The 115,343-nt window shown below is 47.9% G+C and carries 59 protein-coding genes (1 of these 59 only partly in view); 44 read left to right on the top strand and 15 right to left on the bottom strand.

Annotated features, from left to right (window positions below; all coding sequences use genetic code 11):
• Positions 1-108: 108 nt before the first annotated feature.
• A complete protein-coding gene (locus ACUC6J_RS11170) occupies positions 109-297 on the bottom strand; it encodes a hypothetical protein (RefSeq protein WP_019687137.1) in 189 nt (62 codons plus the stop codon).
• 318 nt (positions 298-615) lie between these two features.
• On the opposite strand from ACUC6J_RS11170, the gene ACUC6J_RS11175 reads away from it, so the two are divergent.
• The 12 genes from ACUC6J_RS11175 (at position 616) to ACUC6J_RS11230 (ending at position 67,349) form a co-directional block, all read left to right on the top strand.
• Positions 616-1,779 (top strand): TolC family protein, encoded by a 1,164-nt coding sequence (locus tag ACUC6J_RS11175; protein WP_025364767.1) that lies wholly within the window; start codon positions 616-618, stop codon positions 1,777-1,779.
• A 13-nt stretch (positions 1,780-1,792) separates the two neighbouring features.
• The gene (locus ACUC6J_RS11180) at positions 1,793-3,250 is read left to right on the top strand and encodes an efflux RND transporter periplasmic adaptor subunit (RefSeq protein ID WP_025364768.1); all 1,458 of its coding nucleotides are present in this window, start codon (positions 1,793-1,795) and stop codon (positions 3,248-3,250) included.
• A 6-nt stretch (positions 3,251-3,256) separates the two neighbouring features.
• Complete coding sequence (locus ACUC6J_RS11185) at positions 3,257-3,976, top strand: ABC transporter ATP-binding protein (RefSeq protein ID WP_016818473.1); 720 nt, start codon at positions 3,257-3,259, stop codon at positions 3,974-3,976.
• Positions 3,973-5,184, top strand: a complete 1,212-nt coding sequence (locus tag ACUC6J_RS11190) for an ABC transporter permease (RefSeq protein WP_017428484.1) — start codon at positions 3,973-3,975, stop codon at positions 5,182-5,184. The genes ACUC6J_RS11185 and ACUC6J_RS11190 overlap by 4 nt, the downstream gene beginning before the upstream one ends.
• Positions 5,185-5,423: 239 nt before the next feature.
• Entirely contained in the window at positions 5,424-6,038 is a 615-nt protein-coding gene (locus ACUC6J_RS11195; RefSeq protein ID WP_223822107.1) for a helix-turn-helix transcriptional regulator, read from the top strand.
• 13 nt (positions 6,039-6,051) lie between these two features.
• Positions 6,052-6,855 (top strand): pyruvate, water dikinase regulatory protein, encoded by an 804-nt coding sequence (locus ACUC6J_RS11200; RefSeq protein ID WP_447250202.1) that lies wholly within the window; start codon positions 6,052-6,054, stop codon positions 6,853-6,855.
• Between the two features lie 218 nt (positions 6,856-7,073).
• A complete protein-coding gene (glpX, locus tag ACUC6J_RS11205) occupies positions 7,074-8,051 on the top strand; it encodes a class II fructose-bisphosphatase (RefSeq protein ID WP_044786629.1) in 978 nt (325 codons plus the stop codon).
• Positions 8,052-8,864: 813 nt separating this feature from the next.
• Positions 8,865-9,689, top strand: a complete 825-nt coding sequence (locus ACUC6J_RS11210) for a thioesterase II family protein (RefSeq protein ID WP_102997329.1) — start codon at positions 8,865-8,867, stop codon at positions 9,687-9,689.
• A 212-nt stretch (positions 9,690-9,901) separates the two neighbouring features.
• Positions 9,902-11,731 carry an ABC transporter ATP-binding protein gene (locus tag ACUC6J_RS11215; RefSeq protein WP_447250203.1) on the top strand — a complete coding sequence of 610 codons (1,830 nt, stop codon included), beginning with the start codon at positions 9,902-9,904 and terminating at the stop codon, positions 11,729-11,731.
• Entirely contained in the window at positions 11,706-13,571 is a 1,866-nt protein-coding gene (locus ACUC6J_RS11220) for an ABC transporter ATP-binding protein (protein WP_447250204.1), read from the top strand. Before ACUC6J_RS11215 ends, ACUC6J_RS11220 begins: the two co-directional genes overlap by 26 nt.
• Positions 13,572-13,622: 51 nt before the next feature.
• Entirely contained in the window at positions 13,623-56,003 is a 42,381-nt protein-coding gene (locus ACUC6J_RS11225; protein WP_447250205.1) for a non-ribosomal peptide synthase/polyketide synthase, read from the top strand.
• A gap of 165 nt (positions 56,004-56,168) precedes the next feature.
• On the top strand, positions 56,169-67,349 hold the full coding sequence (locus ACUC6J_RS11230) for an amino acid adenylation domain-containing protein (protein ID WP_447250206.1): 11,181 nt from the start codon (positions 56,169-56,171) through the stop codon (positions 67,347-67,349).
• Positions 67,350-67,371: 22 nt separating this feature from the next.
• Here ACUC6J_RS11230 and ACUC6J_RS11235 read toward each other — a convergent pair whose 3' ends face one another.
• Positions 67,372-67,512 (bottom strand): hypothetical protein, encoded by a 141-nt coding sequence (locus ACUC6J_RS11235; protein ID WP_016818937.1) that lies wholly within the window; start codon positions 67,510-67,512, stop codon positions 67,372-67,374.
• 102 nt (positions 67,513-67,614) lie between these two features.
• On the opposite strand from ACUC6J_RS11235, the gene ACUC6J_RS11240 reads away from it, so the two are divergent.
• Together ACUC6J_RS11240 and ACUC6J_RS11245 are read left to right on the top strand one after the other, a co-directional pair.
• On the top strand, positions 67,615-69,516 hold the full coding sequence (locus ACUC6J_RS11240) for a serine hydrolase domain-containing protein (RefSeq protein ID WP_447250207.1): 1,902 nt from the start codon (positions 67,615-67,617) through the stop codon (positions 69,514-69,516).
• Between the two features lie 101 nt (positions 69,517-69,617).
• Positions 69,618-72,653, top strand: a complete 3,036-nt coding sequence (locus tag ACUC6J_RS11245) for an endonuclease (RefSeq protein ID WP_447250208.1) — start codon at positions 69,618-69,620, stop codon at positions 72,651-72,653.
• Positions 72,654-72,884: 231 nt separating this feature from the next.
• Here ACUC6J_RS11245 and ACUC6J_RS11250 read toward each other — a convergent pair whose 3' ends face one another.
• Positions 72,885-73,232 (bottom strand): hypothetical protein, encoded by a 348-nt coding sequence (locus ACUC6J_RS11250; protein WP_016818941.1) that lies wholly within the window; start codon positions 73,230-73,232, stop codon positions 72,885-72,887.
• Positions 73,233-73,602: 370 nt separating this feature from the next.
• On the opposite strand from ACUC6J_RS11250, the gene greA reads away from it, so the two are divergent.
• Positions 73,603-74,082 (top strand): transcription elongation factor GreA, encoded by a 480-nt coding sequence (greA, locus tag ACUC6J_RS11255; RefSeq protein ID WP_016818942.1) that lies wholly within the window; start codon positions 73,603-73,605, stop codon positions 74,080-74,082.
• A gap of 130 nt (positions 74,083-74,212) precedes the next feature.
• Here greA and ACUC6J_RS11260 read toward each other — a convergent pair whose 3' ends face one another.
• Together ACUC6J_RS11260 and ACUC6J_RS11265 are read right to left on the bottom strand one after the other, a co-directional pair.
• A complete protein-coding gene (locus tag ACUC6J_RS11260) occupies positions 74,213-74,752 on the bottom strand; it encodes a transcription repressor NadR (protein ID WP_016818943.1) in 540 nt (179 codons plus the stop codon).
• Positions 74,749-75,903, bottom strand: coding sequence for an IscS subfamily cysteine desulfurase (locus ACUC6J_RS11265; RefSeq protein WP_025364775.1), 1,155 nt, complete (start codon positions 75,901-75,903; stop codon positions 74,749-74,751). The genes ACUC6J_RS11260 and ACUC6J_RS11265 overlap by 4 nt, the downstream gene beginning before the upstream one ends.
• Before the next feature lie 167 nt (positions 75,904-76,070).
• Here ACUC6J_RS11265 and nadA point away from each other — a divergent pair, with 167 nt between their 5' ends.
• The 5 genes from nadA to ACUC6J_RS11290 all read left to right on the top strand — a co-directional run bounded on the left by nadA (position 76,071) and on the right by ACUC6J_RS11290 (position 80,164).
• Positions 76,071-77,177, top strand: a complete 1,107-nt coding sequence (nadA, locus tag ACUC6J_RS11270) for a quinolinate synthase NadA (protein ID WP_025364776.1) — start codon at positions 76,071-76,073, stop codon at positions 77,175-77,177.
• A gap of 112 nt (positions 77,178-77,289) precedes the next feature.
• On the top strand, positions 77,290-77,619 hold the full coding sequence (locus ACUC6J_RS11275; protein ID WP_225164879.1) for a hypothetical protein: 330 nt from the start codon (positions 77,290-77,292) through the stop codon (positions 77,617-77,619).
• Positions 77,585-78,418 (top strand): membrane protein insertase YidC, encoded by an 834-nt coding sequence (gene yidC / locus ACUC6J_RS11280; RefSeq protein ID WP_016818947.1) that lies wholly within the window; start codon positions 77,585-77,587, stop codon positions 78,416-78,418. The genes ACUC6J_RS11275 and yidC overlap by 35 nt, the downstream gene beginning before the upstream one ends.
• 189 nt (positions 78,419-78,607) lie before the next feature.
• The gene (locus ACUC6J_RS11285; protein WP_025364778.1) at positions 78,608-79,384 is read left to right on the top strand and encodes a GNAT family N-acetyltransferase; all 777 of its coding nucleotides are present in this window, start codon (positions 78,608-78,610) and stop codon (positions 79,382-79,384) included.
• Positions 79,385-79,492: 108 nt separating this feature from the next.
• Positions 79,493-80,164 carry a phosphatase PAP2 family protein gene (locus tag ACUC6J_RS11290; protein ID WP_016818950.1) on the top strand — a complete coding sequence of 224 codons (672 nt, stop codon included), beginning with the start codon at positions 79,493-79,495 and terminating at the stop codon, positions 80,162-80,164.
• 38 nt (positions 80,165-80,202) lie between these two features.
• On the opposite strand, the gene ACUC6J_RS11295 is transcribed toward ACUC6J_RS11290, so the two are convergent.
• Positions 80,203-80,853, bottom strand: coding sequence for an undecaprenyl-diphosphatase (locus ACUC6J_RS11295; RefSeq protein ID WP_025364779.1), 651 nt, complete (start codon positions 80,851-80,853; stop codon positions 80,203-80,205).
• Between the two features lie 147 nt (positions 80,854-81,000).
• Here ACUC6J_RS11295 and ACUC6J_RS11300 point away from each other — a divergent pair, with 147 nt between their 5' ends.
• Together ACUC6J_RS11300 and ACUC6J_RS11305 are read left to right on the top strand one after the other, a co-directional pair.
• Complete coding sequence (locus ACUC6J_RS11300) at positions 81,001-81,714, top strand: response regulator transcription factor (protein ID WP_025364780.1); 714 nt, start codon at positions 81,001-81,003, stop codon at positions 81,712-81,714.
• Positions 81,711-83,087 carry a sensor histidine kinase gene (locus ACUC6J_RS11305; RefSeq protein ID WP_025364781.1) on the top strand — a complete coding sequence of 459 codons (1,377 nt, stop codon included), beginning with the start codon at positions 81,711-81,713 and terminating at the stop codon, positions 83,085-83,087. The genes ACUC6J_RS11300 and ACUC6J_RS11305 overlap by 4 nt, the downstream gene beginning before the upstream one ends.
• Positions 83,088-83,169: 82 nt before the next feature.
• Here the strand turns inward: ACUC6J_RS11305 and ACUC6J_RS11310 are convergent, their stop codons facing one another.
• Positions 83,170-83,643: a C40 family peptidase gene (locus ACUC6J_RS11310; RefSeq protein WP_017428497.1), complete on the bottom strand. Its 474-nt coding sequence runs from the start codon at positions 83,641-83,643 to the stop codon at positions 83,170-83,172.
• A gap of 353 nt (positions 83,644-83,996) precedes the next feature.
• Between ACUC6J_RS11310 and ACUC6J_RS11315 the strand changes: the two genes are divergently transcribed.
• Both ACUC6J_RS11315 and ACUC6J_RS11320 read left to right on the top strand, forming a co-directional pair.
• A complete protein-coding gene (locus ACUC6J_RS11315) occupies positions 83,997-85,031 on the top strand; it encodes a glycosyltransferase (protein WP_017428498.1) in 1,035 nt (344 codons plus the stop codon).
• Positions 85,032-85,036: 5 nt separating this feature from the next.
• Positions 85,037-85,762: a succinylglutamate desuccinylase/aspartoacylase family protein gene (locus ACUC6J_RS11320; RefSeq protein ID WP_016818956.1), complete on the top strand. Its 726-nt coding sequence runs from the start codon at positions 85,037-85,039 to the stop codon at positions 85,760-85,762.
• 112 nt (positions 85,763-85,874) lie between these two features.
• On the opposite strand, the gene ACUC6J_RS11325 is transcribed toward ACUC6J_RS11320, so the two are convergent.
• Both ACUC6J_RS11325 and ACUC6J_RS11330 read right to left on the bottom strand, forming a co-directional pair.
• The gene (locus ACUC6J_RS11325; protein WP_447250209.1) at positions 85,875-87,233 is read right to left on the bottom strand and encodes a sugar phosphate nucleotidyltransferase; all 1,359 of its coding nucleotides are present in this window, start codon (positions 87,231-87,233) and stop codon (positions 85,875-85,877) included.
• A 69-nt stretch (positions 87,234-87,302) separates the two neighbouring features.
• The gene (locus tag ACUC6J_RS11330; protein WP_016818958.1) at positions 87,303-88,139 is read right to left on the bottom strand and encodes a DUF6492 family protein; all 837 of its coding nucleotides are present in this window, start codon (positions 88,137-88,139) and stop codon (positions 87,303-87,305) included.
• A 209-nt stretch (positions 88,140-88,348) separates the two neighbouring features.
• On the opposite strand from ACUC6J_RS11330, the gene ACUC6J_RS11335 reads away from it, so the two are divergent.
• From ACUC6J_RS11335 to ACUC6J_RS11345, 3 genes are all read left to right on the top strand, one after another.
• Positions 88,349-89,230 carry a YheC/YheD family protein gene (locus ACUC6J_RS11335; RefSeq protein ID WP_447250210.1) on the top strand — a complete coding sequence of 294 codons (882 nt, stop codon included), beginning with the start codon at positions 88,349-88,351 and terminating at the stop codon, positions 89,228-89,230.
• A gap of 194 nt (positions 89,231-89,424) precedes the next feature.
• Positions 89,425-90,450, top strand: a complete 1,026-nt coding sequence (locus ACUC6J_RS11340; RefSeq protein WP_447250211.1) for a cupin domain-containing protein — start codon at positions 89,425-89,427, stop codon at positions 90,448-90,450.
• 245 nt (positions 90,451-90,695) lie between these two features.
• Positions 90,696-91,475 (top strand): ABC transporter ATP-binding protein, encoded by a 780-nt coding sequence (locus ACUC6J_RS11345; RefSeq protein ID WP_025364788.1) that lies wholly within the window; start codon positions 90,696-90,698, stop codon positions 91,473-91,475.
• Between the two features lie 16 nt (positions 91,476-91,491).
• Here ACUC6J_RS11345 and ACUC6J_RS11350 read toward each other — a convergent pair whose 3' ends face one another.
• Complete coding sequence (locus ACUC6J_RS11350) at positions 91,492-92,418, bottom strand: AEC family transporter (RefSeq protein ID WP_447250212.1); 927 nt, start codon at positions 92,416-92,418, stop codon at positions 91,492-91,494.
• Positions 92,419-92,625: 207 nt separating this feature from the next.
• Entirely contained in the window at positions 92,626-93,519 is an 894-nt protein-coding gene (gene trhO / locus ACUC6J_RS11355; RefSeq protein ID WP_447250213.1) for an oxygen-dependent tRNA uridine(34) hydroxylase TrhO, read from the bottom strand.
• Between the two features lie 210 nt (positions 93,520-93,729).
• Here trhO and ACUC6J_RS11360 point away from each other — a divergent pair, with 210 nt between their 5' ends.
• The 4 genes from ACUC6J_RS11360 (at position 93,730) to ACUC6J_RS11375 (ending at position 99,164) form a co-directional block, all read left to right on the top strand.
• Entirely contained in the window at positions 93,730-95,019 is a 1,290-nt protein-coding gene (locus ACUC6J_RS11360) for a glycoside hydrolase family 27 protein (RefSeq protein ID WP_447250214.1), read from the top strand.
• Positions 95,020-95,257: 238 nt separating this feature from the next.
• Complete coding sequence (locus ACUC6J_RS11365; RefSeq protein ID WP_277376350.1) at positions 95,258-96,301, top strand: carbohydrate kinase family protein; 1,044 nt, start codon at positions 95,258-95,260, stop codon at positions 96,299-96,301.
• A gap of 98 nt (positions 96,302-96,399) precedes the next feature.
• On the top strand, positions 96,400-97,095 hold the full coding sequence (locus tag ACUC6J_RS11370; protein WP_017428508.1) for an adenylate kinase: 696 nt from the start codon (positions 96,400-96,402) through the stop codon (positions 97,093-97,095).
• Positions 97,096-97,418: 323 nt separating this feature from the next.
• The gene (locus ACUC6J_RS11375; protein WP_447250215.1) at positions 97,419-99,164 is read left to right on the top strand and encodes a proline--tRNA ligase; all 1,746 of its coding nucleotides are present in this window, start codon (positions 97,419-97,421) and stop codon (positions 99,162-99,164) included.
• On the opposite strand, the gene ACUC6J_RS11380 is transcribed toward ACUC6J_RS11375, so the two are convergent.
• Positions 99,161-99,925 carry a spermidine synthase gene (locus tag ACUC6J_RS11380; RefSeq protein WP_017428510.1) on the bottom strand — a complete coding sequence of 255 codons (765 nt, stop codon included), beginning with the start codon at positions 99,923-99,925 and terminating at the stop codon, positions 99,161-99,163. The two genes, ACUC6J_RS11375 and ACUC6J_RS11380, sit on opposite strands and share 4 nt — an antisense overlap.
• A gap of 189 nt (positions 99,926-100,114) precedes the next feature.
• Between ACUC6J_RS11380 and ACUC6J_RS11385 the strand changes: the two genes are divergently transcribed.
• The 4 genes from ACUC6J_RS11385 to ACUC6J_RS11400 all read left to right on the top strand — a co-directional run bounded on the left by ACUC6J_RS11385 (position 100,115) and on the right by ACUC6J_RS11400 (position 103,115).
• A complete protein-coding gene (locus ACUC6J_RS11385) occupies positions 100,115-100,834 on the top strand; it encodes a YebC/PmpR family DNA-binding transcriptional regulator (RefSeq protein WP_025364795.1) in 720 nt (239 codons plus the stop codon).
• A gap of 169 nt (positions 100,835-101,003) precedes the next feature.
• A complete protein-coding gene (locus ACUC6J_RS11390) occupies positions 101,004-101,588 on the top strand; it encodes a TetR/AcrR family transcriptional regulator (RefSeq protein WP_447250216.1) in 585 nt (194 codons plus the stop codon).
• A gap of 163 nt (positions 101,589-101,751) precedes the next feature.
• Complete coding sequence (locus tag ACUC6J_RS11395) at positions 101,752-102,180, top strand: nuclear transport factor 2 family protein (protein ID WP_447250217.1); 429 nt, start codon at positions 101,752-101,754, stop codon at positions 102,178-102,180.
• A gap of 74 nt (positions 102,181-102,254) precedes the next feature.
• Entirely contained in the window at positions 102,255-103,115 is an 861-nt protein-coding gene (locus ACUC6J_RS11400; protein WP_107735024.1) for an NmrA family NAD(P)-binding protein, read from the top strand.
• Positions 103,116-103,128: 13 nt separating this feature from the next.
• On the opposite strand, the gene ACUC6J_RS11405 is transcribed toward ACUC6J_RS11400, so the two are convergent.
• The 3 genes from ACUC6J_RS11405 to ACUC6J_RS11415 form a co-directional block, all read right to left on the bottom strand.
• Complete coding sequence (locus tag ACUC6J_RS11405) at positions 103,129-104,319, bottom strand: oxalate decarboxylase family bicupin (protein WP_029514310.1); 1,191 nt, start codon at positions 104,317-104,319, stop codon at positions 103,129-103,131.
• Between the two features lie 89 nt (positions 104,320-104,408).
• Positions 104,409-104,888, bottom strand: a complete 480-nt coding sequence (gene ybaK / locus ACUC6J_RS11410; protein WP_016818974.1) for a Cys-tRNA(Pro) deacylase — start codon at positions 104,886-104,888, stop codon at positions 104,409-104,411.
• Positions 104,889-104,904: 16 nt separating this feature from the next.
• Positions 104,905-105,240: a hypothetical protein gene (locus ACUC6J_RS11415; protein WP_025364800.1), complete on the bottom strand. Its 336-nt coding sequence runs from the start codon at positions 105,238-105,240 to the stop codon at positions 104,905-104,907.
• A 319-nt stretch (positions 105,241-105,559) separates the two neighbouring features.
• On the opposite strand from ACUC6J_RS11415, the gene ACUC6J_RS11420 reads away from it, so the two are divergent.
• The 9 genes from ACUC6J_RS11420 to ACUC6J_RS11460 form a co-directional block, all read left to right on the top strand.
• Positions 105,560-106,468 carry an ROK family protein gene (locus ACUC6J_RS11420; RefSeq protein WP_126666731.1) on the top strand — a complete coding sequence of 303 codons (909 nt, stop codon included), beginning with the start codon at positions 105,560-105,562 and terminating at the stop codon, positions 106,466-106,468.
• Between the two features lie 259 nt (positions 106,469-106,727).
• The gene (locus ACUC6J_RS11425) at positions 106,728-108,143 is read left to right on the top strand and encodes a glycoside hydrolase family 1 protein (RefSeq protein WP_025364802.1); all 1,416 of its coding nucleotides are present in this window, start codon (positions 106,728-106,730) and stop codon (positions 108,141-108,143) included.
• A 155-nt stretch (positions 108,144-108,298) separates the two neighbouring features.
• Entirely contained in the window at positions 108,299-108,886 is a 588-nt protein-coding gene (locus ACUC6J_RS11430) for a sugar O-acetyltransferase (RefSeq protein ID WP_447250218.1), read from the top strand.
• A gap of 166 nt (positions 108,887-109,052) precedes the next feature.
• Complete coding sequence (yfcE, locus tag ACUC6J_RS11435) at positions 109,053-109,604, top strand: phosphodiesterase (protein WP_025364804.1); 552 nt, start codon at positions 109,053-109,055, stop codon at positions 109,602-109,604.
• Positions 109,605-109,720: 116 nt separating this feature from the next.
• Complete coding sequence (locus ACUC6J_RS11440) at positions 109,721-110,752, top strand: agmatine deiminase family protein (protein ID WP_031463472.1); 1,032 nt, start codon at positions 109,721-109,723, stop codon at positions 110,750-110,752.
• A gap of 29 nt (positions 110,753-110,781) precedes the next feature.
• Positions 110,782-111,657 (top strand): N-carbamoylputrescine amidase, encoded by an 876-nt coding sequence (gene aguB / locus ACUC6J_RS11445; protein ID WP_025364806.1) that lies wholly within the window; start codon positions 110,782-110,784, stop codon positions 111,655-111,657.
• Positions 111,658-111,798: 141 nt separating this feature from the next.
• Complete coding sequence (locus tag ACUC6J_RS11450; protein WP_447250219.1) at positions 111,799-112,329, top strand: hypothetical protein; 531 nt, start codon at positions 111,799-111,801, stop codon at positions 112,327-112,329.
• Positions 112,330-112,617: 288 nt separating this feature from the next.
• Positions 112,618-114,639: an oxidoreductase gene (locus ACUC6J_RS11455; RefSeq protein ID WP_447250220.1), complete on the top strand. Its 2,022-nt coding sequence runs from the start codon at positions 112,618-112,620 to the stop codon at positions 114,637-114,639.
• Between the two features lie 208 nt (positions 114,640-114,847).
• A protein-coding gene (locus ACUC6J_RS11460) for an aminoglycoside phosphotransferase family protein (protein ID WP_447250221.1) crosses the window boundary here: on the top strand, positions 114,848-115,343 show its 5' portion. Its footprint extends 425 nt past the window's final position; 496 of the gene's 921 nt are visible here — the first part of the coding sequence; it begins with the start codon at positions 114,848-114,850; its stop codon lies beyond the right edge, outside the window.

A 115,343-nucleotide genomic window follows, 5' to 3' on the forward strand; every position in this document is an offset into this window, starting at 1 on the left:
ACGGGACAAATCATAGTTTTGATTTGTCCCGTCTCTTTTTAAACTGGCGTATCATGTAGATTAACGAAGGGGGGTATTCATATATAGCACTAGATTTCCCAGTTAAGCTTATCCAATCAGATGCTGCTGGTCACGCTGGGCAAGGTGAAAAGAAATACTGTTCATTAGCGGTATATCATTATTTTTTCGGGCTTCCCGAATGAGTTGTTTCTTTTTTTGATCTGATTCGCGTAGAAAGCGAGTCATCCATAAATCAGACGGTTCGTTAGTAGTTGTCATGCGAGATTCTTTTATCATCTATTAACCCTCCTAGTGAGCGGCTGTTATTCTTTCTCTAGTATATGTTCCAAACCTTAATAGATGCTGTTAGTTTCCTTAAAATTAGCTGAAATTTAGGTAAAGTTCAGGTAAAAACAGATTAAATCTATGTCTGGTGGGGTGTAAAGTAGTTTACAACGAGTAATCTGGCAGCAAAGGTTACAAAAATGTATTGTTTTGACACCTTGTACCAACATAAACCTAAAAGTACAATTAGATTGCGAAGAATTCGTGGAAATTTATGTCGAAAAGAATGGAAAAGATTCGAAGATGCACCGAAAGGGGAGAAATTCATTTATGAAGCAAAAAGCGGCTGCCGTGCTGCTTGTATTGTCCTTTTCTACAGGCTTGGTCACCACTGTACAGGCTGACAGTCCATCAGGAAGCATGTCAGCAAATATGTCAGTTAATTCATCTGCTACGGCTACGTCAAAGACATCATCCGTAACGGGACAGGCTCTACCTCCATTAACGCTTAAGCAGGCAGTGGAATGGGCACAGACGAACAGCTACAATACGCGTACCGCCGAGCGGGATGTAGAGCGCCGTAGACTTGAACTGAAAAATGCCGAAAAGGAGCTGGGTAATTCACCTATCGATTATATAGACAATGAGTATGTTGATAATGAAACGTCCTGGAGGAATTACAGTTCCTCGACACTATCCTATCTAGCCAGCAAAAAGCAGGCGCAATATGCCAAAGACCAGATTTATTTTAATGTAATGAAAAGCTACCAAAGTGTGTTTGTAGCAGAGAATCAGGTGAAAAATGATCTGGAGGCGCTTGAAATCGCCCAAGCGGAGGAAAAGATTGCACTTGCCAAATTTGCGCGAGGCAAGTTGTCTGAATATGCGAAAAACGAGAGTACACAGGCCAGAGTCCAGGCGGAGCAAGCAGTCGAGCAGGGAAAAATTGCGTTGCAAAAATCCAGGGATGCTCTGAACTTCCTCATGGGACAGCCTAACGGAACAGCCTATGAAATGGTGGATCGACCCGTGTACAAGGAACCGAAGAAGCTGGATATTGAATTACATATACAACAGCTGACAGACATGAATCCGAATTTATGGAAGCTGGAGGATAGTATCAAAACTTCGGAACTCAATGTGAGATATTTTGATTTTAATAACGGTGCAGGTGCTTACGATCTAGCTAAAATGGATGTTGATACAGCTAAGGAGGAGCTCGCCAAAGGTCAAAAGGATTTTGCTGAATCACTCCGCAATTTGTATGCCACGGTTAAGGAAAACCAAAAGAAATACGTACAACTGGAAGAAAGCTTGCGTACAGCAAAAGAAGCCTTGGAGTTATCACACAAAAAGTGGGCCAGAGGTCTAATTATTGAGATGGAATTGAAAAACAACCAGTTGAAAGTAAACCAGATTGAACGGCAAATGGAAGAGCTGGCGATCGAGTTGGATCAAAATGAGTATACGTTGAACAAGCCATGGAGCACATAGGGAGGAAAAGGCGTTGGCAGAAACGGTTTTAAATGATGCTTTAATCAAGCTACGGAGAAAACGGAGAAAAAAGTGGATCTGGACTGCGATTTTTTTGCTGGTTGTAGGCGGAGGCGGAGCAGCAGTATATCTGAATATGCCCAAAGAGCAGGCAGCACCTGTAGTTCAGGACGAGACGTTTAAAGTAGAGCGCGGCGATGTGAGCGAGAAGCTGGACACGTCCGGCACCGTGCAAGCATCCAAGGAAGTGAAGCTGAACTTTACGAGTGCAGGCGATAACAAGCTGGCTGCGGTGAACGTGAAAGCCGGGGACAAGGTCAAAAAAGGGCAAGTGCTGGCGCTTCTGGACAGTTCAGAAATTAAAATGCAAATACAAAGTGCGTCTGATTCTTTGGAAATATCCAAATCCAAACTGGCTGAATTGGAGAAGGGTCCGAAGGCGGAGGATATTGAAATTCAGAAAACAAATGTACTTCGGGCCAAAATGGCTGTCGATACAGCGCAAGAATCATTTGAGCTGGAAGAAGCCGAAAGTCAGAAGAAAGCTTCCAAAAAGCAGTTGGAGCAGGCACGGAAGGCATATGAAGACCAAAAGTTTTTACACGATGCCGGGGCAGTATCCAATAGTGAATTGGAGCAGGCTGAGCAAGCATTGGATAAAGCACAAACGGACTATGATAATCTAGATTTACAGTTCCGCAAAATTATGTCGCAAAAACGTCGCACCATTTCAGAGGCTGAAATTGGCTACCGTGCTGCAATGGCTGAGCTTCACAAGACTCAGGTTCCGGCTGATGCATCGAGTATTCAATCCTCACGGATAGAGGTTCGAAGACTGGCAACTGAGTTGGAGCAGAAAAAAAATGAGTTAAACAAGCTTCAGGTCACGGCGCCGTGGGACGGAGTGATTTTAAAGGTGAACGGGGATGTAGGGACCAGTCCGACGGCTCCATTTATTGTAATGAATAACTCGGATTCCAACGACCTTAAGGTAGTTGTGAAGGTAAGTCAGACCGACATTGTCAAGGTCAAAAAGGGGCTTACGGCTGTGTTGACGACCAATGCATATCCGGGTGAATCGTTTCCAGGCAAGGTGCAATTTGTCTCACCGGAAGCCTCTACGGATGAAGGGATGACGACGTATTTGATGGAGATGTCTGTACATGACCCGAAAGGTAAGCTAAAAACAGGCATGATTATGAATGTGGCCGTCATTTTGGGAGTACACAAAAATGTACTGTTCGTTCCTGCGACTGCACTGAGATCCGAAGGAGGCCAGGATGGCGTGTATGTTTCTGCTAACGCTGCGAATCCCGGGGCACGCACATTTAAGCCCGTAGAACTCGGATTTTACACGCCAGATCGAGTAGAGCTTAAGTCCGGTGTTAAGGAGGGTGACACGATTGTTGTGCCAGCCCCTGAGCCTCCGCCAGATCCTTCCGCGATGGGCGGCATGCAGGGAGGCTTTTAAACAGGCATGAGATATGTTATTCAGATAGAGGGTTTGAAAAAAGTGTACCATGTCGGAGATCAAGAAATTCATGCTCTGCGTGAGGTTCAACTTGATATTGCTGACGGTGATTTTGTTGCGATTATGGGACCGTCTGGATCAGGCAAGTCCACGATGATGAATGTTATCGGCTGTCTGGATTTACCTACGTCAGGACAATTTTATTTGGATGGATATTCGATCTTAGATGCCCGCGAGGATGAACTGGCTATTATACGTAATCAGAAAATCGGATTTGTATTTCAAAAATTCCATTTGCTTCCGCGATCAACAGCTTTGGAGAATGTGGAACTGCCTATGATCTATGCGGGAGTTTCTGCCAAGGAGCGTCGTTTGCGGGCCATGGATGCCCTCACAAGTGTAGGTCTAGGCGACCGGATGAATAACAGGCCAAACGAATTGTCAGGCGGTCAGCAGCAACGGGTATCTATTGCACGGGCACTTGTGAACAATCCGGTTATTCTCTTGGCGGATGAACCGACAGGAGCTTTGGACTCCAAAACAAGTGTGGAAATCATGGGGATTTTTCAGCGTCTGAACGATCAGGGGAAAACGGTTGTACTGGTTACTCATGATCAGGAGGTTGCGGAATACGCCAAGCGTCTGATTCATTTTCGAGATGGGCGGATTGAAAAGGATCAGCCTGTTGAGAAACGAAGAATGGCGGCAGAGGAAGTGAAGGCATGAAATTTCAGGAAATTATTCGTGTATCGCTCAATAGTTTGCGAACCAATATGCTGCGATCCTTGCTGACCATGGTGGGCATTATTATCGGAGTGGCCGCCGTGATTGCGATTGTAGCCATCGGTAAAGGATCAACCGCTACAATTACATCGCAGATCAATAGTATGGGAAATAATCTGCTGATGATCTATCCTTATGCTCCCTATGATGGGTCCAGCTCCATGTCGTTCAATCAGACGAAAGGAATATCTCTGGAGGATATCGAGGCGCTAGAGCAGCAAAAAGCAGTCGCAGAGGTAGCACCAAGTGCGATGACCAGTGCAGATATTACGTGGAGTCGCAATAAGGTCAGCGGGCAAATTGAGGGGACTTCGCTGGCATTTGTCCATGTGAGAAAGCTGTCGCTAGCTCAGGGCAGGTCGTTTACTCACTATGAAGTGGATAAACGGATGAATGTGGCTGTGCTGGGGAGTGATGCAGCCCGTAATATTTTTGGCCCGGATGCCTCCAGGGCAGTCGGTGAGACCATCATGATCAAGCAGTTGCCTTTTAAGGTGGTTGGTGTGCTGACCAATTCCAATTCCAATATGAGCAACAGCGGGCAGCAGGTATATGTACCGATTACAACTGGAATGGAACGGCTGGGCAATATGAGCATTCAGCAGGTGAATGCCTCTGCAACAACGGAGGACAGGATTGATCAGGCAAGTGCTGAAATCCGGCAGGTGCTGCGTGCCAGACATGAGCTAAAGCCATCAGAGGGCGATGATTTTCAAATCATGACCCAGACGGAAATCTTAAAAACAGTGTCTGGGGTTGACCGGGTTATGAATATGCTGCTGATCGGTGTAGCTGCAATTGCGCTCGGTGTTGGCGGTGTTGGTATTATGAATATTATGCTGGTGTCCGTCACGGAGCGTACGAGGGAGATCGGAATTCGCAAAGCGATTGGTGCGCAGCGCAGTGATATTATGCTGCAGTTTGTGGCTGAGGCTGTTTTTCTTAGTCTAATGGGTGGACTAGTCGGTGTAATGGTGGGTCTTGGGGGTGCAAAGCTGCTTGAGAAATTCGTCCAAATGCCGATTGTGTATTCGATAGAGCCAGTGTTGTACTCTTTTCTGTGCTGCATGGGAGTCGGCGTACTGTTTGGAGTATATCCGGCGCGCAAGGCTTCGAAGCTGCGTCCGATTGATGCTTTAAGATACGAATAGGAAAGCGGGTGCTTTGCCTTACTCGAAAGAGGGGGGATAAAGCACCCGTTTTTTGAATGGAATAAGTGTTTTAAATGATAAAAAAACATGAATAACCACTTTAATTTTATATATGTGATGTTTTATATGCTTTTTTTAGGTTGATTTATTATTATATATGACGTATTATATTCAATATCAGATCGCAAGCAAAAAAAGGAGGGGCGTTCATCATCGACCTTACGGCAAGACAAGTAGAAATTTTAAACATCGTACAAAAGCATGCCCCGATAACGGGTGACCAGATTGCGGAAATGCTTAATCTCAGTAAGGCGACCATTCGGACCGACCTATCCAAATTGGGCATTCTGAATTACATAGATGCTAAGCCCAAGGTCGGTTATTTTGTTGGAAAGCGGGGCACGCCGAACCGGGAGGAAAAATTCCGGCTTTTGCAAATGAAAGTCGGTGATCTTCACGGGGTTCCAGTCATCGTACGTGAAACAACCACAATTCAGGAAGCTGTCGTAGCTCTATTTTTGGAAAATGTGAGCAATTTGATCGTCACCGATGAAGACGGAGATTTGGCAGGGGTGGCTTCCCGCAAGGATTTACTCAAGGTAACGTTAGGCAATCCCAATGCAGCAACCATTCCTGTCAGTCTTGTGATGACCCGGCAGGCGAATGTGGTCACTGTTTCCCCAGAGGATACCGTACTAGAGGCAGCACGCAAAATTATTGCTCGTCAAATCGACAGCCTGCCTGTCGTCGTCCCTTCGGATTCTGACAAACCAGGAGAGCACTGGAAAGTCGTGGGACGTATTACAAAAACAAATATTATTAAAATGTTGCTCGATATGGTAGCAGAGGATTAATGGGAGGAATCGAATGGTTCAGGCGAGCAGTCATTTTATAGCGATCTGTTCAGACTCGATTGGCGAGACGGCAGAAGCTGTCGTACAGGCGACCATGCGCCAATTTGAGTTACCAGACACAGAGATCAAAAGATTTATGAACGTGAGGGATGAAGACGAGCTGAGTCGGGTAATGGAGGAAGTTGCCGAGCGTAAAGGCTTTGTAGCTTATACGCTGGTACAGCCGGAATTGAGAGAGGCGATGAAAGAAGAGGCTGTTCGGCTGAATGTGCGGGCTGTCGATATTATGGGACCGATGATGCAGGCGTTTGCCGATACGTTTCATAACGATCCCAAAGAGAAGCCAGGTCTACTGCACCGACTGGACGACAACTATTTTCGGCGTGTAGAGGCACTGGATTTTGCAGTTCAATACGATGATGGCAAAGATGTGAGCGCTATTCTCAAAGCAGATATAGTATTGCTTGGAGTGTCTCGTATTTCCAAAACTCCTTTATCCATGTTTCTCGCACATAAAGGTTATAAAACAGTCAACATTCCGATTGTACCGGAGCTTACACCGCCTGTTCAGTTGAAGGATGTTCAGCATGGCCGAGTATTCGGATTGACGATCCAGCCGGAGCTGCTGTTGAAAATACGCAGTGAACGATTAAAGGTTATGGGGCTTCCTAATAATGTGCAATATGCCACAGCGACAAGGGTGGAAGAGGAAATCGCGTATGCGCAGTCTTTGTTTAAAGAGCTGAATTGTCCGGTCATTGATGTTACAGATAAAGCCATTGAAGAGACAGCAGGCTTGATTATCAGAATGTTATAGAAGCGAAACAACTTAGAAGCAGCGCTTATAAAGAAAATATGAATTACGGGATACAGGAGTGTAAATATAAAAGGCAGCAAAGCTGCTCTAAAGATAAGGATCGGCCGTAGGTTATAGGAGATTATATAAAGATATAAATAAAATGGCAGCAAAGCTGCCCTGAAAATATTTATTTGCCTGTAGGTAATATCATTTTTAGGAGAGGTGGAGGGATAGGTATGGAGAGTCAAATGGCATTGGAATTCGTTCGGGTAACAGAGGCAGCGGCACTGCAATCGGCACAATGGACAGGGCGTGGAGATAAGAATAGCGCGGACGAGGCGGCAACAGTAGCCATTCGTACTCATTTTAATGCGGTATCCATGGACGGCACGGTCGTGATTGGCGAAGGCGAAATGGATGAGGCTCCCATGCTGTATATCGGGGAGAGAGTAGGCAATCGCAGAGGGCCAGCCATGGACATTGCTGTTGATCCTCTCGAAGGGACGGAAACGGTGGCGAACGGTTTGAATAACGCACTGTCGGTCATTGCTGCTGCACCTCGTGGTAGTCTACTACACGCTCCGGATATGTACATGCAAAAATTAGCTGTTGGTCCGGCATTGGCTGGAAAGCTGTCACTAGAGGACACGATCCCGACTACACTGTCAAAAGCAGCGCGCATACTGGGGAAACCCTTGTCCGATCTTACGGTGTCCATTCTGGATCGTGCACGGCATGCCGGGATCATTCAGCTTCTGCGGGAAAGCGGCGTTCGGATCAAGCTGCTTGGTCATGGGGATGTGATGGGTGCAATTGAAACCTGCCTGGACAGCGGTGTAGATTTGCATATCGGCTCTGGCGGCGCTCCTGAGGGTGTATTGGCCGCGGCCGCGCTGAAATGCATGGGCGGAGAAATACAGGGCCGCTTGCTGCCTCATGGAGAAGAAGAGATTGCACGTTGCAAACGCATGGGTATTACTGATCCAGGGGCGTTGCTGTCGATGGAGGACATGGTCGGACGCCAAGGCGTGATGTTTGTCGCTACAGGCGTGACGCCTGGTGAGTGGTTGCAGGGGGTTCGTTCTCTGCCTGGTCACAGAGCTGAAACCCATTCAGTTGTAATGCATTCAGATACAAAAACGATTCGTTTCGTGCGAAGTATTCATCATACTGCTGATTCTTCCGGTACGCTCGCGGCAGCGGCATCCTCTTGAAATTTGAAGTCAAGACTTCCCTCGCTGGTGAATTCAATCATAATAAACTTATAAAACAGCAAGTCTCTGACTAAAGGGAGACTTGCTGTTTGCTGTTACTGTTTTTGGGGGATGAAAGAGTAAAATCAAGGATATAAATTTCTAAAAAACAGGTACTTATGAAGTAAAATTGAAAAGTTTCTATTAGGCTTGAAAAGAAAAAAACATAGCTTTGGAAGCGAAAAAATCAATTCGAACTAATTTTTTTAGACGAAGAGTCAAAAAAAATTATGCATAATATAGTTCTTTAGAACTACTTAAAAACCCGGTTTATTAAAAATTTAAAGAGTTATTAATTTTGGTTTGTGTGTGCTTGTTTTAAATTAGTTCCATTATATAGGAGGTTGAAGGTGGACGCGGAAAAAGGCGGAATTTGTCGGATGATATCAGGTTGAATTTGTTACATTTATGTTAATGGCATGTAAAGATAAAATTGTTATAGGATAAGGGGTTTGGGCGTAATTGTAAATCATAATGATTTTAGTTTTACAATGTTCGTGAAAATGTGAAATTATGTTTTAGGCTAGATTTACAGATCATGATGGGCAGATAATGAGCGAAAAAGTCAAATTGTTGTTTTTGTAGTTTGGAAACAAATAGCATAATATGGATTTTGTTTTATTTTTATGAAGTCTAGTAATTTAGCCCTTTTGTCCCGTGTCAAGCCGTTTTAAAGTTTGTATATTTAAAAAAGCTAGAAAGTGTTGGAAGAAAAAAAGAGATATAAGGATTTACTGTAAAATTATGAACTGCATAGAGGATGGAGGAATTCATATGACGACTCGATCACAATCTTGGTTCGCTAAAACAGAGGCCCAACCGGCTGCGAAGCTCCAACTATTCTGCTTCCCCTACGCCGGTGGTGGTGCTTACATATTTAACTCTTGGAAGTCCAGACTCGCGCCTGATATTACTGTGTTGCCAATACAACTCCCTGGACGTGAGAGCCGCTCCATTGAAGCTCCAATGGAAACCCTTCAAGACATCGTCCAATCGTTGGTTCCCGCTATGGCTCCATACATACATAAGCCATTTGCCTTTTTTGGGCACAGTATGGGGGCACTGATCGCATTTGAAACAGCGCGGCAGTTGTACAGCAAAGCTGGAAAACTACCTGTGCATATCATCGTATCTGGTAAATCCGCTCCTCAACTTCCATACTCCAAGAAACGGCTCCATAATTTAGCAGACGATTCTTTCACCGAAGAGCTTCGTTTGATGCAGGGCACCCCCGAAGAGGTGCTGCAAAATGCAGAATTGATGCAAATTATTATGCCTCGTCTGCGTGCAGATTTTAAGGTATGTGAAACTTATGTTTATCAGCCGGGAGATCCACTGGCATGCCCGATGACGGTTTTAGGGGGAACGAGGGATTTTGAGGTTAGCACAGATTCACTTCGTGCCTGGCAGCAGCATACGATGTCACCTATGGATGTCCGGATGTTCGAAGGCAATCACTTTTTCATCCATGAACAAGAGCAAGAGGTTATGAGCGCAGTCGAGGACATTCTCTCCGCATCCTCGCCGATGGCCCACGCTGCGGCAGCTCATACAACTTACAACACAAGCACTCCACAACCACGATTCAGGCAGAGTTGAATGTCCCACACATCACGATACACTTCGTTATCACCATCTCAGCAATAACCGATAAAACCACCCACCATGATGCATTTTCCAGCGTAGATTAAAATCCAATTTTTCTGTACAGGCCCTCATCATTTCAGACACAGAGTTTACTTCAATGACGTCCATCGCCAATCTAAAAAGTTCGCACTGCTAAAGTGTGGCAATGAAAAAGAGGGATACCTTTGTTTCGATCAAATTCTGCTTTTCGGAGACTCACACGTTATATAAAGCCTTATAATCTTTGGGTTTTTATAGCCGTGATTTCCTCCTTGTGTTTGGCAGCTATTGACATTATTTTGGGTAAGGCCATAGAGCAAATGGCACAGGGAACATTCTCCTCCACCCAGAACATGATCTATCTAGTTGTTGGTATGACGGTAATTGGAATGCCTTGTAAGTTTGTGATGAGGTACGCTTCGGCACGTTTTAGTGTTAGTGCCCTGCGCGACTTGAGAGGCGATCTCGTACATAAGTTTTATGATTTACCTGTTTCCAGCGTGGAGAGCAAGTTCACCGGAGATTTGGTATCCCGTCTAACAAACAATACGGCGCTGTTGCAGAACTTTTTTATCCAGCAGTTTGCTAATCTGTTTTATTTGCCACTTGTGTTTACGGCATCCTTAACGTTGCTTTTACTGACAAGCTGGAAACTGGTTTTGGCAAGTCTTGCGCTTATGCCTGTAGGAATGATCATAACCTCACTGATGAGCAAGCCAATTGAGAAATACTCCAAGGAGCTTCAGGAGAAAATTGCTCATTTGAACGCGGTGGGACAGGATGCGATCGGAGGAATTCCTATCGTCAAGGCATTTAATATGCAGGCTGTGCTGTTGAAGAAGTATATGGTGATTACGGAGGAGGTCGTCAAGCGCGGATTGCGGCTAGAAAAACGCTATGCGTTCATAACTCCAGTAGGTGTGATGATGCTGGCAACACCGATTATTTTGGTCATTGTGTACGGTGGATATTTGATTCAACAAGGTGAGTTGAATGCTGGTGGCATTGTCCTTTTTTTATATCTTATTTCGTTCATATTGCAGCCTGTTGCCATGCTGCCGACGATCATTTCGCAAATGAAGGAAGCGGGGGGAGCAGCGAAGCATTTGTTTGAGGTGCTGGATTGGCCAGATGAGCGGCAAGACGGGAAAATCACTTCAATAAGCCAAGATCTCAAGGAAGACGATGCAGAAAGCAAGGACGACATTCCTGTAGTCAGCTTTGAGCATTTAACCTTTGGCTACAACGAAGGGAACACGGTGCTGAAGGAGATTAGCTTCCAGGTAGGACAAGGAGAAACGGTAGCGATTGTTGGGGCCAGCGGTGGCGGTAAAAGCACAATCTTCAAGCTGCTTTGCGGATTTAATGAACCTGGAGAGCATGCCGGAACCGTTCAATTGTTTGGTAAGAATTTAACAGATTGGAACCTAACAAGCCTGCGTAGCCATATTTCGATGGTATCTCAGGAACCGTCGCTTTTTCCGGCCACTATTGCAGAAAATATCGGATATGGACGTCTGGAGGCGACCCGGAAAGAAATTGTCGAGGCGGCGAAAGCGGCACATGCGCATGACTTTATTGTTCAGCTACCCGAGGGCTATGAAACTCTGTTGAGCGAACGGGGAGGCGGATTGTCTGGAGGACAAAAGCAGCGTATTTCTATAGCAAGAGCATTGCTGAAAAATGCTCCGCTGCTTCTACTGGACGAGCCGACTTCAGCACTCGATAGCCAGTCGGAGGCTCAGGTACAGATTGCAATGAATGCAGCAATGCAAAACCGGACGGTACTGGTCATAGCTCATCGACTGTCAACTGTACGCCAGGCGAACCGCATTATCGTACTTGATCAGGGGAGCATTGTGGAATCGGGTACACATGAGGAATTACTAGGCCGTGAAGGTGTGTACCGAAAGCTGTATTTGCAAAATTTTGAAGGACAGCAAACGGAGGAAAACGGGTATTCACTGCCTGAGGAAAGGAGTGAGCGTCGTGACCTTCAAGCAGGGGTTTTATGAATTTAAGCAATTGATGTCCCTGATGAAGCCGCATCGAAAATGGTATTTTACGGGGTTGGTTGGCAACAGTCTGACCAATGCCAGCATCACAATTTTGCTTTCTTTTGTGGTGCATTATTTGCTGAATTTTGCGGTTAATGGCGATGTACAGGAGCTGTACCGAGCGGTCTATTTGGTCAGCGGCACATTTTTGGCGTTAAGTCTTATTTCCCCAGTGTGCAGCTATATGTATAAACGATGTGTCAAGCTCGCAATTGCCGATGTACGAATGAAACTATTCGGTCATGTTGTCAAGCTATCGTATGAAAAAGCCGAAAAACACCATTCGGGTAATCTTGTTTCCCGCATGACAAACGATGTCCAAACGCTGGAGCAGGCTTACACCGTTCATATTCGCTCGATTATACTGGAAACTTCGCTTTTCTTAGGCTCACTAGTCATTCTGATGGTGCTGGATTGGCGATTTGGGATTATGGCGGTTCTACTAGGACTGGCTTCAGCCTGGATAAATGCTCATTTTGCGAAGAAAATGCGACAGACGAGTGAAGAATTACAGGGACGGATGAGCAGGTTCACGGAACGATTGAGTGATTTGCTTTCTGGTTTACAGACGGTGAAGTTATTTGGGTTAAGGACAAAAGTGGGTGGACTTTGCAACGATGCAAGCGAGGACATAAATCGCATCAGTATCCGACAGGGACGTCATATGGGACTGCAGGATATGTGTAATTTTGTTATTGAATTTATTACGCTGGGCGGTGTGCTTGTTGCTGGATTGATCTTGGTTTCGCAGAAGCAAATGGAGCTCGGAGTTTTGGGACAGATTGTGCAGCTGCAAACGGGTATTTCAACGGTATTTTTGGAGCTGGGGGCAGCTGTATCCCTGTTACAAAACTCTTTGGCAGGCTTGGCGCGTATCCGCGAAATCTTGAATGAGTCGAAGGAAGAGGAACAGTTCCCCGCGGCGAAACAGAAGGAATCAGTAACCGGGCTTATCGATCCAGAGGTGTCAGCTTCATCAGCCCGTGAACCTAAGGAATCCTATGACGGTGTCGAGACTGTGGATTCAGATCTCTCTATTGAACAGACTGTTGCTGCGCTGGAGCTGCACAATATCACCTTTGGTTATCAGCCAGACCGTCCAACGCTGCGAAGATTGAACTTAGTCGTGCCAGAAGGGCAGGTAACCGCGATTGTCGGTCCGAGTGGTGGTGGGAAAAGCACCGTGATGAAGTTGTTGCTGGGATTTTACCCACCGGATGTAGGTGTGCTGCGGGTTCGCGGCCGCTTGGCAGAAGAATTTCGGTTGAATGAGGTTAGGGATTTAATGGCCTATGTACCACAGGAGGCTACACTGTTCCACGGTACAGTAGCAGACAATATCCGCTTCGGCTCACCGGATGCCACGGATAAGGAAGTAGAGGCTGCGGCCAAAACAGCCTATGCCAGCGGCTTCATAGCTGAGCTTCCGGAGGGGTATGACACGATTGTCGGTGAACGCGGAGCCAATTTGTCCGGGGGTCAAAGACAGCGAATCGCGATTGCCCGTGCTCTGCTCAAAAATGCGCCGATTTTGCTGCTGGATGAAGCCACCTCGGCCCTGGATGCAGAGTCGGAATATGAAGTTCAGCAGGGCTTAGATGAGCTGATGAAGGATCGTACGACATTAGTTATTGCCCATCGATTGTCTACGATTGAGAGGGCGGATACGATCTGTGTTCTTGCCGATGGCGAGCTCAAAGAACAGGGAACTCATGACCAGCTCCTTGCTGAGGGTGGTCATTATGCGGAGCTATATGAGCTTCAGTTTCGAAAGCATCCAGAGGAACAAACCGCATAAATATGCGAATTTTCTTTTTACCAAATATCTATTTTGCGAGGAGAGAGACGGATGACACAGCAAGATGTTCAATTGTTTTCCTTAAGCCAGCCACAGCAACGTATTTGGTATACGGAGCTTTTGTATCCTCATCGGAACACTTCAACCATTATCGGTACTGTAAAAATCAGAGGAACTGTTCGTATAGATGCATTGCAGCAAGCAATGAACCGAGTGATTGCCCAAAACGATTCTTTCCGTATCAAAATCACTGCTCAGGATGGAATCCCATATCAATATGTAGAGCCGTTTACAGCGGAAAATATTGAAACGCTTCAAGTAACCCCGGAAGAAGCGAATGAATGGTTAAAGCGCCATAATCCACAACCGTTCTCATTGTTGGATTCGCAGCTGTACCGATTTGTTATTTTACAGCTAGGGGCAGAAGAAACCTGGTTCAATTTTAAAATGCATCATATTATTTCGGACGGCGTGTCCATGAATCAGGCCATTAATGAAATCACTGGACATTATATGGATATTGTGCATGGTACAGGTCAGGATGCACCGACCAAAGGCAATCCTTATCTAGAGTTTATTCAGGTAGAGCAAAGCTATGAGCAATCTGATCGCTATCAAAAGGACAAGACGTATTGGACGGAAAAGTTTGCTGATTTGCCAGAGACCACAGGCTTAAAATCATATAACCCGCTGACACTGAGCACAGCTGCACGCCGGGAGAGTTTTATAATGAAGCATGAATTGTATCGTGGTGTTACGGCTTTTTGCGAGGAACATAAAATCAGTATTTTCACGTTCTTCCTGGCGGCTCTGTATATTTATTTGCATAAAGTGACGGGTGAGCAGGACTTAACCGTAGGGACTCTCTATGCCAACCGTACGTCTAAGAAAGAAAAGGATACCATCGGCATGTTCGTCAGCACCGTGGCTACTCGTCTGTTGGTCGAACCGGAATCCGAACTGCTGGCCTTCTTGCAGGGTGTAGGGAAGGAGCAGGCGTCCATTTTGCGGCATCAGCGTTACCCGTACAACAAAATTATTCAAGATTTACGCGAACAGCAAAGCAGTCTGGACATCCAGCGTCTATTTGGGGCATCTATTCAGTACCGTACCTTGAGTTTCTCCCGTTTTGATGAAGCGATTCAGCAGGTGGATAACGATTTCTGCGGAGATACAGTGAATGACTTCGATATTCACATGGTTGAAATGCTGGATGACGATAGACTCGTATTATACCTGGATTATCGTATCGAGCTGTTTAGTGAGCAGGAAATTGCTCGAATTATTCAACAATTTTTGAGTGTGGCGGAGCATATGGTACAGGGTCCACACAAGCGGATACAGGAATTGTCGCTGATCAGTGAGGAAGAACGTGCGGAAATCGTCGACGTATTCAATGCTACAGCAGTGGAATACCCATACGAAGCAGGCATTCATGAGCTGTTTGAGGAACAGGCGGCACGTACACCGAATCAGACAGCAGTTGTGTCTGGGAACGCTCATTTAACTTATGGCGAATTGAATGTAAAAGCCAATCGACTGGCTCATACGCTGCGCGGACACGGTGTTACTACTGAGCGAACTGTAGGTATCGTTGCTGAGCGTTCTGCAGATATGATCGTCGGTATGCTGGCGATTCTCAAAGCGGGCGGCGCGTATGTGCCGATTGACCCTGATTATCCGGCTGAACGTGTGCGCTACCTATTGGAAGATTCGGGAGCGGAGTTGCTGCTGGTGCAGCATGCGAAACAGCAACCGGAGGATTACACCGGAATTGTGCTGGATCTGAGCGATGCCGCTGTGTACGGGGCAGAGAATAGTCAAGATGCAAATAATATGCATGGGGAACAAAACGAAGCTAGTCATGCAGATTTTACCTATTATTCAAATCTGAAAAATGACCTTTTAAAGGAATCTTCTTCGTCTGTCGTAGACAGTACTACTGGAGCACATCCATTTGGTAATCGACTTGCCTATCTTATGTACACTTCGGGTACGACCGGACAGCCTAAAGGGGTTATGGTAGAACACCGCAATGTTGTGCGCTTGGTGAAAAATACAAACTATGCGCAACTGGGTGCTGACACGCGCATTTTGCAAACCGGCGCCGTTGTCTTTGACGCGTCCACCTTCGAAATTTGGGGTGCGTTGCTGAATGGAGGACAGCTTGTACTGGTAAGTCAGGATGTTATTTTGGACGCTCCGAAGCTCAAGGAAGCTGTCCGCAGCCATGGTATTACAACAATGTGGCTGACTGCGCCACTCTTTAACCAGCTATCCCAGCAGGATCTGGAGTTGTTTGAGGGGGTACAAGAACTGTTGGTCGGCGGTGATGTGCTGTCCGTACCGCACATTAACCGGGTGCTTGAGGCTCATCCGTCCCTACGGATTATCAATGGCTATGGCCCGACGGAAAATACAACTTTTTCTACAACTCATGCGATTGCTGGCGTGCAATCGGAAGCAGTGCCGATCGGGCGTCCGATCTACAACTCCACAGCGTATGTCGTAGACCGTTCCATGCAACTTCAGCCTGTGGGGGCATGGGGTGAACTGATCGTCGGCGGCGACGGGGTGGCACGTGGCTACCGGAATCGTCCTGATTTAACAGCCGAAAAGTTCATAGACAGTCCGTTCCGCAGTGGAGAGCGTTGCTACCGTACAGGCGATTTGGTTCGCTGGAATGAGGACGGGACGTTGGAATACAAAGGACGGATCGACGCGCAAGTGAAAATCCGTGGCTACCGGATTGAATTGGGCGAGGTGGAAGCGCAGCTGTTGAAGCTGGAGGCGGTGCAAGAAGCCGTCGTCATTGCACGTGAGGATGAGCAGGGACAAAAACAGCTTTGCGCATATGTGGTCACCCTTGCGGATATTACGGCAAGTGAGCTACGAAGCGCCTTGAGCCAGGAATTGCCAGGTTACATGGTGCCGTCGTATTTTGTACAGATGGAGCAATTGCCGTTGACACCGAATGGCAAGGTGGATCGGCGGGCGTTGCCACAGCCGGAGGGAAGCGTGGATTCCGGCGAGGATTATGTAGCCGCCCGTAATGAGGTAGAGCGGATATTGGTATCGGTATGGCAATCTGTACTGGGTATCGAACAGATTGGTGTACTGGATAACTTCTTCCATTTGGGAGGCGACTCGATTAAGGCCATCCAGGTGTCTTCGAGATTGCTGCAAAATGGTTACAAGCTGGAAATGAGAGAACTGTTCCAGTATCCAACGATTGCTGAGCTGAACGGACGGGTGCAGCGGGTGACCCGCGTGTCCGATCAAGGAGAAGTCAGAGGAAACGTGGCCTTGACACCGATTCAGCACTGGTTTATTGAACAGCAGCCATCTAATCCTGAGCACTATAACCAGGCTCTGATGCTGCACCGTGAGGATCGTTTGGACGAAACGGCGCTTCATCAAACATTGCAACGCATTATCGAGCATCATGATGCTTTGCGCATCGTATTCCGCCAAAATGCAGAGGGTGGTTATGAAGCATGGAACCGTGGCGTGCAAGAAGGAGAGCTGTATAGCCTCGAAGTGGTGGATTATACCCAGGAGTCTGACTTTGCCCATTTGCTGGAGAGCAAAGCTAGCGAAATTCAAAGTAGCATCCATCTACATGAAGGACCGCTGGTAAAGCTGGGTCTGTTCCGTTGCATCGATGGAGACCATTTGTTGGTGGCGATCCACCATTTGGTGGTCGACGGCGTGTCTTGGCGTATTTTGCTGGAGGATTTGGCATCCGGCTATGAGCAGGCTGTACGGGGAGAGTCTGTCCGCTTGCCGAATAAGACGGATTCCTTCCGTCTGTGGGCGGATCAGCTGTCAACCTATGCGACTAGCGTAGCATTAGAGAAGGAGCGTGCGTATTGGGAGCAGGTGGAGCGAGCTGGTGCTGCACAAGAGGCATTGCCTAAGGATTACACTCGTAAGTCTCAGGCCAAACCACAGCTTCGCGATGATCGGACACTGACCGTAGCGTGGACGGTCGAAGAAACGGAACAATTTTTGAAACAAGCCCATCGGGCCTACAATACAGAAGCAAACGACCTGCTGCTGACAGCTTTGGGTACAGCCGTTCAGGAGTGGGCAGGCCTCCGTCAGGTGCTTGTGAATCTGGAGGGGCATGGACGGGAAGCCATTTTGCCGGATATGGATATTACGCGCACCGTCGGTTGGTTTACCAGCCAATTCCCGGTAGTCTTGGATATGGGCGAGGACCGGAATGTGGGACAGCGTGTCAAGAACGTCAAGGAAGGGCTACGCCGTTTGCCGCATAAAGGCATTGGGTACGGAATTTTGAGATATCTTGCTGACAGGGCAGAAGAAGCCACTTTTGTGGCCGAGCCGGAAATCAGCTTTAACTATCTCGGCCAATTCGATCAGGATTTGAAGCAGAATGCATTCCGCATGTCTCCTTATTCCGTCGGAGCTTCCATGAGTGACACGTTGACCAAGCGGTACGCTCTGGATATCAACGGCATGATCACGGACGGTGCCCTGGAACTGACGATCAGCTACAGCAACAAAATGTTTATGAAAAAATCGATTAAAAAACTGGCTGATCTGCTGCAGGAGAGCTTGCGTGAGGTGTTGGCTCACTGTGTGGCCAAAGAGTTGCCGGAGCTGACCCCAAGCGACTTGTCCTTCCAAGGACTGACGGCTGTAGAGCTGGATCATATTGTAGAGCAGACGGCTGCTGCGGGAGAACTGGAAAACATTTATTCGTTAACCCCTATGCAAAAAGGCATCCTGTTCCACGGCTTCATGGAGCCGCAATCCGGGGCGTACTTTGAGCAGGCGACATTTGATCTGCAAGGCAGCTTCCAAGTGGAGGCTTTTGCTGAAAGCCTCAATCAGCTGGTGGATCGCCATCAAATATTCAGAACAAATTTTTATAGTGGCTGGAATGAGCAGCCTTTACAGGTAGTGTACCGCCATAAAGCGGCTGGATTCCGGTTTGAAGATGTGCGTTCGATGGAACCAGGAGAGCAGGCCGCATACCTTGCTGATTTTGCGGAACGTGACAAAGCGGCAGGCTTTCATTTCAGCTCCGGCGAGCTGATGCGGGTGTCTATTTTACGTACAGGTGAGGAGTCGTACCGTTTTGTATGGAGCTTCCACCATATTTTGATGGACGGCTGGTGCTTGTTCCTGGTTGTCGGGGAAGCGTTTCATACGTACTTTGCCATCCTTGAAGACCGCAAGCCGGAGCTTGCCCCGGTAACGCCATACAGTGAATATATTGAATGGCTGGATCGACAGGACAACGCGGAGGCAGAACGGTTCTGGAGCGATTATTTTGCGGGCTTTGAGCAGCAGACCGTATTGCCGCAGGTCAAACAGCTGGACGGTCACGCTAAAGCATATGAAGCGGACAAGCTTTCATTTACACTGGGCCGTGAAGTGACGGAGCGGATGAACAAGCTGGTTAAGCAGAAGCAAGTGACAGTCAATACATTCCTGCAAGCAGCGTGGGGCGTTGTGTTACAGCGGTATAACAACAGTCGGGATGTGGTATTTGGCAGTGTTGTCTCCGGCAGATCAGCAGATATTCCGGGCATCGATAAAATGATTGGGTTGTTCATTAACACCGTTCCTGTACGGATTCACAGTGAGAAAGAGATGACATTTGCTGGGCTGATGAAGCAGATTCAGGAGCAGGCACTGGCTTCCCGTGCCTATGAAACCTATCCGTTGTATGAAATTCAGGCCCTGACCGAGCAGAAGCAGGACCTGGTGAACCATATTATCGTGTTTGAAAACTACCCCGTGGAACAGCGCATGGAGCAGATGGGTAGCCGCGGGAACAATGGCTTTACGATTGCCAATGCTTCCATGTCAGAGCAAACAAACTATGATTTCAACATCACCGTGGTGCCGGGCGATGAAATCCATGTCCATTTGGAGTACAACGCGCAGGTGTTAGAACGTACAGCTGTAGAGCAAATCCGTGAGCATTTGCTGCATATGATTGAAGAAGCGATTCACCGACCAGATGCACTGGTGGATGAGCTTGAGCTGGTGACTGCTGCGGAAAAAGCGAACATCATCGATGGTTTTGGATCAGTAGGCGTAGCTGCATGGAGTGATGAAAAGGAATCGGAATTGTTGTTCCACGCCTATGTGGAAGAACAAGCACAACTTGTGCCGGATCACGTGGCCGTTGTATACGAGGAGGAGCAGCTTACGTACCGTGAGCTGAACGAGCGTGCGAACCAACTGGCCCGTAGATTGCGAAATGAAGGCATTGGACGCGAATCGATTGTCGGCATCTTGAGCGAGCGTTCGGTAGACATGCTGGTCGGCGTACTAGCGGTATGGAAGGCTGGAGGCGCCTATGTACCGCTGGATGCGGATTATCCGTCCGAGCGCATTCGTTTCATGCTGGAGGACAGCGGTGCGACGGTGCTGCTCACGCAAATCGGCTTGCAGGAGCGCGCACAGGGTTGGCTGGAGGAAAGCCAATGGGCTATGGGCGAAGGAAAGAGCGAGGGTGTGCTGGAGACGGCGGTTAGCGCTGAAACGATGGAAAGAGACCGTCTGAATGAAGGCGTAAGCTTGAAAGCAGATTCGAAGTCTGACAGCGAAGCAGCATCTGAACCGGTAACTGGGCTGCGTCTGCGTACTGTATTGGCACTGGACGATGAGTCGCTGTACACCGGGGATACCACGGATATTGAACGTATCAACGAGCCGCAAGACTTGGCGTATGTGATCTATACGTCCGGTACAACGGGGCGTCCAAAAGGCGTCATGATCGAGCATCGCAGCTTGGTGAACACGGCTGCCGCGTATCGCCGGGATTACCGTCTGAACCAGTTCCCAGTCCGATTGCTGCAACTGGCCAGCTTCTCCTTCGACGTGTTCGTCGGCGATATTGCACGGACGCTCTATAACGGCGGCACGATGGTCATCTGTCCGAAAGAGGATCGCATTGATCCAAGCCGTCTATATGGCTGGATTCGTGATTATCAAATCACCGTGTTCGAATCGACTCCGGCTCTGATCGTACCGTTTATGCAGCATGTGCATGAACACGGGCTGGACATGAGCAGTCTGGAGCTGCTGATCACCAGCTCAGACAGCTGCAGCGTGACGGACTACCGAGTGCTGCAAGAACGGTTTGGCGCAGATATCCGTATCATCAACAGCTATGGCGTCACGGAAGCGGCGATTGACTCCAGCTTCTACGATGAAGAGCTGTCGAAACTGCCAAGCAGCGGGAATGTGCCGATTGGTCAGGCATGGCTGAACGCACGCTTCTACATCGTGGACAGCCAGCTGAATCCGGTGCCGATCGGCGTACTGGGCGAGCTATGCATCGGCGGCATCGGGGTCGCACGGGGATACCTGAACCGTGCGGACCTGACGGCCGAGAAATTCATAGCGAATCCATATGTACCGGGTGAACGACTGTATCGCACCGGCGATTTGGCGCGGTGGATGGCGGACGGTAATGTAGACTTTATCGGCCGGATGGACTATCAGGTCAAAATCCGGGGCTACCGGATTGAACTAGGCGAGGTTGAAACGGCGATCCAGCGGGTACCGGGTGTGCGTCAAGCTGTAGTCATCGACCGGACGGATGAGCGTGGACACAAGTATTTGTGCGGATACATCACGGGAGAAGCCGAGCTGCGGATCGAGGAAGTACAAGCAGAGCTGGAAGCCGGACTGCCAGCGCACATGGTGCCTGCACGCCTGATGCGACTGGAGACGATCCCGCTGACCAGCAACGGCAAAATCGACCGCAAGGCTTTGCCGGAACCGGAAGGCAGCATTCATACCGGAGCAGCCTATGTGGAACCGCGTACTACGGTGGAGCAAGTACTGGCTGCGGTATGGGCCGCAGTGCTTGGCGTGGAGGCCGTAGGCACGCAGGATAACTTCTTCGAGCTGGGCGGCGATTCGATCAAAGCCTTGCAAGTATCCTCCCGCTTGCTACAAGCAGGTTATCGACTGAACATGAAGGATCTCTTCAGCTACCCGACGGTAGCGGCACTCAGTCCGTTGCTTCGTACCGATGGCAAGATGGCCAGTCAGGAAGAGGCAGTAGGCCAGGTGGAACTAACACCTATTCAGCGCTGGTTCTTCGAGCAGCAGCCGGCTGATCTGCACCACAGCAACCAGGCGATGATGCTGTACCGAGCTGGGGGCTTTGACGTCGATGCATTGCGCCGTACGATGGACCGTATGGTCCAGCATCATGACGCACTGCGCACGGTATTCCGTAAGACGGAGCAGGGCTATGTCGCTTGGAACCGCAGTGTAGAGGAAGGCGAGCTATACACGCTGGATATTGTAGATTTCAGCGGAGTGGAAGACGAATCTGCCGCTGTTGAAGCTAAGGCGAGTGAAATTCAAGCCAGCATTCATTTGAGCGCGGGTCCACTGGTGAAGCTCGGTCTGTTTCATTGTGCTGAGGGCGACCATGTATTAATCGTCATTCATCATTTGGTGGTGGACGGTGTATCGTGGCGTATTTTGCTGGAGGATTTGGCATCTGGTTATGAGCAGGCAGTTGCAGGTCAAACCGGCACAGCTATTCGGCTGCCGCATAAAACAGATTCGTTCCAGGTATGGGCCAAACAACTGTCAGCCTATGCCAACAGTGCGACGATGGAGCGGGAGCTGGCCTACTGGCAGCATATCGAACAAGCCGAAGCAAGCCTCGCGAAGCCTTTGCCGAAGGATTTTGCGAATGACAAGGCACGGCTCGGAGACAGTGAGGTGGTGACGGTTCGCTGGACGAAGCAGGAGACGGAGCAGCTGCTCAAACAAGCTCATCGCGCATACAACACGGAAATGAATGACCTGTTGCTAGCCGCGCTCGGAAAAGCGGTGTATGACTGGTCGGGTTCCGAGCGGATATTGGTCAACCTGGAGGGTCATGGACGGGAAGCCATTGTACCGGATGTGGATATTACGCGCACGGTTGGCTGGTTTACGAGCCAGTTCCCGGTTGTCCTGGATGGAAGTCTGGGAGAAGGGGGACATACTGCTCACCTGATCAAGCGGACCAAGGAAGGGCTGCGTCATATTCCGCAAAAAGGCATCGGCTATGGCATTTTACGCTACCTGTCGAATCTAAATGTGCTAGAGAAAGCAGGCGTACAGTTACAGGCTCAGCCTGAGATCAGTTTTAACTATTTGGGCCAATTCGATCAGGATTATAAAGGCAACGATCTACAGCCTTCATCCTATTCCATCGGTGTGCCTGTCAGCACGAACGCGACTATGGATTTTGCGCTGGATATCAACGGATTAATCGAAGATGGCGAGTTGGTGTTCACGATCCGCTACGGCACAACACAGTTCCGTCATGAAACGATGGAGCGGCTGGGAGAGCTGCTGGCATCTGGCTTGCGTGAGGTGATTAGCCATTGTGTTGCCCGAGAAAGAACGGTGCTGACCCCAAGTGATGTGCTGTTAAAACAGGTAACGCTAGACGAACTGGAGCAATTGGTGGAAGATACGCGAGATCTGGGCGAGCTGGAAAATGTATATGCTTTGACACCGATGCAAAAGGGTATGCTCTTTTTCAGCCTGATGGATGAGAATTCGGCGGCTTATTTTGAGCAGGCATCCTTTGAGCTGAATGGGCGCTTCGATGTGGTTACTTTCGGTAAGAGCTTGGATCTGCTCGTACAGCGTCATGAGGCCCTGCGGACGAACTTTATCAACTCATGGAAGGATGAGCCTGTGCAGGTCGTTTTCCGCCATCGCAGCGGACAATTATACTATGAAGACCTGCGCGGACTAGAAAAAGAGGAACGAGAAGCTCGGGTGGAAGCTTTTGTTATCGAGGATAAAGCAAAAGGTTTCCATCTCGCAGAGGATGCACTCCTTCGTATCTCCATCCTGCAAACCGGGGATGAAACGTACCACTTTGTTTGGAGCTTCCATCACATTTTGATGGATGGCTGGTGCTTGTCCTTTATGACCCAGGAAGTATTCGGTAGCTATCTGGCACTGCGTGCGGGTGATGAGCCCGTGCTGGAGCCAGTCACGCCGTTCAGTCGTTTTATCGAATGGCTGGAACGTCAGGACCGTGAGGCAGCCCTGCAATACTGGCGTGGGTATCTGGCGGACTACGAGCAGCAAATTACGCTTCCACAGCAAAAAGCACAGCCGAAATCGATGCAAGACGGGGAATATATCGCTGAAGATCTGGATTGCGAATTCCAGCCAGAGCTGGTTGCCCAGATCGAACGGGTGGCGAAGCAAAATCAGGTGACGATCAACACGCTGATTCAGACCGTATGGGGCGTTCTGTTGCAGAAGTATAACAACAGTACGGATGTCGTGTTCGGCAGTGTTGTATCCGGCCGTCCAGGGGATATTCCAGGTGTGGAGCACATGATCGGGCTATTTATCAATACAATTCCAGTGCGTGTGCAGTCTGAACCAGGCGAAAGCTTTGTTGAGCTGATGAAACGAACACAGCGGCAAGCGCTGGCTTCCAATGCTTACGATGCGTTCCCTCTGTATGAAATCCAGGCACTGACCGAGCAGAAGCAGGATTTAATCAACCATATTATGATATTTGAAAATTACCCGGTGGAGCAGCAGGTAGAGCAACTGGGCAGTGATGGACAGGATCCCTTCACAATTTCAAACGTGGTGTCTACAGAGGAAACCAACTACGATCTGAACGTTGTCGTGATGCCAGGTGAAGGCATCAAGATTCGTTTTATGTATAACACGCTCAGCTTTGATCAAGCAGGTATTGAACGTCTGTATGGACATTTTGCGCGTCTCTTGGAGCAAATTTCGCTCAACCCGCATGTTCGAGTGGAAGAGCTGGAACTACTCACAGCAGCGGAAAAACAGCAAATTACAGCGGCCTTTAATGATACCACTTGTGCATTTCCGTCTCATCAGACGATCCATCAGCTGTTCGAGGAGCAGGTGGAGTGTACGCCGGATCAGGTGGCATTGGTGTTTGAACATCAGCGTCTGACGTATCGAGAGCTGAATGAACGGGCGAATTCGCTGGCACGAGTGCTTCAAGCACAGGGAGTAGGACCTGACAAACTGGTCGGTCTGATGGTGCATCGCTCCGTGGAAATGATCGTGGGTCTGCTGGCCGTGCTAAAAGCAGGTGGTGCTTATGTGCCGATCGATCCCGAATTTCCGTCCTCTCGTATTCAATACATGCTGGAAGATAGCGAGGCCGCAGTGCTTCTGACCCGTCGTGATTTGGCAGAAGAGCACCATTGCCACGCCAATGCCCTATTTCTTGAGGATGCAGCATTGTATCAGGGAGAAAGCAGTAACCTTGAGGCAATTGTACGTCCAGAACATTTGGCTTACGTTATCTATACCTCTGGTTCGACCGGAAATCCGAAAGGAGTTATGCTCCAGCATCGCTCCGTCCTCAACTTTATCACAGGGATGCGCGAAGTCATTGACTTTGAAACGAGTAAAACGATGTTGTCACTGACGACCATTTCATTCGATATTTTCGTCTTGGAGACCATCCTGCCACTGCTAGGTGGAATGACGGTGGTGCTTGGCGACCACCAGCATCAGGTGAATCCTCAGGCGCTGGGTGAATTGATTGCTCATCATCATATTGAAATGCTGCAAATGACGCCGTCCCGGTTGCAAATGCTGCTGGGTCATGAAGCAGGCTCCCGAGCGTTGCAAGGTGTGAAGGCTATTATGGTCGGGGGCGAAGCCCTGCCGTCCAAGCTGCTCGCAGCACTGCAAGAAATAAACGGTCCCCGGATTTATAACATGTATGGACCTACAGAAACGACGGTTTGGTCGACCGTACAGGAACTGACCCATGCTCAACAAATTAACATCGGACGCCCTATCGCGAATACCCAAATATATATCCTGAATGCGAATGGGGAATTGCAGCCCGTCGGTGTGCCGGGTGAGTTATGTATTGGAGGGGAAGGACTGGCCCGCGGGTACTGGAAACGTGAAGAACTGACGACCGAGAAATTTGTAAATCATCCGTTCGCTGGTGGCAAGGCAGGCCATGAGCGAATGTATCGTACAGGCGATTTGGCGAGATGGATGCCGGACGGTAACATTGAATATTTGGGGCGGATGGATCACCAGATTAAAATCCGGGGCTACCGGATCGAACTGGGCGAGATCGAATCGCAGCTACTGCAGGTGGAGTCCGTACAAGAAGCAGTCATCATGGCCCGTACGGACGAAACGGGTCAAACCCAGCTCGTGGCGTACTACGTTGCAAGTCAAGAGCTTGGAAGTAGTGAGCTGAGACAGGAGCTGGGACAAAAGCTGCCAAGCTATATGGTGCCGTCGTATTTCATCTGGTTGGAGCAGATGCCGCTGACACCGAACGGCAAAATCGACCGCAAGTCCCTGCCAGCACCGGAAGGCAGTCTGCACAGCGGTGCAGAGTATGCAGCGCCACGTACGGTAGCAGAACGAGCACTCGTAGCGATCTGGCAGTCCATTCTGGGCGTATCAACTGTTGGGATTTTGGACAATTTCTTTGACCTGGGCGGCGATTCGATCAAGGCGATTCAAATCGTATCGCGTGCGTTCCAGGCAGGCTACAAGCTGGACATGAAAGATTTGTTCCGCTACCCAACCGTCGCAACACTGGCACCGCATATGCACGAGGTAAGTCGTAGGGTAGATCAGGGAGAAGTGAGCGGGGAAACAACTTTGTCTCCGATCCAGCATTGGTTCTTTGCCCAGAAGCAAGTAGACGCACATCACTTTAATCAGGCGGTGATGCTGCACCGGGAGCAGGGTTTTGATGAGTCCGCTTTGCGTCAGGCACTTGGCAAACTCATAGCGCACCATGATGCTCTGCGGATGGTGTTCAGCAAGACCGAGCAAGGCTATGAAGCCTGGAACCGCGGAGTACAGGAGGGTGAGCTGTATCACCTGGATGTGGTGGACTTTACGAACTTGACGGATGAAGCCACGCTCAGCGCAGCCATGGAGACGAAAGCCAGTGAAATTCAAAGCAGTATCCAACTGCAAGAAGGGCCGCTGTTGAAGGCTGGTTTGTTCCACTGTGCAGATGGGGATCATCTCCTGATGGCGATTCACCATTTGGTCGTGGACGGGGTATCATGGCGTATTTTATTCGAGGATTTGGCCGTAGCCTATGAACAGGCCATTCATGCAGAGGTACTTCAGTTACCAGACAAAACGGATTCATTCCGCTTCTGGTCGCAAGAACTTTTCAAGTATGCGCATAGCGCAGCCATGGACAGCGAATACGCCTACTGGGAGCAATGGAACGCAACCGCTTTGGCTGACCAAGTACGTTTGCCTGAGGATCAAGCGGAGGCCGAACCGTTTATCCTAGCTGACACGGATACCGTGGTCTTCCAGCTTACGGAAGAAGAGACAGAAAAACTATTGAAGCAAGCACACCGCGCGTACAACACGGAAGTGAACGATTTGCTGCTGACTGCACTAGGCATGACGCTATACACGTGGACGGGGCATGAACGCAGCCTGATTCATTTAGAGGGACACGGACGGGAGAACATTTTGCCGGATACAGACATTTCTCGTACGGTAGGCTGGTTTACGAGTCCATATCCGGTGTGGCTGGATATCGGTCGTGGTCACGCTTTGTCGGAACGCATCAAACGGGTCAAAGAGAGTCTGCGCCGTATCCCGAATAAAGGAATGGGCTACGGAATCTGGAGATATTTGAGTGAATCCGGTCAAGCCATTGGTCAGCAAGCAGATGCGCTGAACCTTGGTCAACATCAAGCTTTTGCCGAGCCACAAGTAAGCTTTAACTACCTCGGACAGTTGGATCAAGACTTGCCAAACAGCGATATCCGCATGTCTCCTTATTCGATGGGATCGGTCGTGAGTGGCCGGACGAAGTTGAAATATGCGCTCGATGTGAGTGGAATCGTAACCAATGGCATCCTGGAACTCGACATTCGGTATAATGGCAAAGCCTTCCGTAAGGACACAGTCGAAATGCTAGCCAATCTGCTGAAAGCCAATCTGCTTGAAGTGATCGAGCATTGTGTGACACGGGAGCGGACCGAACTGACTCCAAGTGATGTGCTGTTCAAAGGTCTGACCCTGGAGCAATTCGATACGATTAAGGAACAGACCAAGACGGTTGGGGAATTGGAAAATGTGTACCCACTGACCCCCATGCAAAAGGGGATGCTGTTCCACAGTTTGATGAATGCAGAAACAGGCGTGTATTTTGAGCAGGCAACCTTTGATCTTGAGGGCCACTTTGCACCGTCCATATTCGAGGATAGCTTGAAGCTGCTGGTTAGTCGCCATGCGATATTACGGACGAATTTCTACAGCGGCTGGCATGGTCAACCCTTGCAAATCGTCTATCGTCATAAAGATTCGAGCTTCCGTTATGAGGATGTCAGAGGGCGTGAACAGGCTGTAGCTGAATTTGTGTCTCAGGATAAAGCCAGAGGCTTTGATTTAGGCAAGGATGCGCTCATGCGCGTAGCTGTCTTCCGCACGGGTGATCACTCGTACCGTTTTGTATGGAGCTTCCATCATATCGTAATGGACGGCTGGTGCCTGTCCCTGATGACGGACGAAGTGTTTGGTGCATATGCTGCCTTGCTGGAGAACAAGCAGCCAGAGCTCGCACCTGTCAAGCCGTATAGTGACTATATCGAATGGTTGGAACACCAAGATGCACAGGAAGCGACCCGTTATTGGAGTGACTACTTGGCAGGTTTTGAGCAGCAAACCTTGTTGCCTAGTGAGAACTCGCAGGCTTCTGAAGCAGAGTGGGACAAAGATTCAGACAGAAGCGGTCAAAGTTCGAATCCCGGCTATGTTTTGGAAAAGCTACCATTTGTGTTGGGTAAAGAGCGAAGTGCCGCATTAAACCAAATGGCCAAACAACAGCATGTCACGATTAACACATTGCTGCAAAGCGTTTGGGGCGTTATTTTACAGAAATACAATAATCATCAGGATGTTGTGTTTGGTAGTGTGGTATCCGGTCGTCCGGCAGAAATTCCAGGTGTGGAGAGCATGATTGGTTTGTTTATCAACACGATTCCGGTACGCATATGCAGTGCAACGGATGCTACATTTGCTGACGTATTGCAGCGTACACAGGAACAGGCTTTGGCCTCCAGTGTCTATGACACGTTCCCGCTCTACGACATTCAGGCACGGACTGAACAAAAACAAGACCTGATCAATCACATCATGGTCTTTGAAAACTATCCCATCGGACAGCAGATGAAGCAGATGGGCGGTTCCGGCGAAGCGGACGCACACACAGGCTTCTCCATTGCTAATGTGGAACTTACAGAGCAAACCAACTACAATTTTAACCTGATTGTCGTGCCTGATGAAGATATCTCTATTCTGCTTGAGTACAATGCGCTGGTGTATAACCGGTCTGCAATGGAGCGTATCTATGGTCATATCAACCACGTCATCGGGCAAATCGTAGACAATCCGTATATCCGTGTGAATGAGCTGGCATTGGTGACAGCGGAAGAGCAGGCACAGATCGTTCAGGTGTGGGGAGATACAGCGGCAGCTTATCCGCAGGACCAAACGCTAAGTGCACTGTTCGAGCAGCAGGCAGCGAATACACCGGAGCAAGTGGCGGTGTTGTGCGGAGCGGATTCGTTGACCTACGCGGAGCTGAACGAACGAGCCAACCGTTTAGCGCGGACGTTGCGTGCGCAAGGGGTTCAGCCGGATCAGCCTGTGGGCATTCTGGTCCACCGTTCATTAGACATGATCGTAGGCATCTACGCGATCCTGAAGGCCGGCGGAGCCTATGTGCCGATTGATCCGGAATATCCGGCCGATCGTATCCGCTTTATGCTGGAGGACTCGGGAGCGAAGCTGGTGCTGACGCAAGGGCATCTGGCGGAGCAAGCCTCGCTGAGTTTTGACGGCCAAGTGCTGGTACTGGATCGCGAGGACATCTATCACGAAGACAGTTCAAATCTAGAGCCCCTGGCTGGACCGCACCATGTCGCCTATGTCATTTATACCTCTGGCTCCACGGGAAAACCGAAGGGCGTGATGGTGGAGCACCATTCCGTGCTGAACCGGATTTTGTGGATGCATAATCGCTACGGCTTGAGTGCGGAAGATACGATTCTGCAAAAGACCGCCTTCACCTTCGACGTGTCGGTGTGGGAGCTGTTCTGGTGGTCAATGGTCGGCTCGAAGGTAAGCCTGTTGTCCGTGGGCGGGGAAAAGAACCCGGAAGACATCGTGGACACGATTGCCCGCGACGGCGTGACTACAATGCACTTTGTACCCGCTATGCTGCGTGCATTCCTGGAGTATGTGGAGCAGCAGCCACGAGAAGTAATGCAAGCGAAGCTGGGCACGCTGCGCCATGTCTTTGCCAGTGGTGAAGCGTTGCCGCCACAGCATGTGGCCCGGTTCCAGCGGCTCGTGTCGAGCCTGGCCGGAGCGAAGCTGGTCAACCTGTATGGACCAACCGAAGCGACGGTGGACGTATCGTACTTTGATTGCGAGCCGGATGAGGAATATGCAATGATTCCGATCGGGAAACCGATTCAGAATATCCGTCTGTACATTGTGAAGGAAGGCACGGAGCAATTGCAGCCGATTGGGGTTGCAGGGGAACTGTGTATTGGTGGTGTCGGCGTAGCCCGCGGTTACCTGAACCGTCCGGAGCTGACGGCCGAGAAATTTGTGAAAGATCCGTTTGCTGGCGGGGAAGCAGGAGACGAACGGATGTACCGGACCGGCGATTTGGCGAGATGGATGCCGGACGGGAACATTGAGTATCTGGGCCGGATCGACCATCAGGTGAAAATCCGGGGGTACCGGATTGAACTGGGCGAGGTCGAAACGCAGCTGCTCCAAGTGGAATCGGTACGAGAAGCGGTGGTCATGGCTCGTACGGATGAAACGGGCCAAAAACAAATGGTGGCCTACTATGTTGCGGGGCAAGAAATCGGAGCCAGCGAGCTGAGAAGTGAGCTGGGCCGAGAATTGCCAGGCTACATGGTACCGTCCTACTTTGTACAGCTGGAGCAAATGCCGCTGAGCCCTAATGGCAAAATCGACCGCAAGGCATTGCCGGTACCGGAAGGCAGCCTGCAAACCGGAGCCGACTATGCAGAGCCGCGTACGGTGCAAGAACGCGCGCTGGTCGCGGTCTGGCAGTCCGTACTGGGGCTACAGACGGTCGGTATTTTGGACAATTTCTTTGATCTGGGCGGTGATTCGATCAAAGCCATCCAAATCGCATCCCGTGCGTTCCAGGCCGGCTATAAGCTGGACATGAAGGATTTGTTCCAATATCCGACAGTTGCAGCCCTGGCACCGCATATGCATGAGGTCCGTCGTATGGCAGATCAAGAAGAAGTGAGCGGGGAAACGGCGCTACTTCCGATCCAGCATTGGTTCTTTGCGCAGGAGCGCGAGCGTCCGCAGCACTTTAATCAGGCGGTCATGCTCTATCGCGCTGAGGGCTTTGAGGAGACGGCGATTCGTCAAGTGATGGATCACCTCGTGAAGCATCATGATGCGCTTCGTACGGTATTCCGTCAGACTTCCAATGGTTATACGGCTTGGACACGGGCTGTAGAGGAAGGCACGCTGTATACGCTGGAAACAGTGGACTACCGTAAACAGGAAAACTATGCGGAAGCGCTGGAAGCGAAGGCAACGGAAATTCAAAGCAGCATGGACCTGTCCGCAGGACCGTTGGTGAAGCTGGGATGGTTCCGTACAGCCGAAGGCGACCATCTGCTGATCGCCATTCACCACTTGGTGGTGGACGGAGTGTCGTGGCGGATTCTGTTCGAAGATTTCTCGACAGGCTACGAGCAGGCGATCCAGGGTGAGCTCGTACGATTGCCGTATAAAACAGATTCCTTCCAAACTTGGGCACAGGAGTTATCTTCTTACGCCAACCGTCCTGAGGCTGCCTCGGATGAAGTTTATTGGAAGCAGCTGGAACAGGCCAAAGCGGAAGCTATGCCGCTGCCTAAGGATTTTGCCTACGAGGGCTCCTTAAACGCAGACAGCGAAGTGCTGACCGTAGCGTGGACCGAAGCTGAAACCCAGCAACTGTTAAAGCAGGCTCATCGTGCCTACAACACCGAGGTCAATGATTTGCTGCTGACCGCGCTGGGACTCGCGCTGCACAACTGGACAGGCGCAGGCCATGTGCTGGTGAATCTAGAGGGACACGGTCGGGAAACGATCCTGCCAGAGGTGGATATTACGCGTACCGTAGGCTGGTTTACGAGCTTGTATCCAGTGCTGCTGGAGACCAGCAAGGAAATGACACTGGCTCAGCGGATTAAAGAAACCAAGGAAGGCTTGCGCCGGATTCCGCATAAAGGGCTGACCTATGGCATTTGGCGTTACCTGTCCTCTGGGTCCAGATCGAATGACCGTGCGATTGCAGCCGAACCGGAAATCAGCTTTAACTACTTGGGGCAGGTGGATCAGGATCTGCAAAACAGTGGAATCACGTTGTCGTCCTACCATGCAGGGGAGACAGAGGATGCCCATTCCCGCTTGCCGTACACGCTGGATTTAAACGCGATGATCTCGGAAGGCACACTGCGTTTGACAATTGCTTACAGCCGTAAGCAGTATCGTAAAGAAACGCTGGAGCGTGTGGCGGGACTGCTGCAATCCGCTTTGCAAGAGGTCATTGCGCATTGCACCGTTCAGGAAAAACCGGAACTGACGCCAAGTGATGTGTCCTTCAAAGGTCTGACGACGGGAGAGCTGGAGCAGATTGCGGAACAAGCGGCACATATCGGTGAGCTGGAAAATGTATACGTACTGACGCCAATGCAAAAGGGGATGCTCTTTTACAATCTGATGGATTCGCAATCGGGAGCGTATTTTGAACAGGCATCCTTTAATCTGCGAGGGCATTTTAATATTGCTGCATTTGCGGCCAGTCTGGATGTCTTGGTGCAGCGGCATACGGTACTGCGTACGAACTTCTACAGTGGCTGGAAGGATGAACCGCTTCAGGTCGTGTACCGGAATAAGCGCAGTGAACTGTATGTTGAGGATCTGCGGGATATGGAGGAAGAGCAGCAAAACGAGTACATCCTCGAATTTACACATAAAGACAAGCAAAGAGGCTTTGATCTGGCAAAAGACGCCTTGATGCGTGTCGCTGTGTTGCGCACAGGTGAGGAATCGTACCGTTTTGTATGGAGCTTCCATCATATCGTGATGGACGGCTGGTGCTTGTCGCTGGTGACAAACGAAGTGTTTGCGAGTTATTTTGCGATTCTGGCTCATAAACAACCGGAACTGGCCCCTGTCACGCCGTACAGTCAATATATCGAATGGCTGGAACAGCAGGATCGTCAGGCCGCAACCAGCTACTGGAGCAAGGTGCTGGAAGGATATGAGGAGCAGTCCCGTTTGCCACAGGCAAAAATTCAGGGCAAAACAGGGTATCAGGCGGAGCGTCTGGATTTTGATTTGGGCGTAGAGCTAACCGCTGGTATTCAGCGTATAGCCAAGCGTTATCAGGTCACCATCAATACGTTGATGCAGACCGTTTGGGGCCTTTTGCTGCAAAAATATAATGGCACCGATGATGTCGTGTTTGGCAGCGTGGTATCTGGACGTCCGGCAGACATTCCGAATGTGGAGCACATCATTGGTCTGTTTATCAATACGATTCCGGTACGTATCCGCAGTCATAAGGACAGTGTATTCTCTGACGTGATGAAGCACATCCAGGAGCAATCGATTGCTTCCCATGTCTACGATACGTATCCGTTGTATGAAATTCAGGGATTGTCGGAGCTTAAGCAGGATTTGATTAATCATATTCTTATTTTTGAGAACTATCCGGTCGAGGAACAAATCGAGCAATTAGGTAGCGGTGAGGCGGCCAGCTTCACCATTACAGGAGCCGAGTCCGTCGAGCAGACCAACTATGACTTTAACGTGGTAGTGCTGCCGGGGAACACCATTCACATGAGCTTCGGGTATAATGCCCTGGCCTTTGAACGGGAAAGTGTAGAGCACATTCGAGGTCATCTGGTACAGCTGCTGGAGCAGGTGACAGCGAATCCAGACATCCGTGTACATGAGCTGGATATGGTTACGGTGCAGGAGCGCGAGCAAATCGTTGAGGTCTGGGGCAATACAGCGGCAACCTATCCAAGCGAGCAAACGATTCACGGCTTGTTCGAGGCGCAAACGGAGCAGACACCGGAGCAGACAGCCTTATTCTTTGAAGGAGAGCAGTTGACTTATCGCGAGCTGAATGAACGCGCCAATCAATTGGCCCGTACCTTGCGCAGTCAAGGCGTGACGAAGGATCGTTTGGTGGGTCTGATGACCGAACGGTCGGTGGACATGCTTGTGGGGATCTTCGGGATTTTAAAAGCCGGAGGCGCCTATGTACCTATCGATCCAACCTACCCGGAAGAGCGTATCCGCTATATGCTGGACGACTCGGGTGCGAAGCTGCTGTTGACACAAAGCCATCTGGTGGACAAAGCAGTTATCGATGGTCAAGTGCTGGTGCTGGATGGAGCACAAAGTGTGTATCACGAGGATGGCTCCAACCTGGAGCCGGGGTCCGGTTCGAACGATTTGGCGTATGTGATTTATACGTCAGGGACGACGGGGCAGCCGAAGGGCGTGATGCTGGAGCACCATGGGCTGTGCAATCTGAAAACGTATTTTGATCAGACGCTTCGGATCCGTACGTCGGATCATGCGCTGCTGTTCGCCAGCTACTCGTTTGATGCAGCTTGCTGGGAAATCTTCCAAGCGCTGTTCTGCGGCGCCACGTTATACGTACCAACAACAGAGACGATTTTGAACTACGAGCGGTTTGAGCAATATATGGCCGATCACCGGATTACGGTGGCCGCTTTGCCGCCGACCTATGCGGTGTACCTGGAGCCGGAGCGGATGCCAAACCTGCGTATTTTGTTCACCGCGGGCTCAGCCTCTTCCACAGAATTGGTATACAAGTGGAAGGATCAAGTGGCGTACTACAATGGCTACGGTCCAACCGAAAACTCGGTGGCAACGTCCATCTGGCCGGTATCCGAGGATGAAAGGGCAGGCCAACTCATTTCCATCGGTCGTCCTATGCCGAATCACCGGGTGTACATGCTGGATGTGCATGGACATTTGGCTCCGGTCGGCGTAGCAGGTGAGCTGTGCGTGTCTGGTCCGGGTCTGGCGCGTGGTTACCTGGATCGTTCAGAACTGACGGCGGAGAAATTTGTACCGAACCCGTTTGCAGCCGGTGAAGCCGGCTATGAACGAATGTACCGTACGGGGGACTTGGCAAGATGGATGCCAGACGGCAACATTGAATATTTGGGCCGGATCGACCATCAGGTGAAAATCCGGGGCTACCGGATCGAACTGGGCGAGGTCGAGGCACAAATATTGAAAGTGGAGGACGTGCAAGAGGTCATCGTCCTGGCCCAAGCGGACGAGCAGGGACAAAACCAACTGGTGGCGTACTATGTCGCTGAAAGAGACGTCAGCGCGAGTGAACTGCGCGGCTTACTGGGTGAGGATCTGCCCAACTACATGGTGCCTTCATACTTCATCCAGCTGGAGCAGATGCCGCTGACACCGAACGGAAAAATCGACCGCAAGGCCCTGCCGACACCGGAGGGCAGCCTGCAAAGCGGAGCGGATTATGTAGAGCCGCGCACAGCACTGGAGCAGACGTTGGTTTTGATTTGGCAGTCTGTCTTAGGAGCGAAGAGAATCGGGATTTTGGATAATTTCTTTGACCTCGGCGGCGATTCGATCAAAGCGATCCAGGTATCGTCCCGCTTACTGCAAGCGGGCTACAAGCTGGACATGAAGGATTTGTTCCAATATCCGTCCATTTCGCTGCTGAGTGGTCATGTACAGAAGGTCAGTCGTACGGCCGATCAGGGCGAGATATCAGGCAGCGTCAAGCTGACCCCGATCCAGCAGTGGTTCTTTGGACAAGCCTCGGCAGAGCCGCATTATTTTAACCAGTCGGTGATGCTGCATCGAGCAGAAGGCTTCAATCTAGACGCATTGCGTCAAACGATGACCAAGCTGACGGAGCATCATGATGCGCTGCGTATGGTCTTCCGTCAGACCGAACAGGGCTATGAAGCGTGGAATCGCGGTTTGAATGAAGGCGAGCTGTATCATCTGGACGTTGTGGATTTGACAGATATGCCAACCATTGCAGAGGTGACAGCAACCATTGAAACGAAAGCCAATGCCATTCAAAGCTCCATTCGTCTAGACGAAGGACCGCTGGTGAAGTTGGGACTTTTCCGCTGCATGGATGGAGATCATTTACTGATTGCCATTCACCATTTGGTTGTAGACGGCATTTCATGGCGGATTGTGTTTGAGGATTTTGCGACTGGATATGAGCAGGCCGTTCGGGGAGAAGCGATTCGCTTGCCATATAAAACGGATTCGTTCTCCACTTGGGCAGAGCGTTTGTCTCAATATGCCAACAGTCCGGCCATCGACAATGAACGCGAATATTGGCAGCGTCTTGCCCACGCGGAAGTCGCATCGCTACCTAAGGATCAAGAAAGAGCGGCAGGACAGCATTTTGTGGTCAGAGACAGTGAGACGGTAACCGTGGCGTGGAGCGAACAGGACACCCGACTGCTACTGCAAGAAGCACATCGTGCATACCACACCGAGGTCAATGATCTGCTGTTAACTGCACTCGGCAGCGCATTGTACAACTGGAGCGGTCAGGAGCGTGTGCTGGTCAATCTGGAAGGGCATGGCCGGGAAGCTATTGTTCCCGATATCGACATCACACGTACCGTGGGTTGGTTTACGAGTCAGTATCCGGTGCTGCTGGATGTGGATGGAACATCAGAAGTAGGGCAGCGCATCAAACGGGTAAAAGAGGACCTGCGGCATGTACCGCATAAGGGCATTGGCTACGGTATGTTGAAGTATATGTCTTCGGATGATGCTACCTCTTCCTGGAGCCTGCAGCCTGAGATCAGCTTTAACTATTTGGGACAATTTGATCAGGACTTGGAAAATGGGGAGATCACGCTGTCTTCACATCCAGGTGGAGAGCCGTTGAGTGACCGCACCGTACTGGAGCAGCCGCTGAATGTGAACGGCATGATTACAGCAGGCGTGCTGACCCTGGAAATTCGTTATGACAGTCACGTATACCAACAGCAAAACGTAGAGAAGTTTGCCCGGCTATTGCAGGAAAGCTTGCAGGAAGTCATCAAGCATTGTGCCTCCCAAGAGCGGAGTGAGCTAACGCCAAGCGATGTCTTGTTCAAAGGCTTGACACTGGAGCAGCTGGAGCAATTGACGGAGCAAACGGCTTCTGTGGGCGAGCTTGAAAATGTGTATGCTCTCTCTCCCATGCAGAAGGGGATGCTGTTCCATAGTCTGATGGAGCCGGACTCAGGCACATACTTCCAGCAAGCGTCGTTTGATCAAAAGGGCAGCTTCGATGTTGCTATTTTCCGTAAGAGTCTGGATCTGCTGACACAGCGTCATGAAGCGCTGCGGACGAATTTCCATCAATTTGAGACAGGACACGGTCTGGAGTCATTGCAAATCGTGTTCCGTCATAAAAATAGCGATCTTTCCTTCAAGGATATACGCGAAATGCCGAAAGCGGAGCAACAGGCGTATATCCAGGCGTTTAAGCAGGAGGACCAAGCGAGAGGTTTTAATCTCGGTACGGATGCGCTGATGCGCGTACAAGTGTTGCAGACCGATGAAGAAACGTATCACTTGGTCTGGAGCTTCCATCACATTGTCATGGATGGCTGGTGCTTATCGCTCGTTACGGGTGAAGTGTTTGGTACGTACTTTGCGCTGCTGGAGCAGAAACAGCCAGAGCTTGCTCCGATCACACCATATGGCCAATATATCGAATGGCTAGAGCGCCAAGATGAACGTGCGGCAAAAGAGTATTGGAGCAGCTATTTGGCTGGCTTTGAACAGCAGACGTTATTACCTGGAGCGGATACTTTATCCAAAGACCACGTGGCGGATAGCAACGAAAGTGTTCTGTCTACGACAACAAGCGATACCAGCAAATATGTTTCTGAAAAAATAACGGTAGAGCTGGATCCAACGTGGAGCGAAGCCATGTACCGGATTGCGAAGCAGCAGCAAGTCACGATCAATACGCTGATGCAGAGCGTGTGGGGCCTTGTTTTGCAACAATATAACAACAACGAGGATGTTGTATTCGGCAGTGTCGTATCTGGACGTCCGACGGATATTCCGGGTGTAGAGCATATGATCGGCCTGTTCATTAATACCATCCCAGTGCGGATTCAAAGTGAGCGAAATGCCACGTTTGTGGACATCATGCGCAAAACGCAGGAGCAAGCGCTGGCTTCAGGCGTCTATGACAGCTTCCCGCTGTATGAGATTCAGGCGCTGACCGAGCAGAAGCAAAATCTGATTAACCACATTATGGTGTTTGAGAACTATCCGGTCGAGGAACAAGTTGAGCAGCTGGGTGAAGCTCGTCCATCCGCGTTTGACATTACGAATGTAGAGGTTGTCGAGCAAACGAACTATGATCTGGACTTGATTGTGATGCCAGATGAAACCTTCCGGATCATGTTCAGATACAACGCGAATGTGTACGATCGGTCTACGATCGAGCGGATGCAGGGACATGTACTGCATGTCATCGAGCAAATTATTGACAATCCGCATATCCGTGTGAATGAGCTGGAACTAGTGACAGCGGAAGAGCAGGCACAGATCGTTCAGGTGTGGGGAGATACGGCGGCAGCCTATCCGCAGGACCAGACGCTAAGCAGTCTGTTTGAGCAGCAGGCAGCGAATACACCGGAGCAAGTGGCAGTACTGTGTGGTGCAGAGTCGTTGACCTACGCGGAGCTGAACGAACGGGCTAACCGTTTGGCCCGGACCTTGCGTGCGCAAGGGGTTCAGCCGGATCAGCCTGTGGGCATTCTGGTTCACCGTTCACTGGACATGATCGTAGGCATCTACGCGATCTTGAAGGCCGGCGGAGCCTATGTGCCGATTGATCCGGAATATCCGGCCGATCGTATCCGCTTTATGCTGGAGGACTCGGGCGCGAAGCTGGTGCTGACGCAAGTGCATCTGGCGGAGCAAGCCTCGCTGAGTTTCGACGGCCAGGTGCTGGTGCTGGATCGTCAGGAGCAGGACGGCAAGAACATTTATCACGAAGACGGATCAAATTTGGAGCTACTGGCTGGACCGCACCATGTCGCCTATGTCATTTATACCTCCGGTTCGACCGGAAAACCAAAGGGCGTGATGGTGGAGCACCATTCCGTGCTGAACCGGATTTTGTGGATGCATAATCGCTACGGCTTGAGTGCGGAAGATACGATCTTGCAAAAGACCGCCTTCACCTTCGATGTGTCGGTGTGGGAACTGTTCTGGTGGTCGATGGTCGGCTCGAAAGTAAGCCTGTTGTCGGTCGGCGGAGAAAAGAACCCGGAAGACATCGTGGACACGATTGCCCGCGACGGTGTGAGCACGATGCACTTTGTACCGGCCATGCTGCATGCGTTCCTGGAGTATGTGGAGCAGCAGCCACGAGAAGTAATGCAAGCGAAGCTAGGCACGCTGCGTCACGTCTTTGCCAGTGGTGAAGCGTTGCCGCCACAGCATGTGGCCCGGTTCCAGCGGCTCGTGTTGACTCTGGCCGGAGCGAAGCTGGTCAACCTGTACGGTCCGACCGAAGCGACGGTGGACGTGTCGTACTTCGATTGCGAGCCGGATGAGGAATATGCAGCGATTCCGATCGGAAAACCGATTCAAAATATCCGTCTGTACATCGTGAAGGAAGGCACGGAGCAATTGCAGCCGATTGGGGTGGCAGGGGAGCTGTGCATCGGCGGTGTCGGCGTAGCCCGAGGCTATCTGAACCGTCCGGAACTGACGGCCGAGAAATTTGTGAAAGATCCGTTTGCTGGCGGGGAAGCAGGAGACGAACGGATGTACCGCACTGGTGATTTGGCGAGATGGATGCCGGACGGCAATATTGAATACTTAGGCCGGATTGACCATCAGGTGAAAATCCGTGGGTACCGGATTGAGCTGGGCGAGGTCGAAACGCAGCTACTCCAAGTGGAATCGGTACGAGAAGCGGTGGTCATGGCTCGTGCGGATGAAACGGGCCAAAAACAAATGGTGGCGTACTATGTCGCCGGGCAAGAAATCCGTGCCAGCGAGCTGAGAAGTGAGCTGGGCCGAGAGCTGCCAAGCTACATGGTCCCATCGTACTTTGTACAGCTGGAGCAAATGCCGCTGAGTCCCAATGGAAAAATTGACCGCAAGGCATTTCCGGCACCGGAAGGCAGCCTGCAAAGTGGAGTCGATTATGTCGCACCGCGGACGTGGGTGGAAGTGAAGCTGGCGCAAATCTGGCAGGATGTGCTGGGCCTGGCGCAGGTCGGCGTAAAGGAAAACTTCTTCGAGATTGGCGGACATTCGCTGCGGGCGACGACACTGGCCTCGAAGATTCACCAAGAGCTGAACAAGCCGCTTCCTCTGCGCAGTATTTTTGAAGCCCCAACGATTGAACAACTGACAGCTGTGCTGGAGGGGCTGGATCAAGTGGCATATGCATCGATTCCGGTAACGGAAACTCGCACATTCTATCCGTTATCCTCGGCGCAAAAACGACTGTATGTGCTGCATCAGTTCGACCCGCAGGATGTGAATTACAACATGCCGTCGGTGCTGCAAGTGAGCGGTCCGCTGAATGTGAAACGAGTAGAGAACGTATTCCGTCAACTGATTGCCCGCCATGCAACCTTGCGTACCCGTTTTGAGCTAATCGACAGTGAGCCAATGCAATGGATTGAGGACACTGTGTCGTTCGAGGTGGAATATACGAAGGTACAGGCAGAGGGTGCGACTGCGGACACAGATCAGGACACAACTACAGATACGTACACAAGAGTCAACATAGAAGCGCAACAGCGGGTACGGAGCTTTGTTCGTCCGTTTGATCTCAAAGCTGCGCCGCTGCTGCGGGTAGGCTTGGTGGATCTGGGCGCTCAGGGAGTAGAGCAGGAAGCTCAACATCTGCTTATGCTTGACATGCACCATATCGTCTCGGATGGGGTGTCTCTAGAGGTCCTGACCGACGAATTTGTCCGCTTGTATGGCGGTGAAGAGCTAGCGCCATTGCGGATTCAGTACAAGGATTATGCCGTATGGCAGCAAAGCGAAGCCCACCAGGAATGGATGCAGCGTCAGGAAGCGTACTGGCTTGACACCTTCCAAGGTGAACTACCTGTACTGGATCTCTCTACTGACTTTGCCCGCCCAGCGGTGCAGAGTACGGCAGGGGATACGATCGAATTTGTACTAGAGCGTGAGGTTAGTGAACGCCTGAAAGAACTGGCGGCACAAACCGGCGCTACTCTGTATATGGTGTTGTTGGCGGCGTACACCACGCTCTTACACAAATACACAGGCCAAGAGGACATCGTCGTTGGCACACCGATTGCCGGACGACCGCATGCGGAGCTCAGTAATCTGGTGGGTGTATTCATCAACACGCTGGCGATGCGCAATTATCCGTCCAGCGACAAGTCGTTCCTGGATTATCTGCAAGAGGTCAAAGAGCATGCGCTCCGTGCGTATGAGCATCAGGACTATCCGTTTGAAGAACTGGTTGAAAAACTGAATGTAACGCGGGATACGAGCCGGAATGCGCTGTTTGACACGATGTTTGAGCTGAAAACAATAGAGCAGCAGGAGTTCGAGCTGGAAGGTCTGACCTTGAGCTCCTATCCACTGGACAATCATACGGCCAAGTTTGATCTGAGCTTGGAGACCATAGAGCAGCCCGAAGGTATTCTGTGCCGTCTGGAATACAGTACGGCGCTGTACAAGCCGGAGACCATGACGCGATTGGCACAGCATTTTGCGGAAATCATTCGAGCTATTGCCTATCATCCACAGCAGTCACTGGCAGTTTTGAATATGGTAACCGCCGAGGAAAAAGAGCAACTCATCGATGGATTTGGAAATGTGGGGGTATTAGGTGCTGATGCTGTTGAAGCAGGAGCCCTGTTCCATGCCTTTGTGGAAGAACAGGCCCAGCTTGTACCAGATCACGTGGCAGTGGTGTACGAGGAGCAACAGCTGACGTACCGCAAACTGAACGAGCGTGCGAACCAATTGGCGCGTAAATTGCGAAAGGAAGGCATTGAACGCGAATCCATTGTCGGCATTTTGAGTGAACGCTCGGTAGACATGCTGGTCGGCGTATTGGCGGTGTGGAAAGCCGGAGGCGCCTATGTGCCGCTGGATGCAGACTATCCATCCGAACGGATTCGTTTCATGCTGGAGGACAGCGGTGCGACGGTACTGTTGACCCAAACGGGATTGCAAGAGCGTGCCCAGGCATGGCTGGAGGAAAGCCAACAGGCCTTGGCCGGAGGGCAGACTGAGGGTGAATTGGAAACAGCAGCTGGTGCTGAAATGATGGAAAGGGACAACCTGAGTGAAGGCGTAAGCTTGAAATCAGATTCGCCACCTGACCGCGAAGCAGCATCCGAGCCAGCAACAGGGTTGCGTCTGCACACCGTACTGACGTTGGACAATGAGTCACTGTACACCGGAGATACGACAGACGTCGATCATATTAACGAACCGCAGGATCTGGCGTATGTGATCTACACGTCTGGGACAACCGGACGTCCAAAAGGTGTCATGATCGAACATCGCAGCTTGGTGAATACCGCTGCGGCCTATCGTCGGGATTACCGCCTGAGCGAATTCCCGGTACGACTGCTACAACTGGCCAGCTTCTCCTTCGACGTGTTCGTCGGCGATATTGCGCGGACACTCTATAACGGGGGAACGATGGTCATCTGTCCGAAAGACGACCGGATTGATTTTAGCCGTCTCCACGGATGGATTCGTGATTATCAAATTACGGTGTTCGAATCCACACCGGCTTTGATCGTACCGTTTATGCAGCATGTGCATGAACACGCACTAGACATGAGTAGTCTAGAGCTGCTCATCACGAGCTCTGATAGCTGCAGTGTGACAGACTACCGAGTGCTGCAGGAGCGGTTTGGTGCGGAGATCCGCATCATCAACAGCTACGGTGTTACGGAAGCGGCGATTGACTCCAGCTTCTACGACGAAGAACTGTCGAAGTTGCCAAGCAGCGGCCATGTGCCGATTGGTCAGGCGTGGCTGAACGCACGCTTCTACATTGTGGACAGCCAGCTGAATCCGGTGCCGATTGGTGTACTGGGCGAGCTATGCATTGGCGGAGCCGGGGTCGCACGGGGGTACCTGAACCGTGCGGACTTGACGGCGGAGAAATTCGTAGCGAACCCGTACATGCCGGGTGAACGACTGTATCGTACCGGCGACTTGGCGCGGTGGATGCCGGACGGCCATGTAGACTTTATCGGCCGGATGGATGATCAGGTCAAAATCCGGGGCTTCCGGATTGAACTGGGCGAGGTGGAAGCGCAGCTGCTGACTGTGGCTGGCATTGAGAAAGCCATCGTCACCGCCTGGGAAAACGAAGACGGAGACAAGGATCTGTGTGCGTATGTCGTAGCCTCGGAGGCGCTGAATTTGCCGGAGCTGCGCAGCACACTGCAGCCCAAACTGCCGGGCTATATGATCCCGACCTACGTCGTACCCCTGGATCGTTTCCCGCTGACACCGAATGGGAAAATCGACCGCAAAGCGTTGCCCGCACCGGAAGCGCGCCTCGAAGGAGGCACGGAGTACGTTGCGCCGCGCACAGAACTGGAAGAGCAGTTGGTCCGTATTTGGCAAAGCGTTCTGAATCATCACCAAATAGGCATCCAGGATAACTTCTTTGAAGTGGGAGGACATTCGCTGCGCGCTACTACCCTGATGGCGAAAATCCATCAGGAGCTGAATCACAAGCTGGCCTTGCGAGATATTTTCCAATATCCGACGATTGAGCAATTGGTACAGGTGATGGGTGAAGATCAGACCCAGCAAACGTATGTATCCATACCTGTGGCAGAGGAGCGCGAATATTACCCCGTTTCCTCGGCGCAAAAACGGATGTACGTTCTGAGTCACCTGGAAGGTGGAGAGGTTAGCTACAACATGCCAGGAGCTTTGATTATCGAAGGTTCCTTGGATAAAAAAAGACTGGAACAAGCCTTCCGCCAACTGATTGCCCGTCATGAAGCCCTGCGAACCCGATTCGAGATGGTGGATGGTGAGGTGATTCAGCGGATTGAATCCAGCGCCCCATTCAGCGTGGAGTATGTACAGGCAAGTGAAGAAGAGACACCGCAGTACGCACAGGACTTTGTACGTGCATTTGATCTCGCACAAGCCCCATTGCTGCGGGTTCAGTTGATCGAAAATGGACCGGGGCGTCACGTCATGCTCTATGACATGCACCATATTATTTCGGATGGCGTCACGGAAGGCATTATCGTGCAGGAGTTTTCTCAATTGTATGAAGGCCAGGAACTGCCGCCACTGCGGATTCAGTACAAGGACTATGCGGTTTGGCAGCATGCAGACATGCAAAGTGAACGCCTTCGTGAGCAAGAAAGCTATTGGCTGAAAACCATGTCAGGTGAAATCCCGGCGCTGGATATGCCAACGGATTTTACAAGACCTGCTGTACAGCGTCTGGAAGGAACTCGATTTGAGTTTGCGATCCGTATGGAGGACAGCGAGCAGCTGAAGCAGCTGGCCGCGCAAACTGGCTCTACCTTGTACATGGTGTTGCTGGCAGCGTATAGCACGCTTTTGCATAAATACACGGGTCAAGAGGACATCATCGTCGGCACGCCGATTGCCGGAAGACCACATGCGGAACTGGGGAGCCTGGTAGGCGTATTCCTCAACACGCTGGCGATTCGCAATTATCCGTGTGGCGACAAAACGTTCCTGGATTATCTGCAAGAGGTCAAAGAGCATGCGCTCCGTGCGTATGAGCATCAGGAATATCCGTTTGAAGAGCTGGTTGAAAAGCTGAATTTAACGCGGGATACGAGCCGGAATGCGCTGTTTGACACGATGTTTGAGCTGAAAACATTTGAGCAGCAGGAGTTCGAGCTGGAAGGCCTAACCTTTAAGCCGTATCCGACGGACAATCCTACGTCCAAATTTGATCTGACCTTGGATGCCGTAGAGCAGCCAGAAGGTATTCTGTGTAGTTTGGAATACAGCACGGCGCTGTACAAGCCGGAGACCATCGCACGCTTGGCACAGCATTTTACTGAACTCGTACGTGCGATTACACTTCATCCACAGCAGCCACTGGCAGCTCTGGATATGGTAACTGTCGAGGAGAAGGCACAAATCCTCTATGGTTTTGGAGATGTAGGCGTATCGGAGGTTGCGGCTGAAGCAGAAGTCTTATTCCATGCCTATGTGGAAGAACAGGCACAGCTTGTGCCAGATCATGTGGCGGTGGTGTACGAGGAGCAGCAGCTTACGTACCGCCAGCTGAACGAGCGTGCGAACCAATTGACGCGCAGACTGCGAAAAGAAGGCATTGGACGCGAATCCATTGTCGGCATTCTGAGTGAACGCTCGGTAGACATGCTGGTCGGCGTACTAGCGGTATGGAAGGCTGGAGGCGCCTATGTGCCGCTGGATGCAGACTATCCGTCCGAGCGCATTCGTTTCATGCTGGAGGACAGTGGTGCGACGGTGCTGTTGACTCAAACCAGTTTGCAGGAGCGCACGCAAGCATGGCTGAATGAAAGCCAAGGGGCTCTGGGCGAAGGAAAGACCGAGGGTGAGTTGGAAACAGCGGTTAGCGCTGAAACGATGGAAAGAGACAGCCTCAATGAGGGTGTAAGCTTGAAATCAGATTCGCCACCTGACCGCGAAGCAGCATCCGAGCCAGCAACAGGGCTGCGTCTGCACACCGTACTAGCATTAGACGATGAGTCGCTGTATACCGGAGATGTCACAGACGTCGATCACATCAACGAGCCGCACGATCTGGCGTATGTGATCTACACGTCCGGTACAACGGGACGTCCAAAAGGCGTCATGATCGAGCATCGCAGCTTGGTCAACACGGCTGCGGCCTATCGCCGGGATTACCGTCTGAACCAGTTCCCGGTACGTCTGCTGCAACTGGCCAGCTTCTCCTTCGACGTGTTCGTCGGCGATATTGCGCGGACGCTTTATAACGGTGGAACAATGGTCGTTTGTCCGAAAGACGACCGCATTGATCCAAGCCGATTGTATGGCTGGATTCGTGATTATCAAATCACCGTGTTCGAATCGACGCCAGCCTTGATCGTACCGTTTATGCAGCATGTGCATGAACACGGGCTGGACATGAGCAGTCTGGAACTGCTGATCACGAGCTCGGATAGCTGCAGCGTGACGGACTACCGGGTGCTGCAAGAACGGTTTGGTGCAGATATCCGCATCATCAACAGCTATGGTGTCACGGAAGCGGCGATTGACTCCAGCTTCTACGATGAAGAGCTGTCGAAACTGCCAAGCAGCGGGAATGTGCCGATTGGACAGGCGTGGCTGAACGCACGCTTCTACATCGTAGACAGCCAGCTGAATCCGGTACCGATCGGTGTACTGGGCGAGTTGTGCATCGGCGGCATCGGGGTCGCACGGGGGTACCTGAACCGTGCGGACCTGACAGCCGAGAAATTCGTGGCGAACCCGTACGTACCGGGTGAACGTTTGTATCGCACCGGCGATTTGGCGCGGTGGATGCCAGACGGCAATGTAGACTTTATCGGCCGGATGGACTATCAAGTCAAAATCCGGGGCTATCGGATCGAGCTGGGCGAGATTGAAACGGCGATCCAGCGGGTACCGGGTGTGCGTCAAGCCGTAGTCATCGACCGGACGGACGAGCGTGGACACAAGTATTTGTGCGGATACATCACGGGAGAAACCGAGCTGCGGATCGAGGAAGTACAAGCAGAGCTGGAAGCCGGACTGCCAGCGCACATGGTGCCAGCACGGCTGATGCGACTGGAGACGATCCCGCTGACCAGCAACGGCAAAATTGACCGTAAGGCCTTGCCGGAACCGGAAGGCAGCATCCATACGGGAGCAGCCTATGTAGCCCCGCGTACCAAGGTGGAACAAGTATTGGCTACGGTATGGGCCGGAGTGCTCGGCGTGGAGGCCGTAGGCACGCAGGATAACTTCTTCGAGCTGGGCGGCGATTCGATCAAAGCGCTGCAAGTATCGTCCCGCTTGCTACAAGCAGGCTATCGACTGGAGATGAAAGACCTGTTCAGCCATCCAACGGTGTCTGCATTGGCGCTGAAAGTCCAATCCGTTACCCGATTGGCGGATCAGAGTGAAGTGGTAGGCGCTTTGAAGCTGACACCCGTTCAACACTGGTTCTTTGAGCAAAACCTGGCGGATGCTCATCATCACAACCAGTCCATCATGCTGCATAGCAAGGATGGTTTTGATGAAGCGGCACTGCGCACAGCGATGGATCACATCGTTAGTCATCATGATGCACTGCGGATCGTTTTCCGTCCTACCGAACACGGGTATGAAGCCTGGAACCGCGCCATTGGCGAGGGTGAGCTGTATACGCTGGAACGCATAGACTTCAGCCATGAGTCGGAAGTGTCTGCGGCGATCGAGGCCAAAGTAAATGAAATTCAGGCGGGGATTCATTTAAGCGAAGGACCGCTGGTGAAGCTGGGGCTGTTCCATTGCCCAGATGGAGATCATTTGCTGATGGTTATTCATCACTTAGTAGTAGATACCGTTTCTTGGCGCATTTTGTTCGAGGATCTTACGACAGCCTACGAACAGGCGTTGAACGGACAACCGGCTCGTCTTCCGCACAAAACGGATTCGTTCCGTACCTGGGCTGAGGGACAGTCTCACTATGCGAACGGTCCAGAAATGGCAGCAGAATTCGCCTTCTGGCAAGAAATGGAGCAGGGTGTGTATGAGCCGCTTCCAAAAGACGAATCCCCTTCTCATTCCTTGAATAAAGACAGCGAGCTCATGACAGTCACGTGGACAGCTCAAGAAACGGAGCAGCTGTTAAAACAAGCGCATCGTGCCTACAACACGGATATGAATGATTTGCTGCTGACCGCACTCGGCCTGGCTATTCATCGCTGGGCGGGGATTGAACGAGTGCTCGTCAACCTGGAAGGCCATGGACGGGAATCCATTCTGCCCGAGCTGGATATTACGCGCACGGTAGGCTGGTTTACGACCCAATTCCCGGTTGTGCTGGATATGAGCGCAGGGCAAGATCTTTCACAGCGCATCAAACAGGTGAAAGAAGGGCTACGCCGGATTCCGCAAAAGGGTATTGGCTACGGTATGTTGAGATACCTGTCCGCAGCATGTGAGCAAGGGCGTTTTGGAACCGAACCTGAAATCAGCTTTAACTATTTGGGACAATTTGATCAGGATATGCAAAATCCATCCATTGGCGTGTCTCCTTACGCTAGCGGTGCCGAGCTTAGCGCATATGCAGCCAGATCGCACGCACTGGATCTGAACGGACTGATTTCAGAAGGTCAATTACAATTGACGATCAGCTACAGCCATCAGGAATATCGCAAGGAAACGATGGAGCAGCTAGCCGAAGCGCTCAGAACCAGCCTGCAGGAAATCATCGCACATTGCGCGGGTCGCAAACAGCAGGAGCTGACGCCAAGCGATGTCAAGCTTAAACATGTAACCTTGGCCGAGCTGGATCAGTTAGTAGAGCGGACTCGTGACATCGGGGAACTGGAAAATGTATATGCCTTGACACCGATGCAAAAAGGCATGTTGTTCCATAGCCTGATGGATGCAGCGTCAGGGGCTTATTTTGAACAAACGACCTTTGACTTGCGTGGTCGCTTCCAAGCAGATATTTTCCAAGATAGCTTGAATCATTTGGCGCAGCGGCATGAGATCTTTAGAGCTAATTTCATTAGCGGCTGGCAGGATGAGCCCGTGCAGGTGATTTTCCGGCGCAAGGATGTTGGTTTCAGCTATGAAGATTTGCGTCATTTGGATGATCAGGAACGTGACGCGTATGTGCAGGAATTTATTCGCCAGGACAAGGCAGCCGGATTCGATTTGTCCCGGGATGCGTTGATGCGCGTGGCGATTTTACGGACAGGTGATGAGGATTATTACTTTGTGTGGAGCTCTCATCACATCCTAATGGACGGCTGGTGTGTGGCGTTGGTAACGGATGAGGTGTTTGAGGCTTATTTTGCAGCCGTAGAACATAGAGAACCAAAGCTCGCCCTGGTGACTCCATACAGTCAGTATATTGAGTGGCTTGAAGCCCAGGATGTAGAAGCAGCAGCCTCATACTGGAAAGATTATTTGCTGGGCTATGATCAACAAACGTCGATTCCAACCGGAAAAGTCGGCACGAAAGCGGACGGTGCACAATTTGAGCATGTGTTGTGCGATCTAGGTAAGGATTTGACAGGACGCATGGAAATGGTAGCCAAGCAGTACCACGTGACCCCGAATACATTACTGCAAACAGCCTGGGGCTTACTGCTTCAAAAGTACAACGGTAGTGATGATGCCGTATTTGGCGGTGTCGTGTCGGGTCGTCCGGCTGATATTCCGGGGATCGAAAATATGGTGGGCTTGTTCATTAACACCATTCCCATCCGAATCCGGAGCCAGGCTGAGGACACCTTTGCTGACCTGATCAGAGTGAATCAGCAGCAGGCGCTGGCTTCTCAAGATTATGAGACGTATCCGCTGTATGAAATTCAAGCCTTGACCGAGCAAAAGCAAGAGTTGATCAACCACATTATCGTGTTTGAAAACTATCCGGTGGAGGAGCAGGTCGAGCAGCTTGGCGAAGGTGCAGCGTCGGATTTTGTAATCAGCAATGCAGGTATGATTGAACAAACGAACTATGATTTCAATCTGGTCGTCATGCCGCAGGAAGCGATGAAAATCCGATTCGAATATAATACAAAAATATTTGATCGGGAAGCCGTGGAACGGACTCAGGGGCATTTAATACAGCTACTGGAACAAGTGGTAGCGAATCCGGACATTCGGGTGCAAGAGCTGGATGTGTTAAGCGAGCAGGAACGCGAGCAAATTCTCAGCGTATGGGGAGATACAGCCGCCGAGTATCCAAGCGAGCAAACGATCCATGGTCTGTTTGAGACACAAACGGCGCACACACCAGAGCAGCCAGCGTTGTACTTCGAAGGAGAGCAACTGAGTTATCGCGAGCTGAATGAACGCGCGAATCGTCTGGCTCGTACCTTGCGCAGTCAAGGTGTGACGAAGGATCGGCTGGTGGGTCTGATGACCGAACGCTCGGTAGACATGATCGTGGGTATCTTCGGGATTTTGAAAGCCGGAGGAGCATATGTACCTATCGATCCAACCTATCCGGAAGAGCGTATCCGCTATATGCTGGATGACTCGGGAGCGAAGCTGTTGTTAACTCAAGGTCATCTGGTGGACAAAGTAGCTTTCGACGGTCACGTGCTGGTGCTAGATGGAGCACAAAGTGTGTATCACGAGGATGGTTCTAACCTGGAGCCGTTGTCCGGTCCGAACGATCTGGTGTATGTGATCTATACATCGGGGACAACGGGGCAGCCGAAGGGTGTTATGCTGGAGCATCACGGGCTATGCAATCTGAAAACGTATTTTGATCAGGAATTCGAGATCAGTACCTCAGATCATATGTTGCTGTTCGCCAGCTACTCGTTTGATGCGGCTTGCTGGGAAATCTTCCAAGCTCTATTCTGCGGAGCCACGTTGTACGTGCCAACGTCAGAGACGATTTTGGACTACGAACGGTTTGAACAATATATGGCGGATCACCACATCACGGTGGCAGCATTGCCGCCTACCTATGCGGTGTATCTGGAGCCGCAGCGGATGCCAAATCTGCGTATTCTGGTCACTGCGGGTTCAGCCGCTTCAACAGAGCTGGTATACAAGTGGAAGGATCAGGTGGCGTACTACAATGGCTATGGTCCAACTGAAAACTCGGTAGCGACATCCATCTGGCCGGTATCCAAGGATGAGAGAGCAGGACAGCTGATTTCCATTGGACGTCCTGTGCCGAATCATCGGGTATACATGGTAGATGTACACGGGCATTTGGCTCCGATAGGCGTAGCGGGTGAGCTGTGCGTGTCTGGTCCGGGTCTGGCACGTGGTTACCTGGATCGTCCAGAGCTGACGGCGGAGAAATTTGTACCGAATCCGTTTGCGGCTGGCGAAGCCGGGTATGAGCGGATGTACCGCACAGGCGACTTGGCAAGATGGATGCCAGACGGAAACATCGAATACTTGGGCCGGATTGACCATCAAGTAAAGATCCGGGGTTACCGGATTGAGCTGGGCGAAGTCGAGGCACAAATATTGAAAGTGGAGGACGTACAAGAGGTCATCGTCCTGGCCCAAGCGGACGAGCAGGGACAAAATCAACTGGTGGCGTACTATGTCGCTGAAAGAGAAGTAAGCGCTGGTGAACTGCGCAGTTTACTGGGTGAGGAGCTGCCAAACTACATGGTGCCTTCTTTCTTGGTACAGTTGGAGCAAATGCCGCTGACACCGAACGGTAAAATCGACCGCAAGGCCCTGCCAGCACCAGAAGGCAGCCTGCAAACCGGAGCCGACTATGTCGCACCGCGAACGTGGGTGGAAGTGAAACTGGCGCAAATTTGGCAGGATGTACTAGGCCTCACTCAGGTCGGTGTGAAGGAAAACTTCTTCGAGATTGGCGGACACTCGCTGCGGGCGACCACACTGGCCTCGAAGATTCACAAGGAACTGAACAAGCCGCTTCCCCTGCGCAGTATTTTTGAAGCACCAACGATTGAGCAACTGGCAGTCGTACTGGAACAGTTGGATCAAGTAACATATGCGTCCATTCCAGTAACGGAAGAGCGCAGCTTCTATCCCTTGTCCTCAGCGCAAAAACGACTGTATGTGTTGCATCAGTTCGATCCACATGATGTGAACTACAACATGCCATCGGTGCTGCAAGTGAGCGGTCCGCTGGACGTGAAGCGAGTGGAACATGCATTCCGTCAACTGATCGCCCGTCATGAGTCCTTGCGTACCCGCTTTGAACTGGTGGACAGCGAGCCAATGCAGTCTATTGAGGACACCGTACCGTTCGAGGTCGAATTTACGAAGGTACAGGCAGAGGGTGCAACTACGGACACAGACACGAGGGTCAATAAGGAAGTACAAGAGCTGGTGAGTTGCTTTGTCCGTCCGTTTGATCTACAAGCTGCACCGCTGCTGCGGGTAGGCTTGGTAGATCTAGGCGTATCAGGAGCAGGGCAGGAACCGCAGCATGTACTCATGCTCGACATGCACCACATCGTTTCGGATGGCGTGTCGATGGGGGTACTGACTGAAGAATTTGTCCGCTTGTATGACGGTGAACAGCTGCCGCCACTGCGGATACAGTACAAAGACTATGCCGTATGGCAACAAAGCGAGGTCCATCAGAAGTGGATGCAGCGCCAGGAAGCCTACTGGCTCGATACCTTCCGGGGGGAACTGCCTGTGCTGGATTTACCGACAGACTTTGCCCGTCCGTCGATACGAAGTACGGCAGGCGATACCGTGGTGTTTGGGCTGGAACGCGAAGTGAGCGAACGCCTGAAGGAACTGGCGGCGCACACAGGCTCTACCCTGTATATGGTGCTGCTGGCGGCGTACACCGCACTCTTGCATCAATACAGCGGCCAAGAGGACATCGTTGTCGGCACGCCGATTGCCGGACGACCGCATGCCGATTTGGAGCCAATCCTCGGGATGTTCGTCGGTACGTTGGCATTGCGAAACTATCCGACAGCGGAACATACCTTCCGCAGCTACGTGGAAGAAGTGAAGGTTCGGGCCCTGCAAGCCTACGAGCATCAGGACTATCCATTTGAGGAACTGGTGGAAAAGCTGAATGTGAAGCGGGATATGAGCCGCCATCCATTGTTCGATACGATGTTTACCCTGCAAACGACCGAGGAAGGCGAGCTGCAACTGGCAGACCTGAGCTTCCGTCCATACGGCTTGGAGCAAACACCAGCGAAGTTTGACTTTACGCTGGAAGCCAGAGAGGAAGAGGCAGGCATCCAGTTCGGATTGCAATATGCAACTGCGTTGTATCAACGGGAAACCGTTGAACGGATGACACGTCACTTTATTCGCTTAGCCGAAGCCGTGGCGGCAAACCCGGATGCGAAGCTGGGTGAGCTGGAACTGATTACGACCGAAGAAACCGAACAGATTCTGGAGGTGTTCAATGATCCGAACGCGCACAGCGTGCGTGGAACACTGCAAGGTCTGTCGCTCAGCGAGCGTTTTGAAGAGCAAGCGAAAAACAGCCCTGAGCGGATAGCCGTTGTATCTGGGGACATAGGTCTAACCTACGCTGAGCTGAATGAGCAGGCGAACCGGTTGGCCCGTGTGTTACGGGCAGAAGGAGTTGAAGCAGATCAACCGGTAGGCGTACTGCTGGAACGTTCTGCGGATCTTCTGGTGAGCATTCTGGGGGTACTGAAGGCCGGAGGCGCGTATGTGCCAATGGATACGATGTATCCACAGGAACGGATCGACTACATGCTTCAAGACAGTGGGGCCAAGGTCGTGATCACCAGCAGAGTTGCCAACCTGTCACTCGAACTGCCATCGACAGTACAAGCTATCGTTCTTGACGATGAGGACGTTCAAGCTCAATGGGGAGCACAGGATGCGAGCAACCTGATCCCTGTCGCCGGCCTGCATAACCTGGCCTATATGATCTACACGTCAGGTACAACCGGTCAGCCGAAAGGGGTTATGATTGAGCAAGGCAGTGTCGGCAATCTGGTAGATGCTCTGTATGAACGAGTGTACAGTCGGTATGATCAGCCGCTTCACATCGCATGGCTGTCCGCATTTGTATTTGACGCTTCGGTGAAGCAAATCTTTGCCAGCTTGCTGCTAGGTCATACCCTGCATGTGGTGTCCCGTGACGTCAGCCTGAGCGGAGAGCATTTGATCGCCTACTACCGCATGCACCGGATTGATCTGTCGGACGGCACACCAGCGCATCTGCATATTTTGAACGAAAGCGTCAATGTGACAGAAGCGCCGGATGTGAAGCATTACCTGATCGGGGGCGAAGCCTTATCCGTGCAGCTGGTACAGGGGTTCCTGCACAAATGGTCCGGGTATCATCCGGTCATTACGAACGTGTATGGTCCGACCGAAGCGACCGTAGATACGACCGCCTATACGATTGAAGATGTAGAGTCGCTGAATGTACTGCTGGAAAAAGGGGAGCACACGGTATCCATCGGAACGCCGATAGCCAACCAGGCTGTGTACATCTTGAACACTCGACAACAGCTGGTACCGATGGGGATCGCGGGTGAACTCTATATCGGAGGGGCAGGTATCGCACGAGGATACCTCAACCTGCCGGAACTGACGGCTGAGAAGTTTGTCCCGAATCCGTTTGCTGATGCGACGGCCGCTGATCCAGCGGACAGCACTTACGCAAACCGGATGTACCGGACAGGCGACCTGGCACGGTGGCTGCCGGATGGCAGTATCGAGTATTTAGGCCGGATCGACCATCAGGTCAAAATTCGCGGGTATCGGATCGAGCTGGGCGAGGTGGAAGCACAGCTGCTGACTGTGGACGGCATTCAGAAAGCCGTAGTCACAGCATGGGAAAACGAGGACGGACACAAGGATCTGTGTGCCTATATCGTAGCTTCGGAGTCGCTGAGTCTACCGGAACTGCGGAATGCGCTGCAGCCGAAGCTGCCGGATTACATGATCCCGACGTATGTGGTACAGCTGGATCGTTTCCCGCTGACGCCCAACGGGAAAATCGACCGGAAGGCATTGCCAGCACCGGAAGCACGCCTTGAAGGAGGCCTAGAGTATGTGGCACCGCGGACGCCACTGGAGGCCAAGCTAGCCCAAATCTGGCAGGATGTCTTGAAGCTGTCCAGCGTAGGAGTCACCGACTCATTCTTCGATATGGGTGGACACTCCCTGCGGGCCACGACGCTGGTGGCCAAAATCCATCAGGAACTGGGCAGCCGAATTACACTGCGTGAGGTGTTCCAGCACTTTACGATTGAGCAGCAAGCCCAACTGATCACCGCGCAGGGCACAGACACCTATACGGTGATCCCTGCAGCTGCGAAACAGTCTTACTATCCGGTCTCCTCAGCTCAAAAACGACTGTATATTTTGAGCCATCTGGACGGTGGGGAGGTCAGCTACAATATGCCGGGTGTATTAGTCGTGGAGGGGCCGCTTCAGGCAGATCGACTGGAGGATGCGTTCCGTCAGTTAATAGCCCGCCATGAAACGCTGCGAACTTCCTTCGAAATGGTGGACGGCGAGGTTGTTCAGCGGGTTTACGATCAGGTGGCGTTTGCAGTAGAGCGCCTGCAGGCCCATGAGTCCGAAGCCGAAGCCTATATCGAGTCTTTTGTACGCAGCTTCGATCTTCAGCAGGCACCTCTGCTGCGTGTCCGTCTCATTCAAACCGGACCCGAACGTCATCTCCTGATGTACGACATGCACCATATTATTTCAGACGGTGTGTCGTCTAACAATATCGTGCAGGAGCTGGGACAACTGTACGAGGGACAGGCCTTGGCGCCGCTGCCCATTCAGTACAAGGACTATGCCGTGTGGCAGCAGCAGGAAATGCAGCGTGAATCATACCAACGCCGGGAACAGTTCTGGCTGGAGCATTTAGCCGGAGAGTTGCCTGTACTGGAGCTGCCGATTGCTTATCCTAGACCTGCTGTTCGCAGCTTCGAGGGAGCAATGTATGAATTTACAGTGGACCCGAATGTATCCGAGCAACTGCGCCGAATCGCGGCACAGACCGGAAGTACGCTGTACATGGTGCTACTGAGTGCCTATACCGTCCTGCTGTCCAAATACAGCGGTCAGGACGATTTGATCATCGGTACGCCGGTAGCAGGCCGCTTGTTGCCAGAACTGGAGCCACTGATCGGCATGTTCGTCAATACACTAGCCATCCGGCATCAGCCGCAGGGCGACCAAACGTTCCACAGCTACCTGCTGGAAGCCCGAGAACGTACGCTACAAGCCTTCGAGCATCAGGATTATCCGCTTGAGGAGTTGGTGGAAAAGCTGGATGTAGCGCGGGATGCAAGCCGTAATCCGTTGTTTGACACCATGTTTGTACTGCAAAATACGGAGTCACAGGAAGCGAAGCTTGAAACACTGTCCTTTAGTCCGTATGTTCAGGAGCATCGTATTTCCAAATTCGATTTGACCTTGTCCATGAGTGATGAAGACGGGCAGATCAAGGGTTCCTTCGAATATTGCACAAAGCTGTTTGGCGTAGATGCTATTGAACGATTAACCGGAGATTTGATAGCGATCCTGTCCCAGGTTGGAGCTAATCCAGATTTGCTATTAAGCGATATTCAGGTGAACTCGAGCGAGCAGCCGGAAGGCTTCTCGCCAGATTCCATCGACTTTATTTTCTAAATCAGTGTTCTAAAAAGAAATGATTTCACTTTGCATGCGCAGAGGGCGGCGGCTTGTCCGACTGCCCTTGCCTGCAAAGTATTAATTTTCCGACACATTGCTCAATTACGTAACAAAGCACCATTCCAACAGGGGTACAGACCCCATGAAGCAGGAGGGATGTCATTGAAAGCCTTATTTGAGAAGGAAAAAAACTACTGGAGTCATAAGCTGGAATCTGAGGATCATATCACTTGCTTGCCATACACCAATCATGTGTCCAAGGATACAGCTGCAACGAGTTCTAATTTTCTTATGTACACGCTCACATTTCCATCTGAAATTTCCCAAAGAATATTATCTATAACAGGTGGAGCTCCATGGGCCGTGTTTATGGTTCTGCTGGCTGGAGTTGAAAGCTTATTGTATAAATACACAGGTGAGGAAAGTGTGCTGCTGGGCATTCCAGTAGCCAAGTCTGGCAACAGTACTGCAAAGCCGATTAACCATCTGATTTTACTGAAAAACACGCTGGATTCCTCGACAACCTTCAAAACCTTGCTGTCCCAAATCAAAACTTCTGTCAGCGAAGCAATTGAACACCAAAATATTCCTTTTTGGAACTATACCGAGGGGCTTGAAATTCCACGTAACGAGAACGATAAGCCTCTTATTCACACCACTGCATCCCTGCAAAATATCCACACTTCTTATTTTATGAATCATGTGCAATCTGAACTGGATTTTCAATTTCAATGGGAAAATGCAGTGGTTTCCCTGAATGTGACATACAGTAGCGACCGTTATGACCAGATGACGATTGAACGCTTTGTTGAGCAACTAATACGGCTGTACACCGTTGTTTTGCATCAGCCTGAGCTGGAGATTTACACAGCACAAGTGCTGTCAGAGCAAGAAGTGGAGCAATTGGTTCATACCTTCAACGATACAGTTGTGGATTATCCAAGTCATGCGTCCATTCATGAATTGTTCGAGATGCAGGCGAAGCAGGTACCACACCAGGTGGCAGTAGTATCCGGACAAGATAGCCTGACCTATGGAGAATTAAATGAAAAGGCTAACCGACTGGCTCATTCTTTACGTAAGCAGGAAATTCACACCGAGCAGACGGTCGGCATTATAGCTGAACGATCGATAGAGATGATCGTAGGTATGCTCGCGATTCTTAAAGCGGGCGGGGTGTATGTTCCGATTGACTCTGAATACCCGGACGAGCGCGTGCGCTATTTGCTGGAGGATTCCGGTGCCGAAATACTACTTGTGCAGAAAATAGAACATCGGCCCACTGATTTTAAGGGAATGGTGCTTGACCTGAGTGATGCCGCGATTTATGGAACGGATGATGCAGATCGTTTCGATCCAATCTTGCCGAATGATCATGGAACAAATACGGATATGGCTGATATGGCATACGTGGACTGCCTAAATCCGTTTTACTCTATTTCCGCCAGTTCCGAACTTGCTTCTACTACAACCACCCCAACAGAAGCTACGCAATCAGAACATGCTAAACCAATACATCCGGTTTACGCAGCTGATCGTTTGGCTTACATTATGTACACTTCTGGTACAACAGGCCAGCCCAAAGGCGTTATGGTGGAGCATCGCAATGTCGTGCGTTTGGTGAAAAATACAAACTATGCACACTTGGATGCGGACACGCGCATTTTGCAGACCGGGTCTGTTGTCTTTGACGCGTCTACCTTCGAAATTTGGGGGGCGCTATTGAACGGTGGACAGCTGGTACTGGTGAGCCAGGATGTCATTTTGGACGCACCTAGACTTAAGGCAGCTGTCCGTAATCATGGCATTACCACGATGTGGCTGACCGCGCCGCTCTTTAATCAGCTTTCCCAGCAGGATTTGGAACTGTTCGAGGGAATACAGGAGTTGCTGGTCGGTGGCGATGTGCTGTCCGTACCGCATATTAACCGGGTACTGAAGGCTCATCCGAACCTGCGGATCATTAACGGCTATGGTCCTACAGAAAATACGACCTTTTCTACTACGCATGCCATTACCGGCGTCCAATCAGAAGCCGTGCCCATTGGCAGCCCGATCCATAACTCAACGGCATATGTCGTGGACCGTTCGATGCAGCTTCAGCCGATTGGAGCGTGGGGAGAACTGCTCGTTGGCGGTGACGGGGTGGCTCGTGGATACTGCAACCGCCCGGACCTGACAAGCGAAAAGTTCATCAACAGTCCGTTTCGTAACGGCGAACGCTGCTATCGAACAGGGGACCTGGTGCGGTGGAATGCGGACGGGACGCTGGAATACAAAGGGCGGATCGACGCACAAGTGAAAATCCGGGGCTATCGGATTGAATTGGGCGAGGTGGAAGCGCAGCTGTTGAAGCTGGAGGCAGTCCGAGAAGCAGTTGTGATTGCACGGGAGGATGAGCAGGGGCAAAAGCAGCTCTGCGCTTATGTGGTAACCCATGCGGATGTACAGTTAAGTGAGCTTCGCAGTGCTTTGAACCGAGAGCTACCAAGTTATATGGTGCCGTCGTATTTTGTACAGCTGGAACAATTACCCTTGACACCTAATGGCAAGGTGGATCGCCGGGCGTTGCCGCGACCCGAGGGAGGCATAAGCTCAGGCGCAGAATATGTACCTCCTCAAAATCAATTACAAGCACAACTGGTCAGCATCTGGAAAGAAGTTCTTGAAATTGAATATATCGGCATTAAGGATAACTTTTTTGAAGCAGGAGGACATTCCCTGCGGGCGACACATGTCATATCACTCATCCATAAGCAATTGCATAAAAATGTGCAGCTAAAGGATCTATTCCAGCACCCAACCATCGAACAGTTTGCGCAGGTTATTGAAGCACTGGAGCAAACCACCTATGAATCCATCCCTGTTTCGGAGAATAAGCCATTTTATGCGGTATCTTCGGCCCAAAAACGGATGTATATTCTCAATCAGCTTGATGGAGCGGGAATTAGCTATAACATACCCGGAGCCCTGACACTGATCGGTTCACTTGATCATAAGGCACTGGATAATGCGTTCCGTCAGCTTATTGACCGCCATGAAACATTGCGAACGAGCTTTGAGACCATGAATGGTGAACCTGTCCAGCGAGTACATAACGAGGTTTCTTTTCGCGTGGAGTTGATTCATGCCCCCGGAGCTGACCAGAGGGAGACAGATGAGCTGGTGCATGGCTTTGTCCAGCCATTCAATCTTGAGCAGGCTCCGCTGTTCCGGGCTGGTCTGATTGAAATTAGTCCAGAGCATCATATTTTGCTGTTGGATATGCATCACATCATTTCTGACGGCACCTCTATAAATGTATTGATTCAGGACTTCATCCACTTATATGCAGGGGATACGCTTCCGTCGCTGCGTATTCAGTATAAGGACTACGCTGCTTGGCAGCGGGAGCAGCAACAAAGTGAACGCTATCAAGAACAGGAAGACTACTGGCTCAATACCTTCGCAGGAGAGCTGCCTGTGCTGGATATTCCGACTGATTATCCACGTCCGGCGGTGAGAAGCTTTGAAGGGGATGTACTGGAATTTACGCTCGATCAACGGCAAAGCGAAGGATTAAAAAGCATTGCGATGCAGACCGAATCGACTTTATATATGGTGCTGTTGGCTGCCTATACGACTTTGCTTAGCCAATACAGCGGGCAGGAGGATATCATTGTCGGTTCACCAATCGCGGGACGGCCTCATGCTGATCTTGGCAATCTGATCGGTATGTTCGTCAATACACTGGCAATCCGTAATTATCCGGAAGGCGGGAAAACATTCCGCGATTATGTGCTGGAGGTCAAGGATAACGCGTTAAAGGCTTTTGAACATCAGGATTATCCGTTCGAAGAGCTGGTAGAAAAGCTGGGTGTGGATCGAGATTTAAGCCGCAATCCGTTATTTGATACCATGTTTGCTCTACAAAACCTGGAACAAACAGAGCAGCAGCTGGCAGAGCTGCAATTAGCACCTTATCCAAGTGAACAAACGACGGCTAAATTTGATCTAAGTCTGTTCGCGCAGGAGGATGGGGAACAAATTGCCTGCGGTTTTCAATACGGAACCCGTTTGTACAAACGCGAAACCATCGAACGACTGGCTGTACATTTACAGCAGCTAATCAATGTGGTTATAGAACAGCCGGAGATCGCTCTTGCGGCTATAGAAATGGTTTCGACCCAAGAAAAAGAGCAGCTGGTGAAGCAATTCAGCACTACAGCAGCAGACTCTCCGTATCCACGGGATCAATTAATGCATGTGCTGTTCGAGGAACAGGTTGCACAATCGCCAGATCGACTAGCGATCACCTTTGCGGACACACAACTCACTTATCGCGAGCTGAATGAGCGTTCCGATCGTTTGGCATGCATCCTTACTTCCCATGGGATACGGCACGGGTCCGGGACTCAGATACAGCGAGTAGGGATAGTGGCTGAGCGTTCCATTGAAATGGTCGTGAGCATGCTGGCTATTTTGAAGGCAGGGGGGGCTTACGTTCCTATTGATCCCGAGTATCCGGAAGAACGCATCCGTTATTTACTAGAGGATTCCGGTGCCGAGCTGTTACTGTCACAGCGACGTGAGCAGGTTTCTTTTGAACCAGGTATTCCAGTCATCGATTTGAGCGATGCGCAACTATGGAGCAGTGAATTTGAAGGCTACACTCATACCCATGGATCAGATGCTATTTCAAATGGGGGATCTGCCTTAGATCTTTCGCATGTCATATACACCTCTGGTACGACAGGCAAGCCGAAAGGCGTTATGGTCAATCACCGTAATGTCGTACGATTGGTGAAGAGCACTAGCTACGCCACGCTTGACGAAAATACGCGTATGCTGCAAATGGGTGCAGTTGTATTCGATGCCTCCACATTTGAAATATGGGGAACGCTGCTGAACGGTGGCCAATTATATGTAGTAAATCATGACACTATTTTGGATGCTGCCAAGTTCAAACAGGCGATGAATAAGTATCGGATTAACACCATGTTCATGACCACGGCTTTATTTAATCAGCATTCACAGCAAGACATTGAAGTGTTTGCATCCCTGAAGGAATTGCTCGTGGGTGGTGATGTGATGTCCGTACCACACGCTAACCGCGTGCTGAAGGAGTACCCGCACCTTCGATTGAGTAATGTTTATGGGCCGACGGAGAACACAACCTTTTCCACCACCTATGAAATTATGGAACCGCAAACTCAAGGTGTTCCCATTGGGCGTCCGATTGATCATTCCACCGTTTATGTGGTCAATCGTTCGTTAAAATTGCAGCCTGTGGGGGCATGGGGCGAACTACTTCTCGGTGGCGATGGCGTGGCACTCGGGTATCTGAATCGGCCTGAGCTTACGGCAGAAAAGTTTATTGAAAGTCCATTCCGGCCTGGAGAATATTGCTATCGTACAGGGGATTTGGTGCGTTGGCGTGCTGATGGCGTACTGGAGTACAAGGGAAGAATGGATGAGCAGGTCAAAATTCGCGGCTACCGCATCGAACTGGGTGAAGTTGAAACCCGTTTGTCCACGATTGCAGGTGTGAAGGAATCGGTTGTGATAGTACGGCAGGACGATCACGGGCAAAAACAGCTGTGTGCCTATTTTGTAACAGACAGCGAACTAAGCGCTAGCGACTTACGTAACGCTCTATCACAGGATCTGCCGAGCTATATGGTGCCGTCCTACTTTGTACAGCTCTCCAGACTGCCTTTGACACTGAATGGCAAAGTAGACCGCAGGGCACTGCCTGCACCTGAGCCTAATGTCGATACAGGCATGGATTATGTGGCACCTGATACGGATGTTCAACAGGCTTTGGCTGCGGCATGGGGAGCCATCCTAGGTATTCAGAAGGTTGGGATACAGGATAACTTCTTCCATTTGGGTGGCGACTCCATCAAGGCCATTCAAGTGTCGTCTCGCTTGTTTCAGGCTGGATACAAGCTGGAAATGAAGGACTTGTTTAAATACCCGACAATTGCGGATCTAAGTACTTATATTCAGCCAGTTAACCGAGTAGCCGAGCAGGGCGAGGTTACCGGAAATGTTGTGCTTACACCGATTCAGCGCTGGTTCTTTGAACAGCCAACAGGTGAACCACACTATTTCAACCAATCGGTCATGCTCTATCGGCAGAAAGGCTATGACGAACAGGCACTTCGGCAGGCGCTCCATCAGATTACAACGCATCATGATGCATTGCGTATGATTTTTCGGTCGTCGGAGAACGGATATACAGCATGGAACCGAGGTGTAGATGAAGGCGAACCGTACCATTTGGAGTGCTTTGACTATAGGAACAGTGATGCTATTGAAGGGAATTTGGCGAAGATAATTGAAGCCAAATGCAATGAAATTCAATCAGGTATTTCTCTGAGCGAAGGGCCATTGATGAGACTGGGGCTGTTCCGTTGCCCGGATGGAGATCATCTGCTGGTCGCGATTCATCATTTGGTGGTAGATGGAGTGTCCTGGCGCATCTTATTTGAGGATTTGGCGACAGCTTATGAGCAAGCCTCCAAGGGTGAGCAGGTGATTCAGTTACCTCACAAGACGGATTCGTTCCAAACGTGGGCCGAAAAGCTGCACGCCTATGCCAACAGTCCGGCCATGGAACGTGAGCGGGCGTATTGGGAGGAGCTTGCACAAGCGGAACTGGCTCCTTTGCCGCAGGATTACGGACATAACGAGCACGATAAACCATTGATTGGCGATAGTGAGTCGGTTACTGCTTTATGGACAAAAGTAGAGACAGAGCAACTGCTCAAGCAGGCCAATCGTGCCTACCGTACAGAAATTAATGACCTGTTGCTGACTGCGGTAGGAATGGCGTTACAAGCATGGAGCGGAAATGATCGTTTCCTGATTAATTTAGAGGGTCATGGGCGTGAACCCATTTTACCAGAGGTGGATATTACCCGGACGATAGGGTGGTTTACAAGCCAATATCCTGTTTTACTCGATATGCCAGAAGAAACTGTTCTTTCACAGCGAATCAAACATGTGAAGGAAGGACTGCGCAGTATTCCGCAAAAAGGAGTTGGCTACGGCGCACTGAAATATTTATTCGACCGTCAGACACAGACATCGGAGAGACCTTCAGCCATATTTACGACAGCTCCTGAAATTAGTTTTAACTATTTGGGACAGTTCGATCAGGATATGAAAGGAAACGACTTGCAGTCATCCCCATATGAGGGGGGGATGCCACTTAGCCCGACCATGGCTCGGACATATACACTGGATTTTGGCGGCATCATTTCGGGAGGTCAGCTGGGGCTGACAATTAGCTATAGCCGTACCAGCTACCGACCAGAGACGATTGAGCGATTGGCGAGATTACTGGAATCGAGCTTGCGTGAAATTTTGACACATTGCACCCATAAAGAACACCCAGAGCTGACCCCAAGTGATATTTCCTATAAAGGAATGAGGGTGGAGGGCTTGGACAGCCTGTTATCTGAAATGGGCGCTGCGGGTGAGATCGACAATGTATATGCACTGACCCCGATGCAGAAAGGGATGCTGTTTCACAGCCAGCTCGATAGTCAAGCAGCCGCGAATGACGCGTATTTTGAGCAGGTTTCTTATGATATGCGGGGGCGGATGGACATCGGGAATTTTGCAGAAAGCCTGAATATGCTGGTTCGGCGACACGAGGCGCTACGTACACATTTTTATTTCGGCCGGGATACGGAGCCGTTGCAGGTGGTCTACCGAAATCGGGATTGCGGCTTCTATTACGAAGATTTACGCGAGTTGGATAGCGATACAAGGGGCATTTGGCTGAAGAACTTCAAGTTGGAAGATAAAGCAAGGGGATTTGATCTGCGTCGGGATGTCCTGATGCGTATAGCGATTTTGCGCACCGGGGAAGACAGTTACCATATTGTGTGGAGCTTCCATCATATCGTCATGGACGGCTGGTGTCTGTCCCTAATAAATAAAGAGGTGTTTGAGAGCTATGCAGCGCTTCAGGAGGGCAGAGTGCCAGAGCTGGCACCGGCAGTGCCGTACAGCCGCTTTATTGAATGGCTGGAAGCACAGGATCGCAAGGCGGCAACTGATTACTGGAGCAGCTATTTATCCGGGTATGAGCAGCAAACAGCACTACCAGCTGTAAAATCCGGCCGCAAGAGTGGAGGCTATACAGCTAGTGATTGGGTGACGGTTTTGGAGCGTGAGCTTACCCTCCGGGTGGAGGAGACGGCTAAGCGATATCAGGTAACCATGAATACGTTATTACAAACCGTATGGGGAATTGTGCTACAAAAATATAACAACCACCGTGATGTCGTATTTGGTAGTGTCGTCTCAGGCCGTCCATCGGATATTATCGGAGTCGAGGGTATTATCGGCTTGTTCATTAATACCATTCCCGTTCGCATCCTTAGTGAGGCAGGGGAATCTTTTGCAGAAGTTATGAAGAAAACGCAGGAACAGGCGCTGGCTTCTCATGCGTATGATACGTACCCACTGTTTGAAATTCAGGCATTGACTGACCAGAAACAGGATTTGATTAACCATATTATGGTGTTTGAAAATTATCCGGTGGATGAGCAGGTCGAGGAGATGGAAATTGATGGGCAGGAACTTTCCCCGATTTCCAACGTGGTAGCTCTTGAGCAGACCAACTATGATCTGAACGTAGTTGTAATGCCGGGAGAATGCGTGAAGATTCGTTTTATGTATAATGCGTTAAATTATGATCAAACAGACATTGAGCGTCTGTATGGACATTTTGTGAATCTGTTGGAGCAAACTTTGCTTAACCCAAATGTACGCGTAGAAGAGCTAGAACTGGTTACAGCGGCGGAAAAACAGCAAATTACTAGAGAGTTTAATGACACTGCCTCTGCCTATCCAGACAATCAGACGATTCATAAACTGTTTGAGGAGCAGGCAGAGCGCACACCGGATCATATTGCCGTAGCTTTGGGTCATCAAACATTGACCTATCGGGAGCTTAATGAGACAGCCAATCGATTAGCACGCACACTGCGGGATGCAGGGATTAAACCTGATGAACCTGTGGGCATTTTGACGGAGCGCTCGCTGGATATGATTATCGGAACCCTTGCTATTTTGAAGGCTGGAGGCGCGTATGTGCCGGTAGACCCTCAATATCCAGAGGATCGTATCCGTTATATGCTAGAGGACTCGGAAGCCAAGCTACTGTTGGCTCAGCAAGATTTATTGGATCGGTGCTATTTTGACGGACAGATTGTCAATCTGAATGATGATAAGTCGTACAGTGCAGATGCTTCCAATCCGGGTATAGATGGAGCGAGTAATCATGCCGCTTATGTCATTTATACCTCAGGCTCAACAGGTAAGCCTAAGGGTGTCGTAGTTGAGCATCGAAGTGTTGTGCGTCTCGTCCGCAATACGGATTATGTCCCATTTGATGAATCAACCCGAATGCTGCAGACATGTGCGTTTGTATTTGATGTATCTACATTTGAAATTTGGGGTGCACTGCTGAACGGAGGTCAGCTTGTTCTCTTGCATAAGGATGATCTTTTGGACGCAGCCAAGATGAAAGAGACGATACAGGATCATCACGTCAACATGATGTGGCTGACCACACCGTTATTTAATCAGCTTTCGCAGCAGGATAGTAAACTTTTTGGTGATGTGAAGTATTTGTTGGTTGGTGGTGATGTTTTGTCTGCACCCCATATTAACCGGGTCCTGCGCGATAATCCGCATATGAACATCATTAATGGCTATGGACCAACGGAAAATACAACCTTTTCGACGACATATCACATTACGGAAGAACAGCTGGATTCTGTGCCAATCGGACGTCCCATTTGCAATTCGACGGCGTATGTTGTGGACTCATCATTTAACTTGCAACCGGTCGGAGCCTGGGGTGAGCTGGTTGTTGGTGGAGACGGAGTTGCGCGTGGTTATTTGAATCGCCCTGAACTGACGGCTGAGAGATTTCTTGCTAATCCGTGGGTGGACGGAGATCGCCTGTACTGTACTGGGGACCTTGTTCGCTGGCGTGAAGACGGCATACTGGAATACGCTGGACGGATTGATCAACAGGTTAAAATTCGCGGTTACCGGATTGAGCTGGGCGAGGTGGAGACGAGACTGGCAAGTGTACCTTCTGTACGGGATAGCGTTGTTATCGCTTTGCGGGATGGAGCAGGTCAGCAGCAATTATGTGCTTACTTCACTGCCGATGAACAGCTGACCATCCGTGAGCTTCGAACTGTGATGTCGGCCAGTCTGCCGAGCTATATGATTCCGTCCGCTTTTGTACAGCTGGATCGGTTTCCACTGACGACTAACGGCAAAATTGACCGTAAAGCTTTACCTGTGCCGGACAAAGCATTGCACACGGGGATAGAATATGTCGCACCACGAACCGATGTGGAGCAGTTGCTGGCAGCTATTTGGCAGGAGGTGCTTGAAATCCCGCAAGTGGGAATCCACGATGACTTTTTCACGTTGGGTGGACATTCCTTGAAAGTACTGGAGCTTATACGCAAAGTTCGTCTTGCTACAGATATTGAGCTGCCCATCCGTAGTGTTCTGGAGTTCCCGACCATAGAAGAGCAGGCGCTCACATTATTGAAAGCCGATCTGGACTACAAGGTCGATAGTCCAATCATTCGTTTGAATGAACACGGTCCGGTTTCCATCTTCTGCTTTCCTCCTATGCTTGGATACGGACTGTCGTTCGCAGAGCTTGCAAAACAACTGGACCAAGATGCAGTTGTGTATGGATTAGAGTTCGTAGATGATGTTACGGATGAGCAGGCAATGTTGGCACGATATGTTGATTTAATCATCAGCACGCAGGCGCAAGGTCCGTATGTGCTGCTTGGTTATTCTATAGGTGGGAATCTGGCGCATAAGGTTGCCGACACACTGGAGCGTCAAGGTCATACTGTGTCCGATATTTTAATGCTCGATGCGGTCAAAAGGGCAGAAGCTCTGCCTTTCACAGATGAAGAAACAGAGCAGGAAATTCATGCCATGCTGGAACAGGTTCCCGAATCCTATCGTGAGCTGTTGAATGAAACGTACCAGCGTAAAATGATCGCTTATGCGGTGTATGGCAACCAGCTTGTGAACACAGAAAATGTTCAGGCGAATATTCATGGCTTTGTTGCCGCTGGATCGGAAACGGTGAAGGGCACAGGAGATAATAAACTTTTATGGAAAGATGCTACACAAGGAAGCTATGAAGAGCATAGCTTGATTGGTAATCATTATGAACTGCTGGAACCCGGATTTATCGAAGAAAATGTAAAATGTATCCGTGCCACAATACACAAGATAACCCGGAACATGGGCAAAGACGTGACACAAGGATTGGCCCATCATAATTCTTGAAAACTTACAGTCGATGATTTAACTAACTGGAATTACTAATTTTATCTGTAATGTATGAATCCTGATCGAACAGGTAAGAAGCCTTCTGCTTACGCGATTCGATCAGGATTCGCTTTATCATGCGCACTCCCGCGAGGGAAGTGCGATGATTCCATAGCGCCATGCTGATGGCTCCCATACGGAGTGTAAATATCTGCTCCGCTATGCAATCACCGCACGGTTTAAATCATGAAATCAACTTCATAGGTAAGGAGGGTACTTCAATATGAAGAATAGAGGTATTGGCTACCTATCCGCATTCTTAACAACGTTGTTTCTTTGGAATCTGCTCATTAATTCAGCATGGGCAGCAGATAGTATAACACCTAATTCAGTGGAAAAAGCAGTGGACGATATCATGAGTACAGAATTGGAAAAATTGCATATTCCGGGAGCGGCCGTCGTTGTGACCCAGGAAGACCAAATTCTTTTTAGTAAAGGATATGGATATGCAGACCTGGAGCGGAAAATGGTATTCGACCCGGCAAAGACCATTGTTCGTGTTGGCTCGCTAACCAAATCATTTAGTGCAAGTGCCACAATGCAACTGGTCGAGCAAAACAAGCTTGATTTGAATGAAGACGTGAACAGCTATCTCCACAGCTATAAAGCTTCGCAATACCAAAATCATCCTTTTAATCTGCATCAGCTTCTGACACATACTGCGGGATTAGATGAAGCGATATACGACATTAACAGCTCAACTCGCGCAGGCGTTTTACCTACAGAGCAGTATCTCAGCACGTATTTTCAAAATCAGCCACCTATCCGCAAACCTGGAATTCAGTATGAATACAGTAATGTCGCCTTCGGTCTGATCGGTAATATCGTGGAGCAAGTAACCGGTCAGGGACTGAATGATTACTTTCGTACACATCTATTCCAGCCGATGAATATGCCCAGCGCGACACTGGAGTTGCCATTAAATCATCCAGAACTGGCGCAATCGTATCAGTGGAAGCATGGAGCTTATGTGAAACAACCCTTATCGTATATCAATCTGCCGGGAGCAGGAGCGTTGAACGTCACACCCAACGAATTTTCCCACTATCTGATCACTCATTTAAACCAAGGAGAGTATGAGGGCAAAGCGGTACTCCAGCCACAAACGGTAAAAGTGATGCATGCACAGCAATTTGCAGCGGATGCCCGTCTGGATGGCTTGGGCTACGGATTTTTCCGTGGTCAACTGAAGACGGGAGTACCCATGTTGTGGGCTACTGGAGAAATTGATGATTTTATTTCCGAAATGGTACTGATTCCATCCCAAAAGATCGGTATTTTTGTGACCATCAATTCAGCTGACACAGACACCCTGCTTCATGGAAAAGTCATCAATACGATAGCTCAAATGCTGGCCTCAAAGCCACAGGCCGCTTCTCAGTCACTGGCTCGTTCTGTCACGCAAGTGAAGCTTTCGCCAGAGATCGAGGGCGTATATCAGGTGGATACTACTCCTGTTCATGGGTGGGGAAAATGGATTCGGATACTGGGAAGCATTAAATACACCGTTCATATTCAAGATGATCATACGCTAATTGTTAAAGGAAAATACCCGGATCAGAATGAAGCAACAGACAAAGTTTTTCAAGCAGCAGGTGATGGGCTGTTTGTGGAAAAGGGGGGCCAGCTTAAAATTTTGCTGTATCAGGAAAAGGGTACGTGGATGATGATTGCCCCGGATAGTAAGACCATGAAGCAGACGACACTTTGGCACCGTACCTGGACGCTACTCGTCAGCTATGCAGCCGCATCCTTATTTTTCGTCACAACCCTACTGATATGGATCATAAGATATGTGATCAGAGTTATCCGCAAAACGAATAATCACATTTCGTCCAACCTGGCATACATCGCGTTACTAAATACGATTTTTCTCGGGGTACAGGTCGTCTATGGTAACAATCAGATGGTGTATGGCTATTCCGCCTGGTATATCTGGGGAATTTGCACGCTGCCGCTCATTTCAGCACTCATTGCCGTGTGGGTATTGATCGTGAATGGCACCAAGCTGATTACAGGGGAAAAAAGAGACCGGGCTGCCGGGAAAATTGTATTTGCGATACTCACTTTGCTGCATACAGCCTATCTTTTTTATTGGAATTTCCTTCCTTTTCATTATTCCTAAAGATTTACAAAACAACGCATGTCCGCACATAAATGAATGCTAACATTTATATTTAGTGCCCCTCTGAGAGGGGCCTTAAACCAATTAACAGGAGGAATAGAATGGGAATCTTTCGTCGTTTTACATCCCGCAGCTTCAAATACGCAACAGCTATGGTTTTCACTTTATCGTTGTACGCCGGTGTTGTGGGCGGCATGCAACCGGCACGCGCAGAAGGTCCAGCAGACCCGGCCCCTTTCATTGCAGCCAAAGTGGTCAACGAAAACGCTGGTAAAAAAGTGTTGTTCGATAATACACATGGACAGACAGCCGGCGCAGCAGATTGGGTGATTGATGGTGGATTTTCAGATTTTGGCCAAGCCCTTGCAAACAATGGCTACGACGTTCATGAGCTTCGCCAATCTACACCTATTACTTATAATGATTTAAAGAATTATGATGTATTTGTGACAGCGGAGCCGAATATTCCTTTTAAACAAAGCGAACAGGCCGCAATGGAACAGTATGTTAAAGCAGGCAATAGCATTTTTTTCATTGGTGATCATTATAACGCCGACCGCAACAAGAATCGCTGGGACGGATCGGAAAGTATCAATGGGTACCGTCGTGGTGCATGGGAAGACCCTGCAAAGGGAATGAGTGAGGAAGAAAAAAGCTCGGCAGCGATGCAGGGCGTGGTTAGCTCAGATTGGCTGGGTAACCAGTTTGGTATACGCTTTCGCTACAATGCATTAGGCGATATCACGGCTAATCAGATTGTTGAACCTGCCCAGGCGTTCGGCATTACAGCAGGAGTGAGTAATGTGGCAATGCACGCAGGATCAACATTGGCGATTATTGACCCGACCAAAGCCAAGGGGATCGTATATCTGCCTAAAACCAATCAGGCTTGGGGGAATGCAGTAGATCAGGGCGTTTATAACGGAGGTGGTATAGCGGAAGGACCTTATGCAGCTGTAGCAAAAGTAGGTCTAGGCAAAGCTGCTTTCATTGGGGATTCATCTCCTGTTGAAGATGCAACGCCGAAATATCTGCGTGAAGAGACAGGAACCAAGAAGACAACGTATGACGGCTTTAAGGAGCAGGATGACGCTGTGTTACTGGTCAATATCGTCGATTGGTTATCCAAGAAGGAGGAGTATACCAGCCTGTCGGATGTAAAAAACTTACAGCTAGATCAGCCGACGGCATTGCTGTCTTTTGAAGCTCCTCAGGCTTCCACGGAACCGCAAGCCGAGCCTTGGTCCGCTCCTGCAGCCGGCTACAAATGGTGGGATCAGCGAACGTTCAAGGCCGGCTCCTATGGCGGACCTACAGCCAGTGCGCAGCCTGTGTACAGCATCGTTCGGCAGGAGCAACTACCGAATGCACAGCCTTTTCAAATTCGCATAGTTGCCGACCAACTGGCTCCCCATAGTACGATTAGCGGATTCAGCGCAGGTATTTATGTAGCGGGCGGCAACCAAGTAGCCCAGATTCAAAATCCAGATGGAAGCTGGCCGACCTCTTACGGTTATAGCGGAACATTTAGTCTGGAATCCGACAGCAAGGGGCATGCCTATAGGGACCTGACGGTGCGGATCAAGCCGGGTACCAGTGGTGCAGCTAATCTTAGGCTGAGACAAAACGGCAGCAACCTGCTGACCCAATCCGTCGTGCTGGCAAATGTCCCAGCCCAGCCGTTGCCTGAGGATGGCAATACAATTCCGGCTCGAATCAGTGTCGCAGAAGCACGAACTCTTTCGGCTGGCAAAGTTGTGACCTTGGAGGGTGTTGTGACGACAGAACCAGGGGCTTTTGGCGGTCAAGCCTTCTATATGCAGGATGAAAGTGGCGGCATTTATGTATATCAAAACCAAAGCGGCTTTCACCAAGGTGATCGAGTAAAGATTACAGCAAGTTTGGCACTGTACAATGGTGAAGTCGAGTTGACTGATCCAGTGGCTATTGAAAAAACGGGAGAAGGACAACTTCCGCAAGCTGTGCAGGTCACTGAACTCAGCGATGCGAACCAAGGACAGCTGGTTGAGCTTCCTACTGCCATTATTCGTAATATAATAGATGCAACTCCTGTAGGTTCGTTTGAATTTGATGCAGTAGCGGGTGAAGTTAGCCATCATGTGCGAGTTGATGCACGTACAGGCTTAACACGGACATCTTTTCCGTATCAAGAAGGACAGCAAGTGAAGCTGAAGGGAATTTCGGCAGTTTTCAAAGGAAATTATCAGTTAAAGCCGCGCGGGCTAGATGATTTTTCAGCTCAGACAGGCGCAGCTTTACAGGAAGTAGAGCTTTCCTTGGATCAAACAACATTTAACGTTGGGGATACAGCAGCCACACATCTCAAGGGTACGCTCACAGATGGCAGCCAAGCTGATTTAAGTAATGCCTCTGTTCAGTATATCAGCAGCCATGAATCCGTTGCACTGGATACGTATGGAGAGCTTCGGGCCCTAAAAGAGGGGAGCGCCGAGATTACAGCGAGCGTCACCTTGGACGGTAAAACGGTCGTATCCAATCCAGTAACCGTTAGAGTCGAGAAAAACACTGTAGGTGAAGTGCCGGGTAAACCGGTGCTGTCTCATGATAACGGTCAGGACACCGGACTGAAGGATGGAGACTACAACATCACCATGAATCTGTGGTGGGGCACGAATGGTGATGAACTCAAGTTGTATGAAAATGACAAGCTGATTGCAACCCAATCGTTGCAAGCGGCTTCCCCTGAAGCACAGCATGCAGTCATTTCTGTTACAGGCAAGAGCAATGGAACCTACACGTATACTGCTGAGCTGATCAACGCTTTCGGTAAAACGGTCAGCGACCCGTTAACTGTCGAAGTGACCGATGCTACTCCTGGCATACCGGTGTTGTCTCATAACAATTGGGATGGTGACGGTAACTATACCCTGACAATGAACATGTGGTGGGGTACGAATGCAACCCAATACAACCTGTATGAAAATGGAGAGCTGATCGACACGCAGGATCTGTCGAGCCAAAGTCCGCAGGCCCAAAGTGCTGTGACCAACATCCAAAATCAAAAGCCGGGTACATATGAGTATCGGGCCGAGTTAGTCAATGCTGCAGGAGAGGTTTCCAGTCAAACCATAAGTGTAGAAGTGAAGGAACGTTAATTCGAAATAATGAGCCGTTAAAAAGGAAGAGCATCTATTGACCTCGCGAGAGTCTATAGATGCTCTTTTTTGCGGGAATTAGCATTTTAGGATTGGGTTGGCGAAGCGGAAAGTCCCTCTATATCTGAGGAGCCATAGAAGATCATGGCAACTAGAATCACAATAATGATAACCTCTGCAAAAGATTCTCCATCAAACTCACTCACCACAACTATCTCCTTTCGCCACCTGTTAATTATTTATTTTCTGCGAAAAGGCTTGTATCACCTGATCCAACGTCATATTGCCGTTATCATTTAAAAATTTCACCATATTATCGACATTAGTAGGGGCAGATGCTAATGTTTTGTATTTTCCTGTGAGTCCTAAAAATAATGTTGCTTGTCTGTATAAAGTCACGGAATCGACGTTTAGTTTTCCTGTTAGTAGGAGGGCTGCGACTAGGACCTCTACATTTTTTCCTTGAAGTGCTGAAAAGATAGCCGAATTACTGTTTAATCCATTTTTCTTTTGACCGTTAGGGGGGGATTTGGATTTGCGATTCCCGTTCCCATTGCCATTCTTTCCTAAGGAAGCCATTGAATCCTTCCTCCCGCCATACACTGCTCCTGCCTGATTTGCATGAAATTTGGGACAAGGGCAGTGGCACTGCACGTGCTCATTAAAATACGTTATGATCATACGATATGCGAACAAGAAAGCTTTGGTTACCATATGGATCACAGTGGTCGAAGGTAGCTGATTGCTATTTCCTGAATTTCTTTTCGCATGTTGGTCCAATTTAGAGTAAACTACAATAAAGCAAGCTAAATGAGCATTTTGCATCAATTCCAGGAGCTTTATCCAATTAGCAATAGATGGACCCTAACGGTTTAGCTCGTATATATTGTACCTTCGAGTATTGAACTTGAATTATGCAAAGTGCTGAAATAGGAGTTGAAATAAGACCATGTCGAATGAAGAAGTATTGTTAACTAAAGAGGGATTAGCCAAGCTGGAGGAAGAGCTCAAGGAACTGAAGACAGTAAAACGCAAGGAGCTAGCCGAACGCCTCAAGTTGGCCATCAGCTATGGAGATCTGAAGGAAAATAGTGAATATCACTCAGCCAAGGACGATCAGGCGTTTATGGAAACACGAATCATGGTCTTGGAAAAAATGTTGACCAAAGCTCGGATAGTGGATGAAAGTAATCTGGATCTTAAAACGGTCAGTATCGGTTCTACTGTTATTCTGAATGACATCGAATTTTCGGAGAAGGTGGAATACAAAGTTGTAAGTCCTGCGGAGGCAGATGTTCTGGACAACAAAATTTCCTATGAGAGTCCTTTAGGTAAGGCACTTTTGGGGAAAGAAGTGGGCAGTATCATTCATGTCGATGCACCTATGGCTGTAATCAAATATGAGTTGCTAGAAATTAAGCTCGCTTAGTCCATTCCCGATTCCCTTTATAAGGGGGCCGGGATTTTTCATTTCTCGCTATTTACATACCATCCCTGCGGAGTGCATTTGCACTCCACAAACTGGAAAGGATTTTTATTGCTTTGCTATCGTATTAAGATCAATCTGTCATTAGGAAGCCGGCTTGCTCCAATGCAGCACAGGCATCATTAATTTTATCTTCATCCGAAGCATGCAAGGTATGCAGGTGGATGCCTCCGGTCAGCTGGGACAAATACGTGGCTTGGGTGGAGCTGATCTTACGTATAAAATCGTCCACTTCTTTGCGAGTTCCGACCCGTATTGGAGCAGTCAGATCTCCATATACTGGATGCTCAACTATAACATCCTGCACACTGACACCGTAGTCTACAATTAGCTTTAATTCTTCTTCTGTTTGTTCAGGTCGGTGATTACACACAATAATACGAGAGGCTAAGGGAGCGGCTTGAGCCGCAGGTTCCATATAAATGTATCCTTGACTCGTTGCAAGTATAGGCTCTTGGCTTGCTTTTAACAGGGAAATATCTTGTACAATTACTTGTCTGGAAACGGAGGACCTGCGTGCCAGCTCGCTCCCGGTCAGCGGTGACTCGCTTTTGAGCCACAATAGCAGCTGTTCGCGGCGATCCGTACCTGACCGTTTTAAAGATTCAGTCAACGGGATAAGCTCCTTTCTTGTCGATGCGTCAGGTCTGTCAAAATATCTACCAGTACATTCAATTCCTCGATGGTGGTTGTCCTGCCGAAAGAAATACGGATAAATTGTAAGGCTTCACGTTCAGATGCTCCAAGTGCCTGTAAGGCAGGTGAAGGATTGTGATGTCCGGCGGCACATGCGCTTCCGGTAGATATACAGACACCGCTGCGATTACATTCCAGCATAACATATTGTCCCTCGTAACCGTGAAAAAAACATCCTACAATATGATGAAGCACTGCTTTTTTTTCGCTTTCCTCTACGACCCAACGTAATGGAATGGATCTTTCCTGAATTTTCGTAATAAAATATCTTCGCAGGGTAGCATATCGCTCCTGATGCATCTCCATCTGTTCCGTCATCATTTCTGCCGCTGTGACAAAGGCTGCAATCCCAGGAACATTAACTGTACCAGGACGAAATCCGTTTTCATGCAGTGTATCAGGATACACCGGACGCCATGGGGTTCCGGGTCTGAGATATGCAGCACCGACACCTTTGGGGCCATATACTTTATGGCTTGATATAGAGAGTGCATCCACTCCCATAGCTTCTACATCTATGTGAACATTCCCAAATGTTTGTACCGCATCACTGTGCAACATAATACCACGTTCGTGGAGCAGGGGAGACAAGGCAGCAAGATCCTGAATCAGCCCTGTCTCCGAATTGGCGTGTTGTATCGATACAAGCCCGGTGTTGTCTCTGAGATGGGGTACAAGAACTTCACGGGTTATTCGTCCTTCCTGATCCGGTTGTATAATAGTTAGCTCATAGCCCTGATGTTCTAGCAAAGTAGCAAGATTGTACATCGAGTGATGTTCCAAAGCGCTCATAATCCAATGCTTTTTGTCTGGCGGCAGCCCGTTCAGGATTGATTGCACGACCACCATATTGGATTCTGTGCCCCCTGATGTAAAATAGATGCCTTCCTTTTGCCCGCCAATCATTTTTGCCATTCGTTGCCTGCTGTAATCTAGTGTGTAGGCTGCTTGACCGCCTGCATCATGGAGGCTGCTGGCATTTCCGAACATTTCCTTATTCATTACGCTATATATATGCAAAGCTTCGTCACACATGGGTGTGGAAGCGGCGTAGTCCAGGTAAATCACAGCAAATCCTCCCCACTTAAAAATAATTCCATTCCAAAAACTCTTGAGATTATTGTAGGCATGTGTAAATATAGGTGTCAAGACACATGTAAATATGTTTTGTACACATAGCGGTTATCTATTCGTGAGCGAGGGACAGTCAGCCGCAACGATATGGAGGGAATCTAATGTCTATGCTAGACGTTTTACAAGGAAATCGTGGACTTATGCCAGAGCATTATAAAACACTGACGGTTGCTGACATGGAGCAACGCGTAGCCGAGCTGAAACAAAAATGGGGCTCAAAGCTGCTCATTCCGGGCCATCACTATCAGAAAGACGAGGTTATCCAATTTGCTGATATAACAGGAGATTCTCTACAGCTCGCTCAAATGGCGGCACAAAATCAGGAAGCGGAGTTTATTGTGTTCTGCGGGGTTCATTTTATGGCGGAGACAGCGGATATGCTGACTACCGACCGGCAAACCGTTGTTCTGCCGGATATGCGCGCAGGCTGCTCAATGGCAGATATGGCGAATATGGAGCAGACGGAACGAGCGTGGAAGCATTTGCAGGAGTTGGTTGGTGATACGATCATTCCGTTAACATATGTAAATTCCACAGCAGAGATTAAAGCCTTTGTAGGACGGCATGGCGGGGCTACAGTGACTTCTTCGAATGCCAAGCAGGTGCTAGACTGGGCACTGAAACAAAAGGAACGTATTTTATTTTTGCCGGATCAACATTTGGGACGCAATACAGCCCATGATCTTGGAATTCCGCTGGATGAAATGGCTGTATGGAATCCTATGACCGATCAGTTGGAGACTGAACGAAACCCGGCAACCGTAAAAATCGTTTTATGGAAAGGGCATTGTTCAGTTCATGAAAAATTTACGGTAGATCATATTCGCAACGTCCGTGAACGCGATAAAAATATCCGAGTCATCGTTCATCCCGAATGCTCTTATGAGGTTGTACAACTCGCAGATTGTGCTGGCTCCACCAAATTCATCATCGATACGATCCGTGCGGCAGAGCCGGGAACCCGTTGGGCCGTTGGCACAGAGATGAATCTCGTGCAACGAATTAGACAACAGCACCCTGAACAGCAGATTGAATCGCTCAATCCCGATATGTGTCCTTGTCTGACCATGAACCGGATCGATCTTCCGCATTTGCTGTGGGCAATGGAACAGATTGATCGGAGAGAGCCTGTAGGCGTAATTCGTGTGGATGCTCAGATCAGACAGGACGCTGTACAGGCACTGAATCGTATGCTTGCTATACGTTAAGTTTTACCGTTACGTAGAGCGTACTTTCTTGTGTAATCCGATCTCTATCTCTATTTAAAGATTAGTCGATTGTCCGGTTTCGTGCTATAATTGTAGCAACATACCGAAGGAGGTGAATCCCTTGTTTGAGCTTCAGGACTTACTCCCCTATTTGCTTACGATCGGATTGCTGTGCACTGTGACTTATACGTATCTTGCTCATTTGCACGGCAGCGTAGCTGAATGCTGGGTCGAAGGCGGCCCCGTTCGCTCGCATGCTTCTCCGCTGATGCCGATGTCTGCCCGCGGACAGGACATGCCTGTCCGGCTAGCACGTCACATTCGGCGGAAGGAAGCGCCAGATGAAGATGCTTCCGATTGTTCCCCCTTGTTGAAAAATGGCACAGCCAATCAACGAGGAGGAACATATGAAGCGATTCAAGGGATTCACTTTTTGGGGTAAACAAGAACGGATATTGGGTTTAATCGTAGCGTTGGCGGTGGTCATGCTGCTGTCTGGTTGTGGTGCGAATGCTGCGGAGATTAATGCACAGACACCTGGTTTTTTTAATCATTACGTGGTATTCCCACTTTCTTGGCTCATTCAGCATTTGGCGGAATGGTTTGGTGGAAGTTTTGGGCTGGCGATCATGACTTTGACATTCATTGTCCGTCTGGCCTTATTGCCGCTAATGATGCGTCAAACGCGTGCCCAGCAGGGTATGAAGCGCAAGATGAGCGCTATGCAGCCCGACTTGGACCGAATTAAAAAGAAGTATGAGAATAAAAAAGATACCACCAGCCAGCAGAGTATGCAGCAGGAAATGATGGCGCTGTACAAAGAACATCAATTCAATCCGCTCAATATCGGTTGTCTGCCTATTCTCATTCAGCTCCCGATTTTAAGCGGTATGTATACTGCCATCCGACTCACGCCGGAGTTGGCGTCACATTCATTCTTATGGTTCCGGCTCGGACAGCCGGACTGGATTCTGGCAATTGTCGTCGCAGTTGTATACTTGGCACAGGCTAAGCTTTCTCAGCAACAGATGACGGCTGACCAGCGCAAGCAATTTGCTATTATGGGTTATCTTTCACCGATTATGATGGCGGTCTTTTCCTTCAACGCTCCTGCGGCCATGCCTTTATATTGGACCGTAAGCGGCACCTTTTTGCTGCTTCAATCGCTGTGGTTCCGCAAACGCTATCCAATTGAAGAAGCAGAGAATAAGATTAAACTTGGTGAAGTCACGCCAACCTAATAAGAAGATGCTATTTGTTTGACATAGAATTGTGTTAGCAGTGTCTCACATGCAATGACAGATGCCATTCGAGCCAATAAGGCTTGAGTGGTGTCTTTTTTTTGCTGTTTTTTTCACTATATTTCGCTTGCGGTTTTGTAATCATTATGAAATCCTTATATCAATATTCATAAAGTTAGGAGAGACTAAATGGAAAATTCAACAACAACCATTGAATGGTATGAAAATCAAATAAGGGAAGACGGCTGTTTTTGCATGAGAAGCATGCAAAAAGCACCGGGATATGTACAAAAAATGAATTGGACAGAAAAAGAATTTACTCAAAATTTGACTTACATACAATTGAGAAAAGACAATAAACCAGCAGGATTTATAGAGTATGCATCGGGTGAACAAGCATGGAGAGCTGTTCATGCGGATGGATATCTAGTGATTCATTGTATCTGGATTGCTGTAACCGGCTTGGGATTAGGCTCACAGCTTATTCAACGCTGCATTCAAGATGCTATTACGTTGGGGAAGAAGGGAGTGGCAGTCGTTACAAATATAGATACCTCCTGGGCGCCAGGTCCCGAAATTTTTCTGAAAAACGGATTTCGGCATGTGGAGGATGCTCCATATTCTTTTCAGTTGTATGTTTATAAGTTTAATCAAGAGCATTCAGATCCTTATTTCCCTAATAATTGGGTTCAACGTCTGGATCATTTTAGTGAAGGCTTAACCATTTTACGAACTCATCAATGCCCTTATCTGGAAATAGCCACGCACAATGTGATTGAAGCAGCTGAGACTGTGGGGATACAACCCGAGATTATTGATATACGAGATCGTTCACTACTCATGGAACTGTCTCCGACACCGTACGGCGTATTTCACGTGATCTGTAATGGGGAATTGATTTCATATCACAGGATGACTCCTCGTTCTTTTGCCAAAAAGCTAACCATGCTTTATTCTAAAAGCTAATCTTTTTATGAAATGATACAAGAAAAGTGGGTAAAGTAAATACATGGACGATGTGAATGCTGCATTTTGTTTGATCACGGGATGAATTTCATGGAGGACCTCTAAAAAATGAAGCAAATATATACAAAGCTACCGATTTCCGTGGCTCTACTTACATGTATAGTATGTGCCCTTGGTTTTGGCTTAATCGCATTATGGGTTAGCGACCAGCAAGTACGGCATTTTGACCACAAGATCATTACGGCTATTGGACAACTGGAATCGCCTTTCATGACACGTCTTATGAAATGTTTCACTATTATCGGCAGCGGGCTTCCAGTGGTAATCATCATTTTAATTGCCATGTTCGTGCTCTATAGTGTATTGGGACACCGACGAGAATTGCTTTTTTTAGCGGTTGCTGTGCTGGGATCAGTGCTGTTGAATACGGTACTAAAAATGCTATTTCGGCGTGCGAGGCCTGAAATCAACCGTATTATCGAAGCGAATGGATATAGCTTTCCAAGCGGACATTCCATGACCGCTTTCAGTATGTATGCGGCGCTGACGTTTTTATTGTGGAAGCACGTTCCTTCCAGGATAGGTCGTATCCTTCTTGTTGTGCTCAGTAGCCTACTAATTGTAACGATCGGGACAAGCCGCATTTATTTGGGTGTTCATTATCCGAGTGACGTTGTGGGTGGCTATTTCATGAGTGGTTGCTGGATGGCAGCTTGCATTTGGTTCTACCAGCGGTATGAAGAACGAATGCTACCACTTCGTACCAAATCGACTGCATAATGAGTGCATAAATCATGAGGTTAAAAAAAGCAGACGCATTAGCGTCTGCTTTTTATTTGCACAGAGGAAGTAGATTGGGTCATCTTTGTTCTCGTCTGTTCTACAGGCTTTATTCCTAGCTTCTGCTCCCATTTTTCATAAAAAATAATAGCTGCTTGGATAAAGATGCCTGGAAGCTTCCGACTGCGAATGAATTTGTGAACACCAACTGCGCAGCCTGCCCCAATGAGCGCTCCTGCCAAAATATCTGAAGGATAATGCACACCGGTCCATACGCGGGATATCGCAATAAGCACAGCCAAGACAATCCAGAGGACACGATATTTTTGATGATGAAGCCATAGAATTGCTGCCAGAGCAAAAGCTCCAAGTGCATGGTTACTCGGAAATGAAGCATTGGGATCATGATGAATCAGCTGAATGACAGAGTGTCCGACAAAAGGCCGATCTCTGTAAAACAAATGTCCAAGACACCAGCTAATTGTAAAACCGATACAAACCGTTATAACGGCTTCTAAAACCATCATCCGATGCGGCATTTTAAAGGTGAACCAGTATAGCAGTAAAGCCACTCCAAATAAATACGGTGCATATTGCGCCAAGAAACGCATAGTTCCATTCAAAAAGGCGAGGTGATTAGCCAATTCATTGATCCAGTGAAACAAAGCAAAGTCTACATTAATTAGCATGAATAAATTACTCCTTAACCTCAAAAAATTAAATTACAAAGTTATATTATAGAGCGACTATACGGATAAAAGCTTAAAATCAAATAAAAAATGAATGGTATGTGCATTGCTTATTAGTTTTCTCTATAAAAAATAGGTGGTTTTGCAATGGAAAAATCGGTGCTGGTCATTGATGATGAAGCGAAGATATCCAGATTGCTTCAACTGGAGTTATCCCACGAAGGATATGCAGTTGAAATTGCACAGACGGGAAAAGAAGGATTGGAAAAAGCACTATCCCTTACATGGGATATTATCATACTGGATGTGATGCTGCCCGAGATGAACGGTGTCGAGGTGCTGAAGCAGATTCGAAAAGTGGACAATCATACCCCGGTAATTATGGTCACTGCACGTAACACGACTCCTGAAAAAGTTTCAGGTCTGGATGAAGGAGCTAATGATTACATTACAAAGCCCTTTGAAATTGAGGAATTATTAGCGCGGATGCGGGCCAGTATGAGGAATCAGTTGGAGCCGGCAGCTACTACTTCGCAAAAAGAGGAAAAGCAGCAGTCCAAACTTCAAGTCGATAGCCTGGTGTTGGAACCCAAGACGCGGTCCGTGGTAAGGGAAGGAAAACGTATCGAACTTACGCCCAAAGAATTTGATCTGCTTCTCTATCTGATGGAGCACAAAAATCAGGTATTGCATCGGGATCAAATGATTCAGGATGTGTGGGGGTTTGATTTTGTCGGTGATACGAATGTGGTAGATGTATATATCCGGTATGTTCGCAAAAAAATTGATCATGGATACAAAAAGAAACTGATTAAAACCGTTCGCGGTGTTGGGTACTGTATCCGGGAGGAAGAGCATTGAAGCTGCGGACCAAAATTACCCTGCTTAGTTCTATTTTAGTGATGACGATTCTCCTGTTTGTGGACGTCACGGTTCATCTATTATTTGTCAAAATTGCTACTCGTAATGAAAGAGAAGTGCTACAAAATAAATGGACCGAAATCATTGCCGAAACAGGAGCCACGATGATTCTGAAAAATGTTTGGGGGTCCAAGCTGAAAGATGAACTTTCTGCGGATACCATTCTGAGGGTATTTGATCAGCAATCTCGTCTTTTGTATGAAGTAAGCCGTCAGTCCCGCTTTAAGCTGAACGATATACATTTTAACCTTTCTCAAAGCTCTCAACTAACGGATCTACAGGATCATAAAATCCTGATTATCCATCTTCCAGTGCTTTCACCAGAAGGTAGTCAAAAGGGGACACTGGAGATCGTAGAAAAATGGGATGCGCTCGAAAACAATCTCGATATCTTAAATACAATTCTTATCACATCGACTGTTGGAGCTATGTTGCTCAGTCTGGTGGGCAGCACGATTTTGGCAAATGCGATATTGCTGCCCATTGCCAGTAGTATTCAAACGATGCAGGAAATCGAAAGAAGCTTGAAATTCAAAAAAATTCCTGCTGGCAGTCCTAATCAAGATGAATTATCCCAAATGACCGCTACTTTTAATCGAATGATGGAGAGATTGGAAGAAAGCTTTCAGAGCCAGCAGCAGTTTGTTTCCGACGCCTCACATGAACTGAATACGACATTGATGATTATTGAGGGCTATGCCAACATGCTGCGGCGGTGGGGTACGCGTGACGAGGACATACGTAAGGAATCGATTGAATCGATCTATGAAGAAACTCAGCGAATGCGTACGATGACGCAGCAATTGCTGACATTGGCCTCCTCACAGCAGCAAGATTCCGAACCGTATGAGCGGGTAGAGCTAGTCGGTTGTTGTCAACAGGTGGTAGCACATCTCAAGCCTGTACATGAGCGCCAAATTTCTATTTTTACAGAAGAGAAGGAAATTTGGCTGGATGCTAATCTTGCAAAAATCAAGCAGTTACTAGTCATCTTGCTGGATAATGCGTTAAAGTATAGCTCGGAAGAAATCGAAATATGGTTATCTACAGATGAAAAAGATGTCCACCTCCGCGTTAAGGATTACGGAATTGGCATTCCTGAGAGCGAGATCAAGCGTGTCTTTGAACGATTTTATCGAGTAGACAGCTCCAGACATCGTAAAACCGGAGGAACCGGGCTTGGGTTACCGATTGCCAAGGCAATAACAGATGCTCACCAGGGTACGATACGCATGGAAAGCGCAGAAGGCGAAGGGACGGATGTCATCGTTACGCTGCCTCAAAAACAACAGGAAAGGCTGTCCCTCCAGTAGACATCTCTACTCAAAGGAACAGCCTTTTTAATGTTATTTGTAAGTTATGCATTCGGTGGATGGGAGATCACCCAAAATGATCCTAAAGGACACGACGTGCTGTTGTATAATGGGAGCTCCACCATCCGGAATTTAGATCTGTAACCGTTACGCCGCCTTTACCAAACGTATGCAGAATTTTCCCGTCTCCCATGTAAATGGCTACATGATGAATTGGCGCATAGAAAAAGACTAAATCGCCTTTTTTGAGCTGACTACGCGGTACATAAGTGCCCACAGTTGACTGCTGTTTGGACGAACGTGGAAGCTTGATTCCATTTTGTGCAAAAACATACTGAGTGAATGAAGAGCAATCAAAAGAGCTTGTACTGCCAGCTGGAGCTCCATGTTCATAACGGACGCCCATATACTGGGAGCCTTTTGAGATAATCCGATCAGCTTTACTTGTCGAAGCGGCATGAGTGGTGTCTGGTCCAACAACGAAGCTTCCAGCGCTCAGTGCCAAAGTCATCGTAAAGCAAATACCCATCCACAATTTTTTAGAAGTACGTTTCATATATAATTTCCTCCGTTATTCGTATTGTGTTGATGTCCTGAAATGACAATAACACAAATAAAATATCCGGAATTTACCACTCATGGTTACAATCCTGTTACCCCAACGTTTTGCACTGCTTTATTAGAAAACGATGAGAATTTTCTCCTTAACTTTAGCTTGACAAATTAAATAACTCCCCCTTATGACTAGGCTCGTATGACAAAAAGCGACTTGCAGACGATTGGCACAAGCAATCATGCAAAACATACATACCTATATACTACAATTTATAACCTGCACGGGAGTATGCTCAGATTCCCGTTGACATCGTAAAGATCACACCGTATTTCCGGTCAGGAAGGGGAATTCGTATGGCTTCAAAGCAGAGCAAAGCATTCAAAAACCGACCTTTAACCATTGTGCAGGTCATATCCAACTATCCCGATGCACAGCCTGTTCCCTCCATCAAGGGCGGAACAGAAAAGGTCGTGCATGAATTAACAGAGGAATTAGTGAGACGAGGGCATCATGTATCTCTTTTTGCCGCCCGTGGGAGCAGGAGCAGCGCGCGGTTGATTACTTATCCCAAGGGTTTGAAACATAGTCAGATCCCCCAATATGTACTTCGGCATATGCCTTCCGGCACACATATCATTCATGACCATACCTTTCGTTCTGCTGTAGCGCGTAGGAAGCTGCCCTGCTCATCATTGTGTACCGTTCATCTTCCAGTGAGAAGACACGGTAAAAACCCGGTATATGTCAGTAAACGAGCACGTCAGCTGATGGGCGGGGGCAAAGGATTTTATATCTATAACGGCATCAACACGCATGAATACGAGTTCAGCAGTGAGAAGCGCAGCTACTTGCTGTTCATGGGCAGAATTATACCGGATAAAGGTGTATTGCAGGCCATTCAGGTTGCAGAGCGAACAGGAAAAAGACTGCTTATTGCGGGTCCCATCAAAGCCCCTGTATTTTTTCGCCGAGAGATTCAGACACGAATTCAGCGCAATCCGAATATACGCTATGTGGGACCAGTTGGGGGTGATCGGAAACAGAAGCTTCTGAAACATGCAGAGTGTCTGTTGTTTCCATCACTGTGGGAAGAACCGTTCGGACTTGTAATGGTAGAGGCTATGGCTTGTGGAACACCGGTGCTGGCACTAAAAAATGGCTCTGTTCCCGAGGTGCTATCAGGCTTTCCGCAGTTGATTTGCAAATCAGTTGGACAAATGGCACGAAAGGCACAGCAAAAGAATTACCCGTCACCCGCGCAGCTTCGATTGTATGTTAGCCAAAGATTTACCAACAAACAGATGACCAGCAACTACTTGAGACTATACCGTGAAATCATTCGTCGGCGAGAACAGAAGAGAGGACACCGAAAGCCTATACGGAGGTGAAGGGGATGCAGGTCAAACGATATATGCTTGGAAAGGGCTCTTCTTGGGCGACTCCTTATTATGTAGCCATAGAGGGACAACAAGGCCCGTGTGCGATGGTGGTTGCAGGCATACATGGTAATGAAATAGCAAGTATACGTGCGGCTGAGAAACTGGTAAAGCTTTTGAATGAGCAAAAGCTGAGATTCAGCCATGGCAAGCTTATTATTGTGCCAATTGTGAATCAAAAGGCTTACCGCAAGCAGATTAGAGGAAAACCGGATCTGAATCGAACCTTTCCGCGCCGGAAAAAGCAGGCGGCAACACAACCGCTTTCCACTGCTCTATTCAAATTATTACAAAAGCATCACCCTGATTGGTATCTTGACTTGCATGAGGCGAATGGATTATCACAAAAGGATGCCAAGGTGCTTGGCCAAACGCTGATCTCCAATAAGGGCAACCCGATAATTCCCACGACGCGCCGGATTATTAAGCGAATGAATCGCTCGATCAAGGTGAAAGACCGCCATTTCAACATGCGGTTGCATGAGCTCCCAGGTTCCTCTCGTACCGCTGCAGCCCGTATTTTAGGGGCACGTGCGGTAACTGTGGAAACAGGGTGGAGCCTGCCCCAGAAAGAACGCATACACTATCAGATGAAGATCGTGCAGCACTTTTTAAGAGAGGCCGGGATGATTAAGGCCAACAAGGTTTATTTATCTGGCAAGGTTAGAACGGTTTCCTTATGAGATGTAATATTACAAAAAAAAATCGCTTCATGAGCAAAGGATGTTACTCACCTTGCTCAAGAGCGATTTTTTTGATGTGTGATCTTCGTGCAGAAATCGATCTGTTTAGATGTTATAACTCCGTGTTGCAGGAATCGGATTTATTGAAGGCGCTCACCAAACTGTTACCTAGGCGAACCTCGATTAGTTCCAGTTTTGAATCCAGATCGGCGCGGATCGTGTGATACGTATCGACCGGAATGCTAAATACAGAGCCGCTTGCCGCAGCAAAGCGTTCTCCGTTCAGCATAACCTCTCCCCGACCGGATACGATCGTCCATACTTTAAGTCCGCTGCCGTGAATACGTCCATTCAAGCGATGATCCGGCAACACCGTCAGTCGTATAGCTAATATGTCATTTGGACTTCGGTGCTCAAATTCGTCCAGCACCCGGTAACTGCCCCAAGAGGTTTCACCATGCATGGGGTGAAGTTGGAGTTTGCCTAGCTGTTCCTTGATCGCGTGGGCATGGCTTTTGGATGCAATGAGAATACCGTCAAGGCTTGCAGCAGCAATAATATCCTCCACACCAATGACATGAAGTGGATAGGGCAGCTCATTGACGATGTGTGTGCCGTGAGTTTGACCACTGATTTGTCCACGCCCGATCACTCGGCTTCCTAGCTGCTCTGTTAAGGTCTGCCAGTTGCCGATGTCGTGCCATTCGCCCTCGTAAGGCAGGACAACGGCCCGTTCAGTACGCTCCGCAATCTCCTCATCGAAACTGCGAACCGGGAGGGTATCATACATTGCGCACAGTTCTTTATCGTTCAGCGGCAATTGACTTTGCTCCATACAGGACAGCATATATCGTAACGTAAAAGCATAAATACCGCAGTTCCACAGTGCGCCTTGGTTAATAAGCTGCTGCGCCCCAGAGAGATCCGGCTTTTCAGTGAAGCGAGCAACTTGTGCATAAGCCGATTTCCCTTCCTGCCTCATTTGCAGACCCGGAACGACATAGCCATATTGGTCTGAGGCATGGGTAGGCCTTGTCCCAAGCATAGCTAGATCGGCTCCGCTCTCGAGCAATAGACCGGAGAGCGCTGCTATGCTGTGGAAGAAGTCGTCGCCTGCAAACATATCTGCTGGAGCAATACAGAGAACTTCATCCAGCCCCATGCCTCTTGTGTGAAAATAAGCAGCAGCGAGTGCAGCAGCTGTGAAGGTTCCCCGTTTAGCCGGCTCGCCAAGAACAGGCAGACGACCTTCTGTATGGCGAAAGGCTAGATTTACCTGACTCCGATGAGCCAGAAGCAGGGCAGAGGAATCTAGTCCGGCTAAGGTAAGCTGACGATACACCCGGCCGAGCATAGATTCCTGCTGCCCGTCAGGAGCGGGCAACAACCGGAGAAACAGCTTTGACCGAATATCATTGGATAATGGCCATAGCCGTTTTCCGGCACCACCGCATAACAATACGATGCGCACAGACGTTTCCTCCTTCAATGCAAATCCATTAGATTGCATCAACAATTGCGGGATTTTCTATTTTAGGAACTATTTCAATGAAGATTGAATCCTTGTTTGTGGAGCTAGCTGGTACACTTTGCGTTGATGAAAAGATAAGGAGCGGTAGCTTTGGGCATAGATATCCAATTGTTTTTGTGACAGCGAAGAAGCACGACTATGAAGCGCTTTATTTAATGACTTGCGCAAAATCATCCGAGAGGGCTGATTGCTGTATAGATAGTTGGCATACGTTTCATATTCGGAAAATCCAAACTGTTTTGTCCGGTCTATACTTTGAATAATGGCGTTGTACCAAGGTTTCCCATGCTTGGCCTCAATAACTTGCTTGAGCTGGGTGAGCCGTGTTTTTTCAAAAAGCATATAGTGAGTGACAAAGGACTTTGGTGAGGGAGCTTTAGCACCCATCAGCTTACGGTAAGTTCGAAAATACTCAGGTTGACTCCAGCTGCGATAGTAAAAAATTGTTTTTCCGTCTTTACGGAACGTATGTGGACGAATCAAAATGGTGTCCGCATCTATGACGAGAAAAAAAGACGATTTACTGATTTTGTCGCCATTCATTTTGAGCAATTGCTGATACAGCCAGCCTGAGCGATCCCAGCGCGTTGTTCCGTAATGAATATGCTTTTTAGTGATGGGCAACACCGTTTTTTCGTCTATAAATGTACACTTTTTGTTTGCACATAGACGGCGAAGTTTGGTGCTTTGCGGTGAAACGATATAGATGGTTGCAATTCGGTGCTGCACGTGACGGCGCAGACTGTCAATTACTAGTGGTAGTGTAGCCAGATCTTTTTCAATTGCGGGGATTAGAACATCGATTGAGAGGGAACCCTTCTGTAGCCCATCGGATTGCGCAGACATGTTATTCACTCCCTATATGTGTAAATATACGCTACCGGTATCTCATATTACTGTATGCCTGGACAGGCGCTTTCGACCGGGCAAGGCCAACTGTCTAATTCTGTGTAGAAGAGGGCGAATGGAGCTTCGAATGGGGTTTTGGCGCATACGATAGATTGATCTTTTTTAACAGGAGCGTTCTACCCTGAGAGTAGAGAGGAGAGGGGCAAGTGAATTCTTCACAAGCGCAGGCGTTGCGTAGCAAATGGCATAAAACCCAATTGTTGCTCCAGCATGGCAGTATCAAGCCTTTTGTACCTGAAACCCGTAAATACAGCAAAATAACTGTGAAATCAATGTTGGAGAAGTATGGAATGGTCTATGTAAAGCCTGATCGAGGTACCTTTGGCAAAGGTGTGATGAAAATCGAACAGGAGGCAGGTCAGCGCTTCGCCTACCAATATGAGGAAAAACGTCTGGAATTCAAACAGTTAGATGCACTGATTACCAGCCTATCGAAACACATGGGTAAAAAAAGTTATCTCATTCAAAAGGGAATTCATTTACTGCGCCATCAAAATCGTTATTTTGATATCCGGGTCATGGTGCAGCGTAATGCAAAAGGGACATGGGAATCTACCGGAATTATTGGACGCTTGGGTCATCCCCGTAAAATCGTGACCAATTATCATAGTGGTGGTAAGCCGATGGCCTTGGAACAGCTACTGAAATCCCATTTATCGCAAAGTAAGCAGGCTGAGCTGGTTAAGAAGCTCAATGAACTGGGGATTACCATTGCCACACAACTACAAAAAACATATCCGAATTTCCGGCAAATTGGTGTGGACATTGGATTGGATCATCGCTTTATCCCGTGGATCATTGAGGTGAACACGAAGCCAGACCCATATATTTTTAACCAATTGACAGATAAGTCTATGTACCGAAAAGTAATAAGCTATTGGCGACTGGCTAATGAAAAAAAGAAAGTTATAGTCCCAAGCAAGGATAAGAAGAATAACGACAAGAATAAAGATAAACATGCAAATAAAGTTGATCATACAAATAAAGAAACTAAATCAAATAAAGAAACTAAATCAAAAAAAGGATGAATTGTTTATGATTCATCCTTTTTCTCTTGCCTATTTACCCTAATCCTAACCGCGAGGGGGGCGATTCGGACATAGTTTGATGAAAAAAATGGACAAATTTGATCTCTTTAACATTAAAAGTATATAATATACCTGCACAGCATCAATAAGTGAATAAAGACATATGGGAAGAATGATTTTAAGGAGGAATCGCGATGAAATCATTTAAGTATGCTTTGGAGAAAAAGGAACCCAGAACCGGGCCAGGGGGTATCACACGTGGGGCTTCAGTCCATGATTTCCCTGTATCAGAAGGAATAGCAGGGGTTTCGATGCGTCTGGAGCCGGGTGGAATGCGCGAGCTTCACTGGCATGCCAATGCAGCTGAATGGGCCTATGTGATTAGCGGTTCCTGTCGGACAACTGTTAACCATCCAGACGGTACTTCCTATGTCGATATTTTTAACCCTGGTGATGTATGGTATTTCCCGCGTGGTTATGGTCACTCCATTCAAGGTCTTGGTCCTGGAGAGTGTCATTTTATCCTGATTTTCGATAATGGTGATTTTTCGGAGGACCATACGTTCAGCATTACTGATTTTATCGCTCAGACTCCCGCAGATGTTGTCATGCAGAATCTCGGATTTGCAGCCGACGAGCTCGCTCTTTTGCCAAAGAAGGAAGCTTATTTTGCAAAAGGGCCTGTCCCATCTATCGCATCTCATGATGCATATCCGCGCATTTCTTCTGATCTGATTACTAAACACCGCTATCCTTTAATGGCCAAACAGCCCAGATTGGCACCGGGTGGAGGGACTCAACGGACCGTTACAGTAGAAGATTTTCCTATTTCTTCGACGATGGCCGGATCTGTAATTGAACTGGAGCCGGGCGGATTGCGAGAAATGCACTGGCATCCCAATGCAGATGAATGGCAGTACTATTTGGACGGCAAAGCAGAAATGACTGTATTTCTGGCAGAAGGGAATGCAGTGACAGAGCAGTTTGAGGCCGGAGATGTAGGGTATGTACCTATGGGAGCCGGGCATTATATTAAAAATACCGGATCGGACGTATGCCGTATTTTGATTGGTTTTAACAGTGGTCATTACGAGGCCATTGATTTGAGTGAGTGGATGGCTGGCAACCCTGTTGATGTATTGGCAACGAATCTGAGCCTTCCTCGAGAAATAGCGCATAAACTACCTCATAAATCGGTCTTCATCGCTCCGAAATCTTAAATCTTAAATCTTAAAACAACTAAAATGCCCGCTTAGACTACCTTATTCCAAGTTAGCCTAAGCGGGCTATTGAACTTGATTCTATTTCTATTAGTTTTGTAGAAAGCAATATAGTGAATTTAAAATTGAACAACCTGCAACCCTGTGCTATTCTTATACGAAAGTGAAGATTAACGTAGCAAACGTGATATATTATTACGCCTAAAAACATCTGATGATACGATGTATAGAAGGGATGTACAGCCATGAATTCTGTCATTGAGCTTAACAATGTAAGCTGGAAGAGAGATAACCGTACCATACTGGATCAAATCAATTGGCAGGTATCTGAGGGAGAGCATTGGGCTGTACTCGGCTTGAATGGATCAGGCAAAACAACGATGCTCAATATGATTAATGGCTACATATGGCCAACCACAGGTAGTGTCAGTGTATTGGGTCATACTTTTGGGGATGTAGATCTGAGGGAATTGCGCAAATCTATTGGTTGGGTCAGTTCCTCTTTACAAGAAAGGATTAATGGAAGCCAGCGTACACAGGATGTCGTCATCAGCGGTAAATTTGCCTCCATTGGACTGTATGACCAGACGACGGATACAGATTATGAACAGGCCGTTCAGCTTATGAGCCAACTGGGCTGTGCTCATCTCGTCGATCGGTTGTATCAGGGATGCTCACAGGGAGAAAAGCAAAAAGTGCTTATTGCTCGCGCGTTAATGGCCTCGCCCAAGCTGTTGATTTTGGACGAGGCGTGCAACGGGTTGGATTTTTTCTCTAGAGAAGCATTATTGGATAGCGTTCGTCAGCTGTCCGAGACGCCGGGTTCTCCCAATTTATTGTATGTTACACACCATATTGAAGAAATTTTACCGATGTACACACATACGATTCTGATTCGCCGGGGTACGGTGTTTGCCAAAGGTAAAACGACTGATATCCTGAGCAGTGAAACGCTTAGTACTTTTTTTGAAACACCTGTGCAAGTAGACTGGAGACAGGATCGTGCATGGCTCTCTATGGTGTAGAGAGCCTTTTATCTGTCTAACCTGCTACCAGCATAATCAGAATGGGCAGAACCAGGAATGAGGCAAGCGTGCTCCACAAGATGCAGGTGGAGACCAGTTTTGGCGATGCATTAAATTTTTCGGCTAAAATGACTGCATTCACAGCCACTGGCATCGAGGCCAGAATGAAGAGAACGGAGAACAAAAGACCTGAAATTCCCAGTATCAGCATGGCAAGACAAGCCGCGAGCGGGGAAAGCAGAAGTCGGATTGTTAGTCCTGCGTAGCTGGCTTTTTTAATAGATGGCTCCAGCTTGAGTATTTTCACATAAGCCATTTGGGTACCCAGAATCGCCAGCACAACCGGAGAATAAGCAGCTGCAATCATTGAGACGGTCGATTGAATGCCGGAGGGCAGATGCCAATCCAGTGCTCGAAGTCCCAGTGCGAGAAGAGCCGCATAAATTGCAGGGAGAAAAAATACCGACTTCACGGCACTTTGAACAGAAAATTCAGAGCGGGCTGCAAAATAAACGCCAATAGTATTGACCATAATCATTTGGATGACGACATATACAGAGGCTTTATCCAGACCAAGCTGCCCAAAGGCAAGTAAAATGAGCGGCAACCCATAATTTGCACTATTGGTCAGTGTGGAAATTAAGGTGAGCCCAGCCGTTTCCGGTGCGCTCAGCCTAAAGATTTTCCCTGCTAATTGTGCAATTCCCCACAATAGCAGCAGGTTAAGTAATGAAAAAGCGGCTGTCTGTGTCACATCATGCCAGGAAAGCTGCGCTTTGAGCAGTGTGTCCAGAATCATGGCAGGACTTAAAAAATATAAGTACAAAGTCGAGAGCGGTTTTGTTTCCAGCTTCATGAATTTGCCGAGTAAAAATCCGGCAATCACCGGAATGGACAGCGGAACGATAACGGATAAAAGAGTTGAAAGTACGATTTGAATCATGAATTCCACCCATCCTTTCTGTAATGACATTTTCCATTATAAGGCGCTACTTTTGAGCCCGTCCAAGATGGATAAACAATTAAGGTTATAGGTATATACTATGAAGCTTAGCGCACTTATTCTGAGAACAACAAAAGGGATGCCCACAGCCATGTTGAACGGCTAGTAGGAACATCCCTTTTATGTGAAACCGAGTATTCTAATGGTTTAAGCAGAAGCCATGGTTTTTGTTTTGGTTCGGCATTCGTCAGAGCAATAGTGTTGATGCTGTTCTTCGCAGTCTGGACACACGATATGTTGGAGATTGCAGACCGGGCAGTTAATATAATGATCGTTTGGCGTTTCACAGTGATAGCATTGACCGACAATAACGTCTTCACCCGTATGGTTAATCCGAACCGAAATCCGTTCGTCAAACACATAGCATTTACCGTCAAACAAACGCCCTTGTACTTCAGGGTCCTTGCTGTAAGTCACAATGCCGCCATCCAACTGGCCTACATCGTCAAAGCCTTCTTTAATCAGCAGACCGGACAGCTTTTCGCAACGAATACCTCCAGTACAGTATGTCAGGATTTTTTTATCCTTAAATTGAGTCATATTATCGCGAATCCATTGTGGAAATTCACGGAACGATTCAACTTCGGGGCGAATGGCTCCGCGGAAATGACCGATGTCATATTCGTAGTCGTTACGACCGTCCAGAACCACGACATCTTCATGTTGAAGCTGTTCATAAAACTCCTTTGGTGACAGACGCTTGCCGCTAATTACATTAGGGTCCAGCTCGTCCTCATGACGTAGCGTAACCAGTTCCTGGCGATGACGTACAAATATTTTCTTGAACGCATGACCGTCAGATTCATCTATTTTAATAACGATATCGTGGAATTTCGGATTGGCGCGCAAATCACGGATATACTGCTCCGTTTGCTCTACTGTACCGGACAGTGTTCCGTTGATTCCTTCCTCAGCAATCAAGATTCTTCCCTTGACGCCCAGCTCTTTGCAGTAAGCCAGATGCTCTGCCGTAAAGGTGGCAGGATCTTCAATATTGACATATTTGTAAAACAACAAAATTCGATAAGCATGTTCACACATGTAAAATCACCCTCTGATTCAAGTCAAAGTTTTTTAACAAGCAAGTTTAAATGTACCACATTCTTTAAGTTAGTCAACATAAATGTATAAAAAGTGGAAATGGAAAAGATGACGAGCGACAAAAGTAAGGGGTTACATTATAATGGTATTGTGGGGTTGATGAGATTTGCGGTAACAGGTTGAGGCCTAACAGATGAAAGGATGAATTCAATGGAACATCTTTTGACAGCGCATACACCACCTATGGGATGGAATAGCTGGGATTGCTATGGCGCAGCAGTAAGGGAAGAGGAAGTACGGGGAAATGCTCAATATATAGCGGAGCACCTGAAGGAGTATGGATGGGAATATGTAGTGGTGGATATTCAATGGTATGAGTCGGGAGCAGTATCTTCACAGTACCGACCATTTGTTCCATTGGAAATGGATTCATTTTCACGTCTGATTCCAGCGGTGAATCGGTTCCCTTCGGCAGCAGACGGTCGTGGGTTCCATGCTCTTGCAGAATATGTGCATAGTTTGGGATTGAAATTCGGGATACATATTATGAGGGGCATCTCTAGACAGGCGGTTCATCAGGATACCCCGATTTTGGGAACTACAGCTACGGCCAGACAAATTGCACATCCTAACTCTATTTGTCCTTGGAACACAGATATGTATGGGGTAGATGCATCCAAGGAAGGCGCACAGGAGTATTATAATTCTTTGTTTGACCTGTATGCGGAATGGGGTGTCGATTTTGTCAAAGTAGATGACATTGCTGCATCACGTCTCTATGGTATTCATTTGGCGGAAATCGAATTGATTAAGCGGGCTATCGCCCAATGCGGACGTCCGATGGCGTTAAGTCTATCGCCTGGTCCCGCACCGCTGGAACATGCATCTGATTTAATCGCAAATGCGAATATGTGGCGTATGACTGATGATTTCTGGGATGTATGGCCTTTACTGCATGGTATGTTCGAGCGTTGCGAGAAATGGGCGGGACATGTAGGTCCAGGTCACTGGCCGGATTGCGACATGTTGCCACTGGGGCATCTGGGAATTCGTTCGGTAGATTCAGTAGATTCCGGCAGTCATGATCGTTGGACACGCTTTACGAAGGATGAGCAGCTGACGATGATGACCTTATGGAGCATTTTCCGGTCTCCACTGATGTTCGGAGGAGAACTGCGTGATAATGACGCATGGACACTTTCATTGCTGACGAACAAAGAAGTGCTCGATGTTCATCACAACGGTGTGAATGCGCGACAGGTCTACAGAAAGGATGAACATATCGTTTGGACTTCTCACAATGAGGAAGGTCACGTATATGCGGCTTTATTTAATGTTGGAGATGAAGCTTCAACAGTCCGTGTATCCCTACAGGAGCTTGGAATTGAAGGGCAGGCAAGTGCCAGAGACTTGTGGAACCATGTGGATTTAGGTGTTATAGTGCAGGAACTGTCCGCAGATTTACCCCCTCATGGAGCTGCTCTATTCTCTATAAAATAACAGGATGCTAGGAAGAAGGATCTAAGCTGCAAGTTCAGTTCTAGTCATCTTATCGTAAAGTGGAGGGTATCTTTACGATGAGGTGACTTTTTTAGCATGTGTAACTTTTTGATATTTTAACGGACTCGACATGATTCTTGGGAATTTGACATTTAGAACATGTTAGGTTTATAGAGTGCCTATTTCTGCACAAATTTAAATCATTCAAGCCGAATAGAGTCGAGAAAGGAGTCAAATGATGAAATTAAAAAAAATTCACAAAAATGAACAGGACGAGCCTTGGCCCTCTAGTGAACAAATACTGTGTATCGGAGGGGCAAATCTGGATCGTAAAATCATGGTTAAGGGTACATTTCAGCTTCACACCTCCAATCCGAGCAGCACTAGGCTGCAATCTTGCGGTGGGGTAGCACGGAATGTAGCTGAAAATTTAGGGAGGTTGAGCCGACGGGTCAGCCTGCTAACCGCAGTTGGAGATGATGCGGAAGGCGAATTTATCATCGAACAGTCTAGCCGTTACATGCATGTGATTCCTCTTCAAGTCAAAGGTGAGTCGTCAACTGGCGTTTATACTGCCTTGCTAAACGAGCATGGTGAGATGATTGTAGCGACAGCAGAAATGGAGATTTATGATCAGATTCGTCCTTCAGTAATTTTTGAAAATATTCCTTTAATCGCCTCGTCCCGACTTGTTCTGCTGGACACTAATTTCTCTATGAACGTAATAGCGGCCACCATACATGTCTGTCAGGAACATCAGGTTCCCCTTGTCGTTTCATCGGTGTCAGCTTCCAAGATGAGAAAGCTTCCCCGAAATTTGCATGGGGTGGAATGGCTAGTATGCCAACCGGAAGAGGCTGAAGCTTATTTGGGACTGGAACTTAAAGATGACCAGCAGATATTGGACGCAGCTCGAGTTTTTCACAAACTAGGGGTTCAAAATGTCATTATTATCTGCAGTGCTGAGCATGTGTTGTTTGCTTCTCAGGATGGAACTCATGGACAAATCCCTATCCCTCCAGTTCAACAGGTCATTGATGTCACAGGCGCAGATGACGCTTTTATTGCCGGGATGATTTATGGAATTACCCAAGGTTATCCTATGGAGCAAGTGTGCCAGTTTGGAATCAGTTGTGTCGACTTAACCATACAAACGGATCGGACAGTCTCAGACACCATTTCTGTGAATAAACTCCATTCTAGGTTCCAGGAGTTGTATGGCACACATTCGCAAAATTTTGTATTTTTTAAGGGTGTGTATTTTAAAAAGAAAAATACATAAGTAAAGAAGAGAACACTTAACCTACAACAGCGTGTATTTAGAGCTTCACAGATGTAATGATCTCAAATATTGAATGTATAAAAGGGGCAGGTTGTCTGATGGACAGTGTGAAATACGCTATTGTTTTTCTGCCGCTGTTTCTTCTTTATTTGCTTTTAAAGGGAGGGGCTTTGGCAGTAGGATTTCTATATCGACTGATTTATTCAACGCTAACCTTACGTGGGGAAGTGAGTGACGAGCTTCTAGCTGTGCAGCATGCTAAACGTATTATCGTAATCGGCTCACCGGGGAGCGGCAAGACTTTTTTGGCCAAACGACTGTCGATGTGGACTCATTTGCCGTATATTTCGTTGGATGATTTGTATTGGGGACCGGAGTGGAAGCGGAGCACAGACAAACAATTTCATAAACAGCTGGGTGAAGTCCTGCAAGGGGAAGAGTGGATTATCGAAGGGAATTATCATGAACGTTATTTTACCGAGCGACTCCAGCGTTCCGACACAATCATCGTAATGGATGTCAGCACGATTGAGGCGATATCAGGTGTTATCACGCGTTCGCTTAACCGTTTTTTATTTTCCAAGGAGCTACCCAAAGGAGTAGAGCAAGAAGCCGTTCGTATTTGGGATATTTCACCTCGGTTTGTCCGATTTGTTCTGGGTTTTCGCAGGCGTATCCGTCCTAAAATCTGGCCGCTCATTTTGCAATATGGTAATGAAAGGAATTTGATTATCTTAAAATCTAAATATCGTTCATGTCCTTGGCTGAGCCCAGATAGACAATTATCTCCTTGACTTGAATCTGCGTTTCGTGTAAAGTGGTGAAAATTGTAATATATAGGAATAGTGTAGACCAAGGATCAAAGGTTCAATTACCCGCTGTACAGAGAAGAAACCCATGGGCTGAAAGGTTTCTCGCCGCGAATGAACGTTTTCCTGCCTTGCGAGCTGTAGCGGTGCGTAAGATAAACCGTTACCGGCCAGATGCCGTTATCTGAAGAAGGACCGTCCCGAATATGGTTACGGTCAAATGAAGGGTGGTACCACGACACATTCGTCCCTGACGGATGTGTCTTTTTTGCGTACATTTTATCGTTCTTACAAGGAGGAAGCCACACATGCGCCAAAGCCAATTATTACTGACAACCTTGCGTGAAGCACCTGCAGAGGCCGAAGTGATTAGTCATCAGCTTATGCTGCGGGCAGGATTTATCCGCCAATTGGCGGCTGGAATGTATACCTATATGCCACTGGGCAGACGGGTACTCAGAAATGTGGAACAAATTGTACGAGATGAGATGGATCGTGCAGGAGCTGGAGAATTGCTGATGCCTGTATTACAGCCAACGGAACTGTGGCAAGAATCGGGGAGATACGATGTGTACGGTTCAGAGCTGATGCGTCTGCAAGATCGACATGATCGGGAGTTTGCATTAGGGCCTACACATGAAGAGGTCATTACGTCTTTAATACGAAATGAAGTGAATTCCTATCGGAAATTGCCTGTAACACTGTATCAAATTCAAACCAAGTTTCGGGATGAACGACGTCCTCGGTTTGGGTTGCTTCGCAGCAGAGAATTTTTGATGAAGGATGCCTATTCGTTTGATGCCAATTGGGAGGGACTAGATCACACTTATTGGGCCATGTTCCAGGCATATCAACGTATTTTCACCCGCTGCAGTCTGAATTTTCGCGCCGTCGAAGCAGATGCTGGTGCTATTGGTGGTGAAGGTGAAACCCACGAATTTATGGCGCTGGCTGATATAGGAGAGGATACCATAGTGGCGTGTACCTGCTGTGATTATGCTGCCAATCTTGAAAAGGCAGAGCCACGTTCTACGGGGAGCATAGGAATATCTTCTGTCTCCGATGAAAATGAACATGACAGCCATCCTTCTATCGATACAGATGAAATGGAAAAACTGTATACTCCAGGTCTGCGGACCATAGAACAACTGGTTGATACCCTTCACATAGAGCCCCAAGAAATCATCAAAACATTGATTTATATGGCTAACGATCAACCTATTGCTGTAGTTGTCAGGGGAGATCATGAGGTCAACGAAGTAAAAGTCAAACAAATTTTAGGTAGTGAAAAATTCGAAATAGCAAATGCAGACACCGTCACAAAGGTGACTGGAACCCCACCCGGGTCCATAGGCCCATGCGGCTTGACAATCCCTGTGTGGGTGGATTACGCCGTTGTTCAAATGTCCAGCGGTCTTGCAGGCGCGAACGAGCAGGACTACCATTATCGGCATGTGAATCCAAGGCGTGATATGGATCTTCGGCATGTGGCAGACTTGCGCAATGTTATAGAAGGGGATAGATGTCCTCGATGTGACGAAGGGAAATTGGAACTCCACCGTGGAATTGAGATTGGACACGTATTCAAACTGGGCACCAAGTACAGTGAGAAGCTAGGGGCGACCTTTCTAGATGCGTCCGGAACCGATCAAGCGATGATTATGGGCTGCTATGGTATTGGCATTTCCCGAATCCTGTCCGCCATTGTAGAGCAGAATCATGACCAGAACGGAATGATATGGCCCCACGCACTGGCTCCGTTTCAGGTTCATATCATTCCGATTTCAGTGAAATACAAGCTTCAGATGCAAATAGCCGAGGAGCTATACTGCCAACTACAGGATCGCGGTATAGAGGTTCTTCTAGATGATCGTGACGAACGTCCAGGAGTTAAATTTAAAGATTCAGATTTAGTAGGTATTCCCGTGCGCATCGTCGTTGGTAAAGATGCTGAACACGGAAAAGTAGAATTCGTAGAGCGAAGAAACAGCAACAAAGAGTCGATTCATATCCATGATGTAGAGAGAAGAATATTGAGTCTCATACAACACTAAGCATCTGTATCCCGCAGAATATGACCTTCTCCAAGTGTAATCTCATGAAAGTCCGCCATCTGACGTGCCTGAAAACGAATAGGCTTGTCTCGACCTATCATAATGATATTTTGAATGTCGGCAACGCCTTCCGATGGTAGAGAGAATGTTGTGACATAGGCGAATTCTTCACGCAACGTTGTGTGAATGGCATGGACTAGATGATCGTGTTCACTTTTGCCCATTACATTCATAATTAGCGATCCTTCGGAATCCAGCTTTTCTTTAGCCATCTTGAAAAATTCCCAGGATACTAAATGCAAGGGTGTACCCTGCTCCGTGAAGGCGTCCAATATAATATAGTCAAAAGCATCCGGGGCCTCCTTCTCCAGGATGCGACGTCCATCGCCAATAGTCACATTGTTCTGGTCGTACCCAAAGAATGTTCGGCTGAATTCTACCACTTGCGAATCCAGCTCGGCAATCTTAAAACGTTTATCTGTAAAGTGACCCGCAATCGTGCCTATACCATGCCCGATAACAAACACGTCTTCAAATGACGGATCGTTCAGCTCCATAAGATGGATGATTGCTCTGGGATATTCGAACAGAATGCGTTGCGGATGATTCAAATCTAGCGCACCTTGGACAGCCGCATTTGAAAATTCCATCACACGAAATAACCCCTTTTCACCATATAGCTCCGTGGTTTCATATACCGTGATTTCATGGTTATTGCTCAACTTTTTATATAAGACATCCAAGTGAATAATCTCCTTCAAGTCAGACTTCCTCCTCATCTTAGACATTCATAGGATTGTTGTCCATAGATGAGGAGGATTGTAGGCAGAATTGTTTATTTTTCCATAACGGAGTGTTTGAACTTGTTCGTATGTCCTTTAGGAGATATAATATACAAGGATATAATGAAGTTCGTTGTGTATATTCATACAGGAAGAGAGCGGGATATTATGGGACGTAAGTGGAATAACATTAAAGAAAAGAAGGCATCCAAGGATGCTAATACGAGTCGTATATATGCTAAATTTGGCGTGGAAATTTATGTGGCAGCCAAACAGGGCGAGCCTGATCCTGAATCCAATCGGGTCCTAAGAGTCGTGTTAGAACGTGCAAAAACGTACAATGTACCGAAAGCGATCATTGACCGTGCTATTGAAAAAGCAAAAGGTGCTGGCGATGAAAACTACGTAGAGCTTCGTTATGAAGGTTTCGGACCGAACGGTTCCATGGTCATTGTAGATGCACTGACGAATAACGTGAACCGTACAGCATCGGATGTGCGTTCTGCTTTTACTAAAAATGGCGGTAGCCTGGGCGTGAGCGGATCTGTAGCCTATATGTTTGATTCAACAGCAGTTATTGGTCTGGTGGGTAAAACTCCAGATGAAGTGCTGGAGCTGTTGATGGAGGCAGATGTCGAGGTTCGTGACATCATCGAAGAAGATGAAGCTGTCATCGTATATGCAGAACCTGATCAATTCCATGCTGTTCAGGAAGCTTTCAAGCAGGCAGGAGTAACGGAGTTTACCGTTGCCGAGCTCACCATGCTTGCGCAAAATGATATTACTCTTCCAGAAGATGCACAGGCTCAATTTGATAAATTGATTGATGCATTAGAAGATTTGGAGGATGTTCAGCAGGTTTACCATAACGTAGACTCTGAGGAATAGTCGGATTGCATCATTTACACCTGAGCGTTTGGATAAAATAAACATTCCTAAACCATCGTATTTCGGTACGATGGTTTTTTGTGAATAAAATTATATAAAATCAATTTTATTTTCTTGACTGATCAGTCTGTGAAAATTATAATCATAAGCAAGGAGGTGAACATGAGGTTTGGGAAGAGCTAAAGAATTTGATACTGAAAGTGTTCTGCGAAAAGCTATGGCTGTATTTGGAGAGCATGGCTATGAGGGAACTTCTCTGACCATTTTACTGGATCAGCTGGGTATAGCGCGGCAGAGTCTTTATGATACCTACGGCACGAAATATGATTTGTTTTTTTCGGCTATTCAGCTGTACATAAGTGACAAAACCGAAGCCGTAGTACATCTGCTCAGTCAACCTGGGAGCATTAAGGATGCAATAGCGATGATTTTTAATGAATCTGTTAGAGTCTTGATGGATAAGAGGCTGTCGAAGGAATGCTTTATTATGAACAGTGCTATTGAACAGGCTCCGCATCATCATGAGATCAAAGCTTTTATTACTGAAAACACTGAAAAGCTTGAACTTGCTTTTTACAACGCCCTAGTCCGCGCCCAAAGTGAGGGGGAGATTCATGCTACGGAATCTGAACTGTTGTCAATAGCCAGATTTCTAAATCATGCCCGACTATCGCTGACATTTACCGCCAAGACAGGCGCAAGCCCTGAGGTGCTTAGAGATGTTGTGCGTACGACGCTGTCGATTTTGGAGTGATCTTTATGAACGCTTAATAGCGTTTATTTTTTGAATATTCTAGACCAATTAGTCAAATTTTTTTTGAGTATTATAGACTGATCAATCTAGAATTCTTATGTTTAATTTCTGTCTTGAATTTGTTTTAAGCAGGAACTAAAAATAATTATGCGAGGTGTCTACCATGACAATCAATCCGAATACCGACAAAGCAAAACAGCAAGCGCAAGCAGTCATGCATAAATTTATGAGCAACATGTTAGAAGAAAATATGGAGCAATGGATTTCATTATTTGATGATCACGCTGTTTTCGAGTTCCCTTATGCGCCTAAGCATTTTGCACAAATGCTTCAAGGCAAAGCAGCGATTTACGAGTATATTAAGGAATTTCCTAATATGCTTCGGATTCAGGATTTCTCTTCACCAATTATCCATACGACAACGGACCCGGATTTATTCGTGGCCGAATTTGCCTGTGAGGCGCAGGCTGTGAGCACAGGTAAACCGTATAATCAAACCTACATTTCTGTTATTAAGTTGAAGAACGGAAAAATTACTCACTACAAAGATTACTGGAACCCTTTGGTAGCTCTTGAAGCCTTGAAATCATGAATGAAAGAGTTCAAGCCTCATGGAGATATGAAAATCTAGACTAAGATAAAAAATTTAAATAGGAGTTGAATTTTATGAAAGACAGAAATATAACGTTGATTACAGGGGCAAACGGCAAAACAGGCAGCCGTGTAGCTGCCAAACTTACGCAACTTCAGTATCCAGTACGTTTGGCAGGGCGTACTAAACCTGGCAATTGGGAAGAAGAAGATTATGTATATTTTGATTGGTATGATGAATCAACACATACACAGGCGCTGATGAATGTAGATAAAATTTATTTGGTAGTACCTGTGTTGGACGTCAATCCCGCCAAAGTGATGATTCCTTTTATTGAGAGGGCCTTGAGAGAAGGAGTGCAAAGATTCGTGCTTTTAGGCAGCGCATCTGTGCCTGAGGACGGGCCAGTATTTGGACCTGTACATCAAGCACTTCGTAGATTAGCTCCAGAGTGGGCTGTATTGCAGCCATCCTACTTTATGGAGAATTTCACAGAAGGCCAGCATGTGGAAACGATCAAAAACAACAAGGCCATTTATAGTGCAACCCAAAACGGGAGAATAGGCTTCGTAAGTGCAGATGACATTGCAGAAGTGGGAGTGAGGGCTCTTATTGACGATAAACCACACAACACAGCTCATGTCATCACTGGACCTCAAACACTAACATATAACGAAGTGGCTGAAATTATTGGGAAATCAACAGTCCAACCGATCCAGCATATCTCTTTGTCTGATGAAGAGTTGAAAGCGGGCATGGTTCGCGCTGGAATGCCTGAAGAATATGCAGATATGCTGGCAGGATTGGATAGAAGGATACGTGAAAACGGAAGTGAAGATCAAGTGACCGATACCGTTAAGCTTGTCACTGGGCGCTGTCCGGTCTCATTTGAGCAGTTTGTTCTGAGCCACAGAAACAGCTGGAAGACATCATGACGAAGTGATTCCTTTATTTATTTTTAGGGTCATAAGAGTAACCAGGATACTTGACGACGGGCCATTTGACCTTTCGTAAATTAGAGATTACATCAGAACCAACGTGTAAATTACTTTGAATCAGTTCTGTAGGCGTAAGAGCCATCCATTGATTTAAGGACACATCCGCAAAACGGTCACTTTTAAACATTTCAAGAAACCATAGTGTGCTGGAGCCAGTATTTTGAATGTAATGACCATAAGCAAAAGGCACATATCCAACATCCCCGGCTCTAAAATCAAATGTACGGGCTGCACCATTACCACCAAAGACAGTCATCCGTCCTTGCCCGGCAAGGTAGTATTGCCATTCGTCATTATTAGGGTGCCAATGCATTTCTCGCATGGCTCCGGGTTCAATCTCAACCAGGGCAGCTGCGATAGTTTTGGAAATCGGAAAATTGGAGGAGTCGACGATCCGTACGCTTCCGCCCGGTGTTTTGATCGGGGGCTGAGCTAGTAATTCATGCTTAAAGGATAGGGGCAACGTCCCATAGGGAGAGGGAACCGCTTGACTTTGGATTGAACCGGGAACGGAATCCTGATAGATGTAGACTTGGTCTTGAGGAATGGCTGCAAAATCGGTTTCTGGAATCCCGAAATTTGCAGAAATCACCTCTTTGGGAGTATGGGCGAACCAATCTGAGATGGATAAGGTGTTCAGATCGGAAAAACTGCCATCATCGAAAACCAGCAAAAACTCACAGCCTTCTTCAAGGCCCTGTATAGAATGAGGGATGCCTGGTGGAAAGTACCAGAGATCGCCTGGGCCCACATCAGCAATAAAATTACGTCCATCTTGGTCAACTGCCGTAATACGTGCACTTCCTAACAGCATATAAGACCATTCTGCCTGCTGATGCCAGTGAAGCTCACGGACACCGCCCGGTGTCAAACTCATATTCACTCCGGCAAGAGTTGTGGCAATGGGTAATTCCCTTACTGTAACTTCTCTTGACCACCCACCATGATTAAGCTGCATATGAGCATCTGAAAAAGAAAACCGCATATTCGGTATGAGACCATTGTCCGTTACGGGAGGAACCAGCATATCCGGATTTTGTAAATCCCTCATCACATCACGTGGACCCTTGTCGATGCCCCCTGCACCATCACTTCTGATGGGTTGGGGGATTCCGACTTTCTTTGAGCAATCATTATGCATCATTTGATCTTCCTCTCTAGGTTGAAGCATGATGAAGCATAGGATTAAGAGAAAATACGCATAAAGATTTTATGATGACATGATGAGTTTTATACCGTGTGCGATAGATCTGTAAACTGTGCTTGAATGATTTGAGCCAAATCGTGCGGACTCAGTTCCAGCTGAGTTCCAATTTTCCCGCCGCTTACAACGATCGTTTCCAGTTCAACTGCGGGCTGGTCGATATAAGTGGGGTAGAGCTTTTTCATTCCTATGGGAGAGCAGCCACCGCGAATATATCCTGTATGCTTTTGCAACTCCTTAACAGGAAGCATTTCAATTTTTTTCTCTCCCGCAGATTTGGCAGCCTTTTTGAGATCAAGCTCTTTATGTACAGGAATCACAAAAACAAACAGATTTTGTTTGCTATGTGCAACCAAGGTTTTGAAAACGGATTCCGGTGCTCTTTGGATCTTTTCGGCTACGTTCATACCGTCTATTTTTCCATCTTGATGGTCATAACTCAAAATATTGTAGTGGATGTGTTGCCCGTCTAATATGCGCATGGCGTTTGTTTTGCTGACACTCATTTTAATTCTTCCTTTCTTAAAGCTTTTCCAAATGATCTACATAATCTTTTGCATCCTTAAGAGACATATCCTTAGCGATTCTTAATTCTTTTATGGCTTGAATCTTATTTCCTTCCCTGATCAGTAGAAGCAGCCTTTGATTGATTTCTTTTGAAGCTTCTGCGTCTAGGAAATGTGGAGGAGGGGGAGTAATTGTACTTGACATCGATGTTTCCGTTGGTCCTGAACGGTTCTCAAGACGCTCCACATCGGATTTCAGGTTATTAAGTCGAGATTGAAGACGGTAGACCTTGAACAAAAGTATGACGGAGAGGATCAACGCAATGATTGCTACATATTCGCTAGTTGCCAATAGAATCTCCCTTTTCTTGTTAGTTTTATCACTAAATTTTTGCCTCTTATCCATAGTATATCATGATGATCGACTAATCGAATGGAGAATCATATTCTTGCGTACGGGTTGTGCAAATTGACTTATTGCAGACCGGGCGTTATATTACAGCTTATTATTAACCTTTTAATAATCACTTCAAAAGGGGTGTATTCAAATACAACCAGTCTCCAATAATACCATTCGGGTCAAACGAATTAATGTAGAGCTAGTTAAAAACACACTGAAATCCAAGGAATTTGCAACCAAGTCGTCTATAGCCAGTATTACAGGACTTAGTGTGGCAACCTGTGGGAATATTCTGAATGAGCTTCTTCAAACCGGAGAAGTATTAGAGATGGAATTGGAAGAGTCGAGTGGCGGTCGCCCGGCTAGACGGTACAAATATAACGCTGATTATTCCTATATTATTTGTTTAACTGTGAAAACAGAAGGAGGAGTACATTCTCTTACTTATGCTGTGGCCAATATGCTTGGCGATATTATCGCAGAGAATACATCCGTTGTGCCGCATATTGATTATGAAGTCATAGATGACCAAATCGGAGAGCTAATTCATACCTATGGAAACGTCAAAGCCGTTGGTATTGGCATTCCGGGGGTTGTTCATCAAGGGGTTATTGATGTCTGTGATCTTGATCTGCTGATAGGAGTCCCTGTAGGACCACGCCTTCAAGATAAATACGGGTTAGAAGTCACCATTGAAAATGATATGCATCTGACCGTCTATGGATTTTATAACATGCAAAATTATGATGAGGACAAAACCTTCGCTATTGTTACGTTTCCCAAGGATAATTTTCCGGGAGCGGGTTTTATTGTCGATGGACATTTGTTAAAAGGAAATACCAAATTTGCTGGGGAAGTTTCCTTTTTACCCTTTGGCATAACGAGAGAGGAACAGCTTAAACAGTTAAATAGCACACAGGAATTTGTTCCTCTGGCGATCAAAACGATAACATCCATTATTGCGATTATAGACCCTGTATCGATCGCTTTGACTGGAGAGTTATCTAAGCCAGCACTGTTGGATGATATTTATAACGGCTGTCTTAAAGATGTACCCAAAGAACATATGCCTGAGATTTTTGTGAAAAACGATACGCACGATGAATACATGTATGGGTTGATTTCAGTTACCCTTGAAAGCCTGACTTACAATTTACAATTGGTGGAAAAAAGAAAATAGAGGCCTTCCGCTTTGAAGAATAGCTCACCCAGTTACAATTGGTAATTAACGGATAGATGGGTGGGGACGTTGTTATAAATATGGAAGTAAGTATTGGAGATAATACGATTATAGACTCTGCAAGTTTTTAAAATAATACTTGACATGAAACGCGTTACAAACCTTAAGATTCAATTAGAAGTACTTTATAAACATTAGCGTAGAGGTAACGTGTTTATGTCCTAGTTAATGAAAAAACATCAGCAAAGGCGGAGAAAATATGAGTACACAGTTTCCAAAAGATTTCCTGTGGGGCGGAGCAGTTGCTGCTAATCAGCTCGAAGGCGCTTATCAAGAAGACGGAAAAGGCTGGTCCATTCAGGATGTAACTCCTCGTGGTGGTTGGGGGCCGGTTACGGATGTACCAACAGAAGATAATATGAAGTTGATCGGTATTGATTTTTACCATCATTATAAAGAAGATATCAAACTTTTTGCGGAAATGGGCTTTAAAGTGTTCCGTACTTCCATAGCTTGGTCACGTATCTTCCCTAAAGGTGACGAGTTGGAACCTAATGAACAAGGCTTGCAATTTTATGATGATTTGTTTGATGAACTTCATAAATATGGCATTGAGCCACTCGTTACATTATCTCATTATGAAACACCTTTACATTTGTCCAGAGAATACGATGGTTGGGTAAACCGTAAGCTGGTTGATTTCTATGAGCGCTATGCAACAACTGTATTTAATCGCTACAAAGATAAAGTAAAATACTGGTTGACATTCAATGAAATTAACTCCATTCTTGAAGCACCCTTCATGAGTGGCGGGATTAGCACACCAAAAGATCAACTTAGTGAACAAGATCTTTATCAAGCTATTCACCATGAGCTGGTAGCGAGTGCAAGAGCGGTAAAAATCGGTCATCAGATTAATCCTGATTTCAAAATTGGTTGTATGGTACTGAGTATGCCTACTTATCCGCTGACACCTAATCCAGACGATGTAATTGCAGCAATGGAATTTGATCACAGAAACATGGCATTTGCCGATATTCATGCAAGAGGTCAATATCCAGGTTACATGAAACGTTTCTTCAAAGAAAACGGAATCTCTATTCATTTTGAGCCAGGTGATGCTGAAGATCTGAAGCATACGGTTGATTTTATCTCGTTCAGCTATTACATGAGTACTTGTGAGACTGCAGACGAAGCTAAAAAAGTCAAAGGTGAAGGTAACATCCTCGGTGGGGTGAGCAATCCGCATCTCGAGGCAAGTGAGTGGGGTTGGCAAATTGATCCGCAAGGTCTGCGCTATGTGCTGAATACATTCTATGATCGTTTCCAAAAACCACTGTTCATCGTTGAAAATGGTCTGGGCGCTGTGGACGAGCTTATCACCAATGAAAAAGGTGAAAAAACGGTTGAAGATGACTACCGGATCAACTATCTGAATGATCATTTGGTTCAAGTTGGGGAAGCGATTGAAGATGGAGTAGAGGTTCTGGGCTATACATCTTGGGGCTGTATCGACCTTGTCAGCGCGTCGACTGCTCAGCTTAAAAAACGTTATGGTTACATTTATGTTGACCGTCATGATGATGGCAGCGGTACACTTGAAAGATACCGAAAAAAATCATTCCACTGGTACAAAGAGGTTATTGCCACAAACGGTGGAAGCTTGAAACGTTAATTTATAAATAAACCAGTAACTAAGTTATAAAAACATAATGATGTTTTTTACGTGGCGACCGCCTCTGCTTTATTATGGGGGAAGCGGTCGCCAATTTTTTTATAAGCGTCATTTACCACGAGAATCTAACTACATAAACGGAGTGTGGACAAGCGATGACAGAAAAAGAAAAATCACAATTAGGACTCCTATACAATGCTAATTATGATGAAGAATTGATTGAGGAACGTCTATACGCCAAAGGTCTCTGCTACGAATATAATCAGCTCCATCCTAGTAATATGGAAGAACGAGAAACACTCATCAAAACTTTATTAGGAAAGACAACGGATAGATTCTTGATTGAGCAGCCTTTTGTGTGTGACTATGGGTATAATATCGAAATCGGTGAAAACTTTTATAGTAATCACAATACAGTCATGCTTGACGGGGCAAAAATAGTGTTCGGTGATAATGTATTTGTTGCTCCTAACTGCGGATTTTATACTGCGGGTCATCCTCTTGATGTGGAGCAACGTAATGAAGGGTTGGAAATTGTATTTCCAATTACTGTGGGCAATAATGTTTGGATTGGTGGTAATGTTTGCGTTCTGGCGGGCGTCACGATAGGGGATAATTCAATTATTGGTGCAGGAAGCATTGTTACCAAAGATGTTCCTTCTGGTGTGATTGCCGCAGGAAACCCTTGTAAGGTCATCCGTAAAATTACCGAAGATGACAAGCACAAGTATATAAGAAATTAACCATAAAACTACAGTTCATTTGGAACTGTAGTTTTGCGTCTTTACAGAGAACTACCCAACGTAAAGAAACATTTTTGCACAGATTTGTTCAGGGAATAATGTAATAATGAACGTAAGAGGAATATTTCCAAATTACTATGGCCTATTCAGAAAGGAAGGAAAAACTATGAAATTAATGTTTATATCAGATATTCATGGCTCGCTGTACTGGTTGCAATTGGCACTGGTAAAATTCAAGGAGGAGAAAGCTGACCGTCTTGTCTTGCTTGGAGATTACATGTATCATGGACCGCGAAATCCGTTACCGGAAGGATATAACCCAGCGGAAGTGGCTTCTATGCTGAACAAGTACAAATCTCACATTGCGGTGTCGGTACGCGGGAATTGCGATGCAGAAGTGGATCAGATGTTGCTGGATTTTCCGATGATGGGTGATTATGCTTTACTGTACCATGAAGGACGGCGAATCTATATCACGCATGGACATGGTTTTAGTATCGGAAATTTACCGCCACTTGAAGCGGGTGATGTATTCATTCAAGGACACACTCATATTCCGGTAGCAGATGTGGAAAATGGGGTCTTTGTACTGAACCCTGGTTCAATCGCATTGCCAAAAGAAAACTATCCATCCTCTTATGGTGTGCTGGAGGGAGCACAATTTACCGTGAAGGATTTTGATGGCAGTACGGTGAAAGCAATCACCTTTTCAAAGTAATTTCTCAAATTTCAATGTAAATTATTAAAACTTTTCCGCTTCGATTGAGACAAAGATCATATTATTGTATGATAGGAGCGGAGTCTACATTCTGAAAAGAAAGAGAGTTTCAATACATGCAAATTAAGGATTCACATTATAAGATGCCGCCTGAATGGGCGCCACATGAACGTACGTATATTTCCTGGCCTGTAAAATCTTCAATGGTTTACCCCGATATGCATGCCGAGGTATGTAAGGGTTATGCCGAAATCGTAAGTGCTATGGCGGAATTTGAACCAGTTACCGTAGTCGTAAATCCAGATGATCTGGAGAGCGTTAAAGCGCTTGAGCTCGGGGAACAGGTAGAACTGTTACCGATAGAGCACAGCGATGCGTGGCTACGTGATAACGGTCCAACTTTTCTGACGGATGAGCAGGGTCAGTTGGCAGGTATTAACTGGAAGTTTAATGCTTGGGGCGGCAAATATGCTCCATGGGATCTGGATGACCAGGTTGCGCCGCAAATACTGGACAAACTTGGAGTTCCGCGGTTAGATGCACCGCTAGTAATGGAAGGCGGCTCATTGCATGTAGATGGCGAAGGTACTCTAATTACAACCGAAGAGTGCTTGCTCAATCCCAACCGCAATCCGGAATTAAGCCGAGAAGAAATAGAACGGTACGTATGCGAATATACAGGTGCCGAGAAAATTATCTGGCTAAAACGTGGACTCAGTGGCGACGAAACGGATGGTCATGTGGACAATATTGCTTGCTTCGCTGCTCCTGGCAAGGTCATTATGCAAGTATGTGATGATCCTGAGGATGAAAATTATGAAATCACGCAGGAAAATCTGCGTATTCTAGAGCAAGCAACGGATGCCAAAGGTCGTAAGCTGGAAGTGATTCAAATCGGCCAACCGCCGCGTGTGGATTATGAAGACAGCCGACTGACACTTAGCTATATTAACTTCTACTTTGTGAATGGCGGCATTATTTTGCCTGTGTTTGGCGGAACTGCTGCTGAGAGTGATCTTGCAGCCCAGCAAGTGCTGTCAAAAGTATTCCCGAATCGCAAGATCCGCACTGTAGATGGTATGGCAGTTATCCGTGAAGGCGGTAACGTACACTGTACAACCCAGCAGATGCCTGCTGTAAAGCGTTGAACGATACAACATTTATAAGGAGGACTAAGGTGAGAAAAGTAAAAGTGGCAGCAACTCAAATGAGCTGTTCTACCAATATCGAAGAAAATATCAGCAAAGCAGAGAAGTTGGTACGTGAAGCGGCAGCCCAAGGTGCGCAAATTATTTTGCTGCAGGAATTGTTCGAAACTCCATACTTCTGCCAGAAGGAAAAGTCTGATTATTATGTATATGCAACTGAGTTGGAGCACAACAAAGCGGTTAACCATTTCAAGAAGATTGCCAAGGAATTGCAGGTTGTGCTGCCAATCAGCTTCTACGAGAAGAAGAACTATGCTCGTTACAACAGTCTTGCTGTTATTGATGCAGATGGTGAAGTGTTAGGTAAATACCGCAAAAGCCACATCCCGGACGGCCCTGGGTATGAGGAAAAGTTTTATTTTAATCCGGGCGACACCGGTTTTAAAGTGTGGAATACACGTTATGCCAAAATCGGAGTAGGCGTGTGCTGGGATCAATGGTATCCTGAGGCGGCCCGCTGTATGGCGCTTATGGGCGCAGAAATTTTATTTTACCCGACAGCGATTGGTTCAGAACCACAAGATTCCTCCATTGACTCTAAGGATCACTGGCAGACTTGCATGCTAGGTCATGCAGCTTCCAATCTGATTCCAGTCATTGCTTCCAACCGTATCGGAAAGGAAACCGATGAAGAATCCAGCATCAATTTCTACGGCTCATCCTTTATCGCTGGCCCTCAAGGGAATAAGTTGGCAGAGGCTGGTCGTACCGATGAGGAAGTGCTTACCGCTGAATTTGATCTGGACGAGCTGGAAGTAGGACGGATCGAATGGGGCATTTTCCGTGATCGTCGTCCCGAACTATACAAAATGATTGCCACCTATGATGGTGATCTAAAAGTATAATCTGTATACAGATAGATATATTTCCCTTGCCGTTAAGCCGTGATGTTTCTTTTTTTGAACTCACACGGCTTTTCGAGCGGGGGATTTTTGGTTTCTAAATGGGAGTACATCTTGTGATAGATCGGAGGAAGGAGAACAGCAATGAGGCATAAGAGGATAGACCAATCGTTAGCACAGTTCAAAACTTCGACAGAAGAAAGTCAAGAATGGGGATACTCGCGCGCAAGAGATATGGCTATTTTGGGCTTTTGGGACGAGTACACGCTATCTGCGCAGCGTTTATGTGAACGAATGGCTACCGAAACCCATCAAATGAGACCTTCTGAGTACGTTCCGTTCCCAACTCAGTTTGAATGGCTGGAACAAGGAGAAATAGACTTGATTATAGATGGAATATGGTCCGCTGATTTACATGGTGATCATTGTCTGTTTGTGAATATTGGGGAGCATCACCCAGAACGGCATACATCGATTGAAGCTTATATTTACGATACGCAGGTGATAGATGAGGGATTCTTCCTTCAATATCTGAACACCTCTCCTAAAGCCAAAGCCTACACACCTTCATTTAGCAAAAATGGATATGCTACAATGTGTGAACTGTTGGACAGATATGTTAGGGAAGGTATATTGGAGCGTAGGCCCTACGGTTTCAAAAGAACGGATACATAGGTGAATAACGAATAAAGTATGATTTGGGTTTGAGCTGAAAGGAACATTTCTTAAAGGATGGTTCCTTTTTTTATGTAGGACTACATTTTATCTATAGACTGAAACTATGATTCAGTACATAAAATAGCATTAGAATTTATAGATCGAATAATATAAAATCAAGTCATAAGGAATAATCGTACTCAATAAAACTTCGATATTCTTTAAAGTGAAAAAAATCACATGTAAGAGTTATTTAATGAAACTTGAAAATGAATGAAATTTGCAAAACTGCAAGGAGGAAGAACTATGAACCACTATCCTGCGATATTTGAACCTCTGACCATACGGCGTATGACCTTGAAGAATCGGATTGTAATGCCCCCGATGGGAACCAACTTTGCTGCCATGGATGGAAGCTTTGTTCAGGATCATATTGACTATTACGTACAACGGGCCAAAGGGGGGACCGGCCTGATCACAGTAGAAAATGTTTGTTTGGATTTCCCAATGGGTACGAACGGAACAACCCAGCTGCGGATGGATAATGATCAGTTTATTCCTGGACTGTTTAGATTAACAGAAGCTCTGCACTCTTACGGAGCATGTGTTTCTGTACAAATTAACCATGCGGGTGCTTCGGCTTATGCTGGACGACTGAACGGAGTCCAACCCGTTTCTTCTTCGAATATTCCTTCTAAAAAGGGTGGAGCGATTCCAAGACCTTTGCAAAAAGAAGAAATTTATGCCATTGTGCGTAAATACGGAGAAGCAGCGGGAAGAGCACAGCGAGCAGGATTTGACTGTGTTGAAATTCACGCGGGACATTCCTACTTGCTGAGTCAGTTTCTTTCGCCGGTGTACAATAAACGTACGGATGAATTTGGCGGCAGCGCAGAAAACCGTACTCGTTTTGCCAGATTAGTCATTGATGAAATTCGTTCAGTGGTGGGTCCATTCTTCCCCATTTGCTTACGTTTTAGTGCGGAGGAGTTTACAGAAGGTGGGAATACCTTGGAAGATACACTGGAGTTACTGGAGTATCTCAATGATGAGGTAGATATTTTGAACGTTTCTGCAGCTCTAAATGATTCCATTCAATACCAGATTGACGGGATGAACCTGCCAGATGGTTGGCGCTCTTATATGGCTAAAGCAGTAAAAGATAAATTCGGAAAGGTCACGATGACCTCAGGTAATATACGGAGCCCACAGGCTGCGCAGGACATATTGGAAAGAGGTGACGCTGATCTTCTGGCAATGGGCAGAGGCTTGATCGCAGAACCGAACTGGGTACTCAAAGTGCAAAACGGCTACGAGCATTTGCTTAGAAAATGCATCTCCTGCAACATTGGTTGTGCCGATCATCGTATCTCCAAAAGTAAACCAATTTGCTGTACGGTAAATCCAGATTTGTTCAAGGAAGCTGAATACCGGAAACAACGAGTTAGAAACAATGTCCAAGTCGTTGTGATCGGTGGGGGTACCGCGGGAATGGAAGCGGCCTGTACAGCGGCTGAGGTAGGCTGCCAAGTAACCCTCTTTGAAGAAAAGGCAGAACTGGGTGGCCTTGCGCGTGATATTGCACGCTTACCAGACAAAACGCGTATCAATGACTTCCCAGATTATCTGATTCAGCGCACCAAGCAATTAACCAATCTGAATATTGTCACAGGCACACGAGCAGATCTGACGATGATTAGTGCTCTGAACCCTGATATTATTGTTAATGCAACGGGGGCCAAACCGCTGCTTCCACCGATTGCAGGTCTGCACGATCAACTAGGAAAACCGGGTACAAAAGTATTTTCTATCTTTGATCTGTTGAACAATATGGAGAACTTTCAAGAGTTTGAAGGCAAACGTATTGCTGTAGTGGGTGGCGGAGCCGTGGGACTGGATGTTGTAGAATATTATGCAGAGCGCGGGGCTAAAGAAGTTTCTATCATTGAAATGATGCCTATATTGGGTAAGGACCTGGATATGATTACCCGCATTTCAATGATGAAAATGGTGGAGGAACGAGAAGTGAACGTCCATACTGAGACGGCTTTGACGGAAGTGTGCAGCGACCGTTTCAAAGTAAAGCGTGGAGAACAGGAGTTTGAGATTCCTTTTGATCTCGGATTCGTATGTTTGGGTATGCGTTCATACACTCCACTGATGGATAGCTTGCTTCTATATGGAAAAGAGCATCAAGTGGAAGTTGTAAACATCGGAGACAGCAAACAAGCGCGTCGTATTATTGATGGTACCCGTGAAGGTCGGAATATTCTGAAAACCATTCAACGAGTAGACGAATTTAAAAATGAGTTTTCCTATGCTTACTAAATTGAGGGTATATGTGAATATGTGATAGGTAATTATAATGGGTATTTAATAACAACTCATTTTATAATCCGGTTGAAGAGACAATTTGTCTTTTCAGCCTTTTTATTTGGGTTTATGCTGGCAAGAAGATTGATTCCTTCCTCATTTTGAAGGTAAACTATGGAAGGCATAGCAAGCAAGGCTATTATTAGCGTGGAGGGATGCGAGCGTGAGTCAACTCTTGAGGGAAATACCGGGTGCCAGCGCATGGAGCAACGTGCAAGAAATACATAAGGGCTGGTCCAGTGACAACAAGTATTATATTCAAACCGCTGACGGTAGGGAGTTACTATTGAGAATTTCCGATTTCACCCAATATGACAAGAAACAGCGAGAATTTGAATCCGAAAAAAAGCTGCATCATATAGATAATATTCTAATGTCCCGTCCGCTTGATTTTGGGATATGCAACAGTGGACAGTCGGTATACTCTTTATTTACCTGGGTCAACGGGGACGATGCTGAAGGAGTTATTCCCACGTTAAACGCCGAACAACAGTATCAACTCGGGGTCCAGGCTGGAGAGGCATTGGCTAAATTGCATGAGATTCACGCGGAGCAGGACCGGGTCCCATGGGCTGAACATTATAATGCCAAAATCAACAGATATATTAGAAACTTTAAGTCATGCGGTATTGTTTTAAAAGGAGCAGATCAAATGATAA

Source organism: Paenibacillus sp. JJ1683 (assembly GCF_053006485.1).

Excerpts from the sequence above, each read along its gene's own strand:
- ACUC6J_RS11170 (WP_019687137.1), bottom strand. The coding sequence starts at position 297 with ATGATAAAAGAATCTCGCATGACAACTACTAACGAACCGTCTGATTTA.
- ACUC6J_RS11175 (WP_025364767.1), top strand. The coding sequence starts at position 616 with ATGAAGCAAAAAGCGGCTGCCGTGCTGCTTGTATTGTCCTTTTCTACA.
- ACUC6J_RS11185 (WP_016818473.1), top strand. The coding sequence starts at position 3,257 with ATGAGATATGTTATTCAGATAGAGGGTTTGAAAAAAGTGTACCATGTC.
- ACUC6J_RS11190 (WP_017428484.1), top strand. The coding sequence starts at position 3,973 with ATGAAATTTCAGGAAATTATTCGTGTATCGCTCAATAGTTTGCGAACC.
- ACUC6J_RS11200 (WP_447250202.1), top strand. The coding sequence starts at position 6,052 with ATGGTTCAGGCGAGCAGTCATTTTATAGCGATCTGTTCAGACTCGATT.
- glpX (WP_044786629.1), top strand. The coding sequence starts at position 7,074 with ATGGAGAGTCAAATGGCATTGGAATTCGTTCGGGTAACAGAGGCAGCG.
- ACUC6J_RS11210 (WP_102997329.1), top strand. The coding sequence starts at position 8,865 with ATGACGACTCGATCACAATCTTGGTTCGCTAAAACAGAGGCCCAACCG.
- ACUC6J_RS11225 (WP_447250205.1), top strand. The coding sequence starts at position 13,623 with ATGACACAGCAAGATGTTCAATTGTTTTCCTTAAGCCAGCCACAGCAA.
- ACUC6J_RS11235 (WP_016818937.1), bottom strand. The coding sequence starts at position 67,512 with ATGGCGCTATGGAATCATCGCACTTCCCTCGCGGGAGTGCGCATGATA.
- ACUC6J_RS11240 (WP_447250207.1), top strand. The coding sequence starts at position 67,615 with ATGAAGAATAGAGGTATTGGCTACCTATCCGCATTCTTAACAACGTTG.
- ACUC6J_RS11245 (WP_447250208.1), top strand. The coding sequence starts at position 69,618 with ATGGGAATCTTTCGTCGTTTTACATCCCGCAGCTTCAAATACGCAACA.
- ACUC6J_RS11250 (WP_016818941.1), bottom strand. The coding sequence starts at position 73,232 with ATGGCTTCCTTAGGAAAGAATGGCAATGGGAACGGGAATCGCAAATCC.
- greA (WP_016818942.1), top strand. The coding sequence starts at position 73,603 with ATGTCGAATGAAGAAGTATTGTTAACTAAAGAGGGATTAGCCAAGCTG.
- nadA (WP_025364776.1), top strand. The coding sequence starts at position 76,071 with ATGTCTATGCTAGACGTTTTACAAGGAAATCGTGGACTTATGCCAGAG.
- yidC (WP_016818947.1), top strand. The coding sequence starts at position 77,585 with ATGAAGCGATTCAAGGGATTCACTTTTTGGGGTAAACAAGAACGGATA.
- ACUC6J_RS11285 (WP_025364778.1), top strand. The coding sequence starts at position 78,608 with ATGGAAAATTCAACAACAACCATTGAATGGTATGAAAATCAAATAAGG.
- ACUC6J_RS11290 (WP_016818950.1), top strand. The coding sequence starts at position 79,493 with ATGAAGCAAATATATACAAAGCTACCGATTTCCGTGGCTCTACTTACA.
- ACUC6J_RS11295 (WP_025364779.1), bottom strand. The coding sequence starts at position 80,853 with ATGCTAATTAATGTAGACTTTGCTTTGTTTCACTGGATCAATGAATTG.
- ACUC6J_RS11300 (WP_025364780.1), top strand. The coding sequence starts at position 81,001 with ATGGAAAAATCGGTGCTGGTCATTGATGATGAAGCGAAGATATCCAGA.
- ACUC6J_RS11310 (WP_017428497.1), bottom strand. The coding sequence starts at position 83,643 with ATGAAACGTACTTCTAAAAAATTGTGGATGGGTATTTGCTTTACGATG.
- ACUC6J_RS11315 (WP_017428498.1), top strand. The coding sequence starts at position 83,997 with ATGGCTTCAAAGCAGAGCAAAGCATTCAAAAACCGACCTTTAACCATT.
- ACUC6J_RS11320 (WP_016818956.1), top strand. The coding sequence starts at position 85,037 with ATGCAGGTCAAACGATATATGCTTGGAAAGGGCTCTTCTTGGGCGACT.
- ACUC6J_RS11330 (WP_016818958.1), bottom strand. The coding sequence starts at position 88,139 with ATGTCTGCGCAATCCGATGGGCTACAGAAGGGTTCCCTCTCAATCGAT.
- ACUC6J_RS11340 (WP_447250211.1), top strand. The coding sequence starts at position 89,425 with ATGAAATCATTTAAGTATGCTTTGGAGAAAAAGGAACCCAGAACCGGG.
- ACUC6J_RS11345 (WP_025364788.1), top strand. The coding sequence starts at position 90,696 with ATGAATTCTGTCATTGAGCTTAACAATGTAAGCTGGAAGAGAGATAAC.
- ACUC6J_RS11350 (WP_447250212.1), bottom strand. The coding sequence starts at position 92,418 with ATGATTCAAATCGTACTTTCAACTCTTTTATCCGTTATCGTTCCGCTG.
- trhO (WP_447250213.1), bottom strand. The coding sequence starts at position 93,519 with ATGTGTGAACATGCTTATCGAATTTTGTTGTTTTACAAATATGTCAAT.
- ACUC6J_RS11360 (WP_447250214.1), top strand. The coding sequence starts at position 93,730 with ATGGAACATCTTTTGACAGCGCATACACCACCTATGGGATGGAATAGC.
- ACUC6J_RS11365 (WP_277376350.1), top strand. The coding sequence starts at position 95,258 with ATGAAATTAAAAAAAATTCACAAAAATGAACAGGACGAGCCTTGGCCC.
- ACUC6J_RS11370 (WP_017428508.1), top strand. The coding sequence starts at position 96,400 with ATGGACAGTGTGAAATACGCTATTGTTTTTCTGCCGCTGTTTCTTCTT.
- ACUC6J_RS11375 (WP_447250215.1), top strand. The coding sequence starts at position 97,419 with ATGCGCCAAAGCCAATTATTACTGACAACCTTGCGTGAAGCACCTGCA.
- ACUC6J_RS11385 (WP_025364795.1), top strand. The coding sequence starts at position 100,115 with ATGGGACGTAAGTGGAATAACATTAAAGAAAAGAAGGCATCCAAGGAT.
- ACUC6J_RS11395 (WP_447250217.1), top strand. The coding sequence starts at position 101,752 with ATGACAATCAATCCGAATACCGACAAAGCAAAACAGCAAGCGCAAGCA.
- ACUC6J_RS11400 (WP_107735024.1), top strand. The coding sequence starts at position 102,255 with ATGAAAGACAGAAATATAACGTTGATTACAGGGGCAAACGGCAAAACA.
- ACUC6J_RS11405 (WP_029514310.1), bottom strand. The coding sequence starts at position 104,319 with ATGCATAATGATTGCTCAAAGAAAGTCGGAATCCCCCAACCCATCAGA.
- ybaK (WP_016818974.1), bottom strand. The coding sequence starts at position 104,888 with ATGAGTGTCAGCAAAACAAACGCCATGCGCATATTAGACGGGCAACAC.
- ACUC6J_RS11425 (WP_025364802.1), top strand. The coding sequence starts at position 106,728 with ATGAGTACACAGTTTCCAAAAGATTTCCTGTGGGGCGGAGCAGTTGCT.
- ACUC6J_RS11430 (WP_447250218.1), top strand. The coding sequence starts at position 108,299 with ATGACAGAAAAAGAAAAATCACAATTAGGACTCCTATACAATGCTAAT.
- yfcE (WP_025364804.1), top strand. The coding sequence starts at position 109,053 with ATGAAATTAATGTTTATATCAGATATTCATGGCTCGCTGTACTGGTTG.
- ACUC6J_RS11440 (WP_031463472.1), top strand. The coding sequence starts at position 109,721 with ATGCAAATTAAGGATTCACATTATAAGATGCCGCCTGAATGGGCGCCA.
- ACUC6J_RS11450 (WP_447250219.1), top strand. The coding sequence starts at position 111,799 with ATGAGGCATAAGAGGATAGACCAATCGTTAGCACAGTTCAAAACTTCG.
- ACUC6J_RS11455 (WP_447250220.1), top strand. The coding sequence starts at position 112,618 with ATGAACCACTATCCTGCGATATTTGAACCTCTGACCATACGGCGTATG.